Raw genomic sequence first — 115,343 nt, 5'->3', positions numbered from 1 at the left:
GAAGTGGCAGGTGAATGTTAAACGTTTTGTGTTTACCTGGCACGGCGTTCGTGCATTGGAAATGCCTTACGAATGTCAGGGTGTCGCCTTTGCCAAGAAGTTGTCCCAGAAGGTAGAGGCCCTTTTCCGCTACCGTGAATGGTGGAAAAAGTACTACTATAAGCCTAAATATCAGGCCCTAGCTAAATGCATCGCCGAAGGCGGTGTCGATACCATAACCGTCAGCGAACACAGCCGTGCGTCTATCAAGTCCTTCTTCCCGGAACTGCTCCATAAGGAAATTCCCGTATTCTACAGCCCCATGACCGAATACGAACCGGAAGGATTCCTGCCGCCGAATGTTTTGCCCAAGAAGTATTTCTTGCTTACTAGTGGTGCCCGCTGGGAAAAGAATAACTTGCGTTCCGTAAAGGCTTTCGACCAGCTGGTTTCCATGATGGAATCGCAAGGGGAAGCTTTTGATTTCAAGCTTGTCATTACTGGAGCGACCAATCCTAAAGTCTATCTGAAAAATGTCAGGCACAAGGATCGCCTGGTACTCCTGGGTTACGTGGAATCCAAGGAACTGGAATTTTTACACAAGAATGCCTACGCCTTTATATTCCCCAGTTTGAACGAAGGCTTTGGCTATCCTCCCATGCAGTCTATGCGTTACGGCGTGCCTGTGGCAGCCAGCGGTTCTACGTCCATTCCCGAAATTTGCGACAATGCGGCTCTCTATTTCGATCCTTATTCTGTGAGCGAAATGAAAAACCGCATGATCCAACTTTTGGACGGATCCATTTACGGCCTTTATGCGGAGCGTGCCCTGAAGCGTTATGCCGAGGTGAGCAAACGTCAGAAAGATGATTTGCAAAAGGCTGTTTCCTGGATTTTGAAGTCAGAAACGTAAACCGCATACGGTAAAAAAGAACATAAAAAAGGAGCGCCCTAGGGCGCTCCCTTTACGTTTTATTTTCTGTATGCTTTATTCCTTGGGCTGCATCGTATCGTTGCGTAGCAGAGAACGTAAAACCTTGCTGGCTCCCACAGCTTTTGTTTTCCAGGCCAAATCGTTTTTGTCGGTGGTTTGTGCAAAGTGTTCCTTTTCGCCGCGATAAACTTCTTCGTTATCCAGGCCGCCCATAATCACATGGTCCCGGAATCCCAGATAGTAGGAGTTCTGGGAGAAGAACATAGACGGTTGATTTGCGGGGCGTTCCTGGGCCAGCAAATCGTAACCCCAGTAGTGGTTGGGCTTGCGAACTTGGGCCAAGTCCATAATGGTGGGGCCTACGTCATGTTGCGAGGCTACGTCTTCGCGAACGTTCAGACCCTGTACTAAGTTTGTGTCGGCAGAGAAAATTCCCATGAAAATTCGCGTGGTGGCAACGCCCAGAGGCTGGGGAACAGCGTAGTCAATGGAGTCCACCGGTGTGTCGTGGTCACCAAGAATGATTACGACGGTGTTTTCGTAATCCTCACGAGTTGCAAGCTTTTCAAAGAAACGTCCCAATTGCTGGTCGGTGTATCGCAAGGCGTTGCGGTAACGCTCCATGGCATCGTCAGGCTTCGGGGCGAATTCATCCGGGTAGCCAAAGAAGGGGATGTGGGTGGCGATGGTATTGAATGTCAGCAGCCAACGGGAATCTGTAGGAAGGCTGTCTAGAACTTCAATGGCCTTGTCTACGCCGAGGCTGTCTGTTGTTCCTGGAATTTTCGTGTCTTCGGGGAGTCTCCAGTTGTCGCCGAAGAATTTTTCTACAAAGGGTAGCGTGTGGTCAAAAACAGGGTTCGATACGGTGACGTAGTATCGGGTGTAGTTTTCCAGCAGTTCCGGGAATCCGGTAAAATGGTTTGAAGCGTAGAAACTGGGCAAGTCGCGGTTGGGGTGGGAGGGGAATCCCAGATAGGTTGCCATAGTTCCGCGAACGGTTGGGTAGCCGCCGCTAAAGGCGTTCTTGAACCAGAAACTACCGCGATTGGCGAGATCCCAGAGGCTTGGGGCGAGTGTTGTATCCCCTTCTAACATCTGGTTGATGATGCGGCCCTTGAAGGATTCGCCGAATATGAAAACGATGTTGTAGGGGTGCTGGGCCTTGTAGGCGTGGGCTGGCGTCTTTCTATAGCCGGGGAATTCTGCATCTTGACGTGACTTGCTGAAATCTGCCGGCAAAAAGGAGTCCAGGTTATCGATGAGTTCGTCTGTAATGCTGTAGTTGTCGCGGACGAATTCAAAGGTTTCCACAGCGGCAATGTGAAGGATTGGTGCTGTTAATGTATGCTTGCCTAAGGTAAAGCGGATGTCCACCTTTGTATTGATGACGGGAATCGTGTATTCGCCGCGAGCCCCAGTCAGGAACAAGATGAGCGGTATAATCGAAAGAATCAGACCTGATGTAAGGAAACTGATAGGAAGTTTTTTTGTAAAACTGTATTCGACTAGCGTTCCCTGCTTCTTGGATTTCTTTCTTTTTAATGTTTCGTATATACAGTATGCGGTACCGCCCAGCACAATCAATAATAACAGACCTACCCACAGGATGGTTCCTTTTAGGTCGCCACCCAAGGTTGTGATTGTAGTTTCGTCAACGATGTTGGACAGGTGAAAATAAGTACGTATAAAGGAATAGGAAAGTCGCTGGTGTGAAAATCTGAAAACCTCGTAGTCGGCAATGGCTATGAAGAAATAGAACACGTAAAAGATCACCATTGCCCGGGGTTTCTTCAGGAAGGTGAAAATGGATGACATTACGAGAACGGCGCCAAATGCCATGCAGATCTGCCAAATGGTGCGACCCGAAAACATTTCCGAAAGGGAGAGTCCCAGCGGGTCGGGTAGGCTATAGAAAAGTACCAGCATGTAGCTCTGGATTACAAGAGCTATGGCTGTTATAATGACAAAGGGATTCAGTTTTTTCAAGTTAAATTCCATGTTCCAGAGAGTAGTCAGAAATTGTAATCAGGGAGTCCAGCATGGCTTTCAGTTTCGAAGTCGTCTGCGCTTCGGAATCGGCCAGGTTCTTTTCTTGATGGGTATCGCCTTCTGCAAAAAGGCCCTGTACGTCACCGGTGCCCAGGGGCAGTTTTTCGATAAGTCTGCGATTTTCGTAACCGACTGCAGCGACTCCTGCGTAGGCTCCAAGAGAAAGTCCGTCGCCGTAACCGCGAAGCAAGTTGTGTCCCATGAAAATATTTGGCGTTGCAATACCTGCCAATTCAAGAATGGTGGGGGCAATATCCATTTGTGCTGTCGTTGCCGTGTCTCTTGCCGGTTCGATGCCCTTGCCGTAAATGAGGAACGGAATCCAGGTGGCGTTAGAATAGGCTCCGCCATTCATTGTAGAAACTCCGTTTTCGCCTAGGGGGAATCCATGGTCTGCCATGATGATGACATAGGTGTTTTCGAACCAGGGTTGCTTTTCTACGGCACGCATAAAATGGGACAGCTGACGGTCGGCGTAGTTCATGGTGACGTTGATGCGCTCGGTTAGAGGCTGCTGCTTTTGTTCATCCGTCATACCCGCTGCAAAATTGAAGGGGTAGTGGTTGGATCGAGTCATCAATGTGGCCAGGAAGGGCTTCCCTTGTTTTGAAAGTGTGTCCAGAACGTATTCCGTGGCGTGATCAAAGAAGGTGGAGTCGTCTTCGCGGTTTCTGTCGTAATGCTGTGCTGTGTACCACTTAGACATCCATACGCCCAGATTATCCCAGGCCGGGTCGGCTGCCGAGAAATAATGGGTTGCGTATCCGGAATCCGTCAGGGTCGAGGCGAAGCTAGGCAAGGTGATGTGTGCCAGATCTGTTGCCTGTGCTAGCGTTGAATGGTGGGGAATGCCGATGTGGGTTGTCAGTACGCCACCTGTCGTGGGAAGCCCGCTGGTGTGCATTCTTTCCCAAATGCGGGAGTGCTGTGCCAGGGAATCGTAATAGGGGGTAGGGGATGTTTTTCCCTGGTTCAGGAAACCGGTATTCCAACCACGGTGAGATTCCATAAAGACCAAGATGAAGTTTGGCTTTTGGGCTCGCTGGGATTGCAACTTTTCACTTTGTAGAAGTTCGTTAGAAGGGGTGCGGTAAAGGGGATTGCCCTTTTCGTCATTTGTGAAATTCCAGAGGGAATCGCCTTCTACCTGTGTCCATAAATTTTGATAGAACCTGCTGTAGGCCTTGATGTCATTGTACGTCAAACCTTGATGATGGTCCGAAACGATTTCGTTATAAATCAAGGTTACAACGGGGCGAAGTTTTGTCATGCGGGCGTTTCCTGTCCATATGACATTGATGAACAGGGAGGACATAATAAAGAATATCACCATTCCGATGGAAATGCTCTTTACCTTTTGTTCTGCCTTACGGCCTAGTATTTTGTAGATGACAAAAATGAATGGGATGATGGCGAAGGGGAGAATGAATTGCAAAAAGGGAATGGAATAGTCGTTGGCGACATAGTCCCAGAGCATGACCAGCGAAGATGTGTCCTTGTAGGTATTTGCGATGCCGAAAGTCAGGTGGCATCCAAGGAATCGTTGAACTTCGTTATCAAATAATGTCAGGTCAAAAAGCAGGTACTGAAAAACTGCGTAGATAACTAGCAGAACGTTTGAAAAATTCTTTTGAGGCTTGATCGCCTTTAGGATTCCTGCAATAACAAGGAATATGACAAGGGCTTTGGAAATCCAGATAAAGTCCAGACAAACGGCATGGAAAATGTACCAGTCAGGCTTGCTAACAAAAGGGAATCCGTAGGGGTTACTTCTAAACAGAAGTAAAACGCGTAGAATGATATGAGCCACCCAAAAAGCCAGAGACAGGAATACGAGATTCCTGTGACTCTGGATATGGCTCTTTATCTTATTCAGTAAAGAAATGATAATTGCCATTTTTTATGAATTAATATTCGAAATCGACAGCGCGGCGTTCTACAACAACCTTCTTCACAAAGCCTACGATAGCCTGGTGATCCGGATGACCCTGGTAGAAGTCCAGAGCTGCCTTGGTGCGGAAGGTGGTATCCAGTGCGATATCGTATTCAATGTCGCCGTTGCCCAGTTCGCTCTTGTTGAAGTTCAAACCGGATTCGATGCTGACGAGACCGGGAATCTTACCTTCAAGGGCGTGGAAGGCGGCAACAAGCTTTTCGCCGTTTTCCTTAGCGGTTGCACCTTCAGCTTCGGCCTTCAACTTCCACCAAACGATATGTCTGATCATGTTATTTCCTTTTTTTAGTTGTTCTTATTTGTTGAAATTTCTTTATACAGGTCCAGCTGACGTTTAAAGCAATCGTTCCAGCTGAATTTTTCTGCGTACTGACGGGCCTTGAGTTTCTTGTCTGTCAGGTCAGACTTGTAAAGTTTGATAATCGCCTGGGCCAGCGCGTGAGGCGTTCTTTCTTCAAGAATGATTCCCGCTCCGGATTCCTTTACGTGCTCGCAAGCGGCTCCTGTAGCGGCTCCAATCTGGGCGTTCCCGCTGGCCATACTTTCAAGAATCGAGAGACCGAAGGTTTCCCAGCCAGAAAGGGCTAGGCCTAAATCAACGCTTGCATAATGGCGGGCCATTTCGTCGATAGACTTGATAAATCCCACGTAACGGATATGGGGGTGGGTCTTGACCGCTTCCTGCACCTGCGGCAAGTAGGGCCCTGTTCCTGCGAGGATCAATTCCGGTTCCACACCAAGTTCTGCGGTCAATTCGTCATAGGCACCAAGTAAAAGTTCGATTCCCTTTTCTTCGCAAAAACGGTGTGGGAAGAATATGGTCAGACGATCGGAATTGCCGCCTTTAAAATCGGCAGCTAACGTAGCGTCATGCTTCTCGGGAGAGAACATCCGGATGTCGCAACCAAGAGGAACCCAGTAGGGGTGCGGCAGATGGTTTCGTTCCAGTCGTTCCATTACTTCCTTGCAAGAAACTTCTACTGCGTCAAAGCGTGTGAATTCGCGGCGGGCGTACCAGAAGGCGATCTTTTCTGCAACGGAACCTAAAGCCTTGCCCAGTTTATTTGCGACGGGGCGGCCCACATAGGTAACGGGGAAGTCCGCATGCCAGAAACTGAGAAGGGCTGCCTTGGGGCAAATCTTTTTTGCGGCGTGGCGAACGACGGTGGGCAGTATGTAGGGGCTGCCAACTTCGATGACCTGGGGCATGTACTTCTTGAGTACGGGCTGAATCTGGCTCTGTCTCCACATGAAGCGGTATTCCCAGTTGCCTGGGAATCTATAGGCTTCCACATGTTCGATAATCAGACTGTCGCTAACCTGTTCTGTATACGTTTTCCCATCGGGCATCACAAACACCAGAAGAACATCTTTCTGCTGCTTGTAGAATTCCATCTTCTGCAGATGGTAACGACGAACGCCGCCTCCCGAGGGACTCCAAAAGTTGTTGAAGTCGACTACAGTAAACACGGTTCCTCTTCCATACGGTTAGAAAGAGGGTCTATGTGCAGGTTGCCCTGATATAGCTTGTTGTTTCCGAGACGCTTGGAATCCACACTCAGTACCATGTCTGCACCCTTCTCTTCCAGCCAGTAGGTCGCATCGGAATCGCGGAGGTATGCGCGAGGGCCAACCAGTTCGCCATCGGAATCGATCAGCTCGCCGCCAAGGAACATGGGAATGTCCAATGTCTTGTACAGGTCCAGAATGACGGAGGAACGTCTCTGGTAAATATCCGACAGGTCCATATGGGTAGAAACCTTCAGGTGATCGATGCCGTCGATGATGACTACCAGGTTCGGGTGTTCCTTTACTTCGTCCTTAAGGATGTCTGCCAACTCGATGTTGTCGAGGGTAGGCTGGTCTTCCCAGATTTCCAGACGGTTGTTGCGGACGAATCCCATCAAGTCTCGTGTGGCTTCCAGAATCTTCTGGTTAATAGCTTCGTCTTCGTTTTGCTTACGAACGGTAAGGACTGATTCGCCAATCATCATGGCCACCATGCGGTCAAAAATCTGGCGGCGGGGCGTTTCCAGGGCGATATAAATCAACTTCAAGTTGGGGTTGCTCTGGAGCAGGTCTAGACCGATGCTGGAAAGCAGGGTGGTCTTCAAACCGAAGGGCTTAGAAGAAACGTAGAAGCAACCGGACTGGATACCGTCGATTTCTCTCGTCAGCTTGGGGAAGGTATTCAGCGTGTAGCCGACGGAGACTTCCGGCGGGCAACCCATGGCAGTATCAAAGTTTTCCTTGATGTCCTGCAGGAGCATGGAACGACGGTGGGTATGGACCGTATCTTCTTCAGTCTGGTCCACAAGAGAGATGAGCTGGTCGGCACCGTTCTTGCGTACCACCTGGTCTACAGTTTCGCCTGCAGGAAGGACGATGGACTTGAACTTCAAATTCAGTTCTTCGGCCATCTTCAGATATTTTTGAATTCGGAATTCCTGTTCGCGACGGTCTTGCTCACGACGGAGGATAACCGTAACGGCATCCGCACCACAAGCCTTCAACTTATAGAGGTGGCTTAGGCTCAGTTCCTGGTACATGGTGGACACGACGCCCGGAATGCCGGCCAAGTCTGCAGTCAGCGCGTCAAAGAATCCTTCGACAATGACGGGCTTAGAAATTTCCGACTGGATGTTGAAAGGAATGTCGCTGGGACCCGAGGCGTAGGACACATACGGGTGAGTAGCCTCTGCATCATCAATCAGACGGCCATAAACAGAATGGATCAGACCCTTGGAGTTGCGGGCCGGAATCGTGATGCGGGGTTCGTGGTAGGCTTCCAGATTGTCCAGGTAGAAACTAATCTGGTGTCTTTCGATACCGGAGAGCATACAGTAGCTGATGAACGGTTCCGGGTCGCCACTATAGTAACCGATACCATAGAGCTGGGCCTGTCCGATACTCCAGCCGCGGGAAGCTAAAAATTCTGCAGAAGAGGGACTCTTGCAAGCGGCCCAGTGACAGTATCGAACGAAATTTTCCAGAACCTTGGATTTCTCGCCACCGATTTCCTTGATCCATGGGTGTTCATCAGGCTGGGATTCGTGCTCCTGTTCCAACGTACCTAAAAAGTCTAGCGCTTCAGTTCTGGCGGCCTGCTCATCCAAACCGTTAAAGCGGCTGCGCATTACAAATTCAACAAGGTCTCCTTCGCTACCGCATTGCAGGCAACGATAACGCCAATAACCCAAGGCATCGTAAAAGAACAGGGATGTCTCTTCCGGAGAATGGAAGGGGCAACAGGCGATAAGGTTCCTGCCCCAACGAGACAGGGGAATTCCTAGCTGGCGGGGATGAGTTTTCGCCCGCATAATCATACCCATGCGTTCTTGATCGATAAGCATTGTATACCTCTTACTTTCTAGAAAGACAATCTAGATTTTTTTAACTTTCAAGACATGATTATCCTTGGGATTGACCCCGGTTCTATCACTACCGGCTATGCTTTTTTAGATTCAGACGGCAAAAACTTGAAAGTTCTGGAATATGGAGTGCTTCATGCGCCTGCAGACCACGAACTAGAAGACCGCCTTTTGCATATTGTCTCTAAACTGGAAGTTCTTCTAGACAAATATCGCCCCGATGCGTTGAGCATGGAAGGCGTATTCTTTGCGAAAAATGCCCGCAGCGCCCTTGTCCTCGGCCACATCCGTGGCGCAATTTTGGTGGCCTGCCGCAAGCGTGGACTTTCCTACAGTGAATACCCGCCCAAGGTGGTTAAACAGGCCGTTACCGGAGATGGAAGTGCCGCAAAGGAACAGGTCGCAAACATGATTTTTGCCCGCCTGGGAATCTCTGGAAGTGACCTTCCCCTGGATGCGTCCGATGCCCTGGCCATTGCCTGGACCCACGCCAATCCGAGCCCCATGTCTACGGCGATCCTGAGTGCCGGCGGCAAGAAGAAATCCCTGACCAGCCGAAAGAAAAAGGCGACTACCAAACAGTGGATGGACCTGATTGAGAAAATGGGAGGCACGATCCAATGAGTTGTAAAAATGAAAATTTAATTTGTTATGGATTACGTGAGGCCGGTTCGTCTGACTTTATAGAAATGGAAGGATACGTGATGGATAAGAACGTCCTTCCCGCTTACAATAAATTAAAAGAAACTCTGGCGAAGGAAGGCTTTTTACTCCGGTTGGAATCCGCATACCGCCCCTTTGAACGTCAGCTCAGCATTTGGAACCGCAAGGCCTCTGGCGAATTAAAGCTGTTAGACGCCAACGGAATCCCCATGGAACGCCCCCAGGATGAAGAACAGCTGATGTATGCCATCTTGACCTGGTCCGCCCTGCCGGGCGCCAGCCGCCATCACCTAGGCACCGACCTGGACGTTGTCGACGGTAACGCCTGCCCGCCAGGTTATGAAGTGGAGCTGACTCCTGCAGAATGTAACGGGATGTTCGCCCCCTTCCATAAACGTCTGACGGAATTGATGGACTCCGAGGAATCCGCCGGCTTCCAGCGGGTTTTCGTTCCCGGCCGCGGCAAGATTCAGCCCGAAATGTGGCATATCGCCCATTTGCCCACATCCAGACGCTACCTTGAAAATTTCTCCCTAGACCGCCTCAAGCAAATCTACGAGAAGACAGAAATCGCCTGCAAGTCCGCTCTTTTAGATAATCTGGATAAGCTGGCGCAAGAATATATCTACCCCTATTTTGTGTAGTGCTATGAATCTGGATGAACGGACTCGCGGTTTTTTCAGGCTACCGCTGGAAACCTACGGCAAATCAGTTCTGGGGACGGATCTTCGATATGTCCCTTGCAAAGGCAAATGCGAACTGCTTGTCATTGCGGGAATTCACGGTGAAGAACCTGAAACGACTTTTTTGCTCAGTCGTGTTTTGCGCTTGATAAGTGCGCCCCTGGAACGCGCCGCCTTTGTCCTCTGTGCCAATCCCGATGGCATGACCTTGGGCACCCGAGGGAATTATAACGGCGTGGACCTGAATCGAAACTTTCCCGTATCCGTAAAGCCGGAAGGCTATGTCTATTCCCGTTCCGTGTTGGAGGCTCCCCGAGATACGCTTTTACGTTCTTGCAGTGCGGATGGATTTCCCGTAGAACCTGAAGTCCTTGGCTTGCTGGATCTGCTAGAAATGCTGAAACCGGAAGAAATCCTTTCGATGCATGCGCCCATTGGCTGCGTCGATGCACCTGAGCGCACTTCTCTGGTTGAAGGTCTGTGCAACGTTTTTAACCTTCCCTGGATGCCCGATATTGGCTATCCCACTCCCGGCAGCCTAGGAACCTGGTGCAAAGAAAATATGGCGTCTGGCGGCCCGAAACAATGCGTTACGCTGGAGTTGCCTAGAATGTCCCTGGAGGGACTTTTTGACCGGTTTGGAACGTCCCTTGCCGAATTTTTGGAAAGCAAATATTAAAAGTTAGATTGAAAAAAAAACTGCGAGTCATGGACTCGCAGTTTTCGCATTAAACCTTTTATAAGAATTACTTCTGTGCTTCTGCTTCTGCAATAATCTTCTTGCGTTGCACAAGGCCAAGAGCAAAACCGATAATCATGTAGAGGCTCATCAAGAGCAACAGGTATTCGGTAATGAACGGAATCTTTTCAGAAACGAACATGAAACCGCTAATGTAGGTGAGTACAATCAGAACTGCCTGGAACAAGTTGAGAGCGACGCTCTTGCGGGGCTGCAGCTTGGGGAGGAACAGGGGGCTCACCATCAGAAGACCGGTAACGAGCATAACCAGGATCGGCACGAAGATGAAAGCGCCGTTGGGATCTGCAAAAACGCCCTTAGACTTCAGGTAGACCACCAGGATGGCGTTAACAGCACCTGCGAAAGTGGAGGGAAGGCCAGAGAAGTGGTGGTGGAACGTGTCGGAGTCGCAAGCGTTGTACTTGGCCAGACGCATAGCGGCGCACAATACGTAAATAGAGAAAGTCACAATCAAAAGCACGGCGTTGGTCTGGAACCATTCCGGAGCGCAGTTCTTATAGGCAAAGAACACGGTGAATGCCGGGGCGACACCGAAAGCGATAAGGTCTGCAAGGCTGTCGAACTGAGCGCCGAACTCGGAGCTGGCGTTAACCAGACGTGCGGCAAAACCGTCCAGCTTATCCAGCAGAACGCAAAGAACGATAAAATAGCCACCCATACGGATAGGGTCTGCCGTGGTAAAGGAACTGAATGCACCCGTTGCCCAACAAACAGCGAATACTCCCAGCAAAAAATTCATACTGGTGAATGCGTTAGGCAAAATGAAACGAGTCTTTCCCATTATATCCTCCACTATAAAAGTGCTGGCTGAAAAATAGTTTATTTTTTATCCATTTTACGAAAAAAAACGTTCCCGAGGGAACGTTTTCTGAAAAAAATCGTACTTGACGCCTTATTTGGCGGGCTTGATTCCCCAAAGAGCCTTGACGCCTGCTGCAATCACCAGAATCTGGGGCGGAGCGTAGGGGTTTTCTTCGCTGGGGAAGTTGGTCCAGTGCTTTGTGGAGAATTGGTAGTACTGGGTCGGGCGGTACATAACCGGCAGGGCGGGAATGGTCTCCATAAAGATTTTGTTCAATTCTCTGTATGCCTCGGTCAGTTCCTTTTCGTCGGTCATTGCAGGAATAGCGCTGATTAACTTGTCTGCATCGGCATTCTTGTATCGACCCTGGTTGGCGAAGGCTTCTTCTCCCACAGGCTTGTAAGAAACGCTACCCATAATCTGGTCGAATCGGTTCCAGGGGGAAGCTGCGGATATTTCTGCCGTCTGGGTCTTCATGGCCAGGTCGAAGGTTCCGAGACGGAGGTCCTTGTCCCAAGTGCTGTAGTCCACAAACTTTTCTTCTGCAGACAGACCCAGTTCCTTGAGGGATTCCACGGAAACCTTGATGACGTCTTCCCAGTCGGTCCAGCCTTGGGGGCATTCGATAGTGAAGTTTCTAAGGGGCTGACCGCTCTTGTCCAGTAACTTGCCGGAGTCGTCCCAGCTGTAACCAGCTTCTGCGAGAATGGCCTTGGCTTTTTCGATATCGTAGTAGTAACCGTACTTGTCGGCGTCTTCCTTGAAGAAATACTTAGATTCGGTGCCGAAAGGCAGGATGAAACCGGGCTGAACGGCGGGGGTATAGTTGGAAACTGCCCTGGACTTGATCTTTTCAAAGTTGATGGCGTGCATCATGGCACGGCGAAGTGCAACGTCGTTAAACGGAGCGCTTTGCTGCTGGATAAGGAGGGTAGTGATGGACCCGGGCTGGTGATACGGTTCGTTTCTGCTCCAGGCACGGATGCTATCGCGGGCCTTATCCCAAATGCGCGGCAGGAACACAGACGAGATGTCCAGGTTGCCCTTGGTCATGGCGCTGTTGAAATGATTGTTGCCGTTGTAGAGGGAATGTATGATATAGCGAGGCGTGGGCTTCTGGTTGTTATACTTGGCGTTGCCCCAATAGTTGTCATTACGTTCCAGGACAATCTGGTCGGGAGAGTAGGCCTTCAGATTGTACGGTCCGGAAACAACAGGTTGATCATCATTCTTGAACTCGGTAATCTTGGCCATATCATAATCCTTGCCGGATTTAGCCGAGTTGATCAGAGGTTCGAATACGGACTTGGGAAGAATGGAGGTTTCCGCAATGGCGTTCAAGATGATGAGCGGGTTCTTGTTCTTGCCGAAGTGGAAGGTCACATTGTTCTTATCGTCTGCGGTAATCTTGCTCAGGAAGTTCCAGTTGCCGTGTCTAGGAGTGGGCAGCAGGGAGTCGATGCGGAACGTGAAGAGCACGTCATCGACTGTAACCGGTGTACCGTCGCTCCACTTGGCCCTGGGGTCCAGGTGAACAGAAATGGAATTTTCGCTGCTCTTATAGCTGTCGGCAAGCATGGCTTCCAGTTCGCCGCTAAGCTGGTTATAGGCTAGAAGGGCCTCGTAGGAAAGTCTGCAGTTTCCGTCAATCGGGAAGTTGGGGTCGTAATCCAGCGGATTGAAGGTGGACGGGGGGGCCCAGTCAAAGCCGCCGATATAGAGCGTTTCGCTGCGGGGGTATTCTGAGGATTCTGTTTCTACGACTTCATTCTTGTCTTCATTGCAGGCCACCAAACCGACCGCGGCGATTGCCATGATCGTTTTTGCGAATGCAGAGAAAACGCTAGTTTTTAAAAGTTTGCTCATCTTCCAATGCCCATAAGAAATATTCGTTAGAAATTTAGTGAGTTTTTTATGAAAAAGTTATCAAATTTTGTTTACAAGTCCTAAAATTTGGGCTATTTAGAGGATGTTTCTAAAAAATTTACAGAGAAAAACCGTATAATATGCGTTTCGGGGAGGCGCTGAACAGGGTTTGATTCATGACAAACGGGGTTCCTGCACCTCCGGGGGTATTGAATTTTCGGATGAATTTCCCGTCATTTAACGAAATAGAAACAATTTCATTTCCCTGGTCGATCCATATTTCTCCATCTTTGACAAATGGGGTCGTGAAAATGGAGTTTTCACCCTTGTATTTCCATATGGGTGCGCCCTCCTTGGAATAAAGCATTAGAGTCTGGTCTGACAAACCTATAATCAGTTTGCTTTCATCATTATGTCTTATCGATTGTAGCGAAACGATAGGGGCTTCCACCAAAATTTGGACAGGCTGTTTTTCTCCTTGATGGGGGTTGAAAAGGATCAGCTTATTGTTGCTAGAGGCTATTGCCATTATTGAATCGGCGGTGACCATATGGGAAACAGGTCCCTGGATCCGTCTGGAGAATCCACTGATGATTTGCCCCGATGCGTCATCCAACGCGTTGAACTCGCCTTCCAGATTGCAGGTGTATAGGTAATTGTGATCCTTAACGGCAAAGAAGGGGGTGGAATAAATCTTTCTTGACCAGGCCAGCTTATTGTCGGGTTTCATTGCCTTGAGAATAAATCCGTTCCATGTAGTAATGTATGTTGCCTGGTCGAGAATCTTGGCTTCGAAGGCTTTCCCGGGAAGCTGGATGTTTGTGGGTACAGACTCCTTACTGAACTCGAAAAAGTTGACTGTATAGCCGGAGGCAACCACTAGGTTCCTATCATCGCTTGCGATGACAGGTGTATTTTCAAGATGGCTGATTTTCTTAGACCACTTCAGCTCCCCGTTTTCGGTGTTGATGCAGAATAGTCTATCGGCTGCAGGATCTATCGTAAATAGGTCCTTCTTGTTGCCGAAAAGTTGGGGGTAGCGGGTTTTCGGTGAAATCGGAAGCAGGTTGATGTGTTTTGCTCCAATGGATTTCCCGTACTGGCTCAGAATAAGGTTTGTAGCGCGAGGATTGCTGGCCGAAAGTCGTACTGCTTCTGACCAGGCTTTTTGCTTTTCCTTATTGCTGCTCTTCTTGTTTTCGAGGTAGAGGGCTTTTAGGAACCAACCTTCTGCGTTGCCGGGTTCCAGGCTGAATAGAGTGTCTAGCACGGGGGCCAGGGAATCCCACATGCCCCTTTCGTAAAGGCCGATGGCCTTGTTTGCGAATACTTCGGAACGAAGAATTTTCTTACCGTAGTAACGGGGTTGAATGGGGTACAGTTTTCGTTCGCCAAAGTAAAGGAAGATTCCGTCTTCAGTATGGACGGGGGGTGCGTCAATCGGGGTGGTGAAGCTAAAATTCCAAAGAGGGTACAACAAAGTGTCTACGGCTGTAATTGTACCTTCTTCGCTGAATAATCCTAAGGTTCCCTTGGCGAGGGGATAAATCTTGGTTGCGTCACTACGGATTGACGCCCGGGTGAAGCCGCTTAATTGGTCAAAAAGGGAAACCTTGCCTGAAGCTTCCAGTACGACAATGTTGCGTTCAAAGCTGAACATGGACTCCACGTTGTTAATGGAGGTTTTCCAAATGGGATTGTTTCCTTTTTTGGGTACGTAACAATAAAGGTTTCCGTTTGAAACGAGGAATAGCAAGTCCCTACTGATGATAGTCTGCTTAATAACGTCAAATTGGGCTATGCTGATGTTTTCATTTCCGGTTTCGGAAGACACAAAATGAAGCGCATTGTCGGCGCAGTTGAGTATGAAATCGTTTGTCGGTTTGTAGAAGCCTTCAATAGTGCAGTTTGAGTATTTTTCAGCGATGTTGGCAACAATACCTTTTTTATTGATAATGTACAGTTGCGTATTGGTTTGAATGATGGCGTGATTGTCAAGGAACAGGTAGTCTGTTGCCTTGGCTATGCCGTAGCTGACTTGAGGCACGCTTGCGTGGAATTTCTGAAAATGCAGGCTGTCTCCATCTGCGGATTGATACCAAATACCCTTGCCGGTAATAAATAGTATCTGAGAGGCGCCGGGCAGTGTTGTCGGAATAGGGATTATCTTCCCGTTGTCTATTCTGCCAACCGTTTCGTCCTGGAATAGACAGTAAGTTGGCCCCTCTCCAAAAAACCTCTTGATGCGGGTTCTTAAGTTGATTGGGGTGAGTAGGAAACTTTCAATCTGTTTGCTGGTGGCCGCATCACGTTCGGCTAGCCAATAAGATTTAGTTGTTTCGTTGGTTCTTGATAGACTTTGCTTGTAATAGAAGTTCGACGAGGAATTGTTTCCGGACAATTCCTGGATTTTTCCCAAATAGAAGTAGGCGGATTCCTGATCTTCCTGATCACCTTCTGCGGCTACATTTTCCAATATGCGGATAGCTTCCGTCACGTCCCCTTTCATTTCAAACATGTAAACGGCTTCTTGTATCAAGCTTTCCATTTTACTTGCATGAGAAAAGACACTTAAGGTCAGTATGACCATAAGCTGCAGGATGAGTGCGGAACCGGCAAATTGTTTGAATCTATTCAACATCGAACTTGTAGCCTGCTCCTCGAACAGAAATTATGATTCTGGGGTCTGTCATGTCGTCTTCGATTTTCTTACGCAGGTTTCCAATATGGTTGTCGATCGTTCTTGTAGATGGCATGTTCTCATCTGTATAACCCCAGATGTCCTTGAGTAGGTCTTCTCGTTCAACAACTTCACCACGGTGCATCCAGAAATATTTAATAATCTGGTATTCCCTGGTTGTAAGGTCCAGGGGTACGCCCTTCTTGACGGCCGAGAATTTCTTGATATCCACTTTCAAGTCTGCAAATTCAAGAACGTCCGGCACCACATTTCCGTTACCGGCCTGGGGTTCGATTCGACGTCGGAAAGCCTTGACTCTAGCCAGCAATTCCAGAATAGAAAACGGCTTGGTCACGTAGTCATCTGCGCCCATTTCCAGGCCTGCAACTTTGCTGGCTTCTTCGGTTTTTGCCGTGAGCATGATGATATAGCATTCCGGATGCTTGTTGCGGATATAGCGGCATACTTCAAAGCCGCTTTTCTTGGGAATCATCAAATCAAGCAGAACCAACTGCGGCTGGAATGAATCAGTCTTTTCGATGGCCTCTTCTCCATCACAGGCTGTTTCTACTTCGTAATTTTCCATTTCGAAGTTGTCTTGCAAACCAAATCGGATAATCTCTTCATCCTCAACAATGAGAATTTTAAAATTTTGTGCCATTCTTACTCCGCCCTTTTAAATTTTATGGTGAATGTGGATCCTTTCCCTGGTTTGCTGACGAGAGAAATTGTGGCCCGATGAGTTTCTGCCACTCTTTTTACAATGGCAAGACCTAGGCCAGAGCCTTTGGTACTGCGAGTCATTTCGTCACCAACTCTATAGAAATCATTAAATATATTTTTTTGTTCTGAACTAGCGATGCCGACACCAGTATCTGCTACAGAAAAAACGGACCATGAATCTTCTGTGTAGGTTTTTATTGTGATGTCTCCGGGAGCGTTCGTATATTTGATTGCGTTTTCGATCAAGTTTTGTGCGAGACTATATAATGCGGTGTAGTCGCCCATGACGAATACGTTAGGGTCGAATATGGTGTGGAACGTAAGTCCCTTCTCGACTCCGATGTCTTCAACGGCGTCAAAGACTTTTCTGGCGCAAATAGAAAAGTCTAACCGTTCCCATTTGAATGCTCCGGTTCCATGTTCCATGCGGGTGTAGTTGAGAATAGCCCCAATGAGGTTTTCCAGTCGGGTCGCTTCCTTACCAATAAGGTTTGAGTATTCTTGTACCTTTTCCACTTTTTGAACTCGTCCCCTGGCCATCATTTCGGCAAACATCTTGATGGAGGTCAGCGGTGTTTTCAGTTCGTGAGAAACGCTGGAGAGAAAGTTTGCCTTCATGGACAGAAGTTTTCGTTCCTGTGTAATGAACTTAAACATGAAGAAAGATCCGAATATTACCGTAATCAGGGCGAATAGCATCAAACCATACATTAGGAACATCCGATGGCGGGTTTCCTTTCGAATATCCTGCATGTCTTTCTCGTAAAGGATCAACTCAAGACCGAGCGCGTCTTCCAGGTGTACTTGGTTGATTATCGTTGTGCTGTCGAGGGCGGTTCCCAGAAGGACAAGATCGTTTTTGTCAATAACGGAGAAGGGGATGTTCTTCCAGCTTTGAGCTACGCTTTTGAGTTTGCCGAGGATTCTGTCTTTGTAGGATTCCTTGTCAATTTTGGCAATGACGACCTGGTCCCCAGAAAGGTAGGGGTATGACATCTTGAAGAGAATGATATCTTCATTGGATTTGAACGATATGCCGTCCTTACTTGCGGGGGTATTCTCTAGGATGTCCTGGAACTGGTCCTTGTGCTTGTAGAGGATGTCCATGTATCCAAGTTGCCTGTTGAAATTTTCACGTAAATTCCAGAAGGCTTCGCGCTTGTCCTGGGGAAGTTTTTCAAATGACAGAATCTGTGTAAAGGCGGATTCAAAGAAAAATCTGGATGATGCAATATTTTCTAGACTGGACCCTTCAAAGAATTCTGCCAGCACGGCAAGGCAGTAGTCCTGGGCTTCCTGATGCTTTTTCTGTTTGACAAGAATCTCGAAGTGCAGCAGTCGGACCGACCATGTAAGGTCGGCGTGAAGGTAGCCCTGCTGGTGGGGATTTTGTTCCAGAAACTCCACTAGCTTTAAGGCGTCGTCATATTTTTTTTCTTTGTAGTACAGTCGGATCAAACCCAATAAATCCTGGGTCTGTTCGGAGGGGTCGAACAAATAGAGGCTGGGCCTAAGCGATTTTGAACGCTTCTTGATGTAGTTCTTTCGGCTGTTTTCTTCTGTAAGTCCGGAGAATTCTTCGCTGAACAACTTTTTCTCTTTTAAGGTGGCGACCTTGTTTGAGAAATTTGTGGACTTGAAAAAGTGCCTTGACGAAATGTCGGGATAGATCAGCGCACCTTGATTGAAAAGGAATATGGCTTCAATTCCGTCGACAGACTTGAATTCGGACGCATGCCCAAAGTCTAGAAGTCGCTGGGGCTGTTCATAGAGAAAAAGTGATGCGTTCTTTGTTTCCAGAAAGACCTTGTGTTGCTCTTTTAGAACGCTTTCTTCAACGTCATTCTGAAATGCAGTCCTGTTTTCGTTGAAATTCTTTTGCGCCAGAAAGATTTCGTTTTGAATATTACGAAAACTGAGCACCGCCAGGATGGCGGTGGGTAGAATGATGCCTCCGACAAATAAGAGGATAAATAGCAGATTATTGCGGGAAACCTGCATAAGCTTCTTTTATAGCGGAAGGTATACTGACAATCCCGGGAACTGCAACACGACCAAGCTTCCTGCCATTAGCAGGAGCAGCAAGGCAATTGCAATAAGGGAGATGGACAATAGCGGACGAATCACTTGATTACGTTTGCCCTATGGGTAACAGAAACCTTATGTCCCATTTCGACGCGGCGATTGTTGGAATAAATTTCGCGAATCAGCACCGAGGACTCGTTTTCTGCTGCGCGAGCGATGACGCCTCTACCGAGAAGGCGAGGAGGCATGCTTGCATCAGACTTGTCTTCTTCCCAGATTGCCACAGCATCGCCGGTATTGTATCCCTTTGCGAAACCACCATCAATCAGAACGTAAGAATAAGCTCCGATAATCAGCATGGGGTCCATGGAATAACGAATAATGGCAAGGGAATCCATCTGGGCTGTCTTTTCTGCCGTATAACCTGTTACGTTAATGGGTGCAAGAGGCTGCTTCAGACGTGCTTTAGACTGGTTGATTTTGATTTCGCGGAAACTTTGTACAATCTGGGCACGAGACAAGGTGTCGCCGATAGCGGTTATTCTTGCAATGCCTGACAGTCTCAACAAGGCGAACTTGTCAAAACTTCTTCCCTTGGATGCGGGAACGTCAATAGCCTTGGCATCGACAATTTCAATGAGGTCTCCCTTCTTGAGATTGCTATTGGTCTTTTTACCGATTCCTACGACAACTTCGCTTTCGGGAAGGTGGATCAGAGGTTCTTTCTTTTCTCCAGAACGGATAGAGAAGAAGGCGCTGTCCTTCTTAAGGGAGTCCAGGGTGTAGATCTCGGGTGCCAGAATCTGGTAGTATCCATTGAACAGCTTGGGTTCGGGGCGCTGCTTGTAGTAGTAGGAATCTGTAGGTTTCTGCTTCTTTTCCTTCTTGTTCTTGCTACGAAGATCGCCTAACATGCTTTCGAAGTCTGCGTTTCTTTCGTCACCGTCATCGCAGCCTGCAGAAGTAATTCCCTTCGGCAGGTTGGAGTCGGCCACTGCTGCGTCGCAGGGATACTTTTTCATTGCAGGGTCAATGTGGAGAACCGCTTCTTCGCGGGTGCTGTCGCCGAGGTAAATGGAGTCACCCGGGTAAATCCAGTGCGGGTCCTGGATGTGGCGGTTGTTTTCCCAGAGATCGGGCCATGCAAAGGGATCCTTCAGGAATTCGTCACTCAAGTCCCACAGGGTGTCGCCTTCCTTGACGATATAGGCGGATGCAACAAGGGCTGAAAATCCCAAGCCGATTGTTAGATACTTCAAAAGACGCATATTTGAAAAACGCATATAAAACCCTGCAGGCTGAAATAGCTTTTTATTGAAATTTAACCTTTTCTCTGTTTGAACGTGGGTGCACTTTGGGCAAAATGCGGCCTTTCTGCGCTATTTTGGCGGTTTACACGTTCCTGAGGACGCTGAACATTACGAGATTTTGCCTTTTGTGCCGGGTTCTGTCCAAGAATTCCGGCTCTGTCGGGCACAAACAGGAACAGTATCTCGAATTTACCGCTTCCCGGTTCAAGGTACAGCGGGATGCTCTTGCGAAGCATATAACCTTCACGACGGAAATGCTTGATTTCCTTGGTTGCCACTTCCAGGTTAGATGTTTGCAGAAGAATTCGTTCCGGCCTGGACTGGGCTGCCATCTGTTCCACATTGGAGGCCAGGGACTCGTCTCCGGGCAGGTTGAAATAGAACGTCCAACGACCTTCGTTTTCTTCCTTGTTAAAGAACTTGGTGAAAAAATCCGCATCCACATGACCGCGATAGAATCGCATGTTTTCGTCGGGGACGTTTCGACCATTCAAACGTGAAGACTGCATGGCGTATTCGCGGCAGTCCAGCGAGGCCACCTTCTTGAATCGGTTTGCCAGGGAGGCACTGACAAAGGAACAACCCGAGTAGAATTCAAAGAAACAGTCGTCCTGGTTCGGGTGAATGGCACTCTCGATTCGCATGGGAAGGCCAATCCATGCATTCCTTGCCTTGGGAGCCCAGTCGAGCACATGCATATAGATGCCGGTTCCGCCAATAGAAATGAAGTCGCTGCCGAAGGCGCTCTTGGCTTCAACTTTCATGGGGGTGGTTCCGGTGGGATCGAACATGTAATCCGGAGTGCACTGGACGTGGTGACAACTGATAATTTCCGGGCAGGAACGTTCCAGGAAGTCTACAAATGTCTTGTAGCCGTGTGCAGAATTTCTACCTCTGAGATTGACCTGGACCAAGAGGGCGAACTGGCCGTCTCCTGTAGCCCTAAAGCAAATTTGACGGAGGGCCTTGCCGAAAATACGGAGGTGGTCCTTTTTCAGCTGTTCATTAACTCGTGTAACGACTTCAGGACGTTCCATGTCCTTGACGGGAGCTTCAATAACGAGTTTTTCGCTTGCGCCCTTGATGATTTTTACAATGCGCCAGTCGCAATTTTCTGCAGGAGTTTCCGCAGTATACCAGGCTTGGATTTTTCCAGGAATTTTTTCGGTTTCTGCCCAGGCGGCGAGTTGACGCTTAAGATCTTCGAAAGTTGGAATGACTCGTTCGACGGGTTTTGCCGGTTTTACTTCTTCGTCAACCGTGGCCTTGGCAGCAACACGTTTGTTGGCAAGAGGCGCGGCAGGACGTCTTACGGTTTCGCGTCTTTCATTTGTCTTAAAGGGCTTTCTTTGCGGCTTGTACATGTCAATATCTTTTTGTTAAATCTTTTCTATAAAGTATGGAGCTTATACCAGGAATCGCGGATAAATCCAGGAGCATTCGCGAGCGACCATCTTGGGGAATTCTCTGAAGTTTCCGTTAATCTGGTACAAGTTGAGGCTACCTTCAACCGGGGTCAGCTTCATGACAGAGTCTGCACGGGCTTCCAGGTATGGGAATTCGTCAATGTTGCAGCTGGATACAACGGCGCATCCGGTAAGTGCAATGATTGTATCGATCATCTGCATCAATATCTGATGGGGAGAGCCGCTCAGTCGGGTAGACTTGGGATTGTGCAACACAGAAGAAATCGGGTCGATCACGACAACGCGGTAATCGTGGTTTTCCAGTTTCTTGGCACCCTGGATTCTCTTGGCAATCAGCTGTGCTGTTTCAATCGGAGAAAGTGCAGTTCCGCGAAGATTCAGGAAACCGAACTTCGGGGTGCTGGCATTCAGGTCACGCTTGGATCCCAACAGGTGAAGGCGGTTGAGGAACACCGATTTAGTAAGTTCGAAATTAATGAAGAGAACGTCACTGGATGTGGTGGTATTACCGAACCAGTCTTCCCCGTAGCAAATGGACAGACCAAGGTCCATCAATGCAAGAGACTTGCCGCTCTTGGGAGGTGCCGTAAAGAGGAAGAATTCGCCAGCGCGGAGCATGTTTTCCACGATGGTCTGGTCTTTTTTCGGCGCTTCTTCACTGTCGCTAGCCAGCTCAATCAGCGGCTTGCCATCCAGAGAATATTCCACCCATTCACGCCATTCCTTAAAGTTCTTGGCGCCCTGTTCCAGTCCGATAAGGTACTGCTGCTTACCGCCACGAAGTACGCCCGGCATGCGGACCATCATATGGGGATTTCGGTTGGACGAATCTACTTTAAAGCCCTGGGAATCCAAGGTCTTGAAGAGGAAGTCTACGCGTTCGTTATATTCTTCTTCGTCATTTGCAAAAATCTTGATCCAGGCCTGCACGGAGTTGGCGCCTGTGTTGACCAAGGCGGCACAAGGCAGGTTCAAGGCCTTGTAGTAAGCCAACTGCTTGGCAAGACTCATCTTGGGGTTGTCGACGACGACATAACGGTAATGCCAAGATTCATCGGAGGCATCTTCTCCACCCTTAACGGCATTGATGCACAGAAGAGCGCCTTCAGGACTGTCCAGGCTCTTCATGATTTTCTTAATGGCGTCATCCTGGCCAACGATGTTGGACACCAGTTCTTCGGTACTGTTGGAGGTGTTGGAAATCTTGAACTCGATGGTTTCATCTTGTTCGAAAGTAGATTCCAGCAACTTGGCCAAGTCTTTTCGCCAGTCGGCTGCAGGCCAGGGAATGGAAAGGGCTTCGGGGTCAATCTTGAAGTTTTGCAGAAGTTCAAGAGACTGGGTGTCCAGACCCATGGCGAGCATCTGTTCCATGGAAATCATTCCCGCCGAAAGGGGGGAGATTATGGGCATGGCTACAGTCTGGGGAGTGGCCGGTGCTGCTCCACCTTCCACTGCAGGGGCCTGTGCTACCGGAGCTGCTGCGGGTGCCGCTTCTGCGGGGCGTTCAGAGGAACGTTTTTCTGCAGAGAATGCTCGACGGAGCGTCTGTTCGACTTCGTCGCCATCCATGCCTTCATCGCGAGCTTTGCCACCCAATTGGAAGCTGGCGTCCATAAAGGTCCATTCTTCTTCCATGGCGGCAACACCGGCCTTATACAGTTCGGCCTTTAGTTCGTTTCCGCTGAATTTACCTTTCAAAAACTGATTAATTATTTTTCTTGCGCTTTCCATAGGGCAGCCTCAAACTCAAAAAAATACTCAAAGTTAATGTAGCTTATTTTTTAACTAGAAATTTACAGAAAGTGATTGGTTAGACATTATAGGGTATTTTTCCATGAAAAATGGCTGAAGTACGGTTTCCTTTTCCAAAAATGCCGTTGTTTCTCCTTACAACGCGAAAACGAAATTCGATTAATCTTTTTTTTGTACAAACTTTAAATTTAGGGTAGGAATGTTGTTATTGGGAGAACATAATGAAAAAGGACTTCAAGAATCGAATTCTTGCAGGTATGTTTGGCTTGGTCGTTGCTAATGCGGCTATAGCCCAGACCTACGACTTGCCCATTATCTTTGTGGATACAAAGCAAAAATGTCTGGACAAGAACGTTTCCGAAAAAATTCCTGCCACTATGAGGGTTTTGGATGCTGCTACAAATTCTGTAGCTGATAGCGCCAAGGGAAAACTCTATGATATCGGAATTAAGGTGAGAGGGCAATCTTCCGCCCTGTTCCCAAAGCCGGGTTATAGTGTTGAAGTTCGTGATTCCATTGGTGGAGAAATCGATGTAAGCATGTTAGGTCTCCCCGCAGCAGACGACTGGGTGTTCCATGGTCCCTACGTGGACAAGAGCATGATGCGTAACTCCCTGGCCCATTGGCTTTTTAGGCAGGCCGGCCGCTATAGCCCCCGTACCATGCATTTTGACTTGTATATCAATGGTGTTTACCGCGGTGTGTATGTGCTAATTGAAAAAATCAAGCGTGGTAAGTACCGTGTGGATGTGGCCAAACTCAAGGAAGAAGACATTGAAGGTGATGAATTGACCGGTGGTTACATCTGGGCATTCGACAAGACCGGCACTAACACCGGCGGCGCAGGCAGCGGTGATGTCAATAACGAAGGTTTCAGTACTTCAGACGGTTTGAATGTCATTCTCCACTATCCTAAAAAAGACAATATCCAGGAGCAGCAGGAAAATTACCTGAAGAAGTACCTGAACGATCTTGAAGGTCTTTTCAAGGACGGAAAGAGTGGCTCTGGCTACGAGAATTACGTGGATGTAGGATCCGCTGTCGATTACGTCCTTCATCAAGAAGTTACGAACAATGCCGACTCCTACTGGTGTAGCTTCTTCTTGCATAAAGATAAGGATAGCAAGGGCGGCAAGGTCACTTTAGGTCCTCCCTGGGACTTCAACTTGGCGATGAGCAACGGTACCTCTCCCGAAGGCCAGAACAATGGCGGCGGTATGTGGGGCGGCTTCGGTGGCATGGGTGGTTTCGGTGGCATGGGTGGTTTCGGAAGTTCGGGAACCACGGGCTGGCAAATCGAAAACAGCAGTAAGCAAATTGCCGACGGAAATGGCGGTGGCGGCATGTGGGGTGGCTTCGGAGGAAGTTCCCTGAAGGCTCCTCGTTGGCTTACCAGCATGTGGAAAAATCAGAGTTACCAAAGCGAATTGAAAAAACGCTGGGCCGAATTGCGTAGTGGCGTATGGCATACCAAGACTATGGATGCCTATCTGGATTCCATGAAGGTCTACTTGAAAAATGCTGCCGACCGTAACTTTGAACGTTGGCCGAATTTAGGAAAGTCTAGCGGTCAGAACGATAATGATCCTCAGCCTATGAAGTACTGCAATCAATCTGGCGGAGGCATGGGAATGGCCATGGGTGGTTACAACGCTGACACTTGGGACGGTGAAGTGGAGCACCTTCGCAAGAAGATGAAGGAACGTATGGCCTGGATGGATGAACAGCTCGGTTTCACCGAGCCCGCCAATCCTATTGTGACGGAACCGGTGATTCATATTCCCACCATCGAAGATAAGAAGGATACTGTATCTTCGCAGACGTTGGCTGTGGATTACAGCCGGTTGTCTCCCACGAATTTCTTTGTCGTAAACGGATCAAACCTGGAAATTCAAACAGATATTGGCGGCACATTCGCCATTATGGATTTGAACGGAGCTATTCTTTACAAGACTAGAATTCAGGTGGGCTCTACATCCATGAAGGTTCCTGCCAAGGCTCAGAATAAGCATTGGATCGCTATCCTTAACGGGAAGATGCTTTCCAGATAATTTGTACGGATTTTTCTTCCAACAAAAAAAAGTCCATCGGCAAAGCCGATGGACTTCTCTTATATTTTTTTTCGAGAACGTAGAATCGTTCCGCAAATTACTTTGCAGGATTGAAACTGTCCTTCAGGCCAACGGTGCGGTTGAATACCAACTTACCCGGCTTGGAATCGTCGGAATCCAGGCAGAAGTAGCCGAGACGCAGGAACTGGAAGCGGTCTTCCATCTTGGCGTCGGCCAGGCTGGGTTCCAGCTTAGCCTGCTTAATGACCATGGATTCAGGATTCAGGTAGTTGTGCCAATCTTCGCCTTCGGGAACATCAGACGGATCTTCAAGAGTGAACAGGTTGTCGATGAGACGGACTTCTGCATCTACAGCATGAGCGGCGCTCACCCAGTGGATGGTGCCCTTCACCTTACGACCGTCAGGAGATTCGCCACCCTTGGAGGCAGGATCGTATTCGCAGTGAATGACGGTCACCTTGCCGTCTGCGTCCTTTTCGACGCTCTTGCAAGTTACGAAGTAGGCGCCCTTCAAGCGAACTTCGCCTTCCGGCTTCAAGCGGAAATACTTCTTGGGAGGTTCTTCCATGAAGTCTTCGGCTTCGATATACAGTTCCTTGGAGAACGGTACCATGCGGGTGCCTGCGTTAGGATCGTTGGGGTTGTTTTCAACTTCAACCATTTCCACCTTGCCGTCTTCCCAGTTGTCGATGACAACCTTCACCGGATCAATCACAGCCATAGCACGCTTGGCACTCTGGTTCAGTTCTTCACGGATGCAGAAGTAGAGCAAGTTTACGTCTACCATGGATTCAGCCTTGGACACGCCGATACGGCTGCAGAATTCGCGGATGGAGCTGGGGGTAAAGCCACGACGACGGAAGCCGCAAACCGTGGGCATACGGGGGTCGTTCCAGCCAAGAACAGCCTTGGTTTCCACCAGTTCAAGAAGCTTACGCTTACTCATCATGGTGTAGGTAAGGTTCAAGCGGGAGAATTCAATCTGCTGGGGGCGGTTTTCCAGACCCAGTTCAATGAGGAACCAATCGTACAGCGGGCGATGGGCTTCAAATTCCAAAGTACAGATAGAATGAGTAATGCCTTCGATCCAGTCGCTGATGGGGTGAGCGAAGTCGTACATGGGGTAGATGCACCACTTGTCGCCAGTGCGGTGGTGAGTGCAGTGCTTGGTACGGTAAATCACCGGGTCGCGCATGTTCATGTTGGGGCTAGCCAAATCAACTTTTGCACGGAGGCACTTTTCGCCATCGGCATACTTGCCGTCACGCATTTCGCGGAACAGCTTCATGTTTTCTTCAACGCTACGATCGCGGTAGGGGCTGGGCTTAGAGGGCTTACCAGCATCGTTACCACGGTATTCCTGCATTTCGTCGCGGGTCAGGTCTTCAACGTAAGCCTTGCCCATTTCGATCATCTTTTCTGCAAAGGCGTAAATCTGGTCGTAGTAGTCAGAAGCAAAGAATTCTTCCTTCCACTGGAAACCGAGCCACTTCACGTCTTCGCGGATAGAATCCACATATTCCACATCTTCCTTAGTGGGGTTGGTATCGTCGAAGCGGAGGTTGGTGAAGCCACCGAACTTCTGAGCGGTGCCGAAGTTCAGGCAGATAGACTTGGCATGGCCAATGTGAATGTAGCCGTTAGGTTCCGGCGGGAAACGGGTCAGCACCTTGTTGCGCTTACCGGTCTGCAAATCGTTGACAATGATGTCTTGAATAAAATTCGAAGATTCAGGAATGTCCATAGTTTAACCTTTTAGGTTTTTGCCATAATATTTACGATAGGAATTATAGAAAAGATTACCCTTAAAAAGGAATGCCGATACTGACAACGGTTTCAAAAAATCCATTGCTGATGATGCGTTTGGTGACGGAAGCCCGATCATTCCAGCTCATTTGGTCTTTCCAGGAGGGATTGACTATATGTCTCCCTATGTTTAGTTCAGCACCTAAGTAAAAATGCTTCCAAATCCATCGTGCATCGGCTCCGATGAAAATTAGTAGGCCATACTGAGTATCTTTTATGGGATTGCCCTTGGCGTCTTCCACAATGTCAATTTCGTGCCTTAGGCCGGTAAGGCCTCCTTGAACAGCAAGTAAAAAGTCTCCCACTTCCATCGTCCGCGTGAGCCAACCCGGGTGGTAGCGTCCTATCAGCGCCAAGTTCATCTCCTTGACTTCGCCTTTTTCATTGATTTTTTGGGTGTAGTAGCTAAGGGAACTGACCCAACCATTAGATGTAAGAGCTGAATAGCCAAATCTTGCGGCCACACCAAAGTTGTTGATGTGCAGTTCATACGTGAAAGCGTACCCATAGTCACCGTTAATGTGAGCAGAGATTTCGTGACCAAAGACCGTCTTATCTCCAGTATCGGGAGATGCCGGTGCTACAATGGTTACCTTGTGGTTATCCACAAAGACTGTATCCGAAGTCGCAAAAACGCTTGCACAAAAAACTAAAAGAAGGATAAGAACTTTCATCTAGAAGCCTATGGAAAAAATGAACCCTTGATAGACTCCGCCATTTGCAACACCTGGCTGAAAAGCGATGCCTTCGCCATCACTTACTAAACCAAAGCTCTTGAAGTCGTGTGACCAGTATTGGTAACCAATTCTCCAACCCAAAGTCCATACGGAGTGTCCCACCGTGTAGGACATCCCTGGTGTAAGCACAAAACTGGTTCCGAAGGCGTAGTCTCTATAGTAATCACCTCTTTTGTGTCCATCTTCGTCCAGCTTGACTTCATGTCTGTACATGAGTCCAGGGAAAATTTCGCCCTGAAGGAATAGGGAAATGGAACCGTAGGGATTGTTGATGAGTTTGTGCTTTTTGGATTCCTCATTTTCGAGAAGTGTCTTTCCTGTAACAATGTATTGGCGGTACCCTATGCCGAAATTGGTAATCGTCCTGAAACCATCCCATTCTTTGGGATTTATAAAGTCGATGTCTCCAAATTCCATATAGCTGTTGATGCTGAGTAAGATAGATGACCTGTATTTTGTCTCTATTTCATAGGTCAAGTCGATAGGCAAAATCTTGAATAAAATACCGATCATAGACATCCCTGTCATGTAGTTTATATGGATGGCTCGTCCAGGTTCCTTAACTTCGCGACTGTTGGTTGTATTACCCAAGGAATCACTTGCGTTAGAGTCCAATGGAATTTTCATTGGAGCTTCTTTGGAAACGGCCATGTAGACTGTGTCCGGCTCGTCGATGACGTACAGTGTGTCGGTAATATGCGTTTCTACATATAAGGTGTCCGAGGCGTGAGAGACGGAAATTATTCCTGCACAAAGCAACAGCGAGAAAAAAATCAAGTGTTTCATTTTACAGTCCCCATCCAATGACGACATTCAAGTTGAACTGCAAATCATCGCTGATGATGGTGCCGAACTCATAAAGAACGCCTTTTTCCCAGTTGCTAAGAGCGTTGTAGCCGATACCAAAAGAAATATCTGTAAACAGGTGCTCGAAGGCACGCTTGCGGTTTTCCATTCCTAGGTTAACGAACCATTGATAACCCTGAGCTTTTTGGTGGATATCCTTGGGCATATACTTTTCTACATAATCTCTTGCGTCGGCATTCCATTCATAAACATAATCCAGCTCCGTGTAGTCACCGATTCTGCTGACATACTGCAAACCGATTTCAACGTATCCGCTTAGGATGGAGCTTTTCCTGTAGTGACGGTATGCCGCTCCTGCTGTCCACTGGAAAATGTCTCCTTCGAAGTGGTCTCCATATTTATTTGAAAAATCTTCGTCGTTGATGGAAATGAGACTGTGGAGTAACCTTAAGGATTGGCGTTTACCTAGAGTTTTTTCAATGCTGATTTCGTAGGCGGGATACTTGATGATTGTTGCTGCCAGATGAAAAAAGTTGAGGCCAAGATAGACGCTGCTTAGGCTAAACGACGTGTCTGATGTAGCCTTGTTGGATGAATCTCGCCGAGCTTTCCACTGGAGTATTTTGAGGGAATCTTCGGTGACGTAAATCGTATCAGTCTTTGGCTTAATGTTGATGATAACCGTATCGCGTATGGTCTTTTCGATGCGGATGGTGTCCGCTGAAGGCTGCTCGGCAACGTCTGCGGAGGTTTCCTGCGCCATGATGTTTAACGCACAGGTGCATATCAAGAAAATTAGCAGTACATATTTTTGCATAAAAAGATGATGTCGGGTTCTACATCGTCTAAAGATAACATATAAATTGTTGAATTTAATCCGGTTTGTCAGTGAAAATCAAAGGTTCATCCCAATGACAATACCAAATCACCAATCGTCTTTCACTAGTTTTGAGGCTAGGGACCGGAATCTAGGAGCTAGGAGTTTGAGGTACGCTTCGCTTGAGGTATGAGGTCGGAGCTTCGCTCCTAGAGGTTCATTAGAGGCTAGGGCTGCGGGATGCAAGAGCCTGCAATTTCAGGTGGTTACATCTTTAAATTTCCCTGCGGAATATTCCCGAAAACTCTAACCACTAGCCACTAACCACTAATCACTAACAACTAATCACTTTTCATTGTTCCACAGCCAGGTGCTGAGGTAGCGTTCGCCGGTATCAGGGAGCAGGGCCACAATGCGTTTGCCCTTGAACTCAGGACGCTTTGCCACGGTAAGGGCACATTCCAGGGCTGCACCGGAAGAAATACCCACAAAAATTCCCTCTTCTGCCGCTGCATCGCGGGCGGCCTTGCCAGCCTTTTCGGTGCTGGTCAGGTAGACTTCGTCCACCACCTTGGGGTCATAAATCTTGGGGATGAAGTTTGCCCCGATCCCCTGGATCTTATGGGGGCCAGCAACACCCTTGGAAATCATGGGGGAGTCGTCAGGCTCGATAGCGATTACATGCAGGTTGGGATTCTTTTCCTTGAGGTACTTTGCGGTTCCGCTGACAGTTCCGCCTGTGCCTGCCGTAGCGATAAATACATCCACCTTGCCTTCGGTATCTCTCCAGATTTCGGGACCGGTGGTCTTGTAATGGGCGTCGGGATTGGCGGGGTTTTCAAACTGCTGGGGAATAAAGCTCCCAGGATTTGCTGCCGCAATTTCGTTTGCCTTTTCGATACAGCCGGCCATTCCCCTGGCACCTTCGGTAAGCACAACTTCTGCGCCCAAGGATTTCAAAAGCATACGGCGTTCCACACTCATGGAGTCGGGCATGGTCAGCACAACCTTGTAACCCTTTACGGCTCCAACATAGGCGAGGCCTACGCCGGTGTTTCCACTGGTGGGTTCGATAATCAGAGCGCCGGGTTTCAGTTTGCCTTCCTTTTCTGCGGCTTCAATCATTTCTAGAGCCACACGGTCCTTGGCGCTGCCCAGGGGGTTGAACATTTCAAGTTTGACGTAGACTTCGGCATCTCCCTTATTCAGTTTGTTTATGCGGACAAGGGGGGTATTACCGATAGTTTCAAGAATGCTGTTGTATAGTGACATCTGGTTACCAAGTGATAATTGGGAAAAAGGAAAATCTAACGACGAATGCTTCTGCGGAAACCGCCATTACCTTGGCTGTTTGATTCTCGTGAACGATCATCTCCGTTGCGGCGATCGTCATATTTACGGTCGTCGTTATAGGTTGAACTCTGGGAAGAATTCGTCTTCTTGTTTCTTGTCAAGTTCTGCGGATTGCTGACAGGTCTATATTCTTCCTGAGGATGTACATTTTCTGTTTTCGTGTATGTAGGTCTTTGTTGTTCCTGCTTTGCAGGCTGCGGTTTTGTTGAAGGCTTGGGACTAGTTTCCCTAACAGGAAGGCGATGATGGCTCTGGGGCTGGGATGGGGCCGGTGCGTAGGAATGTCCGCCATGCCTTGGGGGCTGTGCATTGTAATGGTGGCGCGGTCTAGGTGGACGCGGATGGTGACGGATGGTGTGGCTATGCCATTCGAACCAGGTGTCGCCCCAAACCCAATCGTTATACCAGTATCCAGTCCAGACCACATGGCCATAGTGCATCGGTACATAACGGTCTGTGTGAACATAATACACTACAGAGGGGTTATAGACAGGAACATAAATGTATTCCTTTTTCACCGGTTCAATTGTAATGTATACATCCCGTTCGACTTTTATGTATTGGTCAGAGTTCAGATTCCCGTGGTCATAAGCAGCGTGGCGCATACGCTGGACTGCAAACATAACTTCGCCATTCTGATTCTTTACGGCTCTGCCCAGCTGAGATGTCCAGGTGGAGTATTTTGCCATGGTGGCAAGAATCGTCGGGAAGGGAATCAGGGCTAGAACACTGGCGTCGTAATCAAGGCCAGCGCGCTGCATTTCCGCCGTGAGTGCTTCACCTTTGAAACCCTTGTGGGCGTTTGCCCAGAGGCTTGCCGATGGAGTTTCGTCACTGTGGGTTGATGCCGTTAAAACGTGGGCCAACAGCGGATCTGGATAAAGTGCGATGGTTGCGACCAATGTATCCAATTCCTCTGCGGAATAGTCTGCTGCCTTGGCGCTTCCCGAGAAGGTCATGAGTGCAAAGGTTATTGCCAGGAACCATTTGACTAAAATGTTTTTCTGAAAAGACTTTTCCATAAACAACTCCTGTACCTCAATTTACAAAAAAGGCCTCTTCATGGATTTAATCCGCGGGAGTTTTTGTGCTAGAGGTAATTTTTGACTCTTATTTCAGGATTCAGATTTTCTTTGGGTAATTTAGGCACGTATAGCTTTACCGCATAGGCGTAGGAGTCGTTTTCGGCAATGATATCACCTTCCTGCAGGTCTTCATAAACTTCAATTTCGATTTCTACTCCGTCCCTGGCGGTCTTGCGATTCATTCGCATCGACAGTTCTTCCTTGGTAAAGAGGACGTCGATGACTTTCTTATAGCTGCCGTGATGGGTTGTGCCTAAAATTCGGGTACATTTCATTGGGCAAAACTCGAATTACTTGGTGTCGAACTTTACTGTAGGAGCGGTGCTTGCGCCTGCGTCTGCAGAGAACTGCACTTTGGGGCTGGCTCCTGCAAATCCGGCAATCAGACTGTTGGGGAACATGCGGATGGTGGTGTTGTACTGCATGACCACTTCGTTGTAACGCTTACGTTCCACGGCAATGCGGTTTTCTGCACCTTCAAGCTGCACGCGCAGTTCCTGGAAACTGGTGTTGCTCTTCAAGTTCGGATAGTTTTCGCTGACAGCCATCAAACGCTGCAGGGCGCCGCCCAGGGTAGCCTGGGTTTCCTGAAAGCGCTTCATGGCCACTTCGTCGTTCAGGACGTTTTCGTCAACTTTAACGACGCCGCCCATATGGCTGCGGGCATCCACAACGGCAGTCAGGGTGCTCTTTTCAAAGTCGGCTTCACCCTGCACGGTAGCCACAAGATTGGGAACCAGGTCAAAACGGCGCTGGTAGGTGTTCTCGACTTGAGCCCACTGGGCCTTTACGCCTTCGTCCAAGGCGATAATATTGTTATAGACGCTAACGGACTTGCCAACAATGATTGCTGCAAGCAAGATGACGGAAACGAGAGTGCCGATAATTACCTTTTTCATACCACCTCCATGGTGTCGACGAGGTTGACTATTTCTGTGACGGTACTAATATAGCTATTCACGCTGTCCAGGAACAGTTTTTCGTTTTTGCTGCTGATGGGAGTCTGCAAGGCTGGGTAGTCGTTAAAGATCTGCTGGTGATTTTCGGGATATTCCCTGTGGTTCAGGTAGTATACTCCGTACATGGTAGGAAGCATGGTGGAACTTGCCCGTACGAAGAATCCCAGGGGGTTGCGATCTTCCTTGAGGTAGGTAAAGGCCCTGCGCAGATGGACTAGCAAACCGCGCAACTCGCGTTCGCATTCCAGACGCAGACATTCCATGTTGGGCTCGTAATTGGGGAGGGGAGCTGCACCGGCAATGACTGCGTTGCGATGGGCGATGTGCAGAAATTCCAACGGGAAGACGTCTTCTGAAGACTGGATTTCCTTTAGGGTGAAGTAATAGCGGAATTCAATATTTTCTTTCTTGGCCTTTTTCAGCAGGTTCTGCAGGGGGGCGATCTTTTCGCTGGAGTTGTCCCTCAGAATGAAGCTGATAGTCCAGGGGGATTCCATGGAATTGAAACCTTCCATCAGACAGTCGCCGTGGGCGAAAGCCGAAATCAGGTTGTCGCCTAAAGTTTCCTGCAGAAGGCGGGGCCAGTCGGAATTCTGTAGTTCGATGACGCTCAAGTTCTTTTTCATATATCAAATGCCTATTTAAAAATTCAAGTTATATCCATTTATGGATTGCAAAAATCATATGGGGCTTTTTGTTTGTGTTGCGCTAAATTATTACCAGCTTCCGCCGGAACCGCCGCCACCAAAGCCTCCACCTCCGAAGCCGCCACCAAAGCCTCCTCGACCGCCGAATCCTCCGCCAAAGCCACCGCGGCTTCCGCTGTTTCGGCTAGCGTTACCGATGGCATTGCCCAGCATAAACCAGAGGCAACCATTTCCGCGGCCTCCACTAAACTTGGCCATCATCAGCATAAAGGCGACAAACATGATGAACAGCACCATGCGTGCAGGAACTCCGCTTTCTTCGGGAACTGGGTTTTCGCCGATATTTAGCTGGATGTTCTTTTCTTTTGCGATGACTTGTGCAATTTCCCAGGCGAGAGCTAAAATTCCCGTTCCGTATTTTTGTTGCCTAAATGCAGGAACTAGTGTTGCCTGTTGCAACCTTTCTGCAAGGGCGTCAGGCAGGTATCCTTCGGCTCCATAACCGACTTCCACGCTACGTCGACGTTGCTTCTGGGCGACGAAAATCAAAATTCCTTCATTGGATTTTCCACCGACGCCCCAGTTCTGCGCCGTACGGACTGCGAAGTCCCTGTAGTCGTTGTTCCCAATGTCGTTCATAAGGGCGGCCGCTAACCCTACACCGGCCTTCCTGTATAATTCTTCTGCAATCAGATTGAACTGTTGCACTTCCTGTGCGCTCATTAAACGATTTTCGTCGTAGACATAGCTGTTTACAGGACGGGCTGGCAGTTCTTTATCGCTGCCGTTTTTTAAGCCGATCCCCGCAAAAGCAGTTGAGGCCAGGGCTATACATAAAAGTATCGCCCACATTGCTATTGATGAAACGGAACTCTTCTTTCTCATTGGTTTGAAAATAGAAAGTTCATGGACTGATGTTAGACCATGAACTTTTTTTTTCAAAAATGTAGGGTGTATTTTTGCGTTTAAATGTGTTTTTTATCTTATTTACAATAATCGTCTAATTGTTTCTTTAACGGCGTAAAGTTGATCTTCTTTATGACAGCAATAGTGGCATCCATTTCTCGTTTGCTGTTTTCATGGCCCGATGTAAGGAAAGTAATATTGTCTCCCTTTAGGGACAGATTCACGTCATAAGGTGTTGTGAACTTTCCCGGAACATATTCTATGGGTTTTCCTGCACTTGTTGAAATGTTTAATTTTAGAATGGGTGATTTTGCATCGGAATCAATAAAAATTGATTTTTTTGCCAACCCTTTTTCAAGGGCACTGCAAATCGTTGCGTCTTCCTTACATTGAACATTTATGTTGCAGCGGGTCTGGGAAACCTTGAAATCGATTTCAATTTTCTTGCGTAAGCCAGATGCGGTGAGGTAATCTTCAGGCAGGTTTGGCTCGATTACAATGACAAAGGGACCTTTGTCGATGTCAATGTTTTTTATGTTGAATCTTGCGGTTCCGTCCTTTTGAGTTTGTCTTTCATCTAGAACTGTTCGCCCCTGTTTTGCGACGAGCGTGAAACCTTCGATGAATTCTTTTTCGTTAGATACCGTTACTTCAAGGGGCGAAATTTCAGGTTTTGACAGTTGTAGCGGTTGACTAGGACCTTCAAATTTTAATTTGGAAAGTTCACGGACGATGTCTGATTTTATTCCCTGGAGGTCATGCTTTAAACGATGACTTTCGTTTATGGGGTATACCTTGCCCAGTTCATTGACCAGGACATTGTATTGCGCAGGAAGGGGTTTTGCTTTTTCGATGGCCTCGATTGCACTATCGAACCTTCCCTTGTTTAGTGCGTCCCTTGCCGTTTCTTCCAGTTTTGTAACGTCTAACTGGATAGATTTCATCTTGAATTGAATGTCTGCGGTGAATTCATCAAGGTCCAGTGTCGCCGTAGCCTTGAAACCTTTGGCGGCAGGTTCCTTTTTTACAACGACTCCCTTAACCTGGATGTCGCTGGAAACCTTGCTGTTAGAGAGAAAACTTTCGCTGAAGGAACTCTCTTTTCCAGATGTAATTTCTTCCTTGTTTAAAGTCTGATTGACTTTGACTTGTGCAGAAATTTGCTTTGCAACGCCTGCGATGGCGGCATTGTTAGCCTCTTCCTGGGATTCCTGCGAAGTGGCTGTATAGGTAATAATCTTGCCTGCCTGGGCGTAGGCGACAAGCATAGTACACAGCGCTACCATTTTAAGAGTCTTCATAGAACATCCATTATGATCAGCTTCTTGGTGATGTTGATCTTCTTTGTGGAGGCGGTTGATTTTACGGCTTTGCGAATTTGGCTATAGACGTCGTTTACGTCGTCAGAGTCGCTGTAGACAACCATGTCGATGGTTTTGGCAGTCATGGTGTTGACTTTTGCCTTTTTGAACTTGGCTTTCACGTTCTGGACAATGTCCTCTTCAACATCCTCAATTTGGCTGTCGTCGTAATCGCCGCGGATGTTCATGATGACCTTGTATTTATTGCCTTCTCGAAGGTCATCGGCCCAGTAGGCGTAAATTTTGGATTCCAGTCCGGGCATGGCTTTTTTCGCGGCAGTTTTCAAATTTGCCTGCTGGTCAATTTTTTCCATTCTGCCGTGGCTGTCGATTGTGGAGTTCTGGGTTCCTAGAAGTCTAGCCGTTGAAGACTCGTAGGCGTTCAATTCTACGGTAACAATACCACGGCGGTCTACAGAGCCTGAAAACTTGATGTAGACATCGGCATTGAGCACGAGACTGGCCAAGTAGGCCAAATCCTCATCGGAACTGGCCAGACTGTTCTGTACCTGGATGACTTTATCTAGCGCTTCATTTCCTTCTAGATACTTGACTTCATACCGACGTTGAGTCAAGTATTCGTTAATTCCGTCCATGGCCGCCCTGGCAAGGGGATTGTTTGTTACAACTTGAAGACCGCTTAGCCCCTTAGAATTTAAGGCGGGAATGACCATAATGACCGGATGTGGAAAATCTTCGGGAATGGATGTTATGACCTGGGGCTGACTCTGGGGTTGATCCTTGGGAGCGTATTTTCCCTCATATTGGGAATAGCGATCTGTATGCTTGATTTCTCCACCGCTTTTCTTGGCGGTTGAGGAGTCGTCTAATTCCTTATATGCGGAATTTGCGTTCTTACGTGTAGAAACCGTGCCGTTATCTGCTGCGGCAATCGATGCAAAAAGTACCAGAAATCCAATTGCGTAATTTACAAAGTTCATATGAATAAAATTACCCAATCATTTGGCATATGTCAAAGTGGAAGTAAACTTTTTTTAATGAACAATGCGTTTTTTTAATGACAAGTATACCATTCCCTAAAAACACTATATATTTAAAACAGGTTTAATGGTTTAATAAAGACGTTGCATGAGGATGCTATAATGGAAAAATGGTTTTGGCTTCCCGACTGGGCTTCGGATTTGAGTCTGTGGGAGGATGATCTTATCAGTGCAAATCCGGAGGCTGAACACGTCTTTGTCTCGTATGGAGACATGGTTTCCTGTTTAGACGGAATGTATGGCCTAAAGGGTCTTTCCGAGGCGACAACTGTTGTCGCTTGGGGGCTTGGCGCCTTGGCTTTGCTTAAGGATGCCAAGAATAAGCCTTGCGGTCAGAAGTGGATTCTTTTGTCGCCTTATGCAGATTTTTGTGATGAAGAAAGCAACTGGACCGATCAAACTTTGACTTTTATGGCCAGGCAGGTTCGAAATGCTGCTGAACCGACCTTGAATGCTTTTATGGAGTTCCTGGAAAATGAGTTTGGCGAATGGCAGGATGAATGGTTCAGTGCCGCCTTGAAAATGGATAAAAACGCACTTGGTGATGGCTTGAATTATCTTGTGCGAAATAAAATTGATTCAAAAATTGAAGATAACGGAGAAACAAAGGTCCTGTTTGGACGTATGAACCAGGCCGTCTTACCTAGTTTGACGTTGGGTTTGAAAGAATTCTTGCCCAATGCTGAATTTAAGGAACGCCCCAAGGCCGGCCATTGGCCTCCGATGCTTATGCTTTAATTTTACGAAAGCAACGGCAGTTTAATGTCAGGGCGATAATCAAGTACGCCAGGAAGAATATTAAAAGGCCTGTTTCTACATGATCGCCGATGTGGCTATATAAGGTATCTCTTGTCTTAAGAGGTACCTTTCTCTGTATGACGGCATCGGTGAAAAGTTTAGTGTTTAGATCGAAGTGCCCATATTGGTCGATGAATACAGAAACACCGCTGTTGGCCAATCTTGCTACGGGCATTCCATTTTCTATGGCGCGGTAGCGAACCAGGTTCAAGTGCTGGTAGGGGGCCGTACTTCTGCCGAACCAACCGTCATTGGTGATGTTCACCATAAGGCGGGAACCGCTGCGGATGGCTTCTCGAATTAAATCACCAAAAATGGCGTCATAGCAAATGTATGGAGTCCAGTCGTAAGGTCCGTATACGGGGGTTTCCTTGCCAGGAACAAAATCACCTTCGCCCAGGTCCACATAATTCAAAATGGGGAATATATCGTCAAAGGGGATTCTTTCGCTGAAAGGTACCAAATGCTTCTTGATATATCGGCTGTATCCCGATTCGCCGGGTCTGAACAGGAAAGAGGCGTTATAAATGTCAAACTTGCGAATGCTGCCAGGAGGGTTTCTTTTATAATCTAGGGCTCCGGTCATCAGTTGTGCGTTTTTCAGTGTGGCCGTCTTGTTGAGGAGTCGGATGACTGCGGGCTGCCTTCTGATGTGGTCGGGAATGGCGGTCTCTGCGAGGACGATAAGGTTTGCTCCCGCACGCACGCTGTCGTTTACCATGCCGATTGTCTTGTTGACGATGGAGTCAAAACGGTCCTTGCTCCATTTGGCACCTTGGGCGATACTGGGCTGGACCAGGGCAATTGATGGATTTTCGGGGGAATCAGCGTTGTTGAAAGGTTGGGCTTCCTTTGAAGAAAGAACAATTGAACCCTGAATTAGAAGCAGTATGAAAATGACTGCGGGAACCGAGAAAATGGGAAGTGCCTTTTTGAGATTTTTGCAGTTGGCCAAGGCATGGGCGACGGCCTGGTTGGAGGCAACGACCATGATCGTGTAACCAAAGATGCCGACCCAAGGGAGCATTTGCAGAAGTTCCAGATGGTTTCCGAAGGTGTAACCTAGGTGGCTCCATGGAAAACTGAAATCCCCTCGGGTACGAGTCATTTCAAGACCTGCGTAAAATACGGGGAAAAGGGGGAGCAGTAAACGATGGCCTTTGATGGAGGCCTTTGCTGCTAGAGTGTAGACGTACGCGGCAAGAACGTTGTATATGCTGAAGTAGGCGATGAGTAGGAACAGTCCGAACAATATCAATCCCGACGGAGCTGTTTCTACATGCATTACATTGTAAATCCAGTAGTAGTTGATTGTATTGTATAGGATGGCTGACCAGAATGTGGCGAACAGGGCCTGTTGCCTTCCGTAACGGTTAAGGACTATAAACCAGGGAACTAGCAGCAATAACGCTGCCGGGCCAAGGGGCATGGGTGGGTAGGCGAACGCATAAAGTCCCCAGGAGAAAGTACATAGCATCAAGGCGGTTCGTGAATCCTGTTCCTTGATTCTGCGTATGTTCCAGCGGAAAAAATTGACTAGCCAGAACAGGCCGACTGGGCAGAACGTCATGGCAATCTGGACGATACCAGCATGGCCGGCTCCATTATAGTTGGCAGTATTGTAGTCTATGGCCAGATTAAAAAAGGATAGGGCGCTGTACGTGTAAATCCAACGAGTAAAGTTCTTTCGGATTGTTTTGACAAAAAGAAACGGAAGTGCCAATATAAAGGGAATACACTGGATGTTCTGGGTGTAGAGTCCAGGTTCGTCAGCCCTTGCTGCAAAAATAATGATTTCAGCAATGAAGGTTACCGCAGCGTAAATCTTGTAGGCTTTCGGCAATTCGCAAATATATCGTTTGACCTTTTCCATGAAAAAACTCGTTAAAGACCGCTCTTGTCCTGAGGGTTGAAAACTAATACGAATTCGCCTTTGGGCGGATGACTTTTAAAGTGGGCAGAAATTTCTGCCGGCGTCCCGATAAGATGTTCCTCGAACTTCTTGGTCAATTCTCGCATGAGGGCGATCTTGATGTCTCCGAATACGAGCTTGATTTCTTCGACGAACTTGTCGATGTTGTGGGGGCTGGCGTAAAAAATCTGGGTCGCTTCCTCATCCTTCAGTTTTTCTAGTAAGTGGATGCGCTGGGCGCTCTTCTTAGGGGAGAAATACTGGAATGCAAAATGGTCGGTAGGCATACCGCTACTGATCAGGGCGGTAATCATGGCGCAGGGGCCGGGGATGGCTCGAACGTCGATTCCTTCACGGACACATTCTCTAACTAGGTTAAATGCCGGGTCGGCTACGCCTGGGGTTCCTGCGTCGCTTATCAGCGCAATGTCGCCCTCGTTTTTTAGAAATTCAACGTACTTGGGCGTGACCTTTTCCTTGTTGAAATCGTGATAAGGTTCCATGGTCGTGTTGATGCCGTAGGCATCGAACAGGATTCGGCTGTGACGGGTATCTTCTGCCAGAACCAGAGGAACTTCCTTGAGAATACGGACTGCTCGATAGGTGATGTCTTCCATGTTGCCGATGGGAGTCGCGACAATGTATAGTGTATGAGCCATGGTAAAAATCTTTATAATGAGGTGTTGTAGCTGAGTACGGAATTTAAATCTGCCTGACGGGAACCCTGTAACTCGAAGCGGAGCCTCTGGATTAATTTGCGGTGCATTTCCTTGGCGGCGTTGTTAATCAGGTCGCTTCGCATGCGGCCGTATACGGTGGCCTTGATCTGTTCCTGTTCCGAAAATTCAACGTGCTTGACCAGAGTGCCATTGCAGAAAATGCGGGCGCGGAGGGTAAAGCTTAAGGTTTCATCTACAGGGAGGATTGGCCAAAAGGGGATAATCACGGCTCCCAAAGTCCATGAACTCGGGGCCGATTCCTGCTTGACTGATGCGATGATTTCGGCGTTGCCTCGGCACGAATTTCTTGGATAATCCTCTGGCGTTGCCGCTGCCGTGTAAGCACGTAGCAAATCTTGGCTTAATTCCAGGCTGTCTCCGCCATAAACGAAGGGAATATTTCCAAAGAAACTGAACTTTTCCTGAGTTAAGGGAATGTTCTCTAGATTTCCTTGTTGCAGATTTACGGAACAGCCCGATAAAAAGGCCAACAGTATCGTAGCGATCAAAACGCTGATTTTTCTTTTGCTTCTCGTGTAAAACATCATTTGTAAAGATACAAAAGTATGGGAGTTCCTATTGTTTTATTAAATTGCGGATATGGATTTACCAGTAGTCTTTATATCTGATGCCCATCTGGGTGTGAACACTCCGTTCTGTGTTGCTAATCGCGAAGAGAAACTTGTGCAGTTTTTAAATCAGCTACGCGGTAAAATTTCTCACTTGGTCATTGCGGGCGACCTGTTTGAATTCTGGTTTGAGTATAGAGATTACGTTTGCCGAAACCATTTTGAACTGTATTTTTCTCTTCGGGAATTGGTGAAATCCGGTGTGGAAGTTCATCTTCTTCAGGGAAATCATGATTTTGCCTATGAGGATTTCTTCCCCAAAACGCTGGGCGTTCAAGTCCATAAGCAGGTTATTCTTGAGGTTCAGGGGAAAAGGGTCCTCTGTTGCCATGGCGATGGCGTTGCCAAGTCTGATAAGGGTTATCGCGTCATGCGAAAAATCCTTGATTTTCCGCTAAACCGCAAACTTTTTAAGTTGATCCATCCGGATTGGGGGATGAGTCTCGCTCGATTTGTTGGCAGCAGTAGCCGCAAGGCTGGCGAAACAAGAGTCATCAATATGGACGAGTATCTGGAATGGGCCGGCGGCGCTATGAAAAAGAACTGCTGTGACTACTGCGTTCTGGGGCATCACCATATAGCGGGAGTATGGCCTGTTAAGAATGGTGTTGTCGCTTCTGCCGGGGACTGGATGAAAAAACTCACCTACGTCCAGATGGAAGCAGGTGAGTTAGTTTTAAAGGATTTTTTGTAGGGGCTTAGTTCCCGTTGAAGGCGTCTGCGCGACTCTCTGTGGAATGCATCATCTTCTTGCTAGAGTTTGAACCCCAAATCTTGGCGACGAGATCCATGCTAGCAAAGCTATCCCAGTAAGCGTCTACCCAGCACCAATGGTGAACTTCGCCCTTGGCGTCGGTGATAGTCCAATTCTTGAGCGCTGAAAAAGTCATCACAATCGGATCGGGCTTGCTGGAAAATCCATAACTGTTGGTTTCTTCGGGAAGCTCTATAGTTATGGTCCAGGCGTTTCCGTCGGTCCTCTTGAAAATGAAAACATTCAGTGCGATAATAACCGCGAGGGCTATAAGTGCGCCTCTAAAGTTCTTTTTCGTGAGAAAAAAGATGCAAAGAAGCGCGAGGAGCACGCAAATGGCTCCAAAATTATAGTGTACGGTATAAAATGCCTTAAGAACATCTATCATGACGATCCCCTCGCTTAAGGCTTACTTCTTGTTAGCCTTTGCTGCCGCTCTCTGTTCTGCGACCAGGGAGGCAACGCTGAAGGACAGGACCTTGCCTTCGATCTTGCATTCGGTGCGGTAGCTCTGTCTCGGGAGAGCGATTCCATGAGAAGAAAGAGTTCCCATGAAGGAGGCGTTTGCGTGGCTAGCGATAGTACGAACGTTGATGAATCCCTTGTCCTTGCTGAAAGTCAGGGAGAACACCTTCTTGGTCTTGTCGTATTCTGCAACCATGGTCTTGTTTACGGCCGTGTTGACTGCATTCTTGGAGTTGCGGTCGAAAATGATGGTTCCACGGGAGTCGATGGAGAGCATGGTCTTGTTTGCAACAGAGTTACGGCATGCGATAAGCTTCCATTCGCCCTTCTTCTTGGAGGAGGCGTTCTTGCTGGTGAAGATATACTTGTTGCCTTCCTTTTCCAGGATGTAGGGGCCAGTTACGATCTTTTCGCCGATGGCGTTAAGGGCACCCTTGAAATACAGGAACTTGGACTTGGAACCGTTGACACCCAGAATGAAGCGGAAAGAAGTAGCCTTTGCTTCCTTAACGGGAGTGATAGCCACGCGCTTGCCTACCGGGTCAACTTCGATATCTGCATAGGGGCCAACATCGATTGTTTCGCCACGGGGGCCAGTTGTCTGCTTGGCCATTTTGTCGAGTTTCATGGTTCGAATAGCTTCTGCCGGGAAGCGGATGAAGCCACGAATGTCCATTTTAACAATAATTCCGTCCATTATTACACCTCTTTTATTTGTTGTTTTGCTTGTAAATTAACAATTTTTAAACCTTAAATGCAATGATTATAAGAAAAAAAACAATAATGCTTGTTGTGAAGGCTACATTATGTAAGGTAAATCACATAGATAACTGGGGAAAAACGCCTTTTTTACCTTGTTTGGGCGGTAAGATGTTGTATGGCTTGGTTTAATTTATTACTTAAGGGACTGCCTTGAGCCTTGATTTTTTTGAAATTGGGGTGTTCTTTTTCGAAAATCAAGTTGCTTTCTTGCCTATTTTGTCTATCCTGAATGAGAATAACCTGTTCTGGAATAGCTATTTCGTTCAAGTCGGGCATGTCGACTTTTGTCCGTATCAAAAATTTGGGATAAAGAAGTCTGTATTTTTCGTTGATCTTGTCGGCAATGCTGCTGATGGGGTCAATTAAAAATAAACTGCTTTTTTTTGTGTATTTAAGTTGTTCTGCGGCTAAAATAGCTCCGATTCCCCTTCCGGCGACTATTTCAGGCGCCCTGCCGGTAATTTGGCTTGCGCAAGCGGTGATTTGCCTGGCGTCATCTAGAAAATTCTCTGAGGAGGGGGTTCCCTTGTTGTTTCCGCTGCCTCTATAATTGAATGTGACTAGCGTGCTTTGTGCATTTTCTCCCGCTTCGGCGAGAAATTGGGCCCCATCTTCATCTGTGTCGGGGAAATAGAGCAGAATGGACTTGTTATCCGAGCCGAGCTGCCAACCGCTTAAAATGTTGCCGTCTTCCAGCGTGCAGGAAATCTGTTTTGCCTTGCCCTGAATCGCTGCGTTGGCTTCTTTGTGGGTAATTGCCCGCGGAAATGCGATTTGGCGTTCTGTAAGTGCAAGGTAGAATACCATGCTGCAGTAAATGAGGGCGAGAGCACCTAAAAGTCGTAATATTCTAAGGAAAAAGCCCTTTATAGATGATGGTTTGAACGAATTCATGTATACAAAGATAGAAAAATAAGGATGAAATAATAAAAGTAACTTATAAAGTTCTGTATACGGACGTGGACTGTTCCCGTATGGAATCTTACAAGGAAAATTATAAAGAAAAAAGGACTTCCGCTTGGAGTGAAGCGGAAGTCCGAGGGATGGGATTGGGTGTTCCCTAAATATAGGCTAATTTTTTTAAGGTGGGTATAGGAAAAATGCATGGTGTTCACGAAAGTGTTCTCTAGGTGTTCTCTAGGCTGATACTAGTAGTAAAGCGGCTTTTTTTACATCGTCAAGGGGGTGCTTTTTACAAAGAAGGTGTTCCCAAAAATGTCCGAAAAAATTATATTTCCTGCTGATGAACGTTTATGCATATTACAATTACAGGAAGTACCTGCAGGACTATTATGACTACCGGAAGTCTGTCCAGCGGTATTTTTCCTATAGGTCTTTTGCCAAGAAGGCGGGGTATTCGTCTTCTGGATTCTATCTAGACCTGATTCGTGGCCGTAAGTCTCTTACGCCCCAGATGCTGCCGAAGTTTATTGCGGCGCTGGGACTGAACGAGAAGGAAGGCCGCTATTTTACCTTGATGGTTGATTTTACTCATGCTACTACTCCGGCATCCAAGCAGGCTATCTTCGAGCAGATGTCTGCTCTGTTGCCCAGTGCCATCAAGTCTTTGACCAAGAACCAGCAGGAATACTACAGCAAGTGGTATTATGTGGCTGTTCGCGAAGCCCTTTCCGTGCTGAATATTGGCGAGAAGAATATTCAGGAACTGGCGCTGTTCCTGAACCCGAAGATCACGCTCCCGCAGGCAAAACAGGCTATTCAGCTCCTGTTGAACCTGCAGTTGATCGAATTGGATATTACCGGTTGCTATCGTTCTGTGAACAAGGCCATCTTCAGTGGGTCCGAAATCGCTCCGCTGTTCGTTCATCAGTTCCAGAAACAGATGATTGATTTGGGTAAAGATGCCCTGGATCACTACAGCACCGAACGTAGAAATGTATCTTGCATGACAATGAGCGTGTCTGCCGAAGGTCTGGAACGTATTATCAGCAAGATTGACTTGTTCCGCAAGGAAGTTGTCGACATTGTCCGTTCCGACGAAGGCGAGACTATGATTGCCCAGATGAATATTCAGTTCTTTCCGCTGAGTAAGGAAAAGGTTGCCTTGCCTCCGGAACCTGATGAGGAGGATGCATGAGGACTCGCTTTTTGAATTGTTTGATGCTGGTGGCGTTTTGCGTCGCCGGGCTCGCTTTCGTGAGTGCCTGTTCCAGTGACTCCAGTACTGCAGGAACTGTGACTGATACGGGCAATACCATTGCTACAACTGAAGCTGAAGTGGCCGGCGTGGTCCATCGTGCCGATGGCTCTGTTGCCGTGAACGCTACTGTCAGGATGGCCAGGTTGGCAAGCTCTGAGGCAGATTCTTATGAAATCCCCGAGTCTAGGGATACTGTGACGGACTCTGCAGGTCGGTTCGCCTTTGCCGTTGCAATGGCTGACACCTTCCAGTTGGCTGTTTTTGATTCCTTGGCATCTGAAATTTTCTACCTGCCGTATACGACTTCGAAGTCTGACGATTACGATTCCATCAGGCTAGAAAAGGCCGCCTTGTTTAACGGCGTTCTCCTTTATGAAGAAGCCGATTCTGCAGTGAAGGTTGGCTCCCACTTTATTGTTAGCCTGACAGGAACGCCCTTCTTCCAGAGCGTATTTGCTGGCGATTCGTTCAGCTTGATGATTCCCGCTGGTACTGGCTGGATGTCGTTCTTCCCCTGGGACCCGGAGATTGTTGCCAAGCTGCAGGATTCCGGTGTCGCGGACAGCCTGATTTATCGCCGCTGGGAACTGAAGGACTCTGTTGCTGCCGGAGATACCGTTACACAGGGACCGTTCATCTGGAGCATTAAGTCTGACGTGGATTCCCTGATCAAGGAAGAGGAAGAAGTCGCTAAGGTCGTATCCCGTATTAGCGGTACCGTTATTTGCAAGAGCGGTAAGCCTTGTGACAGTGTGGAAGTCATGCTGATTACGGATCTGTACGGCTTTGACTTTGTCGAAGGTGATTCTGTTGAATTTGTTGTAAATGCGAAGACGGATAGCCTTGGCCGCTGGTGGTTGCCTGTTCCGGAATCCGTTCCCGAAGATTCCTTCAGAGTTGAATATCGATTGATGATGGATGGCTTCCCGGTCCAGGTTGGCGTGTCCCGCTATGTGATGGCTGGTGAAGTCAAGAATCTGAAGGACACGCTGGATGTCGGTGTAGACACGTTGAGCAAGCCGTCGGGACTGTCTTATGGTGTTGCCCTGGTTGTTGACCGCGAAGATACGACCCAGTCTAGTGACTGCATGCTGAATAGCGTTGTTGTGGGTATTAAGGGTACATCCCATTTTGTTCGCGACGTCACTTGCTACGATGAGGCTTCTCTAGTGGATCTGCCTATGGGCGTACAGGATGTGATTCTCTATTCCGGCGACCCCAAGGTCGTGGCAAAATTGCGTGAGATGGAGGTCCCCATGATGTACTATGTGACCCAGAATGCGGTGTCTTTGCCCGAGGGAAGTGTCCAACAGGTACAGTGGATGACCTATAGTCCAATCAATCTCAGCATTTTTTCTGAAAAAAATGAATAAAACCCCTTGCCAAGGTTAATTTTATTAGCTAACTTTGGCTCACCAACGATGAGTTATGGTGTAACGGTAGCACAACAGATTCTGACTCTGTTTGTCTAGGTTCGAATCCTGGTAACTCAACGAAAAAAAGAGAGATTCCCTTTGGGAGTCTCTTTTTTTATTTCCAAAAAGTTTGCGTTGTCCTTTTGAGGCTTCGTCTATATTTAAAGGGTGTAGGTAAAGCCTACGCCCCACAGTACATTTTGGGCGTCGTGATCCTTGAACTGGTAAAACGGCACGCTGATTTGTGTATATAGACCGTACATGTGGACCCACATTTCCATGGAAATGTCCAGTTCTTCCTTGTAGTTGAACGGGTACACGTACTTTTTCTTGTTGGCGTTGTTTATGGCCTGGTGCATCTTGTTGGGGGCTTCGGCGTATTCGTAGCCTGCGCCAATGCCGACATCGAATTTGAAGGGGAGTTCGCTAAAACAAGTCCAGAGGAGGCTTCCCCTGATGCTGGCCCAAAAATCATTTTCGCCGTAATGCATGCCCATGCCCTGCACTCTAAAGGCAAGGCTTCTGAAGTCAAGGCCTGCGACCAGTACCAATGGAGCCTGGTTCCGTGTGCCGATCCCAACTTCGATTTTTATATCGGAGGGCTGTTTGGGTGCTTCGGCAGCGCCTGAATGAACCGCCCCCAAAAGGGTTAATCCGAAAGGTATTATCATTTTGGGGAGGAGATTCATACTGACAATTATAGTAAACCTCGTGATTATTTGCACAAATGAGGGCGTTGATATAAAAAAATGGGGTTTATAATAAAAATAAAAGTTCTATCTTTTCGTTAACTTAACCGCCGCGGCGTATGCCAGGCTCAAAAAAAAGGAAAACATATGAAGTTGAAGAATTTCTTTATGTCTTGCGTTGCAGCATGTGCTTTGGCTGCTCCTGCTATGGCAGAAGGTGGCATGTTCGAAGGCGCTCTGCCCGAAAACTGGACTGCTGATGTTGTTGCCGGTGTCAAGTATAACTATTACAACTTCCACAACTGGCAGCAGGATGGTACTTCCAACTACACTTGGTTGGTGACCTTTGATGCAGACGTGCAGGGTAAGTGGAAGGTTGCCAACTGGCGTAACCTGGTGGATATCGATCTCGGACAGACTTGGACCGATGGCCAGGGCCGTCGTAAGTCCTCTGACCGTCTTTTCTGGGAATCCATGCTTGACTTCAACATGACCGAAGTGCTGAAGCCCTACGTCGGAAACCGTTTTGAAACTCAGATGATTGCCGGCTACACCTATAGCGAAGATGAAGATGGTAACGAAGTCAAGAAGGCTGTCTCCAGCTTTATGGACCCTGCTTACGAAACTCAGGTTGCCGGTCTTGCCTATATCCCCAATGATATGTTTAGCCAGCGTCTCGGTTTTGCAAACCGCATGACCATTTCTAACGGCTACGGCTACGCTGATGAACACGGTGCCGAAAAGATTGCTCGTGGCGAACGCGACCATCTTAAGACCGTGAAGGATGAACCGGGTCTGGAATCCGTTACTGAATTCAAGTACGGCTTTTCTGATGTGGTTAGCTTCAAGAGCCGTCTGTGGGCATTCACCAACTTTGAAGGTGTCAACGCAATTGACGGTCGTTGGGAAAACTTGCTGACTGTTCTGATTGCCCCGCTGATCGAACTGCAGGTTGGCTTCGATATGGCTTACGACCTGGATCAGGATGAAGATGCTCAGGTTAAGAACATGGTGCTCTTCGGTCTGACCTGGCGCTGGTTCTAATATTTAGAGAATCCGATAGATATAAGAAGAAGGCTCGCTTCGGCGAGCCTTCTTCTTATATAGTGCAAATTTTTTACGGTTCGTAATTTAATAATTCCTGAATCCAGGCGTCCTTAGCCTTGCGGATCTTTTCTAGGGAGGCGTCATCTGCGGCGCTGTTGTCTCTCAATTCGGCTAATTCAGTGTACTGCCTTGCCAGGAGTTCCGCCTTAGGGTAGTGGGGGATGAGGCTTGATAGGCGTTCCTGGATTGCCTTGTCGGAATAGAGCCGGTTGATTCCTTCTAGCCAAAGGCAGATGTGTGCTTCCTTGTTGCCGTTCTGCCGTTCTTGGTCGGCTTCGCTGAATTCCGGGGGCGTTATCTGGTCTAGCCAGTCCGCTTCTTGCTCGAACAGTTGGTTGTCTTCTTCCAGGGCGTTTGCCTTATTTCGTAATTCCAGCTGCTTTTTTAGGAAGGGACGGTAAGACTCCACATCTTGGTCTAGACCGTTTTTTTTCAGAAAATTCCCAAGATTACGCAGATTTGATTCTGACGGATTGTTCAGGAGGCATTCCTTTAGCACGGCTAGCTGATCTTTAGAAGGCAACTTTTTGAAATTTTCGTTATGTGCGTTTGCTGCCTTGACGCGAAGCCAAAAAATTCTCAATAGAATTAGTGCGGTTATGATGGGTAAAATAATGGTAAATGACATAATGGGTGCTATTTTAGAAAAATGAAGGGGGAAAATGCCTTTTTTGAAACGAAAGTTCCTGCTGTGGGCGAAAAAAGTTGTGTTTTTATGGCTTTGAACGTTCCTTATTGCTTTTTTACAGATATTTTTCAATTTTCGTTTTTAATATATAGTCTAAAATGGTGTATATTTAGCGTTGAATATTCATAACCTGTGCACAGGTGGAGATTGGACTATATGAAATTGGATCGTTTTAAACGGATATCTCTTACCGCGATGATGTTTGGACTCGCTGGGGTGGTTTCGTCCTTTGCGGTTGTTGAAGATAACCAGAGAGAACTGGATATTGTTGTCCGCGACTTTGACGTGGGTCATCCCGACTTTGAAAACTTCCAGGAAGAAGCTTATTACAGCATCTTTTCTGGCAAGGATGATGCTAAGCCGAGTTCCTGGTTGGCTACATACAGCACGGATCCGACGTGGACTGGTCGTCGATCTAACTATGGTAAATATGGTTGCGGTAATACCCAGACTCCTGATTATGGTCTCCCCGTAGGTACCGAAGGCTATCCCAAGGCTAACGCCGATGGATCCGTGATGACCAAGTCCGGTGCCGTTTCTACGGTTCCCGACTATATTACCGCTATTTCTAGAGTTACAAACCAGGGTTATGCCTGGTACGGTGAATTCAAGGATTGCTCTTACGATGCTAAGCTGAATCCCCTTAGCCTAAAGACTATGCGTGGTCTTGTGTCTGAATTGTGCTCCGACGCTTCTTCGACTTGGGCCGCCAATATGGCCGACAGCAAGAAGGAGTGTACCGCAGGTAAGGTCTGTAAGGGTCACTCCTGGTCACAGATTGTGTACGTGACTCCGGGCCTTGTTGAACGAAACCTGCAGTTCGTTAAGGATCCCAACGATCCTAACGGCGGTCTGGACATGTATTCTCCCATAATTTCCGCTAAGCGTGAAGGGTGTGATAACCAGTATTTCAGCCAGTGGTATGCGGATGTAGATAATGTCAACCTGCGTACCAATACCACCTTGATCCTGGATCAGGATCCTAGTGATCCGAAGTACTTTGAAATCGATAAGAACTGGAACAATGGTGGTTACTTCCCGCTGGATTCCATTTCTGATGATGGCGAATTTACCTGGCTGGGACCCAAACCCCAGTATCCGAATCAGTACGGCGCTCAGTCTCTTTCCATTTTCTGCCCGCCTTATGAATATCGATATGCAAAGGACCAGACCGACTTTAAGGGTTCGAATACTGCAGAACTTTGCAATGCCTGGAAGCGTAATGGTGGTCCCAAGGTTGGTGCTGCCGCATATCAGGCTGCTGCCACTTCTGAAATTGGCCTGCGTCACCTGCGCAACTATGGCTTTACCATGATGGGTTACGCCGCATTTAAGTACAAGAAGGGTGCTGGCGAAGTGTTCGAATTCACTGGTGACGATGACATGTGGATTTACGTGGACGGCGTTCTGGTGGTTGACCTGGGTGGTACTCACTTGGCTGCAGCTGGTAAGGCTGACATGGACTACCTTTCTGGTCAGAAGTTTGGTGTCGCCGGTTTAGGTGGCTTTGCTCATGGTTGCTGGCCGGGCGATCCTCTGGAACTGGCTGACTCCTGCTCTATCAAGCTTGATGCTGATGGTACCTGGAAGGATGGCTCCTGGCATCATATCCACTTCTTCTATGCTGACCGTCAGACCGATGGTTCTAACCTCCGTATCCGCAGTTCTCTTTCTGAACTCGCTCCGTCTCGCTATGGTCAGCCCTCTGTAAGTAAGTCTGTGGTGACTACCGACAGTACTGGTAAGCAGACAGTCAGCGTGACCCTGAATACTACTCTGGATGAATCCTCCTTGATTAACATCAGAAACGCTGCCGCAACAGGCACCGCTCCGGTCTTGCTGGTGATGAGAACGGTCTATGATTCTACCGGTGCTTCTTCTACTAAGGTTTATGGCTACTACATTACCTCTATTTCTGATGGTATTAACCTTGGTCCTTCTGGTATTCAGTACGATATGGAAGGTATCTTGGTCGATGCTGATGGTAATGTTATGACTTCTGGCATTTCCGGTAACGACAAGATTGCATTCAATTTCCGCGATCCTGAAAACGAAATTGCCAACGACGAAGATCTGAAGGCTGCTTATGTGTCTACTGTGGGTCTTGATGCTTGGAATCAGATGATTTCCTGGACCAAGAAGATGGACGCCGCTGGTTTCGATATCAAGTCTTCTTCTGGAAAGAAAGTGATTGGTTTCCCGGATACTCCTAGCGATTGGTCTGTTACTCAGTTCGTGGGTAACCCCAACGTCGAAACCTTCGTTCTTGACAAGAATATTGACCGTCCTGAATTTGATAAGCAGGCTGCTGTATTGACCGAAGTTGCCAAGAACAACAGTGGTGAATTGCCTGCTGACTTTACCGCTGACTTGATCATTACCTCTATCCCCACTTCTGCTGGTAATGGTAACCCGCTGGTGCTGTCCAACGAAGATAAGAGCTCCTTCTCTAAGGCTGGTGCTAATGGTACTGTTGGTGCCGGTTCTGTGGCTTACGTCGGTGGTAAGGCAAGCGCATCTTCTATGTGCTTCAGCGATGAATCTGGTGTTGAAAGCTGCACAAGTATTTCTTATCCGGTTTCTGGTCCGTTCCGCCTTAACGTTCGCGTGTTCGACCATATGGGCCATTTTGTTAGCCAGTACCAGAAGCGTATGAGTGCTGACGAAATTCATAAGGCTCTGGGTGGCGAAACTGCTAAGCTTGGCGCCTGCGGCGAGGAATATCCGCTGTACGGTTCTACTGGCTTGGGCTGGATGACTATCAAGATGTATCCTGTTTCTCAGAGCGGCCGTATGATTGCAACTGGCCCGTACATCTACCAGGTTACCTTCATTCAGGAAGACTACAAGTACTGCGTGAAGGGCGGCGATGCTGACGAAGCTGGTCAGATCAAGACCAACACTTACAAGCGTACCTCTGATACTTATCGCTTCGGTTACCGCCGTCATAAGAATAAGTAATAGCGGTTAGCAAAGTTTAAAAAGCCTCGGCTCAATGCCGAGGCTTTTTGTATAGAGAAAACTACCGGCGTAGCCGGTAGTTCCGTAAAAGCCTTCTGGCAGACATGCAAAAATGTTGGAATTAAACTATAGAACCAATGAGGGCGAATGGTTCGGCGGCCGTTATTTTGACTTGTAGGCGGGTGCCAGCTTTTATTGGTTGAAGACCTTCGCTCAGAGCAACTGGGCGGTAGGCGTCGTTGCGGGCGATGATGGTGCCTTGGCGATAGCCTGCTTTTTCTACGGTCACACGCTCTGTCTGACCAATCCAGCGGGCGTTATTTTCTGTAGCGATGGCCTGGAATGCGGCGGCCAGTTCTGCAGATCGACTGTGTTTAACGGTGTCGGGCACGATTGGCTCTAGACGGCTTGCTACCGTACCTGGGCGGCTGACGAAGCGGGTTATGTTGCAGACCGTAGGGTGTGTTTCCTGGAGGATGTTTAAGGTGTCCTTGAAGTCCTGGTCCGATTCGCCGGGAAAGCCGACAATAAGGTCTGTGCTGAGGGTGAACAAGCTGAATCGCTTGTTGAACTCGTTTGCCAGCTCCAGGTAATCCTTGGCGGTATGTTTGCGGTTCATCAACTGCAGAACGTGCTCGGATCCGCTCTGGACGGGAAGGTGGATGAATTTGTAGACACGGTCGTCCTGGAAGCATTCCATGAGCGGTTCCAGGTAGCTTTTGATGTGCCGCGGGTTGCCCATGCCTAGGCGGATGCGGTAATCGCCTGGAACTTTGACGAGTATCTGCTGAACCAGTTCAGCCAGGTTTTGGGCGGGAAATTCTGCGCGGGAGTTCCCTGCAAAATCAAATCCGTAGCAACCGCAATCCTGGCCTGTAAGCTGTATTTCGATGCAACCGTCAGAAACGAGTCGCTGTACCTGCTCTACGATAGATTCTGCAGAAAAGCTACGCAGTCGCCCTTTGACTAGGCGGGTGGAACAGTAGGCACATGCGTCTAGGCAGCCTTCTTCGATGTTGACGATACCTACGAGAGGGGATTCGCGAAGAACGGTTCCCGGCTTGAGGATAAGTGTTTCTTGGGATGTTCTTTCTTTGCTTAATTCGTTGAGGCTTGTAAATCTGACGTCCTCAAAAAGTTTGCGAACCTCTTCCTGCAGATCCCTAGGGGCGCAGCCTGTTACAAAGAAAGTTGCCTGGGGTGCAATGGCTTTTGCCTCGCGCAGTAATTTTAGTGCCGTTGAATTCCCCTTGACCGTGCATACGTTCAGGATAAATGCGGCTGGTTCTAGGCCTTCTTTGGGGAGGCCAAAGGTGACGTTAAATTCGTTGTCAAAAAGTCGAGCGATTTTTTCGCCCTCTCCAAAATTTGCAGCACATCCCTGGCTAATGACGGAAAGGGTTGGTTTATCGGTCGAATTTTTCAAGGGTGATTCCCGGGTAGTAGTGGGTGAGGATTTCCTGGTAGGATTGTCCTGCCTGAGCACGGGCGCGGACTCCCATCTGACACATGCCGACTCCGTGGCCGAAACCGGTACCTGTGAGGATCCATTCCTTGCCGCTTTGCTTGATGGTAAAGAATGATGAAGGGAGGATGGAGTTGTTCTTTTTAAAGAGCCAGCGGGTTCTGTCGGTAAGAACTTCGATGTCGCCCTTGTCGGTTTTTACAACCAAGGTCTGAATACGACCGCTTTTTAGTTTGTTCTTGACCGTGATTTCCTTGACTTTCTTGAAATCTTTGGTTGCGACGGAGGATAGCTTGGCTTTTGATTCGGTTAAATTGCGCTTGATTAGGTCGGCGATTTCTTTGTCTGCAAAACGGCGTTCCCATTTCATGTAGCTGGATTCGTTGCAGAAGGGGGTGCCATCGTTACGACGGTCTGGCTTGCTCTGGAGGTAGGGGAGGTTTGGACGATTCCAGGTGGCTAGGGTTTCTGTGGTTCCGCCGCAGGTGGAATGGTAATAGGCGATTATGAATTCTCCGTTGTACATCATGGTAACGCCTGCGGTGGCCTTGACGGCGGCGTCTGTAAGGGGGGTGGCGCCTTCTAGTCCTTTATAGACTTGGTCCTTGGTGTCGGCATAGACGTCAAACCCTTGGGCTTCGCGGCTATTGTAATGCTTGTAGGCGTATGTGCGGGCTGCGACAGCTTGGGCCTTCAGGGCTTCGATGCGACCGCTGTCAAGTTTGCCGATTTCGTAGGGAATGACGCCGCGTAGGTAATCTTCTACGTCTACGGAGTTGATAGCATCTACCTTGCCGTTGCTTGCCCTGAAAAGGACTGTACCCGGATAGCATGCCCGCTGAAGACTTTTGGTATCTGCTGCAAAGGCGATGCAGGATCCGTCTTCGTTGCCGAATTCACGGGATTCCATTTCCATGGACTGGCCCTTGCTGGAAAGTTTTATGCTTTTCCCGTTGGCGGTAATTTTGATAATGTCGTCGGCGTATTTTAGGTAGGCTTCCTTGGCTCCAATAAGCACCCCGACTCGGAGAGGGCGGTCTAAATCCTGGGGAACCTTGCGCTCTTCGAATTTTACCGCGGTCTCCTGAAGGGGATCTGTTCCTTCGGTGGAAATTGCGGAAATTGGGACGAATGGGGAACTTGTTGCTACGCTGGCGGAACTGCTGACGGCATTGGCTGAACTGGCCACCATGTTGGCTGAGCTGGCGATAGAATTTGCTGCGGAACTACCTGCCGAGTTGGCAGCGAGGCTTGAACTAGAAAATTGGGCTTCCGCAGTGTTGGAGGCTTCGATGGGAACAAAGCGTATGACTTCGGTTTCTTCTACATCTCCTGGCAGATCGAAACCGTCGGATACAGAAACAGCCTGCGGTTCCGCATAAACGGAACTTAGCAGGCAGGCTGCAAACCAGAGGGATGTCAACAGTCTGGCCAACAAACCCTCTGTTATTTAATGCTTGCCCTTGAGCTTTGCCTGGGTGTCCTTGGCCATCTTCTTCAGCTTGGACTGGGTCATGGTGCGGTCTGCTGTAGAAATCTTGTCTACGAACAGGTCGCCACTCAGGTGATCCACTTCGTGCTGGATGCAGCGTCCGAAAAGGCCGTCGCAGTTATGGATTTCCTGGGCTTCTCCATTGATGTCGAAGAAGCGGACACACACCTTGTTGGGGCGAACTACATTGCAGAAGATGTCGGGAACGGAGAGGCAACCTTCGTCATAGTCCACCATTTCTGCGTCAGGTTCGGCTTCCCATTCCGGGTTGAACATGATGTAGGGGTTGGGTTCCTCTTCGTCGGGAATGGACGTGTCGATAACCACCAGTCGGATGTTCAGACCGACCTGCGGTGCGGCAAGACCACAGCCGGGAGCCTTGTACATGGTTTCCAGCATGTCTTTTGCCAACTGGCGCAGCTCCGGAGTGATTTCGGTGATGGGGGTGCACTTCTTGCGAAGCACCGGATCGCCATAAGTTCTAATAGGGAGCAATGCCATAGATTACTTCTTTTCTTCGGTCTTTTCGACAGGCTTGGCTTCGGCGTTCAGAACGCGCATGATTGCTGCCTTTTCGAAGTCGATAAGGGTGGTGGAACCGGTACGTACGGTAACAGTGGTAGAGGTTTCGTCGATGTTGGTGACGACGCCGATGATACCTGCAGTGGTCATAACCTTGTCACCCTTCTTCAGAGCCTTGCGCATGGCTTCCATCTGCTTCATTTCCTTATTCTTGGGGCGGATGAAGAACAGCCACATTACGACGAAGAGAAGAATCAGGGGGAGGAAACCGGCGAGACCACCCTGCTGCTGTTCTGCAGCGGCGTCTTGTGCGAATGCGGCAACGGAAGCGAGGGTAACGAGAAGAGCAGAAATTTTCATTTTTGAAACCTTTCCTTGATGGTTGAATTATTCATTGAAAAGATAGTAAACTAAGAAACTAGATGTTTGTCTAGCATGGGGAAAATGCGGTTGAGTTCCAGTAAATCCAGAACCTTTTCGAAGTCCCCTCTAAAGGACTGGATGCTTTCCAGGGGGTCGTCGGAATTCGGGGAGGCTACCTGTGCAGAGGGAATGAGAAGACCGCGTTGAATCAAGGGCTGTATGGTCCGCAAGGTCAAGGTCAGATGAAGTGACTTCTTGGCGATAGACATCAGTGTTTCGGTCTGTACGGTGAATGTTCCGTTTTTCAGCGGGTCTCTGCTTTCCTGGACCGTCTTGGTAACTGCGGTAAGAACCATCTGTTCGGTCATGGATAGGATGCTAGGCGAAACCTTCTTATGGATGGCTCGGTAGCAGATGGTCTTATACAGCAGAGAAATGACGCGAGGGCTCTCAATACGAATTTCGTCGCCTAAGACCTTGAGGACATCTATGCTCTGCAGAGTCTGCAGTAGTCCCATTGTTTCGTCGTCATCGATATTGAAAAGCTGGTGGACTTCTTCGCAGATTTCCTGCACCGGTGTGACAGTACCTCGGGAACTTAGTAGATAAAGTAATGCGGGGAGAGCTTTTACCTTATTGCTCTTTATAAGGTTGTTCTTGGCGATGTGGGTTCTGCTGGCCAGGAAGGTGATGATGGACATAAGCCAGCTGGGTTCCTTGGCCAGGGCGTCCTGCAGTCCCGCAGGGTTGATGACCTGCAGTTCACACTGTGTTTTTGCCTTGAGGGTTTCCTTGGCTGCGGCTCCTTCCAACAGGCTGAATTCGCCAATGATAGAACCCGGTCCGTATAGCCGGATCTTGGGCTTTTTAGAAGACGATCCTTCCAATTCGCCGCTCTTGACAATGAAGAGGGTATTGTTCTTGTCGCCTTCGGTGCATAGATATTCGCCAGCGTTCAGAATCATTATAGAACTCCTCGAACATTGGTTTCGTATCGCAGGGCCTTCAGGTAGTATTTAATCGTCCCTAAATTGATGCTATACTGTTGATTGCCTGCAGGCTTGAACCAGCCTAACTTCTGCAGACGGATCCATCCCGAAACGTCGGCGTTGGTGTCGTGCTTTCTGATGAACGCAAGCCAGCCGGGGCTGTCCATAAGGGTGTCTTCGGACATGGCCGAAAGAAGAACCAGCATCTTTTTCTGGTACAGAGTCAGTTTATAGGGCTCAAATGGCTGACCAGCGTCACTTACTTCCTGGAAGTCTACGAATATCCTCAAAAGTTCGGCGTCTATAATCTTGCAGACGACGACTCCCTCTTTTTTGGAAATTTCAATGAGGTGGCGACGGAAGAGGCTCTTAAAGTCTAGCTGGACCGTGGTAAAGTCTAATTTTGTAATCCAGCAAAATTCCTGAATCAGTTCTGCAACGTTGTATAAAATAGGACCGTTGGAACTTTTTGATTTTTTCTTGCTTAGGAATAGGGCGAGGCTCTTTATTGAGTTTTCGACGCGGGGCTGCTGGGCGGCCTGCTTAAGGCGTCGAGTCTTGCTTGACAGACTTTTGATTACGGCAAGGAGCCATAGGGGAAGGCGTTTTAGTTCTGATTCCATACACTCTTCGTTCACTAGAGTGATGTCGGATTTTTTGGTGGCGGCGATTTCGTATTTGAACGGTTCACGCTCCAAAAGGGCGGCCACGCCAACGAGGTCACCTGGATGCATTGTAAATACGATGTCTTCTGGGCTGTCCTTCTCTCTTGCGATAAGTTCCCCGTCATTGAGGATGACGATGCTCCTTTCGGGTTCCTTTTTAGGGTTTACGTCAGAAGAGCCTGCGGCAACGCTAACTTGATTGGGTCCGTCGGGAGTATATACAACAAATCCCGCCTCCACGTTTAAACGGGTGGGCGGGATGATTTGCTGTCGGGAATCTCCTGATTTCTTGGAATTCATGGAGAAAACCGCCTATACGCGCCTTAAATACGCCTTGCGATTACTGGCGTTCGTCGATGCGAGCAGCCTTACCGCGGAGGTCGCGCATGTAGTAAATGCGAGCCTGGCGAACCTTACCCGGGCGATCCAGAAGGATGGAAGCGATACGGGGAGAGTTGACCGGGAAGATACGTTCAACGGCAACACCGTTGGACATCTTGCGGACGGTAATGGTCTTGGAGATACCAGAGTTCTTGACCTGGATGATGACGCCCTTGAACGGCTGGATACGTTCCTTGGTGCCTTCAATAACCTTGACGTTCACGGTGACGGTGTCGCCAGAGCGGAATGCCGGGAGGTCGGTCTTCACGTTTTCATTCTGGATTGCTTCGATATTCAGGGACATAATGTACCTCGTTAATTATTTGATGCCAAATTTAGTATCTCTTTCGAGATTTTTAAAGATGTCTGGGCGCCTTTCTTCCGTTCTTTTTAACGATTCTTGACGCCTCCAAGCCGCTATGTTCTTGTGATGGCCCGAGAGAAGCACATCTGGAACTCTTTTCCCTTCAAAAACTTCTGGACGCGTGTAAACCGGCCAGCCGAGGACTCCCTGGGCGAAAGAATCGGTGTCTCCGGATTCTCTGTTACCCAGTGCGCCGTCGATCAGGCGGACAACTGCGTCTGTTACCAGCATGGCGGGCAATTCACCACCACTGACAACGAAGTCGCCTATGGAAATTTCAAGATCCACTTCGGACTGGCGGATGCGGTCGTCGATTCCCTTGTAGTGTCCGCAGATCAGGACCAGGTGCTTTTCTTTCGAAAGTTCCTGGGCCATCTTGTGGTTAAAGGGAACGCCGTCTGCAGTCAAGTAAATGACCTTGCCGCCGTCTTCCTTGACGCCTGTACTGCGGATTGCGTTTGCCAGGGGTTCCGGTCGGATGACCATGCCCGGTTCGCCACCGTAGGGGACGTCGTCTACCTGACCATAATCGTTGATTGCGAAGTCTCGCAGGTAGACTGTATTGAATTCCATAAGCCCCTTATTCTGAGCCCTGCCCATGATAGAAGTTTTCATGGGGGTGAACATTTCCGGAAAAATGGTGATGCAGTCAATTTTCATAACTGGACTATTTTTCCCCCGGACACATGCTCTTGAGGTAGTCTGCGTCGCAGGTAATGCTCTCGTCCTCTTCGTCGACTTCTACAACACAGTCGTCGACCCAGGGGGCTAGAATGGGTTGAGCGGAAAACTCTTTCTGGTACTCCAGATCAAACTTGATCTGAAAGGCATAGACGGTGGGGAGTTCTTGAACCTCAATGACCTCGCCAACTTCTCTGCCATCTTCCAGTTTGACACGGAATCCTTCCAGGTCGTCAATGTAATATTCGCCCTCGGGGGCGGGAATGCGCTCGGATTCAGGAATCATCAAGTCGCCATTGACAAAGTGGGTAATGGATTCGGGGGTGTCGTACCCCTTGAATTTCAGCAACCACAAGTTGTTTGCCAGCTTGGAATCTTCCACCGTCAGTTTAACCAGTTCGCTATTGGTCTTTTTTAGCATCACATCCTTGAGCTTCTCGTGACGGGTAAGGTCGTGAGTCAGAGGCATCGCCTTGATATAGCCCTTTACGCCATGTGTGCGCATGAGCTGGCAGACAGTGATGAACTCTTCTTGTGCTTCGGATTCAGACATTAAAGACGTGGGTGGGAATCTGACTACAGTAAACTAAAAAGCGGATACTGTTTATGGAAGGTGATTGCAAAGGGGCTGGAACCTTTCGATTCCGTTTAAAAAAGCCTCGCGCAGGTTCACTGCGCGAGACCCTTTCAAAATGCTTGAATTAAGCTTCTGCAGGTGCTTCAGCAGCGGCAGCGGCTTCAGCTTCGGCAGCAGCCTTGGCAGCCTTTTCAGCTTCGATCTTGGCGAGAGCCTTAGGACCGAGCTTTGCCTTCTTTTCCTTAACAGCCTTGGGAGCAGCAACCTTACCTTCGATGGAACGGCCAGCCTTCATTTCGTGGAAGAGTTCCATGATACCAGCCTGCTTCATCAGGTTACGAACAGTGTCAGAGGGCTGAGCACCAGTGGAGAGCCACTTGAGAGCCTTTTCCTGATCGAACTTGATTTCGGGGGTCTTGGTGTTGGGGTTGTAGAAACCGACCTGTTCGATAAAGCTATCGTCGCGTGCCTTACGGCTGTCGATAACGACTACGCGGTAGATCGGGTTGTGACGCTTACCAAAGCGAGAAAGACGGATAGCGGTTGCCATTTTAACCTCTTTAAATATTGTCTCGGGGATGAACCTGCCGAAACGGGGTTGTTCAATTGTTTTGGCCAAATATAGTAACATTGCTTTTGTGTGTAAAGGACGGCAACGAAAAAAAATCCGTTCTTTGCATACAAAGTATTTATTGGGTGGAGCTGATTTTGAGACGTTTAAGCTGGTAATTGGCGAAATTCGCTCAAAAATTGGGTTTTTGTGTGGGAAAAACGCCTTGCTGTCGGACTAGCCGCAGGACTTCTTTTCAGACGTTTTTCTGTGCGTTTTCAGCATGTTTTTTATGGTTTGACCTTGCTTTTCTGACGAAAACCATTGTTCCAGGCTGGAATTTTCCATTGCGTAATATTACCCGGTGTAATATTCCAACGGTTAGTACTCGTTGATTTTTTATCAACAAGACATGGATTTGTCTGTGTGAAAATTCTCACACCAGTGGGTAAATTATAAGTGTAAGCGGGTGGTGCCGCGGTAAACTTTAAAACGAGGTTTTGGATATGGAAAAGAAAACTGTAAAGATGTATGCTCCTATTGTTGAAACCATTTGGGGAGCTTTGGTCGTAGTGGGCTTCTGCTCCTACATCTTCCTCGTTTAATTAGACTCGCCTTTAGCCAAGTTTGGTGGTTGAGAAGAAAGGAAGTCGCCCTAGGCGACTTCCTTTTCACATAGTCAGACTTTTAAAGAAAAAGATTAGTGTTTCTTGGTCCTTCGGACCCAAAAACGTCGGCTCGGAAATGAAAATGAGTTACCTCATTTTCGCTTCTCTCACCTTAGTGCTTTTTTTTCTTCTTGTTCTTATCCTTGGGGGGAGTGTAGTTGGAGCCGATCTGGGCGCCGCCGTTCTGTCTCTTGGCGAATTCGCCAACCTTCTTGAACATTTCCTTCATGGTCTCGTACTGCTTGAGCACGGCGTTCACGCGACCGATTTCGGTGCCGGAACCCTTTGCCACGCGGTCCTTGCGGCTGCCGTTGAGGATGCTGGGGTTCTTGCGTTCCTTGGGGGTCATGGAACTGAGGACGGCTTCTACGTAGACAAGTTCCTTTTCGTCAATCTGGTCGATGGGCAGCTTGTTCAGGCCGGGGATCATGCCCAGGATGTCCTTGAGGCGGCCCAGCTTCTTGATGGTGCGGAGCTGGTTCAAGAAGTCATTCAGGTCGAAGGTGTTGTTCAGGATCTTCTTCTTGAGGTCCTTGGCGTCCTTTTCGTCGATGACCTGCTGTGCCTTTTCCACGAGAGAGACCACGTCGCCCATGCCGAGGATACGGCTAGCCATACGGTCCGGATGGAACAGTTCAATTTCGGGGAGCTTTTCGCCGACACCGATAAAGCAGATAGGTACGCCGGTCATCTTCTTGATGGACAGGGCTGCACCGCCGCGGGTGTCGCCATCCATCTTGGAAAGGCAGACGCCGGTGAACTTCAGTCGCTGCCAGAAGGTTTCGGCGACATTTACGGCTTCCTGACCGATCATGGCGTCGGCAACGAAGAGCACTTCGTCGGGGTGGACGGCTTCCTGGGCCTGTTCCAGTTCCTGCATCAGTTCTTCGTCGATCTGCAGACGGCCTGCGGTATCGTAGATTACCAGGTCAAAGCCGTTGTCCTTGGCGTACTGGTAACCATGCTTGATAATTTCTACGGGATTGCCCTGGCCTTCGTCGTAAACGGGAATGCCGATGGACTTGCCCAGCACCTGCAGCTGCTTGATAGCGGCGGGGCGGTATACGTCGGCTGCCACCAGGAGAGGCTTACGCTTCTTCTTGGTTCGCATCCACAGGGCGATCTTTCCTGCGAAGGTGGTCTTACCGGAACCCTGAAGGCCCACCATCATGATGCCCACGGGAGCGGGGGCGGAAAGGTTGATTTCCTTAGTTTCGCCACCCATGACGGCAACAAGTTCGTCGTGGATTATTTTCACAATCTGCTGACCCGGGGTCACGGAGGTAAGCACTTCGCTGCCGAGGGCCTTTTCCTTGACGGCCTTCACGAAGTCGCGGGTTACGTTAAAGTTTACGTCGGCTTCCAGGAAGGCGCGGCGGACTTCGCGAAGGGATTCCGCAACGTTTTCTTCGGTAAGCTTGCCCTGGCCACGCAGGTTCTTGAGGGTATTTTCTAGAGAATCAGTCAACTGTGAAAACATAGTGGCGGCAAATATAGTAATTATGAATTGTGAGTTATGAATTACGAGAGAGGGGGAGGGTAAAATCTGATTTTTTAGAAAAAATATGGTTGGTTCAAAAGTTTATTGCTAAATTGTGCACCTGCTTTGAGACGGTCTCATGATTGATGAATTTACCGGACATATCGAAAAAACTCCAAAGATCAAGTTCAGAAAGAACGGCGACATCAAGGATGTGCTGGTGGTGGCGTTGCCCATGCTGCTTTCCATGTCCTTTGATACCTTGATGACCTTTGTAGACCGTCTTTTCTTGAGTCGGTTGGGTCCTGCCGAAATGAACGCCAGCCTTGGTGCGGGCGGCATGAATCTTGTCCTGATCACTTTTTTCACGGGTATGATCAGCTATACGACGGCAATGGTTGCCCAGCGTTTTGGTGCCGGAAAGAAGCAGGAATGCGCCAGCGTGTTCATGCAGGCCGTGTATTTATCCCTTGCCTGCGTGCCCTTTCTCTATTTGATGATCCCCCTGGGGCATTTGATTTTTGAACAGCAGGGATTGGCGGCGGACCAGCTGGCTTATCAGAAACTGTACTTTAATATTTTGATGATTGGCGGAATTGTTTCTCTGGTTCGAAATGCGGCTCCTTGTTTCTTTAGCGGAATCGGTGAGACGAAGATTATCATGAAGGCTGCTTTTGCGGGTATGCTGGTAAATATCGTCTGTAACTATTTCCTGATTTTCGGTGTGGGCCCGTGTCCGCGTCTAGGTGTGGCGGGAGCGGCCTATGGTACAGTCATTGGTAATATCGTCTCGACGGTGATGTTGTTTGTGGTCTATTTTGGCAAGCGGTACCATTCGCTTTACGGAACAAGGTCGAACCTAAAATTTAATCTGGCTCAGGTGAAGGAACTGCTTAAACGAGGCATGCCATCAGGCGTAGAAATGTTCCTGAATATGGCGGCGTTCCAGCTGATGATTTTGCTGTTCCACGGCCTTGGTGCCGAAGCGGCCACGGCGGCCTCCATCATGTTTAACTGGGATATGGTGGCCTATGTGCCATTGATGGGTCTGGAAGTTGCGTCTACCAGTTTGGTCGGACGTTATGTTGGTGCAAAAAGTGCTGCCGCGGCCTCCCGCTCTACGTATTCAGGTCTAAAGGTGGGGTGGGGGTATTCCCTGCTGATTGCTGTCCTTTTGATATTCTTGCCAGGCGTTCTGGCCGACGTTTTTAGGCCCGACGTGACCGCCTCTGCAGAGGCTATAGCCATATTCGAATCTGCCCGTCCCATGGGGATCTTTATGCTGCGTTTTGCAACATTGTATATCTTCGTGGAAGTACTGCTGGTAGTTTACTGTGGTGCCCTGCGCGGCGCTGGAGACACGGTGTGGGTCATGTGCGCCTGTGCCGTTATGAACTGGTTTAACACCATAGCCCTATACGTAGCGGCCTATATCATAAAAGTGCCGCCCCATTATGCGTGGATTATCGTGGTGTGCGTGTATAGCACGGCGCCAGTCCTGTTCTACTTGCGCTGGAAGAGCGGCAAGTGGCGGCGCCATGTGCTGGATAAGAATTAGAAAAGCCTAGTTGGTGCAACCGGCTGCGGTCATTCGTTCCATGAATCGGCCGGCGAACAGGTCCGGACTTGTCTGCATTAGCAAGGAGTTGTTGGCTTCCTTGCGGTAGGCGTCGTACTGTTCGCAAAGGTCGAAGTCGCAGGTCATGGTGACAGAAGCCTTGCCACTACCGCAAGTTTGCGTTCCAGTGGCAGATGCTGAAGAACTGGATTCGCTACATCCGCAAAGAAGAGCTAATCCCAATACTGCGATACAAAGTAAAGTTTTTCCCATAATCTTTTGTCCTCTTGACTCCCAAAACTATCTAATAATTTGTAGAAAAGCAAGTTTGTTGAAGTTAAAATGATTTTTCAGAGAGGTCGACCAACTCGAAACGGTGTTTCTGCTTGACTTCCGGGTATTTTTCGTGGTCCACTTCGCTTAAAAACATGGACTTTTCGCGGATCCACATGGCGTTGTCGCCGTAAAGTTTGCGGTAAATGACGTAATCTTCCTGAGTTTCGGAATGCTTGGCCACCCCTTCTACGATGTAAAAACGGTTTTTGAAGTGCCTATAGATTCCGTGGACCTTGATTTCCCGAATTTCCTCTTTGTTTTCCATATTGTATGCAGTCCTTTTTTGCTTTCACCCATTTATAGGAAAAAATATGGGGAATGCGGGCCGGGAACGCAGATTTTAAAAAATAAAGTAGAGGAATCGGCTTGGAACGCCCAAAAAACGTAATGCTTTTTGCCGTATCACTCGCCTTTTATTATATTTACCCCCGTAAAAACTTTAAATACTACTCAAAAGAGGTTAAATAATCATGGGTATCAATTACTTCAATTCCATTCCTCTGCGTCGTCAGCTGGAAGAAATCGGTCACTGCCGTTTCATGGATTCTTCTGAATTTTCTCGCGGTGTAGAAGCCCTCAAGGGCAAGAAGATCGTGTTCGTCGGTTGCGGCGCTCAGGGTCTCCACCAGGGTCTTGACCTGCGCGATAGCGGTCTCGATGTTTCCTACACCCTCCGTCCGGAAGCAATCGCTGAAAAGCGTCAGTCCTGGAAGAACGCTACCGAAAACGGTTTCGCCGTCGGTACCTACGAAGAAATGATCCCCACTGCTGACCTGGTTTGCAACCTCACACCGGATAAGCAGCACCACAACGTGATCCCCGCTGTCATGAAGCTCATGAAGAAGGGCGCAGCTCTCTCCTACAGCCATGGCTTCAACATCGTTGAAGAAGGCCAGCAGATCCGTGAAGACATTACCGTTATCATGGTGGCTCCCAAGGGTCCGGGTTCCGAAGTCCGTTCTGAATACGTTCGCGGTTTCGGTATGCCCTGCTTGATCGCTGTCCACCCGGAAAACGACCCCGAAGGTAAGGGTTGGGACTATGCCAAGGCTTACGCCGCTGGTCTCCATGCTGACCGTCCGGGCGTTCTCGAAAGCTCTTTCGTCGCCGAAGTGAAGTCTGACCTCATGGGCGAACAGACCATCCTCTGCGGTATGCTCCAGACCGGTACCATCCTCTGCTACGACAAGATGGTCAAGGAATTCGGTGTTGAACCGGCATACGCAACCAAGCTCCTCCAGTACGGTTGGGAAACCATTTCCGAAGCCCTGAAGCACGGTGGCATCACCAACATGATGGACCGTCTCTCCAACCCGGCTAAGGTTCGTGCAAACGAACTCTCCGAAAAGATGAAGGTCATCATGCGCGGCCTCTACCAGGAACATCAGGACAACATCATCTCCGGTAAGTTCTCCTCTACCATGATGATCGACTGGGAAGCTGGTGACAAGGACCTCCTCGCATGGCGTGCAGCTACTGGCGAACTGGAATTCGAAAAGGTTGCAGCTACCGACAAGGCTATCTCCGAACAGGAATACTTCGACCGCGGTGTCCTCATGGTCGCTATGATCAAGGCCGGTGTGGAACTGGCATTCGAAACCATGTGCTCCGTCGGCATCAAGCCCATGAGCGCATACTACGAATCTCTCCACGAAACTCCGCTCATTGCAAACCTCATCGCTCGTAAGAAGCTGTTCGAAATGAACCGCGTGATCTCCGATACCGCAGAATACGGCTGCTACCTGTTCGCTAACAAGTGCGTGCCTCTGCTGAAGGACTTCATGGCTAAGGAAGTCACTAAGGAAGATATCGGCGCTATCTTCGGCGAAGGCAAGTCCACCGCTGTTGATAACGAAGAACTCATCAAGGTCAATGCAAGCATCCGCAAGCACCCGGTTGAAGAAATCGGTGCATGGCTGAGAGCCAGAATGAGTGGTATGACCCGCGTGGTGTAATACCAACATTCGTTTGTTAACGATTTTATGTCCCGTTAGGTTTTGCCTAGCGGGATTTTTTGTTTCGTTTTGGTTACGTATATTCCTGATTGGAATATAAAGAACCTTTAGAAAGTCCTTGTGCACTATTTTTTTTTAGGTGGGATTATTGTAGTTTAGACCATAGGGAATTTTTTGGGTTAAGTGCTATGATCAGTTCAAAAGAAATTTTGGAGAATCTGGACTCGGCTATAGCCGGCGAGGAGTTTCAAGTTTATTTTCAGCCGCAGTATAACCATTCTACTGGGATGCTGATTGGTGCGGAAGCGCTCGTTCGTTGGGCGTCTCCTAAGTTCGGTTTTATTTCTCCTGCTGATTTTATTCCTGTTCTTGAAGAGCAGGGACGTATTCCCGAGATTGATCTCTATGTCTTTGAACGGGTCTGCAGATTTCTTCGCCATAGCATAGATTCTAATTTGCCTTTAGTTCGCATTTCGGTGAACATGTCCCGAAATGATATCTTGCGGGAGGATTACATCCAGAGAATGGAAGCCCTCCGTTGCAAGTATGATGTTCCTACAAAGCTCATTCATGTGGAATTGACAGAAACGGCTGCAATTTCGGGCTCCCAGATTATCATTGATACCATCGATAAATTGCATCGACTGGGATACACTGTCGAAATGGATGATTTTGGCAGTGGGTATTCTTCGCTGAATGTGCTGAAGGATATTGATTTTGACGTTCTCAAGTTGGACCTGAAATTTATTGCGGGAAGTATCGGTAACGAACGCGGCGGAACGATCCTGAGCTCCATTGTGCGTATGGCCAAGTGGCTGCAGCTTCCTGTAATTGCCGAAGGTGTTGAAACCGTTGAACAGGCCGATTTCTTGAAGAGTGTCGGTTGCGATTACGTACAAGGTTTTCTGTACTCCAAGCCTGTTCCTATCTCTGAATATGAGAAACTTTTGAATGGCAATTCTGTGGGCTCCATTGTACCGCAGATGAATTTGAACAGTGTCCTGGATGCGGGTAAATTCTGGGATCCTGATTCTCTTGAAACCTTGATTTTCAGCAACTTTGTGGGAGCCGCCGCTATTCTTGAACAGCGTGGCGATTCTCTGGAAGTTCTCCGGGTGAATCCTAAGTTCCTTCGCGAAATGGGTATGAACTTGTCTGAAAAAGACTTGGTGAACTCGAATCCGGTCAAGACGATGGATGCTTCTAACATGAAGATCTATATGGAGTGTCTGGAAAAGGCGGCAGAAAAGAGAGAGGAACAGGAATGTGAAACCTGGAGAAATGTGCGCTCGGCCTGCTGCGGCTTTGAACGGCTTTGCGTGCGTAGCTGCATTCAGTTGATTGGCGTGAGCAAGGTTAGCCGTCTCTTCTTTGTGACGATAAGAAACATTACTGTCGAAAAGAATATGCTGCTCCAGATGCAGGCTGCAGAGCGTCGCTTTAAGGCCGCCAGTGAACAGGCTAATATTTATTTCTGGGAGTACTCTGTGGCTACCAAGGAAATGCGCCCCTGTTTCCGCTGTCAGCGTGACCTTGGCTTGCCTCCCTTGGTTCGTAATTATCCGGAGCCTGTTATTGAAAATGGATTTTTCCCTGCGGATTTTGCGGATATGTACCGTGAATGGCATCGAAAGATTGACGCTGGCCTCGCTAGTGTGGAAGGCATCATTCCGTTGACCGAAAAGAGGATCCCGTTCCATGTCCGTTATACCACGGAATTTGATGAAAATGGTCGCCCTGTCAAGGCCTATGGATCTGCCACCATGGTGGTGGATTGATGACCGTGGGGAATAAGAAATAATTATTTCATTCTATGTAAAATGTCTGACCTTAAAGGCGCAATTCCTTGTGAATTGCGTCTTTTTTTTAGATTACAACCCTAGGGGAGACGGCTCCAATTTTTTATTTTTGACCCGATAAATTTTATGCATGTGGAGCATATATGTTCAAAGTTGGATTTGATAACGACGCGTACTTGAGAACGCAGTCCGAGAAGATTGCCGAACGTATTGCAAAGTTCGGTGGAAAGCTTTACCTTGAATTTGGCGGAAAGCTCTTTGATGACCACCACGCAAGCCGTGTACTGCCTGGCTTCGCCCCAGATTCCAAGATCCGCATGCTCGAAAAGCTGAAGGACAAGGCCGAAGTTATTATCGCCGTCAATGCCAACGATATCGAAAAGAATAAGGTCCGTGGCGACCTCGGCATTACCTACGATCAGGACGTTCTCCGTCTGATCGACGCCTTCCGCGGTTACGGTCTCTATGTGAGCAGCGTGGTGCTGACTCGCTGGCAGGACCAGCCTAGCGCCCTGGCTTACCAGAAGAAGTTGGAAGGTCTAGGTCTGAAGGTTTACCGCCATTATCCCATCGCTGGTTACCCCAACAACATTCCTCTGGTAGTGAGCGATGACGGCTACGGCAAGAACCAGTTTGTTGAAACAACCCGCGAACTTGTGGTGGTGACCGCCCCGGGTCCGGGAAGTGGAAAGATGGCTGTTTGCCTCTCCCAGATTTATCACGAAAATACCCGCGGCGTCAAGGCCGGTTACGCAAAGTTCGAAACGTTCCCCATCTGGAACATTCCTCTGAAGCACCCGGTGAACTTGGCTTACGAAGCTGCTACCGCAGACTTGAACGATGTGAACATGATTGACCCGTTCCATCTGGAAGCTTACGGCAAGACCACCATCAACTATAACCGTGATGTTGAAGTGTTCCCGGTTCTGAACGCTCTGTTCACTCGCATCCTTGGTGAATCTCCGTACAAGAGCCCCACTGACATGGGCGTGAACATGGCTGGTAACTGCATCATCGATGATGACGCTGTTAGCGAAGCCGCCAAGCAGGAAATCATCCGCCGCTACTACAACACCCTCTGCGATGTCCGTAAGGGCAACGCTGATCAGGATCAGGTTTACAAGCAGCAGTTGGTCATGGAACAGGCTCACATTAGCACCGCCGACCGTCCGGTTGTTGCCGCCGCTCTCAAGCGTGCCGCAGAAACTAACGGCCCCGCCGTTGCTATTGAACTTCAGGATGGCGCTGTGATTGCCGCAAAGACTTCTTCCTTGCTGGGTGCGTCCTCTGCCATGCTTCTGGATGCCCTCAAGCACCTGGCTGGTATTCCTGATGAAGTCCGTCTGCTTTCTCCCATGGTCATTGAACCTATTCAGAGCCTGAAGACCAAGCAACTGGGCCACACCAATCCTCGTCTCCACATGGACGAAGTGTTGGTGGCTCTCTCTGTCTGCGCCCTCACGGATTACAACGCAAAGATCGCTCTGGAAAAGCTTCCGGAACTCCGTCATTGCGAAGTCCATGCCAGCGTCATCCTCTCTCAGGTTGATGTAGGCGTGTTCCGCCGCCTGGGTGTGAACTTGACCTCTGAACCGAATTATCAGACTAGCAAGTTGTATCACACTTAAAAGCTGCGGCTTATCGTCGCATAGATTTCAATTAAAAAAGTCCCGGAGTAATCCGAGACTTTTTAGTTACCATGAAAGTAAAACAATTCCTGTGGTACCAAGGGCGATTAGACCTGCTCCAACTCCGATGCCTGTTGCACTACCACTGTTTAAACCTACGTCAACACCAATCACCATAATTCCGCCAAGTATTCCTGCGACAGAATAAAGGTAACCCATAAATCTCAAAAAAGGGCTGTGATCGGAATAATCTCCGTCGTAATTTGTGTCGTGGACGTAATTCTCAATATTCGTTGGAATGGATTGCACAATTCTAGATTCATGCGTTACAATAGGGGTGGCCGCAAACGAATTTAATGCGAGTAGGAGAATCAACAAGATTGTGCTTACGGATTTCATGATAACCAATATAAAAAACGGCCGGCGCAAACCGGTCGTTCTTTAAAGCTTCGCTAGTCTGATATTACTTAGCCTTTTTCGGGGGGTGAGCTGCAATCTTCTTGGTGCCCTTTGCCTTTTCAGCTTCGAGTGCTGCCTTTTCTTCGGCTTCGGCTGCAGCTTCAGCTTCGTCGAATGCGGCCTGCATTTCTTCCAGAGCGCCAACGGGATCGTCTTCGATGATTTCGGAAGCTTCGTCTACCAGTTCGGCGAATTCGTCGTACCAGTCTGCGAAGATTTCCACTTCCAGGTGGTCAACACCGGGAACGGTGAGACGGACGCCGCAGCTTTCGCCAACGCGGTCCATGTAAGAAGCGATTTCCGGCTTCAGGAGGGACAGGTCCAGACCGTCCAGGTCTTCCGGTTCCAGCCATACGCCATCTTCTTCCTCTTCTTCAACCTTAGCGGCCTTCTTGGACTTCTTGTCTGCCTTCTTTTCGGCCTTGTCTTCGCAGCAGCAACCGCACTGGCAACCGCAATTGCAGTCGGCGCCGTAGGTTTCCAGATATTCTTCGTCATCCATACCGCTGTCATAGAAGAATTCGTCTTCTTCAAGGTACAGGGTTTCGACAAAGATGCTCTTTGCGCCCAGGGACTTTGCGGCTTCGATGAATTCCTTCAGGTCGCCACCAAAGTAGCGGGTTGCTTCCACTTCTTCGTTCAGGGTCTGAACGGGGATGGGGAGGAGCTTCTGCTTGCTGATGTAAGCGCAGACTTCGTCGCTAATGGACTTCTGAACTTTCTGATTCTTAGCCATGATATTCTCCTTGTGAGGTATGAGGTTCGAGGTCGCTCGCAGTGCTCGCTTGAGGTATGAGTCAAATGATCGCGGCTTTGCCGCCTTACTTTAACTCAAAGGTCCGAAGGACCGTCCTCAAACCTGAAAGCACCGAAGGTGCGCCCTCAAACCTATTAAACGTGATACTTCTTGAGGCTTTCTGCCTTTTCGTTGATGAGCTTCATGATGCGTTCTACGGCTTCTTCGCCGCGGGCGGTGTCCTTGACGCTGGTCATGGGCTGGAACAACGGGCTGTTGAACATGGTTCCCAGAGGAATGGGGTTCTTGCGGCAGAAGGTTGCTTCCACGTAGTCGCGGGCGGCGCTCTGCAGGTCCTTGGCCTTGGAGGAGTCGCCGGCTACATAAGCCTTGTAAAGGTCAGAGAAGATCTTTGCTGCTTCGGGGATGTTACCGGTTGCGGTAATGAGGCCCTGGCCACCCATTTCGAGCATGTCGATGAAGAAACCGTCTTCGCCAGAGAGAACGGCAAAGTCGTTGTTCTTGGTTTCGTTGATGACGCGCTTGGTGTCTTCGTGGAACTTTTCGCCGATACGGAAGTCAACTGCCTGCTTGAGACCGATAATGTTCTTGTCTTCGGAAAGGGCGATGAGGGTGTCGGGGTGGACGTAGCTAGCGGTACGGCCCGGAACGTTATAGATGATGATCTTGGCGCCAGTTTCTTCGCTCAAGGTCTTGAAATGCTTTTCGATGCCTTCCTGGGACGGGTTGTTGTAGTAACCGGTCACGCAGAGCATGGGAACTTCAGCAATCTTCAGGATTTCCTGAATCATTTCCACAGATTCACGAGTGCAGTTGGAGCCTGCGCCTGCGATAACGGGAACGCGGCCGCCTACGTAGTCCAGAGTGAACTTGATGATGTCCAGATGCTGCTTGTGAGTGACGGTGGCGCTCTGACCAGTGGTGCCAACCGGGAGAATACCGGAAACGCCAGAGGCAATGAGGTCGTCAATCATCTTTTCCATCTTCTTGTAGTCGATGGAGTTGTTAAGGTTCTTAGGATCATCGTTCATCAGCGGAGTGAACAATGCGGGAAAAACACCAGTAAGTTGAGAAGCTTTTGTAATTTGCATGCCTTAAAAATAGCTATAAAATGAAGATTTGGACCTTGCAAATGTCGCTTTACCCCCATTATTTTTCGCGAAAATCGGTGTAAACGGGGGATTTGGTGCCTTTAAGGACGTAATGACCTGGATTTTTACCTTTCTTTTTACCGTATGCTGTTCTTTTTATGTCAAAAAATAACATTAAAATATACAGGGGCGAGATAAGCCCCTTTTTGGTGGGGAGGGGTATCGTTTGTAACAAAATTTTTGTAAATTAATGCCCGAAAACTTTAAAATAGGAACCACTATGGAAAACATTACTCAGATTTGGAAGAAGATCCAGTCCCCCGAATTTAACCCCGCTACCGACATGGCTCTGGTAGAACAGGTCAAGCAGGTGGCTCTCACCTCTCAGGAACCGGCAAAGGTTAGCTTCGGCACTTCTGGCTGGCGTGGCGAAATCGGTTCTGAATTCACTCTCCGTAATCTGCAGGTCGTAGGCGCAGCTATCGTCCGCCTCTACAAGGAAGCTGATGCTGCTATGTTCGAAGCTCTTGGCGTCAAGGACTTCGCTGAACTTCAGAAGCGCGGCGTTGTGGTTGGCCACGACAACCGTCTCCTGGGTCACGAATTCTGCGAAGCTGTGGCTGACCAGTTCGCCAAGGCCGGTGTGAAGGTTTACTACGGCAACGAAATGCCGACTCCGGAATTCTCCGCTGCAATCGAAATGCTGGGTGCTGCCTGCTCCATCAACATGACTCCTAGCCACAACCCCAGCCACTACAACGGCATCAAGTTCAACCCCGCAGACGGCGGTCCTGCAGGTCCGGAAATCACCAACGTGATTACCAAGCTCTCTAACGAAATGATGAGCACCTGGAAGTTCGAACCGGTCTCCAAGGTTGACTGGGAAATCATCGACTCCCTGAAGATCTACAAGGAATTCCTGATCAAGCAGGGCACCATCAAGTTTGACCGTATCAAGGACTTCATCAAGAAGGATCGTCTGACTTTGGTCTGCGACCACGTTCACGGTTCTACCCGTCGTCGTCCGGCCGCTCTCCTGGACAATCCCCAGTGCCTCGTTACCATCCGTAACGAAGACGACAGCCTGTTCGGCGGTGTTGCTCCGGAACCGTCTTCCAAGAACCTGGAAATGGTCCGCAAGGCTCTGGACGAAAGCAAGTCCTTCTTCCGCCTGGGCGCAATCTTTGACCCGGATGGTGACCGTATCCGCTTCTACGATGGTTCTCGCGAAATCGACATGAACCAGTTCGGCGCAATCGCTTTCCACTACATGGCTACCTGGCGCAAGGAACAGGGCGTGGTTGCAAAGTCTGTTGCTACTTCTAACTTCGTGAACATCATTGCTGAAAAGCTGGGCGTTCCCGTTATGGAAACTCCAGTGGGCTTCAAGAACTTCCGCCCCTGGTTGTCTCGCAATGCCAAGGATAAGGCTCTGGTCGCCTTCGAAGAATCTGATGGTATTTCCGGCCTCAACAACACCCTGGAAAAGGATGCTCAGTTCGGCCTTCTCATCGCTCTCGAAATCATGGCTACCACCGGCAAGAACCTGGGTGAATACCTGGATGCCCTCTATGCTGAATATGGCCGCTTCTACCCCAGCCGCGCTGGTTTCGAAGTGGACAAGTCCCTGGTCGGTGCTCCGCTCATCGCCAAGGTGAACGCTGTTGCCGAAGCCGCACAGGTCGGTGCTAAGGTCATGGTTGGCAATACCGAAAAGACCGTTAAGCAGTTGCTCACTCTCGACGGCGTGAAGATCATTTTCGAAGACGATTCCTGGATGCTGGTTCGCCCGTCCGGTACCGAACCCAAGGTTCGTATCTATACCGAATGCCGCAACCCGGATGAAAAGGATCCCATGTTCGAAGCAGCCAAGGCTCTGTTCTACAAGAACTAAGTCTTGATTAGTGGATTGGGTTTCTAACCCGAATTAAAAGAGGATTAGAATTATGAAGAAGTTACTTGCATTTCTCTTTCTGGCCTTTGCAGTTGTTTGCTCTGCTCAGAACCTGAAGCCTGAATTCCAGGCTTTCTCTGGGGCGCTGCTTAAACTGAAGAAGGTTGAAAAGGGTTTCCACAAGTTCCAGTTGACGGTGGATGTCGCTCCGTGGGCCTTCCAGGCTACGGGTGAAGTCCAGGCTCCGGGTGGAGACGGCGACGTCTTGATTACCGGTCTCTTTGACGGTGAACTTTATGCGGTTCTCGCATACGTTCCCTCTACGGCTGCTGGTACCGACGGTCAGGAATATCAGGTTGGTTTCTTTGACATGATGCTTTATTATGAAGAAGAACCTACCCGTATTCGTAACCTGAAGTTCAAGCTGTTGCCTCCGGCCAACGATGAATGGGCTAAGGGCATTCTGAAGGATGCTCTGGAATCCGGTTCCTTGATTGGTAACGTGTGGGGCGGTAAGTATGACCGCGCCATTACCAAGGCTTCCGCTGATCCTATGGACAAGAAGAAGTTGCAAGCTCTTCAGAAGAAGAACGGAAACCGCAAACTTTCTGATGACGATGGAACCATTTCTACCCGCAAGCGTCGTGTAGAAGCTGAAGAAGCTCCCGTTACGAAGCCGGCCAAGAAGGGCAAGGCTGTAAAGGATGAGGCTCCTGTCAAGAAGAATAAGCACAAGAAGGTTTCTTCTGGTGATGGCTGCGATGATCCGAGCCTGAGCGTCAAGGAAAAGCGCCAGTGCGCTATGCGTAAGAAGAAATAATCTTCTTTGTAGTTCGAAACTTATAAATGCCGCTGCCTTTCGTAGAGAAGGGTGGCGGCTTTTTTCTTGATTTTTTATATAAAAACTTGCGGAATTTAAGGACAGACGTCCAAAAAAAAATTATTTTTTGACCCGAAACTTTTGCAACCTATATGAGGTAATTTATGTCCGGTCACTCCAAATGGGCCACCACCAAACGTAAGAAAGCTAAGACTGACGTTGCCCGTGCTAAGGCATGGAACAAGTTGATTAAGGAAATTTCTATCGCTGCTAAGCTTGGCGGCGGCAACCCGGATGCAAACCCGCGTCTCCGTGCTGCTATCATCAAGTCCAAGTCTCAGAGCTTGCCCACCAAGAACATCGAAAGTGCTATTGCCAAGGGTACTGGCGCTAACGGTGGTGCAGACGTTACCGAACCGCTGTACGAAGGTCGCGGTCCTGCAGGCATTGCCATCATGGTGCAGTGCATGACCGACAACAAGGTTCGTACCGTTGCTGAAATCCGTAACATCTTCAACAAGAACGGCGGCGCCATGGGCGAAACCGGTTCCGTTACTTGGGCATTTACCTACAAGGGTATGATTGTTATCGATGCAGAAAAGTACAGCGAAGATCAGGTTATGGACCTGGTTCTGGAAGCTGGTGCAGACGACATGAGCACTGAAGACGGCATCCACGAAGTTTCCACCTCTCCGGAAGCATTCGACGCCGTTACCCGCGCTCTTGAAGGTGCTGGCATCGAAATGATGAGCGCTGAAATCACCTACGTCGCTAACGACCCCGTCAAGCTGGGCCACGACGACGCTGTGAAGCTGCTCAAGCTCATCGACAAGTTCGAAGATCACGACGACGTTCAGGACGTTTACCACAACGCTGAAATCGACGAAGCTGACATGGACGCAGAATAATGACCGTTTGCGCTAGAGTTTTGTAAAGAACTTCTTGTAAGCGCAAACTCTCACAAAAATGCCTCGGTATGAACCGAGGCTTTTTTGTTCACGGTAGCCACGAGCCGATATACGAAACTAGGGACTTTAGTCCTTTAGTTGAGTTATCCACTCTGTGGACGAGTCTCGGCGGAGTGCTTGCACTCCGAAATGACCGAGGCGAAGAGGCGGACGCTGGAGCGAAGCGTAAGCGTCCGTGATCCGTAAGGCGAATGTCGCGGAAATCGAACTTCGCAAAATTAAAGGTACCGGTGATGAACCGGTGCTTTTTTTATATATTCAGAAAATATAGGAGGTCTTATGAAAAAAATATGTGGTTTAGTCGCAGTATTGTGTGTGACCGTTTCTTTGATAGGATGCGCTGGTTCTAATAAGCAGGGACTTCCTAATCACATAGATTTCAATAAAACAGAGGCTGCGGAAGTTGCCATGCACGCCGAGGAATTTAGAGTTATGGATTCCCTCGCCGCTGTTGGTCAACTGTTAGCTTGGCAAGATGGTGTTGCATGGGTGGCGTCAGATTCTTTGATGGCAGATCTTCCAAAAGAACAGTTGAAAAGTATGAAGGGCTGGGTTGCTCAGGGTAATCTGAGGGAAGGCTTTTGTGTGTTCTATGGAAAGGATTCCTCTGGTTACTACCAGTTGGCTCGATACGATTTTACTCCTCAGGGAATGAATCGCGCTACCGCTCGTATGGAAATTCCTGAGGGAGATCTGATGGAACTGGTTCGAATGAACGATTCTGCCTATCAGTTCTTTAAAAATTCTGGAGAAATGTTTAATGTTAAGTATAACACCTATATTCTAAAGGGCGAAAATGGCTATACGTTTTACGCAATTCCAGGTTCGACTTCTAAGTATGTTATTCTGGGTGGGGCTGCTAAGTTGACCATCGATGAAAATTCGTGGAAAGTGGAAAACTTACACAAAAGTCCAATCGCGATGGAATGGAACAACGTTAACAAGGACTCTTTTCCTGTTCGAACTTCTTCAATGAGTGATATTCTTAATGAGGCTGACTTTGCTCAGTACTACATCTATGCAAAATCAATGCCTGATCAGTATATCAAAACTCGTAAGTATTTGATTGGATTGCTTCGCGACGTTAATGGTAAAATGGCCATTGTCGTTGTGAAATAAAATTGCTATTGCAACAGGGAGTCTTATCGTCCTAATGTCTCGCGATAGTTGTGAACGGCTTCCTTGTAGCTGGTGACTGCCTTGGAAATGCGTTCTGCGATATCCTTCTGGCCGGCGTCGCTCATCATGTAGGCTTCGTCTTCAAGGTTGCTGATGAAGCCGATTTCGTAAAGGACTGCGGGCATTAATGCACCCACCAGGACCATGAAGCCTGCACCGCCTACGCCACCTGCCTGGCGACGGATCTTGCCGCCGTCCATGGCCTTTAACATTTCTTCGGTGAACATGTAGCTGTTCTGCTTGTACTTTTCGAGGCGGGCTTCCAGCTTAAACCATTCGATGGGTGAGAGTTCTTCCTTGGCGTTCTTTTCGCCGTAGAGGGTGGCCACCTTGTTTTCGCGGCGGGCGATGGCCTTGTCTTCTTCGCTTTCGGGAGCGCGGAGTACGTAGACGTGGTAGCCCTTGATAATCTTCTTGCGTTCGGGAGTGGCGTCAACGGCGTTGCAGTGGAGGCTGATGAAGAGGTCGCCATCCCATTGGTTTGCTAGATTGGCCCGCTGGCCCAGTTCGACAAAGTAATCCTTGTCGCGGGTCATCTTGACGATAAAGCCTTCCTTTTCCAATTCCTTCTTGAGGAGCTTGCCTACGGTAAGGACAATGTCTTTTTCTTGAGACTTGGAACCGATGGCGCCTGAGTCCTTGCCGCCGTGGCCCGGGTCGATAACGATGGTCTTGACTTCGCGGGTGCCTGCGGTTTCATTTTTTGCGGGGGCGGGTGCTTGGGCTGTGGTTGTTGTATTTGTTGCTGCGGGGGCTGCCTTTACACTGCTTGATGAAACGGCTGCCTGTTGGGCGGAACTTTTTGCGGTTTGTTCTGCCTCAAAAAATTTTGCTGCGTCGACGGAATCAATTTGGATGCGGCCTGCAGAAAGAACTGGAGCTGCTGCAAGGTTGATTGTCTTGCCGTGGAGACTTGCGTAGGGGAGGCCGATGGCGAACTTGACCGTGTCCTTGTTTCTTTCTAGGGTGAACGTTTTTTGAACGGGATACCAATGGAAAGAGGCGCCCTTACTTTGGGCGAAATTCTCTACGTCCGTTTTACCGGCCCACACCGCAGAGGCGGTTGCTAGGCAGAAAAGCAGTACCCACAAAACCTTGTTCATTACTTGTGTGCCTTTGCTGCGCGATCCATTTCCATCTTGGCGTCGCGTTCCATAATGGTCTGACGTTTGTCGTGCTGGTCCTTACCGCGGCAGATGCCCATTTCCAGCTTGGCGCGACGATTCTTGAAGTACAACTTCAGAGGAATCAGGGTGCAGCCCTTCTGTTCCTTGGCCTTGCGCATCTTTTCGATTTCGTGGCCATGGGCCAGGAGCTTGCGGCGTCTTGCAGGAATGTGGTTGAAGCGGTTGGCGAATAGGTACTCGTCGATGCGGGCACCTACCAGCCAGAGCTCGTTCTTCTTTTCGTCAATGTCAATCCAGGCTTCGCCAATGGTACACTTGCCGTCGCGAATGGACTTGACTTCGGAACCGATGAGCATGATGCCCACCTCGAAGGTTTCGTCCACGAAGTAAAGGTGGTTTGCCTTTCTATTCTGGATGACGGGTGTTGACTGTTCCTTTTTTGCCATGGACTTTTACCTTACTTGGACTTTTTTGCGGCAGGCTTCTTTGCGGGAGCCTTCTTGGCAGGAGCCTTTGTGGTCTTGGATGCGGTCTTGGATGCGGGCTTGGCTGCTGCCTTGCGTTCTGCCTTGGCAGCAGTCTTTGCGGCGGCCTTCTTGACAGGTGCTTCTACCTTCCTGGTTTCCCAGCCCACCTTTTTCTTTTGGACGTGGGGGACTGCCTGATCCAGGGCGTCACGGAGTTCCATGCAACCTTCACCGGTAAAGGCAGAGGTGATGATAACCTTTTCCTTATGTTCCGCAAACTGTTTGATGGCCTCTTCGATGCCCAGGTCACTTTTGTTCAGGGCGATTACGTAGGGCTTCTTGGCAAGCTTCGGGTGGAATGCCGCCAGTTCTCCCTTCAGAACCGTGAACTGTTCGTAGGCGTTTTCTGCAAAACCGTCAATTACGAACAAAAGAGTGTGGGTGCGTTCGATGTGCTTCAGGAACTGGTGACCCAGACCCTTGCCTTCGCTGGCGCCTTCCAGGAGACCCGGAATGTCGGCCACCACAAAGCTGTGTCCGTTCATCTGCACGATGCCAAGCACCGGTTCCAGAGTGGTAAAGGGATAGTCGCCCACCTTGGGACGTCCGCTGGAAATCTTGTTCACCAGACTGGACTTGCCTGCGTTGGGGAAGCCAACCAGACCGACGTCTGCCATGAGCTTCAGTTCCAGGAACAGTTCGCGCTTTTCGCCTGCTTCGCCCGGAGTGCATTTGCGAGGTGCCTGGTTAGAAGGGGTGGCGAAGTGCTGGTTGCCCATGCCGCCCTTGCCGCCACGGGCAGCAATCCAGCGCTGGCCGTCTTCGGTAAGGTCTGCAAGAATTCGACCTTCGGCATCCTTGACGATAGTTCCCTTGGGTACGTCTACGATGAGGTCTTCTGCAGATCTGCCGGTGCAGCGCTTGGCGCCGCCGGCTTGACCGGGGCGTGCCTTGTACAGACGTGCGTTACCCATGTCCAGCAGGGTGGAATACTGTTCGTTGACTTGGAGGATAACGTGACCGCCACGGCCGCCATCTCCGCCATCGGGGCCGCCCAGAGGTACAAACTTTTCACGGTGGAAACTGCAGATGCCGTCACCGCCCTTGCCGGAGCGCACTTCGATTGATTTTTCGTCTAAAAACATAACAGGTTTCGAGGTCCGAGGTATGAGCTCGTCGCTTCGCTCCTTTGAGTTTGAGTTAGGCGGCTTCGCCGCAGGGTTAGAGTCCTAACGTTTCGTCGAGACCGAGAGCGATGTTCATGTTCTGGATGGCGGCACCGCTGGCGCCCTTGCCCAGATTGTCGATGATTGTTGTAACCTGCATGACGGTTTCGTTACCGAAAACCTGGATGCAAGCATTATTTGTGTTGTTGCAGATGGTGGGGTTCAGACGGCCGTTGATCAGTGCCGGAGTCTCTGCAGGGGTTGCTTCGTAAGGCATGACGGTTACGAAGTTGGAGCCTGCGTAGTGTTCCTTGAGGATGTCGGTCAGGTCCTGAGGTCCAACCTTCTTGCTAAGCTGGTTTGCAAAGAGGGCTACGGTTACGGCCATGCCCTTGTAGTAGGGGCCAAGCACCGGATTGAAGAAGGGCGTGTTTTCCAGTTCGCAGTACTTCTTCATTTCGGGAATGTGCTTGTGGGAAAGGGCCAGGGCGTAAGGTGCCGGAGCCATGATGGGGAGGGATTCTCCTGCCTTGTGGCCAAGAGCGCTTTCGTCTTCGTATTCGGCGATGAGCTTCTTGCCGCCACCGGAATAGCCGGTGATGCTGTAGGCTGCCAAGTTTGTGGACTTGGGGAGAATGCCGCTTGCGACCAGCGGGTGTACGCCAAGGATAAAGCCTGTGGCGTGGCAACCGGGGTTAGCAATGCGCTTTGCTGTGCTGATGGCCTTGCGCTGTTCTGCAGAAAGTTCGGGCATGCCGTAAGTCCAGTCCGGGTTCACACGGTGAGCCGTGGAAGCGTCGATGATTACGGTGTTCGGATTGGTGCAGAGCGCTGCACTTTCCACGGCGGCTGCATCGGGCAGGCACAGGAAAGTCACGTCGGATTCATTGATCAGGCGCTGGCGTTCGGCGGTATCCTTACGCAGTTCCTGGGAAATGCGCAGAACTTCGATATCGTTACGCTTTGCGAGTCGATCATAAATCTGAAGACCGGTGGTACCAGCTTCGCCATCAACAAAAATCTTGAACATTGCTTTATTCCTTAGGAAATCAGGGATGAGGTCGCGACGATGTCGCTTTGAGGTCGCTCGCTGTGCTCGCTAGAGGTAAGTTAAATTGTCGCAGCGAAGCCGCTATTCCTTAGCTCAAAGGGCCTTTGGCCCGCCCTCATGCCTCAGAGCACCGCAGGTGCGTCCTCATACCGTTGTTACTTACCAGCGCCGCAGCACTTCTTGTACTTCTTGCCAGAACCGCAGGGGCACGGATCGTTACGGCCGACATCCGGACCGGTCTTCTTCACGGTTTCCTGCTTGACTGCACGGCCGTCGTAGAAGAACCATGCGCCACCAACCTTGTGGAATTCGCCCAGTTCGTGGTGGTTACGGGTGATGTTGCCCTGCTTGAAGCGAGCTACGAATTCGACCCAGCCGATGTTCTTTTCTTCTTCGGTCTTGGTCTGCTTGATTTCGATGCCCAGCCATTCGGATTCCTTGCTCCATGCTTCGACGCTAGCTTCGTCGAAATCGGAACGCTGAGTAGCTTCCAGGGATTCCTTGAGCCATGCGATTTCGTGCTTGGCGTAAGCGGTGTAGCGAGAACGCATCAGTGCTTCGGGAGAAGCGGCGAGAGTAGTCTGCTTGATGACCGGTTCGCAGCATTCGCAATATTCTTTACCGGAACCACAGGGGCATAAATCTTGAGCCATAATAACCTCGTTAAAAGTGTGAAAAATTTACAGCGAAAAAGATAGAAAAAAGGTTAAAGGATAAAGTTTAAAGTTTAAAGGCGGTAGGCTGTTTACGGCGAAAAAAAAGGGCGCGGGATGACCGCGCTCCTTTATCCTTTTGCCTATAACCTTTATGCTACTACAGGCACTTCTTGAGAATCCAGAATTCTTCCTTACCTGCACGGTCGGGGAGGCTGTTTACGGCCGGGATGCGTTCAACCACATCGAAAACGCCGCCGAGACGAGCCATCAGTTCGCCTTCGCTGGTGCAGTGCGGAGGACCCTGCAGGGTCTTGCCGTTCATCAGCGGGTACATGAGGGAAATCAGCACGCCGTCGTCCTTCAGCATCTTGTAGCAGACTTCGAAGAATTCGTCGCGACGACCCGGATGGATTGCAGTGAAGGTACCGTAATCGTACACGATATCGAACTGCTGGCCGCCACGCTTCTGATCCTTGGGAGAAAGGGTGAACAAGTCCAGGTCCAGGGAACGGAGGTTCTTGTGCTTGCGGCTCAAGTGGTCCAGTTCATCGACTGCGGTTGCTGCGAAATCTACTGCCAGAACGTCATGGCCACGCATGGCCCATGCTTCGGCGTCGTAACCAAAGCCTGCGCCAGGAACCAGCACGGAGCCGGTAGCGGGGCAGGAGGGGTTCTTGAAAAATTCCAGCAGGGCAGGGGTAGCCTTCTTGGTGTTCCAATAGTCCTTGCCTTCTGCGTAAAGATTATCCCAAAATTCCGGGAGGTTTTGTGTCAACATTATTTACCTTCCTGTTTGTTTCTCTTGCTAATTACTTATCCTAATTCCAAATTTGATTCCGTCCTGGAGCCCTGTGCCGAACCTTGTCAGTCCTGCCTGGGCTTTGCGTCGGGGAGGCTGTGGCCTCTTTCAAATGCTTCCTGGTTGTCCTTGTTCTTCTTGTAGGCCAGCTGTCCGCAGGCGGCCAGAATGTCGCGGCCACGGGCGGTACGGATGGTGATCTGGACCTGGGCTGCTCGGACCGCGGCGAGGAAGGTGTCCACTTCTTCGGGGGTAGGGGCGTGCAGGTTCGGGTCGTCGCCATCGTTTAAGATGATGGCGTTCACCTTGACGCGTCGGGGAGCGCAAATGCGGATCAGTTCCTTGGCGGCCTTGGGCGTACAGGTGATGTTCTGGATCAGAACGAATTCGAACGTCACATAATTATCGGTTCTACGGATATATTCGTCTACCGCTTCCAAAAGTTTTTCGATGGGCCAGAGGTCATTTACCGGCATGACGGAAGAGCGGTATTCGTTATTGGTGCTGTTCAGGCTGATGGCCAGGCAGCAGGGCGTGTTGCGGTCCACCAGTTCCTTGATGCGGGGGACGACGCCGCTGGTGCTGACGGTCATGCGCTTGGAACCCATGTTGAACAGCTTCTGGTTGTGCAGAGTGCAGCAGACTCGGTGTACGTTTTCCAGGTTGTTCAGGGGTTCGCCCATGCCCATGAAGATGATGTTGGTGACCTGGGCGATCTGACCTTCTTCGTTGAAGATGTTGTTGTCTTTCAGGTACCAGTTGACGTTCAGGATTTCTTCGAGGATTTCGCCGGCTTCGAGATTACGGAAGAAGCCCATCTTGGCGGTGCGGCAGAATGCGCAGTTCATGGCGCAGCCCACCTGGGTAGAAACGCAAACAGAAAAACGACCGTTGGCGGGGATCATCACGGTTTCGATGTGATATCCGTCATGGGTTTCGAACAACCATTTGACGGTTCCGTCTACGGAAACCATGTGCTGGTCTTCCTTGAGGGAACGCAGCTCAAACTGGTTTGCCAACTTTTCGCGAAGTGCGGGTGAAATATTCACCATTTCGTCGTAGGAACGGACCTGCTGGCAGAACAGCCATTTCTGAATCTGGTCTGCTCTAAAAGGCTTTTCGTCGACGTCCCTAAGCCAAGCTTTCAGTTCGTCTGTGGTAAGTGTTTTTATGTTGCGCGGCCATTCCATAGGTCGCAAAGATAGTAAAAAATAGCCTTTTTGTTAAGGGTCGTAGATTACGGCTGTGACTTGTGTCTGATGTTTTCGATGTAGTCGTTGCAACGGTTTGGCGAAGCAGCGATCTTGGCCGGTTCCGAAGCCCTGCATTTGTCTTCCATTTCGTAAAAATTGTACAGTTTGTCCACTTCCTGGAATAGTTCGGTCAGGGTCATTTTGCAGGCCGTGGCTAGGACGCTCATGGTGAAAATAGAGGGGGCTCTCTTGCCGCTTTCGACTTGGGAGATGAACTGGCGGGTAATATGGGATTTGAGGGCGAGTCCCAGCTGGGTTAGCCCTGTTTTTTGACGTTTGGCGAGAAAAATGTGCTGGATGACTTTCGATAAGATGATTTGCTTGTAGATCATTTTTCCTCCACGGCGTGGTATGGGTAATAATGTGTTCCTGTTTTTAACCTTGTATGTAAATTTAGAATAAAATTAAACGCGCCGTGCAAACAACTGTTTGCAAAATGAAGGACTGTTTGAAAAGTTTTTGAAACAAAATGCCTGGGGAGGTATAAAACGAAAAAAAAGCAGTAAGATTTCTCTTACTGCTTTTTTCTGCGGGTGCCAGGACTCGAACCTGGAGCCTTTTGGTTCGTAGCCAAACGCTCTATCCAGTTGGGCTACATCCGCGTTTTTGTTTTGTTGTTTGACTCTCGTCTTTCAACGCGCACAAAGATAGATTATTCACGATATTTGTCAAGGGTAATTCCTAAAAAAAATGATTTTTTTTGAAAAAAGTTTTTATGGGGGGCTTTAGACCCCTCTTTTCATGTTCCTTAAAGGTATGATGTTCTCGTATTAGCTATCTTTGTCCCAAAATTTTTAACCTTATATATTATAATGAATAAAGTTAAAGCTGTCCTAATGAATGTCCTTCAGATTTTGAAGGGCTGGTTCACCGATAAAAAGGTGCTGATTTGGCTCGGAATCCTGGCTTTGCCGGTGATTATCGCTTTTGTGACGGTTGTGGCGGTGTACAACCACTTTGCGCCGGAGCTGCCCTCCCTTTCTCAGCTGGAGCAGATCAATCCCAAGCTGGTCACGAAGATTAACGACATGAACGGCGAAATTGCCCACGAGTATTTCGTGGAACGTCGCGAATGGACTCCCTTCGACTCGATTCCGGAAGATGCGATCCATGCGGTGATGGCTACCGAAGACCGTGCCTTCTATGATCACTGGGGTATGAACGTGTGGGCGATTCCGTCTGCCATTCTGGAAAGTGCGACCTCGGGCAAGAAGCTCCGCGGTGCCTCTACCTTGACCCAGCAGCTGACCAAGCTTCTGTTCCTGACGCCGGAACGAACCATTTCCCGTAAGATCAAGGAAATGATGACCGCCATCCGCATCGAACAGACCTATACCAAGAAGGAAATTCTTGAATTCTACATGAATGAAGTTTACCTGTCTGGCGGTAACTATGGTTTCCAGGCTGCAGGCAAGTTCTACTTCGGTCGCCCCCTGGACAGTCTGACCATTCCTGAATATGCTGTTCTTGCCGGTATGCTCCAGCGTCCGGAAGCTTACCGCCCCGACCGTCATCCCAAGGCTTCACTGGAACGCCGCAACACGGTGCTCTATGCCATGCGCGATGCCGGCTACATCAATAATGATGATTATCATAAGTATATCGAAACTCCGATCACCCTGGCCAAGAAGGAAGTGAATAACGATGCCGGCCTGTACTTCTACGAAGAAATCCGTAAGTACATGGAAAAGAAGTATGGCGAAAACTCCCTCTATGCCGATGGTGTGACTATTAATAGTACCATCGACCCGGCCATCCAGGCTTATGCCGATAGCGTTGCCCGCGTGCAGGTGGAAAAGGTTCGCCGCCGCGTCAAGTACCGCACCACACGCCGTCTGCTCTTGACCAAGAAGTATGATATGCCCGAAGATAGCGTGGTGGCACACTTCGACAGCATTTATGCCGATTTCAAGAAGAATTATCTGGCTGCCGATACCGCTGCCGACTTGACCAAGCGCCGTTATCCGGATAGTATCCGCTATCATCATGCCGAAGTGGCCGCCATCCTTATCGAAAACGAGACGGGCGCAATCCGTGCCATGGTGGGTGGTAGCGACTGGAACGCCTCCCGCTGGAATCGTGCCGTACAGTCCTTGCGTCAGCCCGGTTCCTCTTTCAAGCCCATCGTCTATTCCACCGCAATGGATAACGGTGCAAGCCCCTGCGACTCCGTGAACGACCAGCCTGTGAGCATTCCCGACCCGGATGACAAGAACCCCAACAAGGTGTGGCGTCCGGCCAACTTCGAACATGACTTCGAAGGTATGATGACGCTCCGCCGCGCCCTGTACCGTTCCAAGAACCTGCCTGCTATTTTGACGGGTATGAAGTACGGCCTGAACAATGTGGTGAACTACGCCCGCAAGTTCGGTATCGTTCGCGCTCCGTTGATGGCTGTGCCTAGCTTGGCTCTGGGTTCCGTGGGTGCAACCCTGATGGAAATGACGTCTGCCTATACAGTGTTCCCCAATGGCGGTAACCGTATTGAACCTTACATGATCGAATCTATCGTGGACCGCAACGGCGAAGTGATCGAACGTAACTCCAAGGTGGAACACGAAGTGCTGCGCCCGGCTTCTGCCTACCTGATGGTGGACATTCTGAAGGACGTGAACATTCGCGGTACTGCCGCCCGTGTGTATGCCAACGGCTTTACCCATCCCAGTGGTGGTAAGACGGGTACCACAAACGATTACACGGACTGCTGGTATATCGGTTTCACGAAGCAGTACACCATGGGTGTCTGGGTTGGCTCCGATAATCCGGGTTCCCTGGGTGCAGGTCATACCGGTACTGAAGATGCCCTGCCTGTCTGGATTGCCGTGATGAAGGAACTGCATAAGGATCTGCCCCGCAAGCCCTTCCCGGTTCCCTCCGGCGTTGTAAGCAAGGGCGTTTGCAACCACACGGGTAAGGCTGCCGGTGAGTTCTGCTCCGAAAAGACCGTCTGCCTGTATACCGCTGGTTATGCTCCTACTGAAACTTGCGACGGTAACCACTTCGAAGTGAAGACCAAGTCTGCTGACGATGCCACCCTCTTTAGTAACAAGGGTGCGGCAAGCAGCCCGGCCACGTCCGCCGGTGGGGCTAAGAAAGCCCGCAAGATGTTCTAGGAAAAGTGTTTGAAAAGAAGAGGATAGGAGGTCTTCTGATGGATGGTAAAATGAATAAGAAATCGTTTACTGAAAAATTTTCTGGCTGGTATATCCCGCTGATTTGCAGAAACAAGTTCAAGGCTCTGGCCTTCTACCTGGTGTTGGCGGTACTCTGTGCCATTCCCATCCTGTTTAAGCCTGGTCTTAAGCTGGATGCGGACTTGTCCCACTTGCTGCCGGAAGATACGCCTAGCGTCAAGGCTTTGCAGGAATCCTTCAGCCGTTTCGGTAGTACGGACCGTTTCATGATTGCCATCCAGAGCGAAGACGTCGAACTCGTTGCCGCCCTGCAGGATTCTATCAGTGCATACATCCACAAGAACTGGACTGGCGATTTCGTCTCGACTCAGGTCGATAACGACAACCAGTTCTTCAAGGATAACGCCCTGCTTTACCTGCCTTCGAAGCATCTGGAACGCATCCGCGACAATCTTGAAGATCTGCAGCTGGAAATCGGCCGCAAGAATGGTCCTCTGGTGGTTGACCTGATGGATGGTCTGTCCGACAGTTCTGCCTCTGCCGAAAAGAAAGAACGTGTCTGGTTTGACGCCAACCTCCCGCAGGAACTGGGCCTCCCCGAAGAAGCGGTTAGCGCCTTTGATTCCTTCTTCAAGAAGAAGGCCAAGGATGATACCTTGCAGCAGGCAAAGTCTGGCGAAGAATGGAATCCCAAGGCTTTCTTGCCGGCTCATCTGAAAACTCGCCTGATCGGCACTCCTCCTCCGGAAGACTATGATGGCAAGATCCTCTTTAACGGTGTGGTGAACGCCAAACTGATCAAGCCTTCTACCGACTATGAATTCGTGACCCATATTCTGGCAAGCACCGATTCCCTGTTGAGCTACTTCGGTTCCAAGACTTACCCCGTGCCTACCCGTTTTACTGTTGAAGGTACTTACGAAGGTCTGAAGGAAGTGGATGAAGTGGCTAACGACAGTATCTTCTCCTTCGGCATTAGCCTTGTCCTGATCTTCATCTTGACCATGGTGTTCTTCCGCAGCGTGAAGGGCCCTGTGCTGGTGACTGCCTCTGTGCTGTACGCCTGCATTCCTACCCTGGCATTTACCGCCCTGCTGTACGGTAAGATGAACCCCTTTACCGTTTTTGTGGCTTCCATTATCTTGGGTATCGGTATTGACTACTCCATCCATATTTTGGGTACGGCACAAAAGCTGCTGAGCAAGAACGCCTCTTTGGAAGAAGTGCTGGAAATGGCCCAGCAGAAAATGATGAAGCCTTTCATTCTGGCAAGTTTCACCACCATCGCAGCCTTCCTGACCTTGCTTGCTGCACACTTCCGCGGCTTCTATGAATTCGGCGTGGTGGCTTCTTGCGGTGTGCTGTTCAGTATGCTGACCTCCTTGCTGGTGCTGCCTGTATTTATCAGATGCATGGGCGGTATTCCCGCTGCACCTAATAACAGTCTGCTTCCCAAGTCCTGGAGCGACAAGCAAGTCTTTAACTTCTTTAAGTATGCGGCCATTATCGGCTTCATTCTTGGTGGCATCTCCCTGTACTTTGCCCAGGATGTGGACTTCGAACACAACATGCGCAACCTGCGCCGCGTTTCTACCACGGTAAAGACTTCCAAGAACAAGATTTCTACCAAGGTGACCCGTGCCACCAACCGTGCCGTGACATCCACTCCGGCCGCCGTCATGGGTTCCAAGCCCGAACAGCTTGATATGCTGTACGATACCTTGATGGTCCGACTCCATGTGGAAAAGGATTCTACCCTGGGTAGCTTCCTGACCTTGAAGAGCTTTGTGCCGCCTATGGATTCCCAGAAGGCCCGCCTCGAAATCATCGAGGAAATTCGCGACCTGGCAGAAGCCCGTGTCTTTGACCGCGCCGAAGGCGAGGATTCCGCAAACATCGCTTCTCTCCGTCAGCTGGCCAAGGTCGAGGAATCCTTCACTCCCGAAGACGTTCCTAGCTGGACTCTGGACCTCCTCCGCGAAAAGGATGGCTCCTATGGCAAGATCGGCTTTATCTACGGTGACTTCCCCAGCTGGGATGCCCACGCCCTGCACCGCTTCCAGGAACGTTATGGCCACTGGAACTTCGACGGCGAAGACCTGCGCACCTTCTCTTCCCAGTTCATTCTCTCTGACGTGATTGAATCCGTGAAGCAGGACAGCTTCCGCCTGGCCCTGGCCATCATCCTGGTGATCTTCGGAACCTTGGCCGTGTCCTTCCGCAAGCCCAAGCTCTTCATTAGCGGCTGCATTTCCTTCGGCATGGGCACCTTGCTGACTCTGGGCGTACTTGGCGCCTTGACCCACTTCCTGGATTTCGGCAAGATCAGCATTTATAATGTGATCGTCATTCCCATGACCCTGGGTATCGGCATCGACGCCACCATCCACTTCATTACCTCTTGGATGTCCGACAAGAACATGACCCTCCGCCAGCTTATGGACAACACCGGCCGTAACGTGATGGCCAGCTCCATGACCACTATCGCCGGCTTCGTGGGCTTCCTCTTTACCACCCATCGCGGCCTGAAGGGCATCGGTGACCTGGCTTGCCTAGGCATCTTCATTTTCCTGATTACCAGCGTGGTATTCTCCATGTTCCTTTGCCAGGCATGGCTTAAGAAGAAGTAGCCAGAAAGAACGAAGCATACAGAAAAAGGGCTGCGGTTTTAAACCGCAGCCCTTTGTTCGTAAAGGGAAAAAATCCTAGATCGCGGGGGAGACCCCGCGAGAAGGCTTTATTACATCATGCCGCCCATGCCCATGGAAGGATCCATGGCAGGTGCTGCCGGCTTGGCTTCCTTCTTTTCGGTGATCACGCAGTCGGTGGTGAGAATCATGGAAGCGATGGAGGATGCGTTCTTGAGAGCGGTACGGGTAACCTTGGCCGGGTCGATGACGCCAGCCTTGATCAGGTCTTCGTAGGTGTCGGTCTTAGCGTTGTAGCCAAAGCCGTCCTTGCCTTCCTTAACCTTGTTTACAACGACGGAGCCTTCGCCACCAGCGTTTGCTACGATCTGACGGAGAGGTTCTTCGATAGCGCGCTTGATGATAGCGGCACCAGTCTTCTGGTCGTCGTTCACGAGCTTGAGGGCGTCGATAGCCTTGGCTGCGCGGATGAGAGCAACGCCACCACCCGGAACGATACCTTCTTCAACAGCGGCGCGGGTTGCGTGCATAGCATCGTCAACGCGGTCCTTCTTTTCCTTCATTTCAACTTCGGTAGCAGCACCGACCTTGATCACAGCAACGCCACCGGCCAGCTTAGCCAAGCGTTCCTGGAGCTTTTCGCGGTCGTAGTCGCTGGTGGTAGCTTCGATCTGCTTCTTGATCTGGGCGATACGGCCCTTGATGCTTGCAGCGTCGCCGGCACCTTCGACGATGGTGGTGTTGTCCTTGGTGATGGTGATGGACTTGGCCTGGCCGAGGACGGTCACCGGAGCGTCTTCCAGCTTAGCGCCGGTGTCTTCGGAAACCAGCATACCGCCGGTGAGGATGGCGATGTCTTCGAGCATAGCCTTACGACGGTCGCCAAAGCCCGGAGCCTTGACTGCAGCAACCTTCAGGGTGCCGCGCATCTTGTTCACAACGAGAGTTGCGAGAGCTTCGCCATCGACGTCTTCGGCGATGATGAGGAGAGACTTGCCCTGCTTTGCGACAAATTCCAGCATGGGGAGGAGATCCTTCATGGTGGAGATCTTCTTGTCGTAGAGGAGGATGTACGGAGTTTCGAGAGCCACTTCCATGCTGTCGGTGTTGGTGACGAAGTACGGAGAGAGGTAGCCGCGGTCGAACTGCATGCCTTCGACAACGTCGAGGATGGTTTCTGCAGTCTTGGATTCTTCGATGGTGATAACGCCGTCGTTACCGACCTTTTCCATGGCGTTTGCCAGGAGGTCGCCGATTTCCGGGTCGTTGTTGGCGGAAATGGTAGCAACCTGAGCGATGTGTTCCTTGCCGTTAATCTTCACAGCCATCTTGCCGATTTCTTCGATGACAGCGTCAACTGCAGCGTCCATACCGCGCTTGATGTCCATGGGGTTTGCGCCTGCGGCAACGTTCTTGAGGCCTTCGCGAGTGATTGCCTGAGCGAGAACGGTTGCGGTGGTGGTGCCGTCGCCAGCGGTGTCAGAAGTCTTGTTTGCTACTTCCTTGGCCATCTGTGCGCCCAGGTTTTCGTAAGCGTCTTCCAGTTCAACTTCCTTAGCGACGGAAACGCCGTCCTTGGTGACGTTGGGTGCGCCAAATGCCTTGGCGATCATGACGTTACGACCCTTGGGGCCGAGAGTAACCTTAACTGCGTTTGCCAGCTTATCGACGCCGTTCATGAGGGATTCACGGGCAGCCACATCAAACTTCAACTGTTTTGCCATTTTTCTTTTTCCTTATTTAAAAAGTGGTTAGTGGTTAGTGTTTAGTGGTTAGTGGGTGCGGGTCCTTCCTGCAAAAACTGATTACTGACCACTGTTTACTAATCACTCTTAAAGAGTAGCGAAGATGTCGGATTCCTTGATGATCAGGTAGTTTTCGCCTTCGACGGAGATTTCGGTGCCGCTGTACTTGCCGTAGATAACCACGTCGCCAACCTTGACTTCCATAGCAACGGTTTCGCCGTTTTCAGTCTTGCGGCCCGGGCCTACTGCCACGACCTTACCCTGCATGGGCTTTTCCTTGGCGTTATCCGGGATGAAGAGGCCGGAGGAGGTCTTCTGTTCGGCTTCAGCCGGCTTTACAACGATGCGATCTGCTAAAGGCTTGATCATTTTTCTGTCCTTTGTTGCGGGCTCCACGTTCGGGAAACCCTATTGTTTAAACTGTTGGCCTTGGGGGCCTATTTTTGTTTCGCCCAAATTTAGCAATTTTTGTGCCAATGCCGTAAATGGGGGCTGCAGCCCTTATATATGGAGTAAATGTTCACTTTTGAAACGAAAAGCTGTTTAATTCTGAAACAAAAAAGAGCCGGGGTACCGACTCCTTTTCGCCGCGATTCACGGCCTGCTTCGATTCACGGGTTGCCCGCGACTCTCGGCTTGTAATTACTTGATGGTGCTGGTCAGGCGGAATGCCAGGCCCACGTCGCTCACTTCGTCTTCGCTGTAGACGCTGAACTGGAGCTTGGACTTGCCGATGTTCTTCACGAGAGCCACGGTCCATGCCAGGTCATCCATCTTGTTGTCCTTGGCGAAGTGGATCTTTTCTTCGCGGTCCTTGATGTATTCCATTTCGAACATCAGGTTGCTGAGGATGCCGAAGGTGGGAATTTCAACGCCGGCGTAGAAGGGCTGGACGTAGTCACCCTGGGTGAAGTACTTGGATTCCGGAGCGATGTAGTTTTCGACGGCGGTATTGATGTCCTGGTCTTCGGTGTAGAGGCAGGCGTATTCACCGTAGAGGCGGAGGTTGGGTGCGAAGGTGTAGCTGGCGTATGCTGCAACACGGTGGGTGATGGCGGCGGTGTTCTGGACCACGTCGATGAGGTTAGAACGGTAAGCGACCTTCATTTCAAGGGGGAAGGTGAACTTCATGTCGTCTTCGACACGGATGTAGCCCTGGTTGGCGGTGCCGTTCTTGGTGGCGACCATGGCGTTCAACTGGTTCAGGCCGTGCTTCCAGCCCAGTTCAACAGCGTTGTGGCTGTAATCGCGCATCCAGAGGCCGCGCTTGGTCAGGTCCTTGTCGATATAGGTACCGAAGTTGGTGGACTGAGACCAGTCAGTCTTCCAGCGACCGATCTTCAGGTTGACGTTGTCGTTGGCGGTGGGAGCCCACTTGTAGTTTACCCAGTAGAGGTCTGCCAGGATCTTGTCGTAGTTGGAGGCCTTTTCGCCGTTGGAGAGCTTGTTGCCGAATTCCGGAGCGAAGATGCGGAGCATGATCAAACCGTCAAGGCTTTCGCTCTTGTACTGGCCGCCGATGTTGGCGCGGATCCAGCCGGAGCTGAAGTTGTTGTCTTCGTCGGCGATGGACTTGGTGACCTGGGTCTGGACGTTGCCCTTGAGGCTCATGTTGTCGGTGGCGTCGGCGGCGAATGCTGCGGTGCTTGCGGCAAGGCTCATGACGAGGGCTGCTGCGATCTTGTTGAACTTCATAAGAACTCCTATAATAAGGCGAAAAATTTTCGATGGTAAAATTAGCTTTTACAATAACATTTGCAAGGGTTCAAGCCTAGTTCTTGCCTCAAGAATTAATTAAATTTGGGTCGCAAAATGGAATTGCATACATTTAAAGGGATGTGCTATGAATAGGAAGTTTTTTGCTCTTGCGATGTCCGTTCTGGTTGGCTTTGGTGCCGCTCTTGCCAGGGACCTTGTTCCCAACAAGACTCACGCTGTCTTGAACGTGACCTACACCAATTACGACGATGTTCCCCAGTCTCACAAGAAGCTGACTTTCGTCGGTCAGAACAATCCCAAGAACAAGCTTGTCATTACCACTGACCAGTATGGCGAAGCCAGCTTCCACATTCCCCGCGAAGAAACTTACACCATCCTTTGTGAAAGTTTGACCGGCCCCTTCGAATGCGGTAATACCCCTTATGTTTCCAAGACCGCAAGCTCCGGCGGCATCACCGTTACCTTCGACGATACCCGTGCCGAACTGACTGGCGTCACCTTCAAGGCTGGCAGTGCCGAACTGGTGCCCACATCTCTCAAGACTCTGGACGCAGCCATTGCAGGCCTGAAGCGCAACCCCAAGGCCCTCGTGGAAATCCAGGGCCATACCAGTTCCGAAGGCAGCGACGAACTGAACGATCGCCTGAGCCAGGAACGCGCCTACAGCGTCAAGGATTACATGGTGAGCAAGGGTATTTCCGAAGGTCGCCTCAAGGCTAACGGTTATGGTTCCAGCCAGCCCAAGGCCGACAACTCCACCGAAGCAGGTCGCAAGGCCAACCGCCGTATCGAACTGGTGGTTCTTTCGGAAGAATAATTTCCAAGAATTATTTTTGACTTCGGGTCAGAACGTCTAGCTATAAAAAAAGGACTTCCTTATGGGAAGTCCTTCGTCTTTTTATAAGCTGTTTTATAGACTGCTTTTTAAACCAGGCTGATTCCGTCTTCGCTGATGTAAATCTTGCCATCGCGGAAGAGGGTGCCCAGAAGCTTCTTGAAAGTCTTCTTGGACATGCCGAATTCCTGGCGGATCACTTCGGGGTCGGTGTGGTCGCCGTAGGGGAGGCTGCCGCCCGCTTCTTCAAGCTTGCGGAGGATGGCTGCCGGGCTGTCGCTCTTCATAAGGCCCTTGTAGCCGATGGGGGAAAGGTTCAAGGTGATCTTTCCGTCGGCGGTAAAGCGCTGGATAAAGCCGGGCATGGTGTCGCCGATGTAGATACGTTCCATGCCGGGAGTGAGCATGAGGCGGCCGGTGTAGCGGTAATCCACCAGGAAGTCTACGTGGTCCTTGGTGACTTCGTAGGCGGCCAGCTGGACGCGCTGACCCACATGAAGTTCGCTGGTGTCCGGATCCAGGAAGCTCTTGATTTTTTCGGTGGCCACGATTCGGTTACTCTTGTCGTCAACAAGAATGAACACCACGCAACGGTCGCCACGCTGCAGTTCGCCCAGCTGCTGCTTGAAGGGGAGGAACAGGTCCTTGTTCAGACCCCAGTCCAGGAAGGCGCCGAAACGGTTTACGTCCTTGACGTCAAGCACGGCGAATTCACCTACCTGGGCGTAGGGCTTTTCCAAAGTGGCGATGGGGCGGTCTTCACTGTCGGTGTACACGAACACGTCCAGGATTTCGCCTTCTTCAAGAGTGAATTTTTCGCGGTTGCCGGGGAGCAGCACGCGGTCGCCGCTTTCCAGTTCCAGGTAGTAGCCCTGGGGGGTAATTTCTTCTACGCGGGCACGGTTATATCTTCCGAGATCCATAAAAAAGCCTTTCCGTTCAGTTTTATTTGTTGCAACTGTGATATTTTACAGCCGACTTCTACAAAATATAGTATATTTGGCGCCCCCTTCCTAGATGAGGTGGGGGAGTGTTAGGTGGTAAAAACAAATGGAACTTAGAATAGCTCAAGAAAGAATGTCGGCGCAGAATCGTGTGCGCACCGCAAAGCCTGCGGTGGAAACCATCGGCCTGCAGACTTTTATCGAAGACGATTTTGTCTGCTCCGAAAAGCATCGCGCCTTTTTCAAGATGCATATTGGCAAGGCATTCTCTTTCAACGTGCAGTTCCAGAACTGGCTGAAGTCCAATGCGGGCCGCACCTACCAGGAAGCCATCTGCGCCTACGAACGCATCCTGAAAGAAAAGAAAGATCACAAGTCTCCTGTAGGAAACCTGCAGGAATACAACGCCTACATCCGCGACTTCTTTGCCGACAACAAGGGCCGTTCCCTGGAAGATGCCGTCTGTTGCTGGAAATACAAGAAGTCTTTAATCGGACATAACCGTTACGAAAAGACGGACCTGGTGGCGCTAAAAAAGTAAATCCGACGGATATACCCAGCTTGGAAAACTTTGTCTTCGTCTCTTTGAATTTTTCACTAAAGACTTCTCCCAAGAGCATCATGCGTTTAATTCATAAATCATGACTCTCCAATCATAGGAAATCGCATTCTTCAGATAATTCAGGTAAACAAAATTTTTCTACAAAAAACTGAGTCATCAGGAATTTTCCTGCGTGTTAATAGTATGCAGAACTTTTAACGTGGAGGAAAAATGGACTGCAAAAAGAAGAAATACAAGCCTCTAGAAGAACTCACCATTCGCGACAATTTCATGTTTGTGAAAGTTTTCAGCGACGAGGCGATTGCAAAGCCTTTCCTAAAGGCTCTTCTGAAAATTGAGATCGAGCGCGTAAGTGTCGTCGGCGAGGCCCACCAGCAGGCCGACCCGAACAAGAAATACATCCGCTTCGACGTTTTGGTCAAGGAGGAGTGCAATGGAATTGGTCGCACTTTCGATCTGGAGATGCAGATGGTCGATACCAAGGAATTGCCGTTGAGAGCTCGATACTACCAGGGAATTAGCGATACTGAAACCATGGGAAACACTCACAAGTACAAGGAACTCAAGGAACAATACATTATTTTTCTGTGCCCTACGGACATCTTCGGACAGGAACGTCCCATCTACGAATTCGAAAATCGTGAGAAGAACGATCCTAGCTTGACTTTGGGCGATCTCACCTACAAATATTATTGTAATTTTAGCAGGTACGGCGCTGTAACCGATGAATCCGTTCGCGACTACCTCAAGTATTTCGCAACCGACGAAGCCTCATCTGCAGCAACGAAAGCCATCAGCGACAAGGTGGATTTCTACCACAAGGACCCTAAGACAAGGAGCGACTACATGACGTTTAAAGACATGCTTGAAGACGAACGTGAAGAGGGCCGTGAAGAGGGCCGTGCCGAGGCCTGCAAGGAACTTGCCAAGGGCTTTCGTGATGCGGGAATTTCATTAGAAGTTATCGCCAAACAAACAGGCCTTACCCCCGAAGAGATAAAAGCCCTGTAATATAAATTCTTAAAAAGCGTAAAAGGTCGCACCAATAATGGCGCGACCCTTTGTTTTAAATTATTTTAAGAAAAATTTTCGCTTTACCCATCTAAACTCTCTTTAAAATCAAGAGGAATGGTTTCTGAAAATTAGAATCCCTTGATTACCAGAAGGCTTCCGATGCCGATGGCGAGCCACAGGATCACGCCCTGGATAAAGGGCTTGGGACCGCACTTCTGGAGAGCAGCCTTGGAGAGGCCTGTACCAATAAGGAACAAAGTAACGGCAAAGCCACGCTTGGCGATGGCGACGATGGTGGTGCCGACTGCTGCAGGAACGCCGATGGCCGAGAACAGGTAGGTGTTAATGACCATGGCGATGGCGAACAGGAAGATGAACCAGGGGACCACATCCAACTTGCCCTTGCCGGCGTTCTTGCGGAAGAACAGCATGGTAACAAGAGCCAGGGGCAAAATCCAGAGAGCGCGGGTGCACTTGACCATGGCGGCCACCTGCAGGGATTCGTCGCTGTAGGCTGCTGCTGCACCCACCACGGAACTGGTGTCATGGATAGCGATGGCAGCCCATTCGCCGAACTGCTGGTTATCGAGACCGAAGAAATGGCCCAGGGGAGGGAAGATGAGGAGTGCCAAGGCATTCAGCACGAAGATGGTGCCCAGGGACATGCTCATCTGCTTGTCGTCGGCGTCTACAACGGGAGCGACTGCCGCGATGGCGGAACCACCGCAAATAGCGGTACCGCTGCTGACCAGGTAAGAAGTCTTGGAATCCACCTTGATGATCTTGCCTACGACAAAACCCAGAACCATGACGGTGGCTACAGAGATGATGGTGAACATCATGCCGTCCTTACCGCTGGCGAGAGCCGCCTGCAGGTTCATGCCGAAGCCCAGGCCAACCACGCAACCCTGAAGCAGATACTTCTGGGTCTTCTTGGCGAACTTGGGGAAGGCTGGACCGCCAAAAACAAAGGCGTAGACGATACCTGCCATGAGGGCCATCCAGGATGCTACGCAGGGGCAGCAGGCTGCAAGAATTAATGCGACAAAGGCGATTTTTGCGATTTTTTCTTTCATGTTTTCCTCTTGATGGATTCGTTAATCCGTAGGGAGTACTCTGTTTTTTCTAATAAAAGCCAGTGTTTCTTTTTCGCCCTTTTCCGCAAGCATGGTCAAGAGGTACAGAAGTTTCTTGTAGGTGTTCTCTTCCATCTTTTCGCGGGCAGTACTCTTGGTCAAGTACATCAGGGGTGCGGTGCGGTCGTAATCCTTGCCGCCGTAGGTCTTGGAGGCGGCCACGCGGTCGCAGAACATTTCCTTGATGTAACGGTCGGGCATGGGCATGGGCACGATTTTCTTCGTTGCCATTTCGTAGTCGTACCAGAATTCAAAATGATGCTTGTTTCTGCCCTTGTGATGCATCCAGGCCAGGCTGTAACCTGTATCCCGACGCTCTCCATTGTTAGGCGATTCCTTTCCGGTATAATATTTGCAACCGGGAATGAATTCCGTGGGGCTGTACTTGGAAAGATCGTGGAAAAGCCCCTGGAAACCGATACCCGCCTTGAAGCAGAGGCGAATCACTTCGTTCCTGTGCCTTGTGATGGTAATGAAATGTCGGATAGGGTGAAACATGAACGCAAATTTAGAAAAGAGAGGGGAATTAGTGAATAGTGGACAGTGAATGGTGAAGAGTGTGGCGTCATTCTGAGCGGAGTGCGAAGCACGGAGTCGAAGAATCCAGGGACTTAGATATGAATTATGAGATATGAACTACGAATTATAAAGTTAGGCGCCTCCGGCGCGATTATGATAACTCATATCTGGTATCTGATAACTCGTATCTGCTTTCTAGCCATGAACACATGGGTATGTATCAGTGCAATAGTGGATTCAACCCATGAAAACATGGCAATGTATAAGATGAAATGCGAATCCGTAGAACTTTTACATGGGTATGTATCAGTGCAATAGTGGGCTCAACCCATGAAAACATGGCAATGCATAAGTGCAATAGTGAATTTGCAGAACTTTTACATGGCAATGTATAGGATGAAATGCAGATTTGCAGAACTTTTACATGGGAATATATCTGTGCAATAGCACATCAAAAGGGGGAAACACCGGGTATGTTTCAAAGCAATAGTCAAAACGTTCTTCTCTCGCTGGTCTACAATCCGAGCATGGGGTCGAGATAACGGGCGCCGAAGTAGTCCATAGATCCAATCATAGGAGATTTCAGGGACTTGGAACGGTCCTCGATGAGATTTCCCTCGGAATCGTAGACAAAGGTGCCAGGGGCGAACGCGGCTCGGTATACCAACTTCGATTACGAAGCCAAATCAGTTCGTTGTGGCAAGGACTAAAATATAATCCGACATTCAAAACAAGGAGCCAGACGGGAAATCCCGCTGGCTCTTTTCTCAAAACTTTTATATTTGTCTTGTGACTTGTAAGAATTCCATCGATTTCATTGGTGATATCCACGGGCATTGTGAGTGTCTGAAGGCCTTGCTGAAAAAGCTGGGCTATGTGGAGTCTGCGGGTGCGTTCCGTTACCCGGGCAATGAACGTATGGTGGTGTTCCTTGGGGATTATGTGGATCGCGGCCCAAATGTGCGTTCCACGCTGAATTTGGTGCGGGCCATGCGGGATGCGGGTTCTGCCATTGCCCTTATGGGGAACCATGAATTCAACATGCTCAGTTTTTGGCAGAAGAACGAAGGGCCCCGCTACCTGAAAAAGGTGGGGCAGAATTATCTTCGTGAGCATACCTTCAACAAGGTGGCGGTTCATTCCAGGACGGTGACGGATTTTGTGGGGCGCAAGGATGAATTCAAGGAGATGAAGGAATTCGCCAAGACCTTGCCCTTCTACCTGGAAACGGAAAGTTTCAGGGCTCAGCACGCCAGTTTTCATCCGCGGGCTGTTGAGCTGCTGAAGGCTGCGGGCATCCATTGCTTTGCCGACGGAAATTTTGACGAATTGATTTTCCGTGCCAATGATGAAGACAATGAATATGGGGATTCCCTTTTCTGGCCTATCGATATGCTGTTGAAGGGACCGGAAATGGAACTGCCTAACCGTCAGTTCTTCTTTGATGGTGAAAATGTTAAGCGTTACAGGACCCGCTTGCGTTGGTGGGTGGACCCTGCTAAGGCCTCTTTGCAGGAATTGAGTTTACAGCCGGGTGTGACCATGCCCGAGGGTTGTGACGTAAAACCGGAAATTCGTTCTCGCGGCTTTTATGGGGAGGACGAACGCCCTGTGTTCTTTGGACATTATTGGCTGACGGGTGAACCCCGCCTGATTCGTCACAACGTTTGCTGCCTGGACTTTAGTATCGCAGGGCACCTTGGAAATGGTCGGCTGGCCTGCTACCGCTTCGACGGGGAACAAAAGCTGGACGAATCTAAATTCGTGTGGGTCGGACGATGACCCGCGTCTCCACCGCTTTAAGGAAATTTGCATCCCTGAAGGTAACCTGCGTTTTGCTGGTGGCCTTCCTGTTGCTGACCTTCTGGGGTACCCTGGGGCAGGCCGCTGCAGGGAACGAAGGGGCTGCCATTGCGGCGGACCGATTCTTTGGAAGTTATTTCCTGTGGGTGCTTGGGGTGGTGCCGCTGCCTGCGTTTAAGTCGCTGGCCGTTGTGAGTGCGTTGCACCTGATTGCCTCCATGATGTACCGCATGCCGCGAATTTTCTCTCGGGTGGACTCGGGCAGGCTTGTTCCCTCAGGTTGGCGTAACCTAGGGCTTTATGGGATGCACATTGCCCTGCTGGTTCTTTTGGTGGGAAGCCTTGTGGGTTCTGAGTTCCGCCAGGAATACAATGGTTTTCGCGCTGCTGAATCCTCAAAGCCCATTACATTCTACACTGTTGACGATAGCTTGAATACAAGTGCGGTGGAGGTAGGGGAGGGCTATCCCTATTTTACGTTCTACAAGGGCCAGGTGGATATGTTCGGCATGAAGGTGGATCTTTATACCGCTACCTATGATCCCTTCAAATTTGTGCCGTACGTGTTCATGATTTTGTTCTTGCTCAGTGCGGCGTTTCATTATGCTGTTAAGGTGCGGGCTGGGTCTGCTGCAAATAAAAAGAACTTTATAAGTGTGATTGCCTTGGTTTTTGCAGGCCTGTTTTTTACGCCTTCTGCAAATGCAACAACCCTTTTTCCTCCTGCTATTCCAGATTCTATTGCGGAAAAACTGCCTTGGAATCCTGAAGACCCTGTAATGGTCAATGGGGTTGTGCGCCCCTTTGACTCCTTTGCTCGCGGGATTGTCAACGATCTTTATGGCAAGGTTACTTTTAAGTACTGCGTAGAGGATGACTGCGATGATGAAGATGCGGTTTATATGGTTGGACTTATTTATGTGCGTGCCTCTGAAGAAAAAGAACTTTTTAAGGTTCTTCGCAGCGATGTGTTGCAGGCGCTTCATCTGCCTGAAAATAAACGTTATGTCAGCTACAATGATTTGAATGCCTCCCGTTCTCAACTGGAAATTTATGCAAGCCGCAATGATGATCATCCTGCCACATTGGAAATGAAGCGTTTGCTTGCCAACGTGCAACTTTTTGAAGCCATCCAGCGTGGCGACTTTAAGAAAGCCGAGGCAACTCCCGAACAAATGAAAACCTTTAAGGCGGAAGTTTTCTACAACCACGCCAACTTTGCCTTGATCGCGTTCATCCTAGCTTTCATCGGTTGTGTCTTGGCTGCAGTCAATTCCCTTTTCAAAAAGCGCGCCCTTGATATTGCGGCGAATTCTGCGGCTGCTGCTGTAGCTGCGACTCTCGCCATTGCTTTTGCTTTGCGTCTTTACATAACCAACCGTCCGCCTCTTTCTAGTTTGTATGAAATTGTGCTGTTGGTGGCCTTGCTTTTGGAAGCCTTTGAATTTGGTGCGTTCATTTTTTGCAAAAAGCGAACGTTCTCCCTAATTATTCCCGTGACCTTGATGGCTGCGGTTCTGCTGTTCTTCGCTAAGTTTATCTTGGAACCGGGCGATTTGTTCCAGCCCATTCCTGCTGTTTTGAATTCCGGTGTGTTCCTAACCCTTCACGTTTTTACCATTGCATTGGGCTTTGCGGGAATGATTCTTTCTGGCGTTGTAGCCCATGTGGCGCTGCTCCGCCAGACTCGATATCCTGAGGCTACAGAAAAAATCCAGAACATTTCCAAACTGCTTTTCGGTACCTTGGTTTTCGGTGCAGGATTCTCCATTTTGGGAACCTTGCTTGGTGGCGTGTGGGCGGATTATGCCTGGGGGCGTTTTTGGGGTTTTGACCCTAAGGAATGCGGAGCCCTTTTTGTTTGCCTGTGGGCCATGCTGACCTTGCATCTTCGTGGCGGTCGCCTTGTTGGCGAACGGACCTTCGCTCTGTTGAATAGCTTTAATGTGATTATCACATTCCTTTGCTGGTTTGGCATTAACTTGCTGGGTGTTGGGCTTCATAGTTATGGCTTCCAAAGCGGAACGGTCATGTGGCTTTTGATCTTTATTCTAGCTGATCTTGGTGTGATTTTTTATTTGAATAGTCATAACCGGGGAACTTTAAAATTATGATTTATGAATTACGAATTACGAAATGGAAAATCTCGACGTAGCCGACTAATTTACTCTCGTACATCATAATTCGTACTTCGTAATTTTCTAAATTGTATTCCATGCTACAATGGGATACTTTGCTTTCTGCTACGCGTTATGGGCACCCTGCTGATCAGGACCCGAACCGTTCTGATTTTCACCGCGATTATGACCGCATTGTTTTTTCTACGGCATTTAGGCGGTTGGGCCGCAAGACCCAGGTGCATCCTTTTTCTGTAAATGACCATGTTCACAGCCGACTGACCCACAGTATCGAAGTCAGTAGCGTTGGCCGTAGCCTGGCCATTACAGTTTATCACCTGATCAAGAAGTACCTGCCCAAGTACATTAACGAATACCAGTTCGGTACCATTGTACAGTCTGCTTGTCTTGCCCACGATATTGGCAACCCTCCCTTTGGTCACGCCGGTGAAGCCGCCATCCGCGAATGGTTCCGCAAGAACCGCCATTCCCCGGCCATGCAGGATTTGAAACCCGACGAAATCGCCGACTTCGAAAACTTCGACGGTAATGCCCAGGGCCACCGCATTTTGAGCAAGCTGGAATACCACTTCCTTGATGGTGGTATGCGCCTGACTTATGCGACTATTGGAGCCATGATCAAGTATCCCCAGTTGGCCAAGTTTGGAACTCCCACCAGCCTTTTCTCTACCGAGGCGGATCTTTACCGCATGACGGCCTACACCTTGGGCCTCCCGGAACTGGAAACGGGCAAGTGGGTCCGTCATCCGCTTGTTTACCTGATGGAAGCGGCCGACGATATCTGCTACAGTATTTTGGACGTGGAAGACGCCATTGAACTTGGCATTTTGACTTTCGGTGACGTCAGGGGAATGTTCAGCTACCTGTGTGGACCGGACGTAGATATTGACCGCGAATATCAGGAAAACGGCCAGAACTTCCGTGACTTCCTCAGCAGTATCCGCGGCCTGGCCATCCAGAATCTGATTGATGATGTGGCTGTGACTTTCGTAAAGCATTACGAAGAAATCATGAATGGCGAACCGGTAAAACATCTGACGGACCTGTCTAAGTCCGAGGTGATGGACGGCATCAAGATTGCCAAGCGCCTGGGCGTAGAACGAATTTATCCCGACCGCCGCAAGACGGAACTGGAAGTGGGTAGCTATACCACCCTGAGTACCGTATTGGACGCCTTCATCAATGGTGTTTATGACTTCCGCAAGAACGGTAAGAATTCCTACCGCGCAGACCGAATTGTACGTCTGATCGGCCAGGCGAAAATCGGCCAGAGCGTAACGGCCGCCGAAGCCTACCACCAGGTGCTGGATTTTGTCAGCGGAATGACCGATAATTATGCAACCTACTTGGCACGCCAGATTGGCGGCTTGGCCATGGGTTACTAAGAGTGTGTTATGATTTGGCTATTTGACTATGACCTTACCATTTATGGTGCCGATGAACATAATGTCATCGATTCCCTGGACCATCGCATTTCGTTGATGGTGCAGAAGGCAACCGGTACTGACTTTGAAACGGCTCACCAGATCCGTAAGGATTACCTGAAGCGTTTTGGTACCACATTGGCGGGCCTCCAGGCTATGCACGGTGTGGATCCGGAAACCTTTTTCGATTTCATTCATGAACCGGAATATCTGACTTACCCCAAGCATTCTCCGGCAAAGGCGAACCTGATTATGGGGCTTGCCGGACACCGTTTCGTGTTTACCAATGGCCGCAGGGACTGGAGCGAAGCGGGCATGGAACATATGGGTGTGCGTCAGTGCTTCGAGGATGTTTTCGACCTGAAGCAGATGGACTGGATTGGAAAGCCCCACGACAGCGCCTACGAAAAGGCGGAACGCTGGTTGGCCAAGAAGGTCCCCGAGATGTTCTTTGCCAACGGCACTCCGGCGGATCCTTCCCAGATTGTACTGCTGGACGATTCTGTCCGCAATCTGGAACCTGCCCATCGTCGCGGCTGGACCACCATTCTGGTGAACCCAGTTCCCGACGTGCCTAGCTGGGTGAACTTCTATATTCCCTCCCTTTTGCATTTGACAAGTATCTTGCCGGAATTGGCAAAGAGAATGAAGTAATATGCTTGAACTTTTGTCGATGGAGTTTATGCAGAACGCCTTGGTGGCGGCAGTCCTGGTGGCTGTGGCTTGCGGCGTCATGGGAACTTTTGTGGTGGTGAACCGCCTGACTTCCTTGGCAGGGGGCGTGGCTCATGCCTCTTTTGGCGGCGTGGGTCTGGCGGCTCTACTTGGATTCTCTCCTATGCTGGGCTCCCTGGGTTTTGCGGTGGCCTGTGCCATGCTCATGGGCATTCTCACCTGGCGAGACCGAAAGAACTCCGATACCTTTATTGGCGTCATCTGGGCTGGCGGTATGGCCCTGGGCGTGATCCTCACGGACTTGACTCCCGGTTACAGTGGCGAAATGATGAGTTTTCTGTTCGGTAGTCTTCTGACGGTACCTTCGGAACTGCTGTATTGGATGGTGGCACTCCTTGTGGTGATTCTTGTGGCCGTGGTGGTCAACTTCCGGAAGTTCCTGGCCATCTCCTACGATCCTGAATTTGCCCGGGTGCAGGGATTGCCTGTGCTGACTTACTATATGGCCCTGATTGCGCTGATTGCCTTGACTGTGGTTATTGCGGTGCAGGCTGTGGGCATGATTCTTGTGATTGCCCTGCTGACCATTCCCGCCTATATTGCGGAATGCTACGCCAAGAACCTGGCCCAGATGATGGTCATGTCGGTGGTGTTTTCGCTGGTCCTTGTGGTGACCGGGCTTATGTTGGCCTGCCAGTTGAACTTTGTGGTGGGGCCGACAATCATTGCCTGTGGCGTCCTTGTTTACGCGCTTCACTTTGCCGTAAAGAAATTGCGTAGGGCTTAAGGAGTTCTAAATGAAAAAGTCAAGTCTGTTTTTTGCTCTGTTGGTGGCTCATTGTTCGCTGTTCATTGCGGCTGCGGTGGCCTTTCCGGAACCTGCTTCCCGTAACGGCTTCAGCAACATGACCGTCAAGACCGAGTATTCCGAATTGCTGCAAGAGAAGAATGCCCGCAACGATTCCCTGTTGCCGGCCCTGGATGGCGACAAGGCTTTTGCCGAAGTGCTCCGCCTGAATCCTAACTTCTGGAGCCTGGGCGGTATGATGGATAAGGAAGCCTCCCTGGTGACCAAGCTGAACGCCCGTGTGATCTACATTGACGGTATCCGCGAAGAACCTTTCTGTAACCTGGACAAGAACTCCGGCAGTTCCGCCGGCGAATGGAATGTGAGCATTGGCGTGGACTTTGTGTCTGGCGGTTCCAATACGGTTCATATCCACGTGCAGCAGTGCCTTGACTACGTTCGCGACCAGCTGGGCTATGCCGTCAAGAAGGGCGACAAGGTGGTGGTGATTCCGCCCAAGAAGGTGCTGGATAAAATCAAGGAAAGCGAGATTCCCGATGCCATCGATATCGATATGCAGCAGACCTTGCTGAAGGCCCACGAAGATGTGAACATTTCTGGCAAGTGCCCCAAGGATATCGACGCCTACATCATTCTTCGCAATGTGTATGAACAGGTAAAGAACTTCAAGATGGATTATGTTGTCATTAACGACCAGCTGAACAAGCAACGCAACGGCGCCGGCCGTGTGCAGTCCTGTTCCTTTAGCCGTGAATGGAACAAGAAGTATCAGGAAAGCGCCAGCTTTGAATGCGACATCGACCATGACAAGTGTGTTTACCGTCAGGAAAACGATGGCGACACGGAATGGTCCATCAACTACGAGAAAGACCGCTTCGAATATATCAACGACACCTTCCTTTTCTTTGACCTGAATCCCAAGAGCATCCATAAGGGTGGCAAAATGCTGGACCTGCGACTGCTCCGTCTATCCAGTTCGCTGTACCTGGAAGCTTACCTAAACTCCAAGGGGGAACCTGTTACCCTGGGTCTGGTGATCGTTCCTGGCGAAAAGACCATGGATGATTACGATGATGGCGAAGAAGAAGAGGGGATGATGATGGAATAGCCCTAGGTGCTGTTGACCATCCAAGTAGTTTTTTATATATATCTGTAGAGAAAGTTTAATCAAGGAGAATTTTATGAAGAGTGTTATCAAGGCTTCTTTGTTTGCTGCCGCATTCGGTATGGCAGCCTCTTCCGCTTTCGCCGAAAGTGAATCTTTCGGTGGTATTGGCGTTACCATTTATCAGCTCCGCGATGGTGTTAAGGTTGCCGAAGTGATTCCGGGAACCCCCGCTGCCGAAACCAAGCTCCAGGCCGGTGATGTGATTACTGCTGTAGACGGTGTCAGCCTGAAGGGTCAGGACATTGAATTTTCTAAGGAACAGCTCCGCGGTCAGGTGAACAAGCCTCTTGAAATCACCTATATCAGCGAAGGCGAAACCTATACCGCTACCATCCGCCGTGCCCAGATTACCGTTAAGGATCTGGACTCCAAGAACGTAGAAGCCTGGTATGGCAACAAGACTGAATTCGAAGCTGCCGAATTGGAAACCTACGCCAGCGCAAGTCAGTCCGACAAGCAGCTGGTGGCCGTGCTGAAGCATGGTAATGCCATCGGTTCCGGCGAAAAGGTAAACGCCACCAACCTGAACGGCATCTATGTAGAAAAGGCAAACGAATTTGCTCCCAAGGTCAAGGCTTCTACCGGCAAGGTTGGCTCTGCTGCCTTGAAGGGCTTTACCCGCTCTGCAATCAGCTTCAATGTTAAGTCTGAAGGTACTGCCAACATTACCATCATGAATGCCGATGGTGCCGAAGTGGCCCGCCTCCAGGAAAACGTGGTGAAGGGCTTCAACACCGTGAAGTGGAATGGCGAAGCTACCCCGGCTGGCCGTTACATGGTGACCATCGAACTGAATGGTTCTGTAAGCGGTAAGAATGCCGTGCTGAAGTAATTTCGGCTTAGACAAACTGCTTTTATACAAATTAACAATAAAAGTCTGCGGTAATTCGCAGGCTTTTTTCATATCGTAAAAAAATTCTTTTTTTCCATTATTCTAAATTTCCCCGCCGAAGTGATTTTATCTAGAACCCATAGGCACTTTAGTGCAATTCTGTGGGCTGTTTTGTTGTTTTTGACAGCCTTGGCTCCTGCCGTGTTCGGTCAGGAGTTGACCCGCTTTGAACTGGAGGAGCGGGAACAGGTGGAAGAAGACACCACAGAAGTGGATTGGATGAATGATACCACAGGGACGGATACCATTGAGTATCGAGCCGTGGACCTGGAATATAATGTGGAAACGGCAACGTTCAACTTGAACAACAGCGCCCAGTTGAAGTATAGGACGGCCACCCTGGATGCAGACACCATCATGTTCGACCAGGAAAATGCGGTGCTTATGGCCAGCGGCGATCCGGTGCTGAGGGAGACCAAGAATCCCTCCTTGTCGGGTATGCGGTTGAAGTACAACATGAAGAGCCGCATCGGTGAAATCTATTACGCTACGACATACCAGGATAACCAGCAGCTGAACGGCATGGAAGTGAGACGTTTGCCCGACCAGCGAATTCAGATTGCCCGTGGCGACTTTAGTACCTGTAACGATTCCACGCACCAGCACTTCTATTTCTATGGACGTCGAATGGTGGTGAAACCCAAGGAAACCATTACTGCCCGACCGGTGGTGCTGAACATTGCCGACGTGCCTGTGGCCGTACTCCCAATGATTGTGGCTCCCCTGAAGAGTGGCCGTAAATCCGGTATTCTGACTCCTAAGTTCGGTGGCGACCAGAAGCAGGGCTACTACATGAGTAACCTGGGTTTCTACTACGCGCCCAACGACTACTGGGATGCCACGGTGAAGGGCGATATTATTGAAGGTGAAGAAGCAAGATTTGAACGTTCAACCTTGACCGGGGAAGTCCGATACAGGAAGCGTTATGTGCTGGATGGAAACATCTCCTATACGTCTTACCTGGAAGAGTTTGACTTTGGAAATAGCGGCTACGATATCCGCTTCAGTCATAATCAGAACTTGACGCCCGATGGCAAGCACACCTTGAGCGGTTCCGGCTCCTTCGTCAGTAGCCAGAGTGTCCGTAAGGATAACGCCCTGGATGCCGAAACAATCTTGAACCAGCAGGCCAACGCCCAGTTGACTTACTCCGGAAAATTCGGAACCAACAAGAGCTTGACGGTAAAGGCTAGCCAACAGCACAACTTGGTGACGGACCTTATGGAACGTCAGATTCCTGACGTGCAGTACCGCATGAGCGGCCAGCTTTTCGAGTTCGAAGTCGACGAAGACGAAATCGCTGCCGAAGATGGATCTATCCAGTCGTACCTGGAGAAGTTTAACTATAGCTTTAACAACCGCTTTAACTACTACACCCGCAGGGCCCAGGATACCATCAACGAGACGGATACGACGGCTCAGTATGTGGGTTACACGGGAACTTATTCTTTAGACTATTCCGGTCATCTTTTCGACGTAATCAACCTGACGCCTCGCGCCACCTTCACGGGTTATTGGACGGGTACGGGCTGGATCAATCCCGAAGATTCCCTGAAGTACCGCAAGCGTTATCTGTTGGATCCCGAACACGATGACTACGGTCAGTTCGCCTACAATCACAATTACAGCATTACTGCCGATACGAAACTCTATGGTATCTGGGTTCCCGAAATTGGGCGGTTTACCGGTGTGCGTCATGTGCTTTCTCCCAGCGTTTCTTACACTTACGCTCCTGAAATCGATACGGTCAAGAAGTTCGCTCCTCATCCGTTGCTGGGGCAGACTCCCTATCAGACTAAGCAGAAAACGGTTGGCTTTGGCCTGAATAATGACTTTGACATTAAGTACTTGAAGGTGGCTGGCTACAAGCCCGATACTTCAAAGGGCGATACCGCCAAGGCTGTTGAAGATCAGTATGGTACCCGTCGTCTCTTGACGACTCGCCATAACGTGTCCTACAACTTTGCCGCAGATTCCCTGAACTTCTCGGATATTACGTCTAGCTTTGGCTTCCAGATTCTGCCGGATTACCTGTTTACCATCAATACCCGTCACAGTTTCTATCACAAGTATACCGAGGAACCTAATAAGGTCCAGGTGCCTGAGTTGACTTACTGGGGTTATGACTTCTCCAAGCATTTTAGCTGGAGTGGTGAATTCAACGGTGGTCTTCCGTCGCAGATGGAAAAGTATGAAATGCTGAAATGGACTTTTGGCCTCGATTACAGTTATTCCTTTAGCAGTAGCCGAGTCTCTAGGGATTTGTTCCAGGATCAGGTGACCCATTCTACAGGCATTAGCGCAAGCCTTCAGCCGACGCGTAACTGGGAAATGACTTATAGCACCCGTTACAACTATAACGAAGGCCGCTTTGTGACCCATAGCTTTACCTTTAACCGTGTACTGCATTGCTGGCAACTTGACTTTAGCTGGACTCCCACGGGACCTGCGGCTGGATGGAGCTTCTCCATTTATGTGCGTGATTTGCCTGACCTGAAGCTGAATGCCGGTAGTACGGAAACGTCAAAATAACTGTTTGGTAAGTTTATATGAAAAGTCAGATTGTGCTAGGTAGCGGTTCTCCCCGCCGTTCTGAAATTCTGAAGCTGATCGGTGTAGATTTTCGTGTGGTGGTTTCCAACGAAGAGGAAAATCCCAAGTCTACCAATCCTCTGGAATTCCCCAGGGAAAATGCGACCATCAAGGCCCTTGCGGTTTCCCGTATGGAAAGGGGGGCGGTGGTGCTTGGCTTTGATACTTTGGTGTTCCTTGATGGGGTTCCTCTTGGAAAGCCGAAGAGCGAGGCGGATGCTCTTGATATGTTGTCAAAGTTGAACGGTCGTGGCCATAAGGTGATTACCGGGGTGGCTATCGCTCGTGATGGAAAACTTCTTGCGGCATCTGAAGAGGAAACAGAGGTTGTTTTTAGAAACAACACATTACAAGAGCTTCAAGAATATGTAAATTCTAGAGACCCTATGGATAAGGCTGGTGCTTATGGTATTCAGACTGCAGGCGCCCGACTTATACAAGGTATTAACGGATGTTATTACAACGTTGTGGGTCTGCCTGTGGCGCGGACCTTGCAGATGTTGAGTGATTTGAAGGTTGAGGTGTAGAGAAGTCTATGAACGTTGAAGAAAAGAGACCTGAAGAACGTCTGGGCGAATATATTGCGCGAGTTCGTGAATCTCGCGGCATGTCTGTTGAAGAGCTTTCCGCAGCTACCAAGGTGGCTGTGTCTTATGTGAAGTCTATTGAAGCCGGCGACTGGAAGGCTTTCCCGGTGGCTGCCTATGTACGCGGTTATTTGAATTCCATTAGCGTTAAGTTGAATTTGGATTCCGCCCAGGTTTTGTCTAGCTATGCTGCCGAAAGCGGTGCCAAGCTGAGCAATGATTTTGCCGATGTTTCTGACGGAAAGAGAATTGCTCCGGTGACTGAAGCGGAAACCAGGAAAAAGAGTAAGGCCGTGCCTATCGCTATTCTTTTGCTCGTACTGGCATTCCTAGTCGCCTCTCGTTTCCTTGATTTGGAAGCTCTTGCCGAGCAGGCTTCTTCTCCGGCACCGGCTACTGCAGTCGTGGTTGAAGACACCACCGATTCTCAGGAAATTCCTGATGGTGCCGAGGTGATTCCCGCTGATTCCCTGCAGAAGGATTCCGCTGCTGTTGATTCTACCGAAAAGACAAATGTTGTAAGTCAGGCTGTTGTTGACGAAGCTGTAAAGAAGTCTGACCTGCCCGCCTCTGCAACCATCTTTATCTCTTCTGATTCCAAGACTGATTCGGCTAAGGTTGAAGAGACCGCTGCAGAAGAAGCTAAGGCCCCCAAGACCAAGAAGACCAACTTCCTGCTGGTGGGTTCCGGTGAATCCCTTTCCTGGGTTGGCCTCAAGCGTCGTGAAAGCGATAACGCCTTCCTGAAGGAAGCCAACATTTCCCGCGCCGGTGTCAAGATGGTCTACAATACTACTGATACCTTGTGCGTTACCATTGGCGATCCCAAGGCTATTGCCAAGATGTATCTGAATGGCGTTGAAACGGCCCTGCCCGAAATGAAGTTCGGCCGCGTGACCCGTTTCCGCGTGTTTGGTGGCAGAATCGTAAAGTAAAGGATTCCTATGCGTACTTCCTCTATTTCTAGAAAGACTAACGAAACTGACATCACCTTGACTTTGAACCTGGACGATTGCACCCACGGCAAGATTAGTTCCGGTAATGGCTTCCTGGATCACATGCTGAATCTGTTCCAGTGCCATGGTGGTTTCCACCTGGATTTGACCTGCAAGGGTGACGTCGAAGTGGACATGCACCACAGCATGGAAGATATCGCCATTGTTCTTGGTCAGGCTCTGGTTGAATGCCTGGGCGACAAGAAGGGTATTGAACGCTATGGTTTTTACTTTGTTCCCATGGACGAAGCATTGAGCCGCGTTTGCATTGACTTTAGCAACCGCATCGGTTTCGTGTGGAATGTGAAGCTCCCTGGTCCTACCGCCGGTGGTATCGAAGCTAGCATGTTCGAACATTTCTTCAAGAGTCTTGCCGAAAATGCTCGTATGAATCTGCATGTGGAACTGTTCTATGGTAACGACAACCACCATTGCCTCGAAAGCATCTTCAAGGCATTTGCCCGTTCCGTGGCTATGGCTGTGGCTCCCTCTCGCAACGTGAAAGGCGTCCCCAGTTCCAAGGGCGTGCTGTAAGAGAGCAAAGAACTAAAAGATTAAAGCAAAGAAGGCTTGCGGCATTCGCCCGCAAGCCTTCTATGAATTAATAAGCCAGGCGCCTCCGGCGCGACTATAAAAACTCATAGCTCACAACTGAAAACTCACCGCTGAAAGGAGCCGCAGGCTCCGCCCTCTAAATCTTCGGGACTCTGACTTTGTCGCCTGCGTTCAGGTGTTCCAATGCGACGCCTGCGTTTACTGACTGCAGGGCCGAAAGTACGTAGAAGCGGGGGAGGTTCTGGACTCCGGCACCATAGGTCTTCTTGAGAAGCTTGAACAAATCGTCGCCGTCGGCTGCGGTAACGGTCTTGTAAAGGCTGGAGTTAGACGGGTCGGACTGCAACTTGGAGAGGGCTTCGCTGAACTTGTTGGCGAAGTTCTCGGCGCCGGCGCTCTGGCTATTGGCGAAGACGTTGTTGTTCTTCTTGGCGGAATTCTTGGCAACCTGGTTTGCGAAACCCTTTTTGGGTTCCTTCTTGCCGGTGACTGAACCTGGCAACTGGAACACGGGAGCCTTGAAAGTGTTCATGGAAATGTTGGCTTCGGCCTCTTTTTTCTGTTTGACCGGCTCCTGTGACAGGATTTCTTCCAGGTTAGCGATGTATGTGCTGTCGGGCCACTCCACTAGGGGCATCTTCTGGTTAATGACGATGATTTTGGCGATGGGGGTGTCATTTCCGCAGGCAACCATGTTTGCGGTTACGAAAAAGGCGGATCCAGCCAGCAAAATACCTGTAAAAAATCGTTTCATGGGTTCAAAAATACTAATTTCCCTTGCCAAAATGGCGAAAAACATCTAAATTTAGGTTCTCTAAACAACTACTTCACAGGAAGTTATACAATGAAAGAAGGTATCCACCCTAACTATCAACCGGTCGTGTTCGTCGATGCGAATACGGGTAAAGAATATATCACCCGCTCCACGAAGTCTTCCGCCGAAAAGAAGACTATCGATGGTGTAGAGTACAGTGTGATCTCTCTCGAAATTACTGCAGATACCCATCCGTTCTGGACTGGTAAGCAGCATCGCGTGGATACCGCTGGCCGTATCGATCGCTTCAACAAGCGTTTCGCCGGCAACATCACTGGTGCAAAGCGCAAGACTCGCAAGGCAGAACGCCCGGCAGCTGACGCTGAATAATTGGACTTGTTCCGCTGCCTCCCTTCCAAACAAAGGGAGGCTTTTTTAATTTTGCAGCACCATAAGATTTATCAATAAACTCAACTAGGATTGTTATGAAGAAGCAACTCACAATTTGCGCCGCTGCTCTCATTGCCATGGCAATGACCGGTTGCGAAAAGACTGGCACCATCGAAGGTGTTGTCCTTGATCCGTTTACTGGCAAGGCTATCGAAATGCCCACCGTTTGGATGGACTCTACCATCTACGGTACCCAGAATCCCAAGTATCCGTACAAGGGTGAACTGAAGGAAGGTAAGTTCAAGTTTGAAAAGGTTCCCGTTGGCAGCTACCTGATCAAGGCTCGTCGTTCTAAGTACATCCTCGGCCAGCAGCGCATTGCTACCGCCGACGAAAACCCGAACATTTCCGTGACCCTGTATGAATACAGCGATCAGGTTAAGCCGGGTCTGTACAAGACTGGTACCACCGAAGGTCCCGAAAAGATTGAAAACCAGTGGGTGATCTACTCTACCACCTGTAACGAATCTGTTGCTGGTTATCGTCTGACCATGCCCATCGATACCGATGCTGGCAAGGTTCCTGGCAAGAAGGACAAGAAGAAGAAGCCGGCTAAGGCTGTTAAGGTTTCTAACCTTCCCGCTCCGTTGGCCATGGGCAGCGCACTTGACGTTTACTATGTGAACGCAAGCTCCGTTACCTCTCCGCTGGTTGCTACTGCTTTCGCCGCTGTTGAAGGCAAGATTGCTGACCACGCTGACTGTAAGGGTTTTGGCGCCGACGAAAAGAACGGTCTCTTTGTTGACAAGTCCAAGAGCACTGCTCTGACTGTTGAATACAAGGCTGAAAACTTGTTCGAAGTCAAGGGCAACCTGCCCGCAGGCAAGCAGATCATCCAGCTGTCTCAGGACGGCAAGACTCTGCAGACCTACTACTTCGAAGTCAAGTAATCGTAAACCGAGCGTCGCGCGAGCACTTGTGTTCGCATGACCGAGGTGCAGATTACTGCACTCGTAGAGTGCAAGTAGTCTAATCTGACTTTGAGCCCTGTAACCGTCTAGGTTGCAGGGCTTTTTTCGTTTCTGAAGTGTCCAAGAAATGCCCAGGAAGTGCCCAATTTGGGTTTAGGCAGAAGAAAAAGGTGGCTTTGCAAGCCACCTTCTTTACGTTATATTTTTTAATAAAAAATTAGAGGTTCTCGTATCGCGTTAAAACCCGTCCATTTCCTAGAGCGGCTCGGATCAAGTGCTTTATACGGGCTTGGTGAGTTGGGAAGTCTGTGGGGTGCAACGCAATTCGCAAAATTCCGGCGGGAATCTTTGTGAAAAATTCGCCTAGGTTGAACATGGGGTTTACGGCAAAGTCGGGGATGCCTGCAAAGCTTGCCACGGGGGAGGCGTAGCGCTTGCCCTTCTTGTTGGTCAAGGAAAATCGGTCTTCGTAGAGCATGCCTTCGCCGCGGACCTGCAGGTGTAGGTACTTGTTGCTCCACCAGGTGGGCGGCACGAAAGCGATCGGTTTGGTCGGGGTGCCCGACGCGGTTTCAAATAGATTGTTCCATGCGGCGAGGCCTTGTTGCAGAAGTCTGCTGGATTCAAATTCGCTCAGACCGGCAAATTCCGCCTCGCGGTTGGTCATGGACATGGCGGCAAGACCGGCGTAGCTTCTGCCCTGGCTGAATTCGGCCTTATGCTTAAAGCCGTGGAGGGCAAGCTCGAAGCCTTCGTCTTTTAGTTGGGCGAGTGCTGCCTTGAAGCCTGCGGTTGCGGGCTCTTCTGCGTTTTCGGTGTCGGGAATGACCAGTACGCTGAATGGGGCGCCGACGAATTCCTTTAAGTCTTCTAGAATCGGCATGACGGTCTGGTAGTTCCAGACGCTAAAATCGTGAAAGCACAGAAGAAATTTTTTTGCGGCCATGGCTCTAAGATAATAAAAACTATATTTCCGTCCATGATTGAATCTATCATTTTAGGCCTGTTGCAGGGCCTCGCAGAATTTCTCCCTATCTCTAGTTCGGGTCACCTGGTTCTCGGCAAGGAATTGCTGGGCATGGAAGAAGCGGGCATGTTCTTTGACATCATGCTTCACGCAGGAACTCTCCTTTCCATTTTCGTTGTGTTCCGCAAGAAGATTGTGGACATGATCGTAGGTTGCATCCGCCGCGACAAGACTCAGTTGAAGGAAGTGGGTTACATCGTGCTGGCCTCCATTCCTACTGCTATTATCGGCATCGGTTTCAAGAAGCCTCTGGAAAGCCTGTTTGAAAATCCCCGCGCCGTTTGCTGCGCCTTGCTGGTGACAGCTACCTTGCTGTTCGTTTCCCAGTGGGGCAAGACCGGCAGTAAGCATCCGGAGTGCGAAGGCGTCCAGATGAACTGGTGGCGCGCTCTGGTGACCGGCGTGGTTCAGGGAATCGCCTGCATCCCGGGTATCAGCCGTAGCGGTTCTACCATCAGCGGCATGATTTTCCTGGGTGTCAACCGTAAGTATGCCGGCGAGTTCAGCTTCCTCATGAGCATCCCCGCCGTAGGTGGCGCAGCCCTTCTTGATGTGATCAAGTGGGTGAAGTGCCAGGATCCCGAAACCGTAGCACGCTATGCTATCGAAAAGCCCGAAAAGGCCTTGGCCTGCGCCGATGCCAGCGGCTTTACTCCGGAACTTCTGGTGGGCATGATTGTTGCCTTCATCTTCGGCATTATCGCCCTGAAGTGGCTCATGGCTTTTGTACAGAAGGGTAAGTTCCACTACTTCAGCTACTACCTGTGGGCTGCCGGTATCTTGGGATTGATTTTCATTAAGTAGGCTCGAGGCTCCAGGTTCGAGGCTCCAGGTTGCCTATGAAAACGGGTTTGATTCTTTTTCTTCTAGTCCTTTGTTTTGCTTCATCGATATTCGCCAATGAGAAAGACTCGCTTGTAACGATGGATGGTAGAACCTATAGGGTTGTTCCCTACGATTCCTCGGGTGTGTATGAACAGTTGATTTATGAAGAAGAGAAACAGATTACTTCTATCGGTAGTACTGTTGCTGGGACGCTAGGTTTGTCCCTTTCTCTTATAGGCTTGTGTGGAGTTTATCTTGTCGTAACCTTCGATTACGATGGAGAAGGTTACAATGCTGGAGCGTTGCTTATCCCGTTTGCTATAGTTGGTATTCCGTTGTTTTCGTACAATCTTTACTATTGGATAAAGGAGCCTGGCCATGTCCGAAGACGTGACGAACTCCAGAGACAATATGATGATTACAAGAAAAGACGAGAAGGTGCAAAAATATCTGCATTGCCATTTCTGGATTTCATAAACGATAAGGTTGGAATTGTAGGAATGATTTCCTTTTAATGGCTAAAAGAAGGATCGCTTCGACGGTCTTTTTTTTTGTGATGAAAATAGAATTAGTCAAAACTCGTACAGAAAATCAAAAAATATTTGATTATCTGTACTGAAACTGACTATATTTAATGCAGGAAGTCAGTATGGATTTGAAAAACTTAAAAAATTGACCTTCCCTAAAAAAGGTTGACACTTTTGGGGTGTTTTTACTGACCGAGTTGA

Annotated in this window: 103 protein-coding genes, 2 tRNA genes and 1 pseudogene (1 of these 106 running past the window's edge); 40 read left to right on the top strand and 66 right to left on the bottom strand. The window is 49.5% G+C overall.

Annotation, left to right across the window (positions count from 1 at the left end; translation table 11 throughout):
- On the top strand, window positions 1-892 hold the 3' portion of the coding sequence (locus tag B7992_RS03240; RefSeq protein WP_088665556.1) for a glycosyltransferase. The gene continues 278 nt to the left of window position 1, outside the view; 892 of the gene's 1,170 nt are visible here — the last part of the coding sequence; the start codon falls outside the window, past its left edge; the stop codon is at window positions 890-892.
- Between the two features lie 75 nt (window positions 893-967).
- Here the strand turns inward: B7992_RS03240 and B7992_RS03235 are convergent, their stop codons facing one another.
- Genes B7992_RS03235 through B7992_RS03215 form a run of 5 tightly spaced genes read right to left on the bottom strand, consistent with a single transcriptional unit; the run spans window position 968 to window position 8,272 of the window.
- Entirely contained in the window at window positions 968-2,914 is a 1,947-nt protein-coding gene (locus B7992_RS03235; protein ID WP_249269315.1) for an LTA synthase family protein, read from the bottom strand.
- A complete protein-coding gene (locus B7992_RS03230; RefSeq protein WP_088665555.1) occupies window positions 2,904-4,862 on the bottom strand; it encodes an LTA synthase family protein in 1,959 nt (652 codons plus the stop codon). Before B7992_RS03230 ends, B7992_RS03235 begins: the two co-directional genes overlap by 11 nt.
- Window positions 4,863-4,872: 10 nt before the next feature.
- Window positions 4,873-5,190: a Dabb family protein gene (locus B7992_RS03225; RefSeq protein ID WP_088665554.1), complete on the bottom strand. Its 318-nt coding sequence runs from the start codon at window positions 5,188-5,190 to the stop codon at window positions 4,873-4,875.
- A 14-nt stretch (window positions 5,191-5,204) separates the two neighbouring features.
- Window positions 5,205-6,389 carry a glycosyltransferase gene (locus B7992_RS03220; protein WP_073156031.1) on the bottom strand — a complete coding sequence of 395 codons (1,185 nt, stop codon included), beginning with the start codon at window positions 6,387-6,389 and terminating at the stop codon, window positions 5,205-5,207.
- Window positions 6,377-8,272, bottom strand: a complete 1,896-nt coding sequence (locus B7992_RS03215; protein WP_254917593.1) for a CHC2 zinc finger domain-containing protein — start codon at window positions 8,270-8,272, stop codon at window positions 6,377-6,379. Before B7992_RS03215 ends, B7992_RS03220 begins: the two co-directional genes overlap by 13 nt.
- A gap of 54 nt (window positions 8,273-8,326) precedes the next feature.
- Here B7992_RS03215 and ruvC point away from each other — a divergent pair, with 54 nt between their 5' ends.
- The 3 genes from ruvC (at window position 8,327) to mpaA (ending at window position 10,315) form a co-directional block, all read left to right on the top strand.
- A complete protein-coding gene (gene ruvC, locus B7992_RS03210; protein WP_073156036.1) occupies window positions 8,327-8,914 on the top strand; it encodes a crossover junction endodeoxyribonuclease RuvC in 588 nt (195 codons plus the stop codon).
- An 80-nt stretch (window positions 8,915-8,994) separates the two neighbouring features.
- Window positions 8,995-9,597 carry a M15 family metallopeptidase gene (locus B7992_RS03205; protein ID WP_254917592.1) on the top strand — a complete coding sequence of 201 codons (603 nt, stop codon included), beginning with the start codon at window positions 8,995-8,997 and terminating at the stop codon, window positions 9,595-9,597.
- Window positions 9,598-9,601: 4 nt separating this feature from the next.
- Window positions 9,602-10,315 carry a murein tripeptide amidase MpaA gene (mpaA, locus tag B7992_RS03200; protein ID WP_088665552.1) on the top strand — a complete coding sequence of 238 codons (714 nt, stop codon included), beginning with the start codon at window positions 9,602-9,604 and terminating at the stop codon, window positions 10,313-10,315.
- Window positions 10,316-10,382: 67 nt separating this feature from the next.
- On the opposite strand, the gene B7992_RS03195 is transcribed toward mpaA, so the two are convergent.
- The 8 genes from B7992_RS03195 to B7992_RS03160 all read right to left on the bottom strand — a co-directional run bounded on the left by B7992_RS03195 (window position 10,383) and on the right by B7992_RS03160 (window position 22,963).
- Window positions 10,383-11,177, bottom strand: coding sequence for a phosphatidylcholine/phosphatidylserine synthase (locus B7992_RS03195; protein WP_088665551.1), 795 nt, complete (start codon window positions 11,175-11,177; stop codon window positions 10,383-10,385).
- A 111-nt stretch (window positions 11,178-11,288) separates the two neighbouring features.
- Window positions 11,289-13,064, bottom strand: a complete 1,776-nt coding sequence (locus B7992_RS03190; RefSeq protein WP_254917591.1) for an ABC transporter substrate-binding protein — start codon at window positions 13,062-13,064, stop codon at window positions 11,289-11,291.
- A 118-nt stretch (window positions 13,065-13,182) separates the two neighbouring features.
- On the bottom strand, window positions 13,183-15,705 hold the full coding sequence (locus tag B7992_RS03185) for a PQQ-binding-like beta-propeller repeat protein (protein ID WP_073282983.1): 2,523 nt from the start codon (window positions 15,703-15,705) through the stop codon (window positions 13,183-13,185).
- A complete protein-coding gene (locus B7992_RS03180; protein WP_073156053.1) occupies window positions 15,695-16,405 on the bottom strand; it encodes a response regulator transcription factor in 711 nt (236 codons plus the stop codon). Before B7992_RS03180 ends, B7992_RS03185 begins: the two co-directional genes overlap by 11 nt.
- 2 nt (window positions 16,406-16,407) lie before the next feature.
- On the bottom strand, window positions 16,408-18,468 hold the full coding sequence (locus tag B7992_RS03175) for a cell wall metabolism sensor histidine kinase WalK (protein ID WP_073156056.1): 2,061 nt from the start codon (window positions 18,466-18,468) through the stop codon (window positions 16,408-16,410).
- Between the two features lie 122 nt (window positions 18,469-18,590).
- Window positions 18,591-19,775 (bottom strand): LysM peptidoglycan-binding domain-containing protein, encoded by a 1,185-nt coding sequence (locus tag B7992_RS03170; protein WP_249505582.1) that lies wholly within the window; start codon window positions 19,773-19,775, stop codon window positions 18,591-18,593.
- 38 nt (window positions 19,776-19,813) lie between these two features.
- The gene (locus B7992_RS03165; RefSeq protein WP_073156059.1) at window positions 19,814-21,166 is read right to left on the bottom strand and encodes a hypothetical protein; all 1,353 of its coding nucleotides are present in this window, start codon (window positions 21,164-21,166) and stop codon (window positions 19,814-19,816) included.
- 42 nt (window positions 21,167-21,208) lie between these two features.
- Window positions 21,209-22,963 carry an AAA family ATPase gene (locus B7992_RS03160; RefSeq protein WP_073156061.1) on the bottom strand — a complete coding sequence of 585 codons (1,755 nt, stop codon included), beginning with the start codon at window positions 22,961-22,963 and terminating at the stop codon, window positions 21,209-21,211.
- A gap of 242 nt (window positions 22,964-23,205) precedes the next feature.
- Here B7992_RS03160 and B7992_RS03155 point away from each other — a divergent pair, with 242 nt between their 5' ends.
- Window positions 23,206-25,035, top strand: a complete 1,830-nt coding sequence (locus B7992_RS03155) for a CotH kinase family protein (protein ID WP_083538071.1) — start codon at window positions 23,206-23,208, stop codon at window positions 25,033-25,035.
- Between the two features lie 97 nt (window positions 25,036-25,132).
- Here the strand turns inward: B7992_RS03155 and B7992_RS03150 are convergent, their stop codons facing one another.
- The 12 genes from B7992_RS03150 to B7992_RS03095 all read right to left on the bottom strand — a co-directional run bounded on the left by B7992_RS03150 (window position 25,133) and on the right by B7992_RS03095 (window position 36,475).
- Window positions 25,133-26,800: a glutamine--tRNA ligase/YqeY domain fusion protein gene (locus tag B7992_RS03150; RefSeq protein ID WP_073234095.1), complete on the bottom strand. Its 1,668-nt coding sequence runs from the start codon at window positions 26,798-26,800 to the stop codon at window positions 25,133-25,135.
- Window positions 26,801-26,861: 61 nt separating this feature from the next.
- Window positions 26,862-27,536, bottom strand: coding sequence for a hypothetical protein (locus B7992_RS03145; RefSeq protein ID WP_088665549.1), 675 nt, complete (start codon window positions 27,534-27,536; stop codon window positions 26,862-26,864).
- The gene (locus B7992_RS03140; protein ID WP_088665548.1) at window positions 27,537-28,385 is read right to left on the bottom strand and encodes a hypothetical protein; all 849 of its coding nucleotides are present in this window, start codon (window positions 28,383-28,385) and stop codon (window positions 27,537-27,539) included.
- A 1-nt stretch (window position 28,386) separates the two neighbouring features.
- Window positions 28,387-29,223: a hypothetical protein gene (locus B7992_RS03135; RefSeq protein WP_141100347.1), complete on the bottom strand. Its 837-nt coding sequence runs from the start codon at window positions 29,221-29,223 to the stop codon at window positions 28,387-28,389.
- Window positions 29,224-29,568: 345 nt separating this feature from the next.
- Window positions 29,569-30,495, bottom strand: coding sequence for a cysteine synthase A (gene cysK, locus B7992_RS03130; RefSeq protein WP_088665546.1), 927 nt, complete (start codon window positions 30,493-30,495; stop codon window positions 29,569-29,571).
- Window positions 30,496-30,530: 35 nt separating this feature from the next.
- Window positions 30,531-31,598: a DUF3300 domain-containing protein gene (locus B7992_RS03125; RefSeq protein WP_088665545.1), complete on the bottom strand. Its 1,068-nt coding sequence runs from the start codon at window positions 31,596-31,598 to the stop codon at window positions 30,531-30,533.
- A 68-nt stretch (window positions 31,599-31,666) separates the two neighbouring features.
- Window positions 31,667-31,936 (bottom strand): hypothetical protein, encoded by a 270-nt coding sequence (locus B7992_RS03120; protein ID WP_073156072.1) that lies wholly within the window; start codon window positions 31,934-31,936, stop codon window positions 31,667-31,669.
- 15 nt (window positions 31,937-31,951) lie between these two features.
- Window positions 31,952-32,560, bottom strand: coding sequence for a LemA family protein (locus B7992_RS03115; RefSeq protein WP_073234093.1), 609 nt, complete (start codon window positions 32,558-32,560; stop codon window positions 31,952-31,954).
- A complete protein-coding gene (locus tag B7992_RS03110; protein ID WP_073156077.1) occupies window positions 32,557-33,246 on the bottom strand; it encodes a hypothetical protein in 690 nt (229 codons plus the stop codon). The genes B7992_RS03115 and B7992_RS03110 overlap by 4 nt, the downstream gene beginning before the upstream one ends.
- Before the next feature lie 90 nt (window positions 33,247-33,336).
- A complete protein-coding gene (locus B7992_RS03105) occupies window positions 33,337-34,119 on the bottom strand; it encodes a YgcG family protein (RefSeq protein WP_088658661.1) in 783 nt (260 codons plus the stop codon).
- Between the two features lie 131 nt (window positions 34,120-34,250).
- Window positions 34,251-35,474, bottom strand: a complete 1,224-nt coding sequence (locus tag B7992_RS03100; RefSeq protein WP_073156080.1) for a hypothetical protein — start codon at window positions 35,472-35,474, stop codon at window positions 34,251-34,253.
- Window positions 35,471-36,475 carry a hypothetical protein gene (locus tag B7992_RS03095; protein WP_141100346.1) on the bottom strand — a complete coding sequence of 335 codons (1,005 nt, stop codon included), beginning with the start codon at window positions 36,473-36,475 and terminating at the stop codon, window positions 35,471-35,473. The genes B7992_RS03100 and B7992_RS03095 overlap by 4 nt, the downstream gene beginning before the upstream one ends.
- A gap of 162 nt (window positions 36,476-36,637) precedes the next feature.
- Between B7992_RS03095 and B7992_RS03090 the strand changes: the two genes are divergently transcribed.
- Window positions 36,638-37,273 (top strand): alpha/beta hydrolase, encoded by a 636-nt coding sequence (locus B7992_RS03090; protein ID WP_249269319.1) that lies wholly within the window; start codon window positions 36,638-36,640, stop codon window positions 37,271-37,273.
- Here the strand turns inward: B7992_RS03090 and lnt are convergent.
- From lnt to B7992_RS03075, 3 genes are read right to left on the bottom strand one after another with little or no spacing between them, the layout of a single operon-like run.
- Complete coding sequence (gene lnt, locus B7992_RS03085) at window positions 37,263-39,206, bottom strand: apolipoprotein N-acyltransferase (RefSeq protein WP_088665543.1); 1,944 nt, start codon at window positions 39,204-39,206, stop codon at window positions 37,263-37,265. The genes B7992_RS03090 and lnt overlap by 11 nt on opposite strands.
- Before the next feature lie 11 nt (window positions 39,207-39,217).
- A complete protein-coding gene (gene rsmI / locus B7992_RS03080; protein ID WP_088665542.1) occupies window positions 39,218-39,904 on the bottom strand; it encodes a 16S rRNA (cytidine(1402)-2'-O)-methyltransferase in 687 nt (228 codons plus the stop codon).
- 11 nt (window positions 39,905-39,915) lie between these two features.
- Window positions 39,916-40,473 carry a hypothetical protein gene (locus B7992_RS03075; RefSeq protein WP_249269320.1) on the bottom strand — a complete coding sequence of 186 codons (558 nt, stop codon included), beginning with the start codon at window positions 40,471-40,473 and terminating at the stop codon, window positions 39,916-39,918.
- A 91-nt stretch (window positions 40,474-40,564) separates the two neighbouring features.
- On the opposite strand from B7992_RS03075, the gene B7992_RS03070 reads away from it, so the two are divergent.
- Window positions 40,565-41,287 carry a UDP-2,3-diacylglucosamine diphosphatase gene (locus B7992_RS03070; protein ID WP_073156088.1) on the top strand — a complete coding sequence of 241 codons (723 nt, stop codon included), beginning with the start codon at window positions 40,565-40,567 and terminating at the stop codon, window positions 41,285-41,287.
- A 4-nt stretch (window positions 41,288-41,291) separates the two neighbouring features.
- Here B7992_RS03070 and B7992_RS03065 read toward each other — a convergent pair whose 3' ends face one another.
- The 3 genes from B7992_RS03065 to B7992_RS03055 all read right to left on the bottom strand — a co-directional run bounded on the left by B7992_RS03065 (window position 41,292) and on the right by B7992_RS03055 (window position 43,381).
- Window positions 41,292-41,735 (bottom strand): hypothetical protein, encoded by a 444-nt coding sequence (locus B7992_RS03065; RefSeq protein ID WP_073156090.1) that lies wholly within the window; start codon window positions 41,733-41,735, stop codon window positions 41,292-41,294.
- 21 nt (window positions 41,736-41,756) lie between these two features.
- Window positions 41,757-42,509 (bottom strand): hypothetical protein, encoded by a 753-nt coding sequence (locus tag B7992_RS03060; RefSeq protein WP_073156093.1) that lies wholly within the window; start codon window positions 42,507-42,509, stop codon window positions 41,757-41,759.
- 152 nt (window positions 42,510-42,661) lie between these two features.
- On the bottom strand, window positions 42,662-43,381 hold the full coding sequence (locus B7992_RS03055; protein WP_088665541.1) for an alpha/beta hydrolase: 720 nt from the start codon (window positions 43,379-43,381) through the stop codon (window positions 42,662-42,664).
- A gap of 436 nt (window positions 43,382-43,817) precedes the next feature.
- Here B7992_RS03055 and B7992_RS03050 point away from each other — a divergent pair, with 436 nt between their 5' ends.
- The 3 genes from B7992_RS03050 (at window position 43,818) to B7992_RS03040 (ending at window position 46,228) form a co-directional block, all read left to right on the top strand.
- A complete protein-coding gene (locus B7992_RS03050) occupies window positions 43,818-44,672 on the top strand; it encodes a TIGR02147 family protein (RefSeq protein WP_073156099.1) in 855 nt (284 codons plus the stop codon).
- The gene (locus B7992_RS03045; protein ID WP_073156101.1) at window positions 44,669-46,108 is read left to right on the top strand and encodes a hypothetical protein; all 1,440 of its coding nucleotides are present in this window, start codon (window positions 44,669-44,671) and stop codon (window positions 46,106-46,108) included. Before B7992_RS03050 ends, B7992_RS03045 begins: the two co-directional genes overlap by 4 nt.
- A gap of 49 nt (window positions 46,109-46,157) precedes the next feature.
- Window positions 46,158-46,228 (top strand) — tRNA-Gln (locus B7992_RS03040).
- Between the two features lie 83 nt (window positions 46,229-46,311).
- On the opposite strand, the gene B7992_RS16275 is transcribed toward B7992_RS03040, so the two are convergent.
- Window positions 46,312-46,821, bottom strand: a complete 510-nt coding sequence (locus B7992_RS16275; protein WP_073156743.1) for a hypothetical protein — start codon at window positions 46,819-46,821, stop codon at window positions 46,312-46,314.
- A gap of 165 nt (window positions 46,822-46,986) precedes the next feature.
- Between B7992_RS16275 and B7992_RS03030 the strand changes: the two genes are divergently transcribed.
- Window positions 46,987-47,883 carry a DUF3078 domain-containing protein gene (locus B7992_RS03030; protein ID WP_073156104.1) on the top strand — a complete coding sequence of 299 codons (897 nt, stop codon included), beginning with the start codon at window positions 46,987-46,989 and terminating at the stop codon, window positions 47,881-47,883.
- A 73-nt stretch (window positions 47,884-47,956) separates the two neighbouring features.
- Here the strand turns inward: B7992_RS03030 and B7992_RS03025 are convergent, their stop codons facing one another.
- The gene (locus B7992_RS03025; RefSeq protein WP_101478802.1) at window positions 47,957-48,529 is read right to left on the bottom strand and encodes a hypothetical protein; all 573 of its coding nucleotides are present in this window, start codon (window positions 48,527-48,529) and stop codon (window positions 47,957-47,959) included.
- A 261-nt stretch (window positions 48,530-48,790) separates the two neighbouring features.
- Between B7992_RS03025 and B7992_RS03020 the strand changes: the two genes are divergently transcribed.
- The gene (locus tag B7992_RS03020) at window positions 48,791-51,595 is read left to right on the top strand and encodes a fibro-slime domain-containing protein (RefSeq protein WP_088665539.1); all 2,805 of its coding nucleotides are present in this window, start codon (window positions 48,791-48,793) and stop codon (window positions 51,593-51,595) included.
- A 121-nt stretch (window positions 51,596-51,716) separates the two neighbouring features.
- On the opposite strand, the gene B7992_RS03015 is transcribed toward B7992_RS03020, so the two are convergent.
- The 11 genes from B7992_RS03015 to ffh all read right to left on the bottom strand — a co-directional run bounded on the left by B7992_RS03015 (window position 51,717) and on the right by ffh (window position 61,792).
- Window positions 51,717-53,021 carry a MiaB/RimO family radical SAM methylthiotransferase gene (locus B7992_RS03015; RefSeq protein ID WP_073156112.1) on the bottom strand — a complete coding sequence of 435 codons (1,305 nt, stop codon included), beginning with the start codon at window positions 53,019-53,021 and terminating at the stop codon, window positions 51,717-51,719.
- Window positions 53,002-54,495, bottom strand: a complete 1,494-nt coding sequence (locus tag B7992_RS03010) for a SpoIID/LytB domain-containing protein (RefSeq protein WP_254917590.1) — start codon at window positions 54,493-54,495, stop codon at window positions 53,002-53,004. Before B7992_RS03010 ends, B7992_RS03015 begins: the two co-directional genes overlap by 20 nt.
- 15 nt (window positions 54,496-54,510) lie before the next feature.
- Window positions 54,511-55,053 carry a peptide deformylase gene (gene def, locus B7992_RS03005; RefSeq protein WP_073156114.1) on the bottom strand — a complete coding sequence of 181 codons (543 nt, stop codon included), beginning with the start codon at window positions 55,051-55,053 and terminating at the stop codon, window positions 54,511-54,513.
- 3 nt (window positions 55,054-55,056) lie between these two features.
- Window positions 55,057-55,434: a preprotein translocase subunit YajC gene (gene yajC / locus B7992_RS03000; RefSeq protein WP_073156117.1), complete on the bottom strand. Its 378-nt coding sequence runs from the start codon at window positions 55,432-55,434 to the stop codon at window positions 55,057-55,059.
- Window positions 55,435-55,484: 50 nt separating this feature from the next.
- On the bottom strand, window positions 55,485-56,402 hold the full coding sequence (locus B7992_RS02995) for a cyclic nucleotide-binding domain-containing protein (RefSeq protein ID WP_073283006.1): 918 nt from the start codon (window positions 56,400-56,402) through the stop codon (window positions 55,485-55,487).
- Window positions 56,402-57,391, bottom strand: coding sequence for a Crp/Fnr family transcriptional regulator (locus tag B7992_RS02990; RefSeq protein WP_088665538.1), 990 nt, complete (start codon window positions 57,389-57,391; stop codon window positions 56,402-56,404). The genes B7992_RS02995 and B7992_RS02990 overlap by 1 nt, the downstream gene beginning before the upstream one ends.
- 40 nt (window positions 57,392-57,431) lie before the next feature.
- Complete coding sequence (gene rplS, locus B7992_RS02985) at window positions 57,432-57,776, bottom strand: 50S ribosomal protein L19 (protein WP_073156125.1); 345 nt, start codon at window positions 57,774-57,776, stop codon at window positions 57,432-57,434.
- Between the two features lie 15 nt (window positions 57,777-57,791).
- A complete protein-coding gene (gene trmD / locus B7992_RS02980; RefSeq protein ID WP_073156127.1) occupies window positions 57,792-58,496 on the bottom strand; it encodes a tRNA (guanosine(37)-N1)-methyltransferase TrmD in 705 nt (234 codons plus the stop codon).
- Between the two features lie 7 nt (window positions 58,497-58,503).
- A complete protein-coding gene (gene rimM, locus B7992_RS02975; protein WP_073156130.1) occupies window positions 58,504-59,070 on the bottom strand; it encodes a ribosome maturation factor RimM in 567 nt (188 codons plus the stop codon).
- Window positions 59,071-59,218: 148 nt separating this feature from the next.
- Entirely contained in the window at window positions 59,219-59,644 is a 426-nt protein-coding gene (gene rpsP / locus B7992_RS17275) for a 30S ribosomal protein S16 (RefSeq protein ID WP_088665537.1), read from the bottom strand.
- 780 nt (window positions 59,645-60,424) lie between these two features.
- Window positions 60,425-61,792: a signal recognition particle protein gene (gene ffh / locus B7992_RS02965; protein ID WP_073156136.1), complete on the bottom strand. Its 1,368-nt coding sequence runs from the start codon at window positions 61,790-61,792 to the stop codon at window positions 60,425-60,427.
- 139 nt (window positions 61,793-61,931) lie between these two features.
- On the opposite strand from ffh, the gene B7992_RS02960 reads away from it, so the two are divergent.
- Entirely contained in the window at window positions 61,932-63,350 is a 1,419-nt protein-coding gene (locus B7992_RS02960; protein ID WP_073283012.1) for an MATE family efflux transporter, read from the top strand.
- A 6-nt stretch (window positions 63,351-63,356) separates the two neighbouring features.
- On the opposite strand, the gene B7992_RS16270 is transcribed toward B7992_RS02960, so the two are convergent.
- Window positions 63,357-63,623: a hypothetical protein gene (locus B7992_RS16270; RefSeq protein WP_139258154.1), complete on the bottom strand. Its 267-nt coding sequence runs from the start codon at window positions 63,621-63,623 to the stop codon at window positions 63,357-63,359.
- Between the two features lie 64 nt (window positions 63,624-63,687).
- Entirely contained in the window at window positions 63,688-63,951 is a 264-nt protein-coding gene (locus B7992_RS02955) for a DUF1653 domain-containing protein (RefSeq protein ID WP_073234063.1), read from the bottom strand.
- 205 nt (window positions 63,952-64,156) lie between these two features.
- Between B7992_RS02955 and ilvC the strand changes: the two genes are divergently transcribed.
- The 3 genes from ilvC to B7992_RS02940 all read left to right on the top strand — a co-directional run bounded on the left by ilvC (window position 64,157) and on the right by B7992_RS02940 (window position 69,068).
- Window positions 64,157-65,641, top strand: coding sequence for a ketol-acid reductoisomerase (gene ilvC, locus B7992_RS02950; protein WP_073156147.1), 1,485 nt, complete (start codon window positions 64,157-64,159; stop codon window positions 65,639-65,641).
- A 188-nt stretch (window positions 65,642-65,829) separates the two neighbouring features.
- Entirely contained in the window at window positions 65,830-67,419 is a 1,590-nt protein-coding gene (locus B7992_RS02945; protein ID WP_073283015.1) for an EAL domain-containing protein, read from the top strand.
- A 164-nt stretch (window positions 67,420-67,583) separates the two neighbouring features.
- Window positions 67,584-69,068, top strand: coding sequence for a DUF1846 domain-containing protein (locus B7992_RS02940; protein ID WP_073156152.1), 1,485 nt, complete (start codon window positions 67,584-67,586; stop codon window positions 69,066-69,068).
- A 66-nt stretch (window positions 69,069-69,134) separates the two neighbouring features.
- Here B7992_RS02940 and B7992_RS02935 read toward each other — a convergent pair whose 3' ends face one another.
- From B7992_RS02935 to dapA, 3 genes are all read right to left on the bottom strand, one after another.
- Window positions 69,135-69,467, bottom strand: a complete 333-nt coding sequence (locus tag B7992_RS02935) for a hypothetical protein (RefSeq protein ID WP_101478808.1) — start codon at window positions 69,465-69,467, stop codon at window positions 69,135-69,137.
- A gap of 64 nt (window positions 69,468-69,531) precedes the next feature.
- Window positions 69,532-70,263, bottom strand: a complete 732-nt coding sequence (locus B7992_RS02930) for a hypothetical protein (RefSeq protein ID WP_073156158.1) — start codon at window positions 70,261-70,263, stop codon at window positions 69,532-69,534.
- Between the two features lie 155 nt (window positions 70,264-70,418).
- Complete coding sequence (dapA, locus tag B7992_RS02925) at window positions 70,419-71,375, bottom strand: 4-hydroxy-tetrahydrodipicolinate synthase (RefSeq protein ID WP_073156161.1); 957 nt, start codon at window positions 71,373-71,375, stop codon at window positions 70,419-70,421.
- Between the two features lie 280 nt (window positions 71,376-71,655).
- On the opposite strand from dapA, the gene B7992_RS02920 reads away from it, so the two are divergent.
- The 4 genes from B7992_RS02920 (at window position 71,656) to B7992_RS02905 (ending at window position 76,176) form a co-directional block, all read left to right on the top strand.
- Window positions 71,656-73,269, top strand: a complete 1,614-nt coding sequence (locus B7992_RS02920; protein WP_073156164.1) for a phosphomannomutase — start codon at window positions 71,656-71,658, stop codon at window positions 73,267-73,269.
- A 52-nt stretch (window positions 73,270-73,321) separates the two neighbouring features.
- On the top strand, window positions 73,322-74,089 hold the full coding sequence (locus B7992_RS02915; protein ID WP_073156166.1) for a hypothetical protein: 768 nt from the start codon (window positions 73,322-73,324) through the stop codon (window positions 74,087-74,089).
- Between the two features lie 164 nt (window positions 74,090-74,253).
- Entirely contained in the window at window positions 74,254-74,997 is a 744-nt protein-coding gene (locus tag B7992_RS02910) for a YebC/PmpR family DNA-binding transcriptional regulator (RefSeq protein WP_073156169.1), read from the top strand.
- Between the two features lie 339 nt (window positions 74,998-75,336).
- A complete protein-coding gene (locus tag B7992_RS02905; protein WP_088665536.1) occupies window positions 75,337-76,176 on the top strand; it encodes a hypothetical protein in 840 nt (279 codons plus the stop codon).
- Window positions 76,177-76,199: 23 nt separating this feature from the next.
- On the opposite strand, the gene B7992_RS02900 is transcribed toward B7992_RS02905, so the two are convergent.
- The 9 genes from B7992_RS02900 to B7992_RS02860 form a co-directional block, all read right to left on the bottom strand.
- A complete protein-coding gene (locus B7992_RS02900) occupies window positions 76,200-77,339 on the bottom strand; it encodes an N-acetylmuramoyl-L-alanine amidase (protein WP_083539595.1) in 1,140 nt (379 codons plus the stop codon).
- Window positions 77,339-77,809: an SsrA-binding protein SmpB gene (gene smpB, locus B7992_RS02895; RefSeq protein ID WP_073156171.1), complete on the bottom strand. Its 471-nt coding sequence runs from the start codon at window positions 77,807-77,809 to the stop codon at window positions 77,339-77,341. The genes B7992_RS02900 and smpB overlap by 1 nt, the downstream gene beginning before the upstream one ends.
- Before the next feature lie 11 nt (window positions 77,810-77,820).
- Window positions 77,821-78,975, bottom strand: a complete 1,155-nt coding sequence (obgE, locus tag B7992_RS02890) for a GTPase ObgE (RefSeq protein WP_088665535.1) — start codon at window positions 78,973-78,975, stop codon at window positions 77,821-77,823.
- 76 nt (window positions 78,976-79,051) lie between these two features.
- A complete protein-coding gene (gene argC / locus B7992_RS02885; RefSeq protein WP_073234051.1) occupies window positions 79,052-80,026 on the bottom strand; it encodes an N-acetyl-gamma-glutamyl-phosphate reductase in 975 nt (324 codons plus the stop codon).
- Between the two features lie 176 nt (window positions 80,027-80,202).
- Window positions 80,203-80,700 carry a YchJ family protein gene (locus B7992_RS02880; protein WP_088665534.1) on the bottom strand — a complete coding sequence of 166 codons (498 nt, stop codon included), beginning with the start codon at window positions 80,698-80,700 and terminating at the stop codon, window positions 80,203-80,205.
- A 160-nt stretch (window positions 80,701-80,860) separates the two neighbouring features.
- The gene (locus B7992_RS02875) at window positions 80,861-81,481 is read right to left on the bottom strand and encodes a methyltransferase (RefSeq protein WP_073156181.1); all 621 of its coding nucleotides are present in this window, start codon (window positions 81,479-81,481) and stop codon (window positions 80,861-80,863) included.
- Window positions 81,482-81,567: 86 nt separating this feature from the next.
- Window positions 81,568-82,692, bottom strand: coding sequence for a 23S rRNA (adenine(2503)-C(2))-methyltransferase RlmN (gene rlmN / locus B7992_RS02870; protein ID WP_073156184.1), 1,125 nt, complete (start codon window positions 82,690-82,692; stop codon window positions 81,568-81,570).
- 47 nt (window positions 82,693-82,739) lie between these two features.
- Window positions 82,740-83,087: a helix-turn-helix domain-containing protein gene (locus tag B7992_RS02865; RefSeq protein WP_073234042.1), complete on the bottom strand. Its 348-nt coding sequence runs from the start codon at window positions 83,085-83,087 to the stop codon at window positions 82,740-82,742.
- Between the two features lie 196 nt (window positions 83,088-83,283).
- Window positions 83,284-83,357, bottom strand: a tRNA-Arg gene (locus tag B7992_RS02860).
- Between the two features lie 210 nt (window positions 83,358-83,567).
- On the opposite strand from B7992_RS02860, the gene B7992_RS02855 reads away from it, so the two are divergent.
- Together B7992_RS02855 and B7992_RS02850 are read left to right on the top strand one after the other, a co-directional pair.
- Window positions 83,568-85,868 carry a penicillin-binding protein 1A gene (locus tag B7992_RS02855; RefSeq protein WP_088665533.1) on the top strand — a complete coding sequence of 767 codons (2,301 nt, stop codon included), beginning with the start codon at window positions 83,568-83,570 and terminating at the stop codon, window positions 85,866-85,868.
- Between the two features lie 50 nt (window positions 85,869-85,918).
- The gene (locus B7992_RS02850; RefSeq protein WP_073156751.1) at window positions 85,919-88,519 is read left to right on the top strand and encodes an RND family transporter; all 2,601 of its coding nucleotides are present in this window, start codon (window positions 85,919-85,921) and stop codon (window positions 88,517-88,519) included.
- Between the two features lie 110 nt (window positions 88,520-88,629).
- On the opposite strand, the gene groL is transcribed toward B7992_RS02850, so the two are convergent.
- The 3 genes from groL to B7992_RS02835 all read right to left on the bottom strand — a co-directional run bounded on the left by groL (window position 88,630) and on the right by B7992_RS02835 (window position 91,977).
- On the bottom strand, window positions 88,630-90,261 hold the full coding sequence (gene groL, locus B7992_RS02845) for a chaperonin GroEL (protein WP_088665532.1): 1,632 nt from the start codon (window positions 90,259-90,261) through the stop codon (window positions 88,630-88,632).
- A 108-nt stretch (window positions 90,262-90,369) separates the two neighbouring features.
- Window positions 90,370-90,651: a co-chaperone GroES gene (groES, locus tag B7992_RS02840; protein WP_073156194.1), complete on the bottom strand. Its 282-nt coding sequence runs from the start codon at window positions 90,649-90,651 to the stop codon at window positions 90,370-90,372.
- Between the two features lie 273 nt (window positions 90,652-90,924).
- Entirely contained in the window at window positions 90,925-91,977 is a 1,053-nt protein-coding gene (locus tag B7992_RS02835) for a hypothetical protein (RefSeq protein WP_073156196.1), read from the bottom strand.
- A 148-nt stretch (window positions 91,978-92,125) separates the two neighbouring features.
- Here B7992_RS02835 and B7992_RS02830 point away from each other — a divergent pair, with 148 nt between their 5' ends.
- Complete coding sequence (locus B7992_RS02830) at window positions 92,126-92,818, top strand: OmpA family protein (RefSeq protein WP_249269322.1); 693 nt, start codon at window positions 92,126-92,128, stop codon at window positions 92,816-92,818.
- A gap of 107 nt (window positions 92,819-92,925) precedes the next feature.
- Here the strand turns inward: B7992_RS02830 and B7992_RS02825 are convergent, their stop codons facing one another.
- Window positions 92,926-93,759, bottom strand: coding sequence for a S1 RNA-binding domain-containing protein (locus B7992_RS02825; RefSeq protein WP_073156200.1), 834 nt, complete (start codon window positions 93,757-93,759; stop codon window positions 92,926-92,928).
- Window positions 93,760-93,955: 196 nt separating this feature from the next.
- Here B7992_RS02825 and B7992_RS02820 point away from each other — a divergent pair.
- Both B7992_RS02820 and B7992_RS02815 read left to right on the top strand, forming a co-directional pair.
- A pseudogene (locus B7992_RS02820) lies at window positions 93,956-94,321 on the top strand (DUF6434 domain-containing protein); the annotation flags it as partial.
- A gap of 231 nt (window positions 94,322-94,552) precedes the next feature.
- Entirely contained in the window at window positions 94,553-95,353 is an 801-nt protein-coding gene (locus B7992_RS02815; protein WP_088665531.1) for an Rpn family recombination-promoting nuclease/putative transposase, read from the top strand.
- Between the two features lie 131 nt (window positions 95,354-95,484).
- Here the strand turns inward: B7992_RS02815 and B7992_RS02810 are convergent, their stop codons facing one another.
- Together B7992_RS02810 and B7992_RS02805 are read right to left on the bottom strand one after the other, a co-directional pair.
- Window positions 95,485-96,432 carry a YeiH family protein gene (locus tag B7992_RS02810; protein WP_088665530.1) on the bottom strand — a complete coding sequence of 316 codons (948 nt, stop codon included), beginning with the start codon at window positions 96,430-96,432 and terminating at the stop codon, window positions 95,485-95,487.
- Between the two features lie 21 nt (window positions 96,433-96,453).
- Entirely contained in the window at window positions 96,454-96,990 is a 537-nt protein-coding gene (locus tag B7992_RS02805) for a DUF5662 family protein (RefSeq protein ID WP_073156207.1), read from the bottom strand.
- Window positions 96,991-97,800: 810 nt separating this feature from the next.
- Between B7992_RS02805 and B7992_RS02800 the strand changes: the two genes are divergently transcribed.
- The 11 genes from B7992_RS02800 to hisB all read left to right on the top strand — a co-directional run bounded on the left by B7992_RS02800 (window position 97,801) and on the right by hisB (window position 110,627).
- Window positions 97,801-98,793, top strand: a complete 993-nt coding sequence (locus B7992_RS02800; RefSeq protein ID WP_254793648.1) for a metallophosphoesterase — start codon at window positions 97,801-97,803, stop codon at window positions 98,791-98,793.
- Window positions 98,790-100,928 carry a cytochrome c biogenesis protein gene (locus B7992_RS02795; protein ID WP_088665529.1) on the top strand — a complete coding sequence of 713 codons (2,139 nt, stop codon included), beginning with the start codon at window positions 98,790-98,792 and terminating at the stop codon, window positions 100,926-100,928. Before B7992_RS02800 ends, B7992_RS02795 begins: the two co-directional genes overlap by 4 nt.
- Before the next feature lie 119 nt (window positions 100,929-101,047).
- A complete protein-coding gene (locus B7992_RS02790) occupies window positions 101,048-102,337 on the top strand; it encodes a deoxyguanosinetriphosphate triphosphohydrolase (protein ID WP_254794845.1) in 1,290 nt (429 codons plus the stop codon).
- A gap of 9 nt (window positions 102,338-102,346) precedes the next feature.
- Entirely contained in the window at window positions 102,347-103,030 is a 684-nt protein-coding gene (locus B7992_RS02785) for a pyrimidine 5'-nucleotidase (protein ID WP_073234026.1), read from the top strand.
- A gap of 1 nt (window position 103,031) precedes the next feature.
- On the top strand, window positions 103,032-103,838 hold the full coding sequence (locus B7992_RS02780) for a metal ABC transporter permease (RefSeq protein WP_073234024.1): 807 nt from the start codon (window positions 103,032-103,034) through the stop codon (window positions 103,836-103,838).
- A gap of 10 nt (window positions 103,839-103,848) precedes the next feature.
- The gene (locus tag B7992_RS02775) at window positions 103,849-104,967 is read left to right on the top strand and encodes a hypothetical protein (protein WP_073156224.1); all 1,119 of its coding nucleotides are present in this window, start codon (window positions 103,849-103,851) and stop codon (window positions 104,965-104,967) included.
- Between the two features lie 73 nt (window positions 104,968-105,040).
- Window positions 105,041-105,859 carry a S41 family peptidase gene (locus tag B7992_RS02770; RefSeq protein WP_073156227.1) on the top strand — a complete coding sequence of 273 codons (819 nt, stop codon included), beginning with the start codon at window positions 105,041-105,043 and terminating at the stop codon, window positions 105,857-105,859.
- 171 nt (window positions 105,860-106,030) lie between these two features.
- Window positions 106,031-108,451, top strand: coding sequence for a putative LPS assembly protein LptD (locus B7992_RS02765; RefSeq protein WP_254794846.1), 2,421 nt, complete (start codon window positions 106,031-106,033; stop codon window positions 108,449-108,451).
- Between the two features lie 17 nt (window positions 108,452-108,468).
- Window positions 108,469-109,038, top strand: a complete 570-nt coding sequence (locus B7992_RS02760) for a nucleoside triphosphate pyrophosphatase (RefSeq protein WP_073156231.1) — start codon at window positions 108,469-108,471, stop codon at window positions 109,036-109,038.
- Between the two features lie 8 nt (window positions 109,039-109,046).
- Entirely contained in the window at window positions 109,047-110,033 is a 987-nt protein-coding gene (locus B7992_RS02755) for a RodZ family helix-turn-helix domain-containing protein (RefSeq protein ID WP_073156234.1), read from the top strand.
- A 9-nt stretch (window positions 110,034-110,042) separates the two neighbouring features.
- Window positions 110,043-110,627: an imidazoleglycerol-phosphate dehydratase HisB gene (hisB, locus tag B7992_RS02750; RefSeq protein WP_073156236.1), complete on the top strand. Its 585-nt coding sequence runs from the start codon at window positions 110,043-110,045 to the stop codon at window positions 110,625-110,627.
- Between the two features lie 157 nt (window positions 110,628-110,784).
- On the opposite strand, the gene B7992_RS02745 is transcribed toward hisB, so the two are convergent.
- On the bottom strand, window positions 110,785-111,402 hold the full coding sequence (locus tag B7992_RS02745; RefSeq protein WP_249269325.1) for a hypothetical protein: 618 nt from the start codon (window positions 111,400-111,402) through the stop codon (window positions 110,785-110,787).
- 90 nt (window positions 111,403-111,492) lie between these two features.
- Between B7992_RS02745 and B7992_RS02740 the strand changes: the two genes are divergently transcribed.
- Together B7992_RS02740 and B7992_RS02735 are read left to right on the top strand one after the other, a co-directional pair.
- Complete coding sequence (locus B7992_RS02740; RefSeq protein WP_073156242.1) at window positions 111,493-111,792, top strand: type B 50S ribosomal protein L31; 300 nt, start codon at window positions 111,493-111,495, stop codon at window positions 111,790-111,792.
- A 95-nt stretch (window positions 111,793-111,887) separates the two neighbouring features.
- The gene (locus B7992_RS02735; protein WP_073156244.1) at window positions 111,888-112,742 is read left to right on the top strand and encodes a hypothetical protein; all 855 of its coding nucleotides are present in this window, start codon (window positions 111,888-111,890) and stop codon (window positions 112,740-112,742) included.
- A 238-nt stretch (window positions 112,743-112,980) separates the two neighbouring features.
- On the opposite strand, the gene B7992_RS02730 is transcribed toward B7992_RS02735, so the two are convergent.
- Window positions 112,981-113,709, bottom strand: a complete 729-nt coding sequence (locus tag B7992_RS02730; protein WP_073156318.1) for a DUF2334 domain-containing protein — start codon at window positions 113,707-113,709, stop codon at window positions 112,981-112,983.
- Between the two features lie 33 nt (window positions 113,710-113,742).
- On the opposite strand from B7992_RS02730, the gene B7992_RS02725 reads away from it, so the two are divergent.
- Both B7992_RS02725 and B7992_RS02720 read left to right on the top strand, forming a co-directional pair.
- Window positions 113,743-114,594, top strand: a complete 852-nt coding sequence (locus B7992_RS02725; RefSeq protein ID WP_073156321.1) for an undecaprenyl-diphosphate phosphatase — start codon at window positions 113,743-113,745, stop codon at window positions 114,592-114,594.
- Window positions 114,595-114,629: 35 nt separating this feature from the next.
- Complete coding sequence (locus B7992_RS02720; RefSeq protein ID WP_176421825.1) at window positions 114,630-115,130, top strand: hypothetical protein; 501 nt, start codon at window positions 114,630-114,632, stop codon at window positions 115,128-115,130.
- Window positions 115,131-115,343 lie beyond the last annotated feature (213 nt).

The organism is Fibrobacter sp. UWH1 (assembly GCF_002210365.1).
GTDB lineage: Bacteria > Fibrobacterota > Fibrobacteria > Fibrobacterales > Fibrobacteraceae > Fibrobacter.
This window is presented reverse-complemented; position numbering and strand designations above follow the sequence as displayed.

Excerpts from the sequence above, each read along its gene's own strand:
- B7992_RS03235 (WP_249269315.1), bottom strand. The coding sequence starts at position 2,914 with ATGGAATTTAACTTGAAAAAACTGAATCCCTTTGTCATTATAACAGCC.
- B7992_RS03230 (WP_088665555.1), bottom strand. The coding sequence starts at position 4,862 with ATGGCAATTATCATTTCTTTACTGAATAAGATAAAGAGCCATATCCAG.
- B7992_RS03225 (WP_088665554.1), bottom strand. The coding sequence starts at position 5,190 with ATGATCAGACATATCGTTTGGTGGAAGTTGAAGGCCGAAGCTGAAGGT.
- B7992_RS03215 (WP_254917593.1), bottom strand. The coding sequence starts at position 8,272 with ATGCTTATCGATCAAGAACGCATGGGTATGATTATGCGGGCGAAAACT.
- ruvC (WP_073156036.1), top strand. The coding sequence starts at position 8,327 with ATGATTATCCTTGGGATTGACCCCGGTTCTATCACTACCGGCTATGCT.
- B7992_RS03205 (WP_254917592.1), top strand. The coding sequence starts at position 8,995 with ATGGATAAGAACGTCCTTCCCGCTTACAATAAATTAAAAGAAACTCTG.
- mpaA (WP_088665552.1), top strand. The coding sequence starts at position 9,602 with ATGAATCTGGATGAACGGACTCGCGGTTTTTTCAGGCTACCGCTGGAA.
- B7992_RS03195 (WP_088665551.1), bottom strand. The coding sequence starts at position 11,177 with ATGGGAAAGACTCGTTTCATTTTGCCTAACGCATTCACCAGTATGAAT.
- B7992_RS03190 (WP_254917591.1), bottom strand. The coding sequence starts at position 13,064 with ATGAGCAAACTTTTAAAAACTAGCGTTTTCTCTGCATTCGCAAAAACG.
- B7992_RS03185 (WP_073282983.1), bottom strand. The coding sequence starts at position 15,705 with ATGTTGAATAGATTCAAACAATTTGCCGGTTCCGCACTCATCCTGCAG.
- B7992_RS03180 (WP_073156053.1), bottom strand. The coding sequence starts at position 16,405 with ATGGCACAAAATTTTAAAATTCTCATTGTTGAGGATGAAGAGATTATC.
- B7992_RS03175 (WP_073156056.1), bottom strand. The coding sequence starts at position 18,468 with ATGCAGGTTTCCCGCAATAATCTGCTATTTATCCTCTTATTTGTCGGA.
- B7992_RS03170 (WP_249505582.1), bottom strand. The coding sequence starts at position 19,775 with ATGCGTTTTTCAAATATGCGTCTTTTGAAGTATCTAACAATCGGCTTG.
- B7992_RS03165 (WP_073156059.1), bottom strand. The coding sequence starts at position 21,166 with ATGTACAAGCCGCAAAGAAAGCCCTTTAAGACAAATGAAAGACGCGAA.
- B7992_RS03160 (WP_073156061.1), bottom strand. The coding sequence starts at position 22,963 with ATGGAAAGCGCAAGAAAAATAATTAATCAGTTTTTGAAAGGTAAATTC.
- B7992_RS03155 (WP_083538071.1), top strand. The coding sequence starts at position 23,206 with ATGAAAAAGGACTTCAAGAATCGAATTCTTGCAGGTATGTTTGGCTTG.
- B7992_RS03150 (WP_073234095.1), bottom strand. The coding sequence starts at position 26,800 with ATGGACATTCCTGAATCTTCGAATTTTATTCAAGACATCATTGTCAAC.
- B7992_RS03145 (WP_088665549.1), bottom strand. The coding sequence starts at position 27,536 with ATGAAAGTTCTTATCCTTCTTTTAGTTTTTTGTGCAAGCGTTTTTGCG.
- B7992_RS03140 (WP_088665548.1), bottom strand. The coding sequence starts at position 28,385 with ATGAAACACTTGATTTTTTTCTCGCTGTTGCTTTGTGCAGGAATAATT.
- B7992_RS03135 (WP_141100347.1), bottom strand. The coding sequence starts at position 29,223 with ATGCAAAAATATGTACTGCTAATTTTCTTGATATGCACCTGTGCGTTA.
- cysK (WP_088665546.1), bottom strand. The coding sequence starts at position 30,495 with ATGTCACTATACAACAGCATTCTTGAAACTATCGGTAATACCCCCCTT.
- B7992_RS03125 (WP_088665545.1), bottom strand. The coding sequence starts at position 31,598 with ATGGAAAAGTCTTTTCAGAAAAACATTTTAGTCAAATGGTTCCTGGCA.
- B7992_RS03120 (WP_073156072.1), bottom strand. The coding sequence starts at position 31,936 with ATGAAATGTACCCGAATTTTAGGCACAACCCATCACGGCAGCTATAAG.
- B7992_RS03115 (WP_073234093.1), bottom strand. The coding sequence starts at position 32,560 with ATGAAAAAGGTAATTATCGGCACTCTCGTTTCCGTCATCTTGCTTGCA.
- B7992_RS03110 (WP_073156077.1), bottom strand. The coding sequence starts at position 33,246 with ATGAAAAAGAACTTGAGCGTCATCGAACTACAGAATTCCGACTGGCCC.
- B7992_RS03105 (WP_088658661.1), bottom strand. The coding sequence starts at position 34,119 with ATGTGGGCGATACTTTTATGTATAGCCCTGGCCTCAACTGCTTTTGCG.
- B7992_RS03100 (WP_073156080.1), bottom strand. The coding sequence starts at position 35,474 with ATGAAGACTCTTAAAATGGTAGCGCTGTGTACTATGCTTGTCGCCTAC.
- B7992_RS03095 (WP_141100346.1), bottom strand. The coding sequence starts at position 36,475 with ATGAACTTTGTAAATTACGCAATTGGATTTCTGGTACTTTTTGCATCG.
- B7992_RS03090 (WP_249269319.1), top strand. The coding sequence starts at position 36,638 with ATGGAAAAATGGTTTTGGCTTCCCGACTGGGCTTCGGATTTGAGTCTG.
- lnt (WP_088665543.1), bottom strand. The coding sequence starts at position 39,206 with ATGGAAAAGGTCAAACGATATATTTGCGAATTGCCGAAAGCCTACAAG.
- rsmI (WP_088665542.1), bottom strand. The coding sequence starts at position 39,904 with ATGGCTCATACACTATACATTGTCGCGACTCCCATCGGCAACATGGAA.
- B7992_RS03070 (WP_073156088.1), top strand. The coding sequence starts at position 40,565 with ATGGATTTACCAGTAGTCTTTATATCTGATGCCCATCTGGGTGTGAAC.
- B7992_RS03065 (WP_073156090.1), bottom strand. The coding sequence starts at position 41,735 with ATGATAGATGTTCTTAAGGCATTTTATACCGTACACTATAATTTTGGA.
- B7992_RS03060 (WP_073156093.1), bottom strand. The coding sequence starts at position 42,509 with ATGGACGGAATTATTGTTAAAATGGACATTCGTGGCTTCATCCGCTTC.
- B7992_RS03055 (WP_088665541.1), bottom strand. The coding sequence starts at position 43,381 with ATGGTATTCTACCTTGCACTTACAGAACGCCAAATCGCATTTCCGCGG.
- B7992_RS03050 (WP_073156099.1), top strand. The coding sequence starts at position 43,818 with ATGAACGTTTATGCATATTACAATTACAGGAAGTACCTGCAGGACTAT.
- B7992_RS03045 (WP_073156101.1), top strand. The coding sequence starts at position 44,669 with ATGAGGACTCGCTTTTTGAATTGTTTGATGCTGGTGGCGTTTTGCGTC.
- B7992_RS16275 (WP_073156743.1), bottom strand. The coding sequence starts at position 46,821 with ATGATAATACCTTTCGGATTAACCCTTTTGGGGGCGGTTCATTCAGGC.
- B7992_RS03030 (WP_073156104.1), top strand. The coding sequence starts at position 46,987 with ATGAAGTTGAAGAATTTCTTTATGTCTTGCGTTGCAGCATGTGCTTTG.
- B7992_RS03020 (WP_088665539.1), top strand. The coding sequence starts at position 48,791 with ATGAAATTGGATCGTTTTAAACGGATATCTCTTACCGCGATGATGTTT.
- def (WP_073156114.1), bottom strand. The coding sequence starts at position 55,053 with ATGGCATTGCTCCCTATTAGAACTTATGGCGATCCGGTGCTTCGCAAG.
- yajC (WP_073156117.1), bottom strand. The coding sequence starts at position 55,434 with ATGAAAATTTCTGCTCTTCTCGTTACCCTCGCTTCCGTTGCCGCATTC.
- B7992_RS02995 (WP_073283006.1), bottom strand. The coding sequence starts at position 56,402 with ATGATTCTGAACGCTGGCGAATATCTATGCACCGAAGGCGACAAGAAC.
- B7992_RS02990 (WP_088665538.1), bottom strand. The coding sequence starts at position 57,391 with ATGAATTCCAAGAAATCAGGAGATTCCCGACAGCAAATCATCCCGCCC.
- rplS (WP_073156125.1), bottom strand. The coding sequence starts at position 57,776 with ATGTCCCTGAATATCGAAGCAATCCAGAATGAAAACGTGAAGACCGAC.
- trmD (WP_073156127.1), bottom strand. The coding sequence starts at position 58,496 with ATGAAAATTGACTGCATCACCATTTTTCCGGAAATGTTCACCCCCATG.
- rimM (WP_073156130.1), bottom strand. The coding sequence starts at position 59,070 with ATGTCTGAATCCGAAGCACAAGAAGAGTTCATCACTGTCTGCCAGCTC.
- rpsP (WP_088665537.1), bottom strand. The coding sequence starts at position 59,644 with ATGGCAACCGCTATCCGTCTTTCTCGCTTTGGTAAGCGTCACAACCCG.
- ffh (WP_073156136.1), bottom strand. The coding sequence starts at position 61,792 with ATGTTTTCACAGTTGACTGATTCTCTAGAAAATACCCTCAAGAACCTG.
- B7992_RS02960 (WP_073283012.1), top strand. The coding sequence starts at position 61,932 with ATGATTGATGAATTTACCGGACATATCGAAAAAACTCCAAAGATCAAG.
- B7992_RS16270 (WP_139258154.1), bottom strand. The coding sequence starts at position 63,623 with ATGGGAAAAACTTTACTTTGTATCGCAGTATTGGGATTAGCTCTTCTT.
- B7992_RS02955 (WP_073234063.1), bottom strand. The coding sequence starts at position 63,951 with ATGGAAAACAAAGAGGAAATTCGGGAAATCAAGGTCCACGGAATCTAT.
- ilvC (WP_073156147.1), top strand. The coding sequence starts at position 64,157 with ATGGGTATCAATTACTTCAATTCCATTCCTCTGCGTCGTCAGCTGGAA.
- B7992_RS02945 (WP_073283015.1), top strand. The coding sequence starts at position 65,830 with ATGATCAGTTCAAAAGAAATTTTGGAGAATCTGGACTCGGCTATAGCC.
- B7992_RS02940 (WP_073156152.1), top strand. The coding sequence starts at position 67,584 with ATGTTCAAAGTTGGATTTGATAACGACGCGTACTTGAGAACGCAGTCC.
- B7992_RS02935 (WP_101478808.1), bottom strand. The coding sequence starts at position 69,467 with ATGAAATCCGTAAGCACAATCTTGTTGATTCTCCTACTCGCATTAAAT.
- B7992_RS02930 (WP_073156158.1), bottom strand. The coding sequence starts at position 70,263 with ATGGCTAAGAATCAGAAAGTTCAGAAGTCCATTAGCGACGAAGTCTGC.
- dapA (WP_073156161.1), bottom strand. The coding sequence starts at position 71,375 with ATGCAAATTACAAAAGCTTCTCAACTTACTGGTGTTTTTCCCGCATTG.
- B7992_RS02920 (WP_073156164.1), top strand. The coding sequence starts at position 71,656 with ATGGAAAACATTACTCAGATTTGGAAGAAGATCCAGTCCCCCGAATTT.
- B7992_RS02915 (WP_073156166.1), top strand. The coding sequence starts at position 73,322 with ATGAAGAAGTTACTTGCATTTCTCTTTCTGGCCTTTGCAGTTGTTTGC.
- B7992_RS02910 (WP_073156169.1), top strand. The coding sequence starts at position 74,254 with ATGTCCGGTCACTCCAAATGGGCCACCACCAAACGTAAGAAAGCTAAG.
- B7992_RS02905 (WP_088665536.1), top strand. The coding sequence starts at position 75,337 with ATGAAAAAAATATGTGGTTTAGTCGCAGTATTGTGTGTGACCGTTTCT.
- B7992_RS02900 (WP_083539595.1), bottom strand. The coding sequence starts at position 77,339 with ATGAACAAGGTTTTGTGGGTACTGCTTTTCTGCCTAGCAACCGCCTCT.
- smpB (WP_073156171.1), bottom strand. The coding sequence starts at position 77,809 with ATGGCAAAAAAGGAACAGTCAACACCCGTCATCCAGAATAGAAAGGCA.
- obgE (WP_088665535.1), bottom strand. The coding sequence starts at position 78,975 with ATGTTTTTAGACGAAAAATCAATCGAAGTGCGCTCCGGCAAGGGCGGT.
- argC (WP_073234051.1), bottom strand. The coding sequence starts at position 80,026 with ATGTTCAAGATTTTTGTTGATGGCGAAGCTGGTACCACCGGTCTTCAG.
- B7992_RS02880 (WP_088665534.1), bottom strand. The coding sequence starts at position 80,700 with ATGGCTCAAGATTTATGCCCCTGTGGTTCCGGTAAAGAATATTGCGAA.
- B7992_RS02875 (WP_073156181.1), bottom strand. The coding sequence starts at position 81,481 with ATGTTGACACAAAACCTCCCGGAATTTTGGGATAATCTTTACGCAGAA.
- rlmN (WP_073156184.1), bottom strand. The coding sequence starts at position 82,692 with ATGGAATGGCCGCGCAACATAAAAACACTTACCACAGACGAACTGAAA.
- B7992_RS02865 (WP_073234042.1), bottom strand. The coding sequence starts at position 83,087 with ATGATCTACAAGCAAATCATCTTATCGAAAGTCATCCAGCACATTTTT.
- B7992_RS02855 (WP_088665533.1), top strand. The coding sequence starts at position 83,568 with ATGAATAAAGTTAAAGCTGTCCTAATGAATGTCCTTCAGATTTTGAAG.
- B7992_RS02850 (WP_073156751.1), top strand. The coding sequence starts at position 85,919 with ATGAATAAGAAATCGTTTACTGAAAAATTTTCTGGCTGGTATATCCCG.
- groL (WP_088665532.1), bottom strand. The coding sequence starts at position 90,261 with ATGGCAAAACAGTTGAAGTTTGATGTGGCTGCCCGTGAATCCCTCATG.
- groES (WP_073156194.1), bottom strand. The coding sequence starts at position 90,651 with ATGATCAAGCCTTTAGCAGATCGCATCGTTGTAAAGCCGGCTGAAGCC.
- B7992_RS02835 (WP_073156196.1), bottom strand. The coding sequence starts at position 91,977 with ATGAAGTTCAACAAGATCGCAGCAGCCCTCGTCATGAGCCTTGCCGCA.
- B7992_RS02830 (WP_249269322.1), top strand. The coding sequence starts at position 92,126 with ATGAATAGGAAGTTTTTTGCTCTTGCGATGTCCGTTCTGGTTGGCTTT.
- B7992_RS02825 (WP_073156200.1), bottom strand. The coding sequence starts at position 93,759 with ATGGATCTCGGAAGATATAACCGTGCCCGCGTAGAAGAAATTACCCCC.
- B7992_RS02815 (WP_088665531.1), top strand. The coding sequence starts at position 94,553 with ATGGACTGCAAAAAGAAGAAATACAAGCCTCTAGAAGAACTCACCATT.
- B7992_RS02810 (WP_088665530.1), bottom strand. The coding sequence starts at position 96,432 with ATGAAAGAAAAAATCGCAAAAATCGCCTTTGTCGCATTAATTCTTGCA.
- B7992_RS02805 (WP_073156207.1), bottom strand. The coding sequence starts at position 96,990 with ATGTTTCACCCTATCCGACATTTCATTACCATCACAAGGCACAGGAAC.
- B7992_RS02795 (WP_088665529.1), top strand. The coding sequence starts at position 98,790 with ATGACCCGCGTCTCCACCGCTTTAAGGAAATTTGCATCCCTGAAGGTA.
- B7992_RS02785 (WP_073234026.1), top strand. The coding sequence starts at position 102,347 with ATGATTTGGCTATTTGACTATGACCTTACCATTTATGGTGCCGATGAA.
- B7992_RS02780 (WP_073234024.1), top strand. The coding sequence starts at position 103,032 with ATGCTTGAACTTTTGTCGATGGAGTTTATGCAGAACGCCTTGGTGGCG.
- B7992_RS02775 (WP_073156224.1), top strand. The coding sequence starts at position 103,849 with ATGAAAAAGTCAAGTCTGTTTTTTGCTCTGTTGGTGGCTCATTGTTCG.
- B7992_RS02770 (WP_073156227.1), top strand. The coding sequence starts at position 105,041 with ATGAAGAGTGTTATCAAGGCTTCTTTGTTTGCTGCCGCATTCGGTATG.
- B7992_RS02760 (WP_073156231.1), top strand. The coding sequence starts at position 108,469 with ATGAAAAGTCAGATTGTGCTAGGTAGCGGTTCTCCCCGCCGTTCTGAA.
- B7992_RS02755 (WP_073156234.1), top strand. The coding sequence starts at position 109,047 with ATGAACGTTGAAGAAAAGAGACCTGAAGAACGTCTGGGCGAATATATT.
- hisB (WP_073156236.1), top strand. The coding sequence starts at position 110,043 with ATGCGTACTTCCTCTATTTCTAGAAAGACTAACGAAACTGACATCACC.
- B7992_RS02745 (WP_249269325.1), bottom strand. The coding sequence starts at position 111,402 with ATGAAACGATTTTTTACAGGTATTTTGCTGGCTGGATCCGCCTTTTTC.
- B7992_RS02740 (WP_073156242.1), top strand. The coding sequence starts at position 111,493 with ATGAAAGAAGGTATCCACCCTAACTATCAACCGGTCGTGTTCGTCGAT.
- B7992_RS02735 (WP_073156244.1), top strand. The coding sequence starts at position 111,888 with ATGAAGAAGCAACTCACAATTTGCGCCGCTGCTCTCATTGCCATGGCA.
- B7992_RS02730 (WP_073156318.1), bottom strand. The coding sequence starts at position 113,709 with ATGGCCGCAAAAAAATTTCTTCTGTGCTTTCACGATTTTAGCGTCTGG.
- B7992_RS02725 (WP_073156321.1), top strand. The coding sequence starts at position 113,743 with ATGATTGAATCTATCATTTTAGGCCTGTTGCAGGGCCTCGCAGAATTT.
- B7992_RS02720 (WP_176421825.1), top strand. The coding sequence starts at position 114,630 with ATGAAAACGGGTTTGATTCTTTTTCTTCTAGTCCTTTGTTTTGCTTCA.